This window comes from Arthrobacter sp. BG5, from assembly GCF_056680155.1.
Genome location: NZ_CM155268.1, coordinates 2,599,356 through 2,714,698 on the forward strand (window position 1 = coordinate 2,599,356; position 115,343 = coordinate 2,714,698).

The 115,343-nt window shown below is 67.2% G+C and carries 92 protein-coding genes, 5 tRNA genes, 3 rRNA genes, 2 pseudogenes and 1 riboswitch (2 of these 103 cut by a window edge); of the genes and pseudogenes, 56 read left to right on the forward strand and 46 right to left on the reverse strand.

Annotation, left to right across the window (positions count from 1 at the left end; translation table 11 throughout):
* The 4 genes and pseudogenes from AC1MBE_RS12075 to AC1MBE_RS12090 form a co-directional block, all read left to right on the forward strand.
* On the forward strand, positions 1–152 hold the end of the coding sequence (locus AC1MBE_RS12075) for a hypothetical protein (protein WP_479778548.1). 544 nt of this gene lie to the left of the window's left edge; only the last 152 of its 696 coding nucleotides appear in the window; its start codon lies off the left edge, out of view; it ends in the stop codon at positions 150–152.
* 413 nt (positions 153–565) lie between these two features.
* Entirely contained in the window at positions 566–3,742 is a 3,177-nt protein-coding gene (locus tag AC1MBE_RS12080) for an RHS repeat domain-containing protein (RefSeq protein ID WP_479778549.1), read from the forward strand.
* Positions 3,743–4,103: 361 nt separating this feature from the next.
* A pseudogene (locus AC1MBE_RS12085) lies at positions 4,104–4,550 on the forward strand (RHS repeat-associated core domain-containing protein); the annotation flags it as partial.
* Positions 4,453–4,794, forward strand: coding sequence for a hypothetical protein (locus AC1MBE_RS12090; RefSeq protein WP_479778551.1), 342 nt, complete (start codon positions 4,453–4,455; stop codon positions 4,792–4,794). The pseudogene AC1MBE_RS12085 and the gene AC1MBE_RS12090, both read left to right, overlap by 98 nt.
* A gap of 573 nt (positions 4,795–5,367) precedes the next feature.
* Here the strand turns inward: AC1MBE_RS12090 and istB are convergent.
* From istB to AC1MBE_RS12115, 5 genes are all read right to left on the reverse strand, one after another.
* Positions 5,368–6,183, reverse strand: coding sequence for an IS21-like element helper ATPase IstB (istB, locus tag AC1MBE_RS12095; RefSeq protein WP_479778553.1), 816 nt, complete (start codon positions 6,181–6,183; stop codon positions 5,368–5,370).
* Positions 6,180–7,856, reverse strand: a complete 1,677-nt coding sequence (istA, locus tag AC1MBE_RS12100; protein ID WP_479778555.1) for an IS21 family transposase — start codon at positions 7,854–7,856, stop codon at positions 6,180–6,182. Before istA ends, istB begins: the two co-directional genes overlap by 4 nt.
* 168 nt (positions 7,857–8,024) lie before the next feature.
* Positions 8,025–8,279, reverse strand: coding sequence for a type II toxin-antitoxin system Phd/YefM family antitoxin (locus tag AC1MBE_RS12105; RefSeq protein ID WP_479778557.1), 255 nt, complete (start codon positions 8,277–8,279; stop codon positions 8,025–8,027).
* A 163-nt stretch (positions 8,280–8,442) separates the two neighbouring features.
* Complete coding sequence (locus AC1MBE_RS12110) at positions 8,443–9,111, reverse strand: hypothetical protein (RefSeq protein WP_479778559.1); 669 nt, start codon at positions 9,109–9,111, stop codon at positions 8,443–8,445.
* Between the two features lie 274 nt (positions 9,112–9,385).
* A complete protein-coding gene (locus AC1MBE_RS12115) occupies positions 9,386–11,257 on the reverse strand; it encodes an HsdM family class I SAM-dependent methyltransferase (RefSeq protein WP_479778561.1) in 1,872 nt (623 codons plus the stop codon).
* Positions 11,258–11,591: 334 nt separating this feature from the next.
* Between AC1MBE_RS12115 and AC1MBE_RS12120 the strand changes: the two genes are divergently transcribed.
* The 3 genes from AC1MBE_RS12120 to AC1MBE_RS12130 all read left to right on the forward strand — a co-directional run bounded on the left by AC1MBE_RS12120 (position 11,592) and on the right by AC1MBE_RS12130 (position 13,653).
* Positions 11,592–12,302, forward strand: coding sequence for an adenylate/guanylate cyclase domain-containing protein (locus AC1MBE_RS12120; protein WP_479778563.1), 711 nt, complete (start codon positions 11,592–11,594; stop codon positions 12,300–12,302).
* Positions 12,303–12,379: 77 nt separating this feature from the next.
* Positions 12,380–13,102, forward strand: a complete 723-nt coding sequence (locus AC1MBE_RS12125; RefSeq protein WP_479778565.1) for an adenylate/guanylate cyclase domain-containing protein — start codon at positions 12,380–12,382, stop codon at positions 13,100–13,102.
* 29 nt (positions 13,103–13,131) lie between these two features.
* Positions 13,132–13,653, forward strand: coding sequence for a Pycsar system effector family protein (locus tag AC1MBE_RS12130; RefSeq protein WP_479778567.1), 522 nt, complete (start codon positions 13,132–13,134; stop codon positions 13,651–13,653).
* Between the two features lie 315 nt (positions 13,654–13,968).
* Here AC1MBE_RS12130 and AC1MBE_RS12135 read toward each other — a convergent pair whose 3' ends face one another.
* Both AC1MBE_RS12135 and AC1MBE_RS12140 read right to left on the reverse strand, forming a co-directional pair.
* A complete protein-coding gene (locus tag AC1MBE_RS12135) occupies positions 13,969–14,619 on the reverse strand; it encodes a helicase associated domain-containing protein (RefSeq protein ID WP_479778569.1) in 651 nt (216 codons plus the stop codon).
* Positions 14,620–15,684: 1,065 nt separating this feature from the next.
* A tRNA-Ser gene (locus AC1MBE_RS12140) sits at positions 15,685–15,774 on the reverse strand.
* Positions 15,775–15,911: 137 nt separating this feature from the next.
* Between AC1MBE_RS12140 and AC1MBE_RS12145 the strand changes: the two genes are divergently transcribed.
* The 4 genes from AC1MBE_RS12145 (at position 15,912) to AC1MBE_RS12160 (ending at position 19,795) form a co-directional block, all read left to right on the forward strand.
* Positions 15,912–16,973 carry a zinc-dependent alcohol dehydrogenase gene (locus tag AC1MBE_RS12145; protein WP_479778571.1) on the forward strand — a complete coding sequence of 354 codons (1,062 nt, stop codon included), beginning with the start codon at positions 15,912–15,914 and terminating at the stop codon, positions 16,971–16,973.
* Between the two features lie 3 nt (positions 16,974–16,976).
* Positions 16,977–17,375, forward strand: a complete 399-nt coding sequence (locus AC1MBE_RS12150) for a 6-pyruvoyl trahydropterin synthase family protein (RefSeq protein ID WP_479778573.1) — start codon at positions 16,977–16,979, stop codon at positions 17,373–17,375.
* Positions 17,376–17,382: 7 nt separating this feature from the next.
* Entirely contained in the window at positions 17,383–18,492 is a 1,110-nt protein-coding gene (locus AC1MBE_RS12155) for a glycosyltransferase (RefSeq protein ID WP_479778575.1), read from the forward strand.
* A 61-nt stretch (positions 18,493–18,553) separates the two neighbouring features.
* Positions 18,554–19,795 (forward strand): DNA glycosylase AlkZ-like family protein, encoded by a 1,242-nt coding sequence (locus AC1MBE_RS12160; protein ID WP_479778577.1) that lies wholly within the window; start codon positions 18,554–18,556, stop codon positions 19,793–19,795.
* 33 nt (positions 19,796–19,828) lie between these two features.
* On the opposite strand, the gene AC1MBE_RS12165 is transcribed toward AC1MBE_RS12160, so the two are convergent.
* Positions 19,829–20,332 carry a nucleoside deaminase gene (locus tag AC1MBE_RS12165; RefSeq protein WP_479778579.1) on the reverse strand — a complete coding sequence of 168 codons (504 nt, stop codon included), beginning with the start codon at positions 20,330–20,332 and terminating at the stop codon, positions 19,829–19,831.
* A 71-nt stretch (positions 20,333–20,403) separates the two neighbouring features.
* Between AC1MBE_RS12165 and AC1MBE_RS12170 the strand changes: the two genes are divergently transcribed.
* The 3 genes from AC1MBE_RS12170 (at position 20,404) to AC1MBE_RS12180 (ending at position 22,405) form a co-directional block, all read left to right on the forward strand.
* Entirely contained in the window at positions 20,404–21,246 is an 843-nt protein-coding gene (locus AC1MBE_RS12170) for a phosphatase PAP2 family protein (protein ID WP_479778581.1), read from the forward strand.
* Between the two features lie 12 nt (positions 21,247–21,258).
* Entirely contained in the window at positions 21,259–21,894 is a 636-nt protein-coding gene (gene upp, locus AC1MBE_RS12175) for a uracil phosphoribosyltransferase (protein ID WP_346960434.1), read from the forward strand.
* A 133-nt stretch (positions 21,895–22,027) separates the two neighbouring features.
* Positions 22,028–22,405: a glyoxalase superfamily protein gene (locus AC1MBE_RS12180; RefSeq protein ID WP_479778583.1), complete on the forward strand. Its 378-nt coding sequence runs from the start codon at positions 22,028–22,030 to the stop codon at positions 22,403–22,405.
* Positions 22,406–22,546: 141 nt separating this feature from the next.
* Here the strand turns inward: AC1MBE_RS12180 and AC1MBE_RS12185 are convergent, their stop codons facing one another.
* From AC1MBE_RS12185 to AC1MBE_RS12195, 3 genes are all read right to left on the reverse strand, one after another.
* Positions 22,547–23,299, reverse strand: coding sequence for an aggregation-promoting factor C-terminal-like domain-containing protein (locus AC1MBE_RS12185; RefSeq protein ID WP_479778585.1), 753 nt, complete (start codon positions 23,297–23,299; stop codon positions 22,547–22,549).
* Positions 23,298–23,480: riboswitch (cyclic di-AMP (ydaO/yuaA leader) on the reverse strand. It overlaps the preceding gene by 2 nt.
* A 292-nt stretch (positions 23,481–23,772) precedes the next feature.
* Entirely contained in the window at positions 23,773–25,323 is a 1,551-nt protein-coding gene (locus tag AC1MBE_RS12190; protein WP_479778587.1) for a HAMP domain-containing sensor histidine kinase, read from the reverse strand.
* 21 nt (positions 25,324–25,344) lie between these two features.
* Positions 25,345–26,085: a response regulator transcription factor gene (locus AC1MBE_RS12195; RefSeq protein WP_479778589.1), complete on the reverse strand. Its 741-nt coding sequence runs from the start codon at positions 26,083–26,085 to the stop codon at positions 25,345–25,347.
* 247 nt (positions 26,086–26,332) lie between these two features.
* On the opposite strand from AC1MBE_RS12195, the gene AC1MBE_RS12200 reads away from it, so the two are divergent.
* The 6 genes and pseudogenes from AC1MBE_RS12200 to AC1MBE_RS12225 form a co-directional block, all read left to right on the forward strand.
* Positions 26,333–26,767 (forward strand): hypothetical protein, encoded by a 435-nt coding sequence (locus AC1MBE_RS12200; RefSeq protein ID WP_479778591.1) that lies wholly within the window; start codon positions 26,333–26,335, stop codon positions 26,765–26,767.
* 541 nt (positions 26,768–27,308) lie between these two features.
* Positions 27,309–28,178, forward strand: coding sequence for a winged helix-turn-helix domain-containing protein (locus tag AC1MBE_RS12205; protein ID WP_479778592.1), 870 nt, complete (start codon positions 27,309–27,311; stop codon positions 28,176–28,178).
* Positions 28,179–28,482: 304 nt separating this feature from the next.
* Complete coding sequence (locus AC1MBE_RS12210) at positions 28,483–28,686, forward strand: dodecin family protein (protein ID WP_146335814.1); 204 nt, start codon at positions 28,483–28,485, stop codon at positions 28,684–28,686.
* A 57-nt stretch (positions 28,687–28,743) separates the two neighbouring features.
* Complete coding sequence (locus AC1MBE_RS12215; RefSeq protein WP_479778594.1) at positions 28,744–29,271, forward strand: SixA phosphatase family protein; 528 nt, start codon at positions 28,744–28,746, stop codon at positions 29,269–29,271.
* Positions 29,272–29,386: 115 nt separating this feature from the next.
* Positions 29,387–29,932 (forward strand): hypothetical protein, encoded by a 546-nt coding sequence (locus tag AC1MBE_RS12220; protein ID WP_479778596.1) that lies wholly within the window; start codon positions 29,387–29,389, stop codon positions 29,930–29,932.
* Between the two features lie 27 nt (positions 29,933–29,959).
* Positions 29,960–31,021: pseudogene (locus AC1MBE_RS12225) on the forward strand (EamA family transporter); the annotation flags it as partial.
* 575 nt (positions 31,022–31,596) lie between these two features.
* Here AC1MBE_RS12225 and AC1MBE_RS12230 read toward each other — a convergent pair.
* The 4 genes from AC1MBE_RS12230 to AC1MBE_RS12245 form a co-directional block, all read right to left on the reverse strand.
* Positions 31,597–32,238: a TetR/AcrR family transcriptional regulator gene (locus tag AC1MBE_RS12230; protein WP_479778598.1), complete on the reverse strand. Its 642-nt coding sequence runs from the start codon at positions 32,236–32,238 to the stop codon at positions 31,597–31,599.
* Complete coding sequence (locus AC1MBE_RS12235; protein ID WP_479778600.1) at positions 32,235–34,280, reverse strand: YhgE/Pip family protein; 2,046 nt, start codon at positions 34,278–34,280, stop codon at positions 32,235–32,237. Before AC1MBE_RS12235 ends, AC1MBE_RS12230 begins: the two co-directional genes overlap by 4 nt.
* Entirely contained in the window at positions 34,277–34,954 is a 678-nt protein-coding gene (locus tag AC1MBE_RS12240) for an ABC transporter ATP-binding protein (protein ID WP_479778602.1), read from the reverse strand. The genes AC1MBE_RS12235 and AC1MBE_RS12240 overlap by 4 nt, the downstream gene beginning before the upstream one ends.
* 95 nt (positions 34,955–35,049) lie before the next feature.
* Entirely contained in the window at positions 35,050–36,507 is a 1,458-nt protein-coding gene (locus AC1MBE_RS12245) for a dihydrolipoyl dehydrogenase family protein (protein WP_479778604.1), read from the reverse strand.
* A 113-nt stretch (positions 36,508–36,620) separates the two neighbouring features.
* Here AC1MBE_RS12245 and AC1MBE_RS12250 point away from each other — a divergent pair, with 113 nt between their 5' ends.
* Positions 36,621–37,352: a FadR/GntR family transcriptional regulator gene (locus AC1MBE_RS12250; protein ID WP_479782591.1), complete on the forward strand. Its 732-nt coding sequence runs from the start codon at positions 36,621–36,623 to the stop codon at positions 37,350–37,352.
* 150 nt (positions 37,353–37,502) lie between these two features.
* Here the strand turns inward: AC1MBE_RS12250 and AC1MBE_RS12255 are convergent.
* Positions 37,503–37,576: transfer RNA gene (locus AC1MBE_RS12255), tRNA-Arg, on the reverse strand.
* Positions 37,577–37,855: 279 nt separating this feature from the next.
* Between AC1MBE_RS12255 and AC1MBE_RS12260 the strand changes: the two genes are divergently transcribed.
* Together AC1MBE_RS12260 and AC1MBE_RS12265 are read left to right on the forward strand one after the other, a co-directional pair.
* On the forward strand, positions 37,856–39,688 hold the full coding sequence (locus AC1MBE_RS12260) for a phosphoenolpyruvate carboxykinase (GTP) (protein ID WP_479778606.1): 1,833 nt from the start codon (positions 37,856–37,858) through the stop codon (positions 39,686–39,688).
* 248 nt (positions 39,689–39,936) lie between these two features.
* The gene (locus AC1MBE_RS12265) at positions 39,937–41,316 is read left to right on the forward strand and encodes an FAD-binding oxidoreductase (protein WP_479778608.1); all 1,380 of its coding nucleotides are present in this window, start codon (positions 39,937–39,939) and stop codon (positions 41,314–41,316) included.
* 165 nt (positions 41,317–41,481) lie between these two features.
* On the opposite strand, the gene AC1MBE_RS12270 is transcribed toward AC1MBE_RS12265, so the two are convergent.
* From AC1MBE_RS12270 to AC1MBE_RS12285, 4 genes are all read right to left on the reverse strand, one after another.
* Entirely contained in the window at positions 41,482–42,642 is a 1,161-nt protein-coding gene (locus AC1MBE_RS12270; protein ID WP_479778610.1) for a globin domain-containing protein, read from the reverse strand.
* 272 nt (positions 42,643–42,914) lie between these two features.
* Positions 42,915–43,361, reverse strand: coding sequence for an RrF2 family transcriptional regulator (locus tag AC1MBE_RS12275; RefSeq protein ID WP_479778612.1), 447 nt, complete (start codon positions 43,359–43,361; stop codon positions 42,915–42,917).
* A gap of 14 nt (positions 43,362–43,375) precedes the next feature.
* Complete coding sequence (locus tag AC1MBE_RS12280; protein WP_479778614.1) at positions 43,376–43,885, reverse strand: hypothetical protein; 510 nt, start codon at positions 43,883–43,885, stop codon at positions 43,376–43,378.
* A 5-nt stretch (positions 43,886–43,890) separates the two neighbouring features.
* Positions 43,891–45,309, reverse strand: a complete 1,419-nt coding sequence (locus AC1MBE_RS12285; protein ID WP_479778616.1) for a phosphomannomutase/phosphoglucomutase — start codon at positions 45,307–45,309, stop codon at positions 43,891–43,893.
* A gap of 125 nt (positions 45,310–45,434) precedes the next feature.
* Here AC1MBE_RS12285 and AC1MBE_RS12290 point away from each other — a divergent pair, with 125 nt between their 5' ends.
* Positions 45,435–47,624 carry a RecQ family ATP-dependent DNA helicase gene (locus AC1MBE_RS12290; protein WP_479778618.1) on the forward strand — a complete coding sequence of 730 codons (2,190 nt, stop codon included), beginning with the start codon at positions 45,435–45,437 and terminating at the stop codon, positions 47,622–47,624.
* Between the two features lie 119 nt (positions 47,625–47,743).
* Here AC1MBE_RS12290 and AC1MBE_RS12295 read toward each other — a convergent pair whose 3' ends face one another.
* The 3 genes from AC1MBE_RS12295 to AC1MBE_RS12305 all read right to left on the reverse strand — a co-directional run bounded on the left by AC1MBE_RS12295 (position 47,744) and on the right by AC1MBE_RS12305 (position 51,988).
* Positions 47,744–49,363 (reverse strand): phytoene desaturase family protein, encoded by a 1,620-nt coding sequence (locus AC1MBE_RS12295; RefSeq protein ID WP_479778620.1) that lies wholly within the window; start codon positions 49,361–49,363, stop codon positions 47,744–47,746.
* A gap of 142 nt (positions 49,364–49,505) precedes the next feature.
* Positions 49,506–49,593, reverse strand: a tRNA-Ser gene (locus AC1MBE_RS12300).
* A 139-nt stretch (positions 49,594–49,732) separates the two neighbouring features.
* On the reverse strand, positions 49,733–51,988 hold the full coding sequence (locus AC1MBE_RS12305; RefSeq protein ID WP_479778622.1) for a prolyl oligopeptidase family serine peptidase: 2,256 nt from the start codon (positions 51,986–51,988) through the stop codon (positions 49,733–49,735).
* Positions 51,989–52,062: 74 nt separating this feature from the next.
* Here AC1MBE_RS12305 and AC1MBE_RS12310 point away from each other — a divergent pair, with 74 nt between their 5' ends.
* Entirely contained in the window at positions 52,063–54,042 is a 1,980-nt protein-coding gene (locus AC1MBE_RS12310) for an FAD/NAD(P)-binding protein (RefSeq protein ID WP_479778624.1), read from the forward strand.
* 148 nt (positions 54,043–54,190) lie between these two features.
* Here AC1MBE_RS12310 and AC1MBE_RS12315 read toward each other — a convergent pair whose 3' ends face one another.
* From AC1MBE_RS12315 to AC1MBE_RS12340, 6 genes are all read right to left on the reverse strand, one after another.
* Positions 54,191–58,717 (reverse strand): ExeM/NucH family extracellular endonuclease, encoded by a 4,527-nt coding sequence (locus AC1MBE_RS12315; RefSeq protein ID WP_479778626.1) that lies wholly within the window; start codon positions 58,715–58,717, stop codon positions 54,191–54,193.
* Between the two features lie 399 nt (positions 58,718–59,116).
* Entirely contained in the window at positions 59,117–59,518 is a 402-nt protein-coding gene (locus tag AC1MBE_RS12320) for a VOC family protein (RefSeq protein ID WP_479778628.1), read from the reverse strand.
* A 10-nt stretch (positions 59,519–59,528) separates the two neighbouring features.
* A complete protein-coding gene (locus AC1MBE_RS12325; protein WP_479778630.1) occupies positions 59,529–59,966 on the reverse strand; it encodes a helix-turn-helix transcriptional regulator in 438 nt (145 codons plus the stop codon).
* Between the two features lie 51 nt (positions 59,967–60,017).
* Positions 60,018–60,440, reverse strand: a complete 423-nt coding sequence (locus AC1MBE_RS12330) for a universal stress protein (RefSeq protein ID WP_479778632.1) — start codon at positions 60,438–60,440, stop codon at positions 60,018–60,020.
* Positions 60,441–60,574: 134 nt separating this feature from the next.
* A complete protein-coding gene (locus AC1MBE_RS12335; protein WP_479778634.1) occupies positions 60,575–60,805 on the reverse strand; it encodes a zinc-ribbon domain-containing protein in 231 nt (76 codons plus the stop codon).
* 21 nt (positions 60,806–60,826) lie between these two features.
* Positions 60,827–61,525 carry a TetR/AcrR family transcriptional regulator C-terminal domain-containing protein gene (locus AC1MBE_RS12340; protein ID WP_479778636.1) on the reverse strand — a complete coding sequence of 233 codons (699 nt, stop codon included), beginning with the start codon at positions 61,523–61,525 and terminating at the stop codon, positions 60,827–60,829.
* Positions 61,526–61,754: 229 nt separating this feature from the next.
* Between AC1MBE_RS12340 and AC1MBE_RS12345 the strand changes: the two genes are divergently transcribed.
* A complete protein-coding gene (locus AC1MBE_RS12345; protein ID WP_479778638.1) occupies positions 61,755–62,012 on the forward strand; it encodes a hypothetical protein in 258 nt (85 codons plus the stop codon).
* Positions 62,013–62,320: 308 nt separating this feature from the next.
* Here the strand turns inward: AC1MBE_RS12345 and AC1MBE_RS12350 are convergent.
* A tRNA-Ser gene (locus AC1MBE_RS12350) sits at positions 62,321–62,408 on the reverse strand.
* Between the two features lie 160 nt (positions 62,409–62,568).
* Here AC1MBE_RS12350 and AC1MBE_RS12355 point away from each other — a divergent pair.
* The 7 genes from AC1MBE_RS12355 (at position 62,569) to AC1MBE_RS12385 (ending at position 69,149) form a co-directional block, all read left to right on the forward strand.
* Positions 62,569–63,552, forward strand: coding sequence for an NAD(P)H-quinone oxidoreductase (locus AC1MBE_RS12355; RefSeq protein ID WP_479778640.1), 984 nt, complete (start codon positions 62,569–62,571; stop codon positions 63,550–63,552).
* 141 nt (positions 63,553–63,693) lie between these two features.
* Entirely contained in the window at positions 63,694–64,227 is a 534-nt protein-coding gene (locus AC1MBE_RS12360; protein ID WP_479778642.1) for a PadR family transcriptional regulator, read from the forward strand.
* Positions 64,228–64,427: 200 nt separating this feature from the next.
* The gene (locus AC1MBE_RS12365; RefSeq protein WP_479782593.1) at positions 64,428–66,719 is read left to right on the forward strand and encodes a carbon starvation CstA family protein; all 2,292 of its coding nucleotides are present in this window, start codon (positions 64,428–64,430) and stop codon (positions 66,717–66,719) included.
* 11 nt (positions 66,720–66,730) lie between these two features.
* On the forward strand, positions 66,731–66,922 hold the full coding sequence (locus tag AC1MBE_RS12370; RefSeq protein WP_346960398.1) for a YbdD/YjiX family protein: 192 nt from the start codon (positions 66,731–66,733) through the stop codon (positions 66,920–66,922).
* Between the two features lie 154 nt (positions 66,923–67,076).
* On the forward strand, positions 67,077–67,745 hold the full coding sequence (locus AC1MBE_RS12375) for a bacterial proteasome activator family protein (RefSeq protein ID WP_479778645.1): 669 nt from the start codon (positions 67,077–67,079) through the stop codon (positions 67,743–67,745).
* 7 nt (positions 67,746–67,752) lie between these two features.
* On the forward strand, positions 67,753–68,208 hold the full coding sequence (locus AC1MBE_RS12380; protein WP_479778646.1) for a hypothetical protein: 456 nt from the start codon (positions 67,753–67,755) through the stop codon (positions 68,206–68,208).
* Positions 68,209–68,303: 95 nt separating this feature from the next.
* Positions 68,304–69,149 carry an aldo/keto reductase gene (locus tag AC1MBE_RS12385; RefSeq protein WP_479778648.1) on the forward strand — a complete coding sequence of 282 codons (846 nt, stop codon included), beginning with the start codon at positions 68,304–68,306 and terminating at the stop codon, positions 69,147–69,149.
* 96 nt (positions 69,150–69,245) lie between these two features.
* Here the strand turns inward: AC1MBE_RS12385 and AC1MBE_RS12390 are convergent, their stop codons facing one another.
* The 3 genes from AC1MBE_RS12390 to AC1MBE_RS12400 all read right to left on the reverse strand — a co-directional run bounded on the left by AC1MBE_RS12390 (position 69,246) and on the right by AC1MBE_RS12400 (position 71,729).
* On the reverse strand, positions 69,246–70,328 hold the full coding sequence (locus AC1MBE_RS12390; RefSeq protein ID WP_479778650.1) for a TRAP transporter substrate-binding protein: 1,083 nt from the start codon (positions 70,326–70,328) through the stop codon (positions 69,246–69,248).
* Positions 70,329–70,520: 192 nt separating this feature from the next.
* Entirely contained in the window at positions 70,521–70,733 is a 213-nt protein-coding gene (locus AC1MBE_RS12395; protein ID WP_479778652.1) for a hypothetical protein, read from the reverse strand.
* Positions 70,734–70,769: 36 nt separating this feature from the next.
* The gene (locus tag AC1MBE_RS12400; protein WP_479778654.1) at positions 70,770–71,729 is read right to left on the reverse strand and encodes a hypothetical protein; all 960 of its coding nucleotides are present in this window, start codon (positions 71,727–71,729) and stop codon (positions 70,770–70,772) included.
* 68 nt (positions 71,730–71,797) lie between these two features.
* On the opposite strand from AC1MBE_RS12400, the gene AC1MBE_RS12405 reads away from it, so the two are divergent.
* Complete coding sequence (locus AC1MBE_RS12405; protein ID WP_479778656.1) at positions 71,798–72,271, forward strand: DUF2231 domain-containing protein; 474 nt, start codon at positions 71,798–71,800, stop codon at positions 72,269–72,271.
* A 66-nt stretch (positions 72,272–72,337) separates the two neighbouring features.
* Here the strand turns inward: AC1MBE_RS12405 and AC1MBE_RS12410 are convergent, their stop codons facing one another.
* Both AC1MBE_RS12410 and AC1MBE_RS12415 read right to left on the reverse strand, forming a co-directional pair.
* On the reverse strand, positions 72,338–72,823 hold the full coding sequence (locus AC1MBE_RS12410) for an MFS transporter (protein ID WP_479778658.1): 486 nt from the start codon (positions 72,821–72,823) through the stop codon (positions 72,338–72,340).
* On the reverse strand, positions 72,808–73,611 hold the full coding sequence (locus AC1MBE_RS12415) for an MFS transporter (RefSeq protein WP_479778660.1): 804 nt from the start codon (positions 73,609–73,611) through the stop codon (positions 72,808–72,810). The genes AC1MBE_RS12410 and AC1MBE_RS12415 overlap by 16 nt, the downstream gene beginning before the upstream one ends.
* A 151-nt stretch (positions 73,612–73,762) precedes the next feature.
* Here AC1MBE_RS12415 and AC1MBE_RS12420 point away from each other — a divergent pair, with 151 nt between their 5' ends.
* The gene (locus tag AC1MBE_RS12420) at positions 73,763–75,298 is read left to right on the forward strand and encodes an alkaline phosphatase D family protein (protein ID WP_479778662.1); all 1,536 of its coding nucleotides are present in this window, start codon (positions 73,763–73,765) and stop codon (positions 75,296–75,298) included.
* Between the two features lie 85 nt (positions 75,299–75,383).
* Here AC1MBE_RS12420 and AC1MBE_RS12425 read toward each other — a convergent pair.
* The 4 genes from AC1MBE_RS12425 to tmk form a co-directional block, all read right to left on the reverse strand.
* A tRNA-Thr gene (locus tag AC1MBE_RS12425) sits at positions 75,384–75,456 on the reverse strand.
* A gap of 103 nt (positions 75,457–75,559) precedes the next feature.
* Positions 75,560–77,140, reverse strand: a complete 1,581-nt coding sequence (locus AC1MBE_RS12430) for an alpha/beta hydrolase (RefSeq protein ID WP_479778664.1) — start codon at positions 77,138–77,140, stop codon at positions 75,560–75,562.
* A 57-nt stretch (positions 77,141–77,197) separates the two neighbouring features.
* A complete protein-coding gene (locus tag AC1MBE_RS12435; protein WP_479778666.1) occupies positions 77,198–78,340 on the reverse strand; it encodes a DNA polymerase III subunit delta' in 1,143 nt (380 codons plus the stop codon).
* A complete protein-coding gene (gene tmk, locus AC1MBE_RS12440; RefSeq protein WP_479778668.1) occupies positions 78,337–79,005 on the reverse strand; it encodes a dTMP kinase in 669 nt (222 codons plus the stop codon). The genes AC1MBE_RS12435 and tmk overlap by 4 nt, the downstream gene beginning before the upstream one ends.
* Before the next feature lie 89 nt (positions 79,006–79,094).
* On the opposite strand from tmk, the gene AC1MBE_RS12445 reads away from it, so the two are divergent.
* Positions 79,095–80,291 carry a trans-sulfuration enzyme family protein gene (locus tag AC1MBE_RS12445; protein ID WP_479778670.1) on the forward strand — a complete coding sequence of 399 codons (1,197 nt, stop codon included), beginning with the start codon at positions 79,095–79,097 and terminating at the stop codon, positions 80,289–80,291.
* 9 nt (positions 80,292–80,300) lie between these two features.
* Positions 80,301–80,654, forward strand: coding sequence for a DUF2516 family protein (locus AC1MBE_RS12450; protein ID WP_479778672.1), 354 nt, complete (start codon positions 80,301–80,303; stop codon positions 80,652–80,654).
* Between the two features lie 64 nt (positions 80,655–80,718).
* Here the strand turns inward: AC1MBE_RS12450 and AC1MBE_RS12455 are convergent, their stop codons facing one another.
* The gene (locus tag AC1MBE_RS12455) at positions 80,719–81,591 is read right to left on the reverse strand and encodes a class I SAM-dependent methyltransferase (RefSeq protein ID WP_479778674.1); all 873 of its coding nucleotides are present in this window, start codon (positions 81,589–81,591) and stop codon (positions 80,719–80,721) included.
* Between the two features lie 142 nt (positions 81,592–81,733).
* Here AC1MBE_RS12455 and AC1MBE_RS12460 point away from each other — a divergent pair, with 142 nt between their 5' ends.
* The gene (locus AC1MBE_RS12460; RefSeq protein ID WP_479778676.1) at positions 81,734–82,480 is read left to right on the forward strand and encodes a phosphoglyceromutase; all 747 of its coding nucleotides are present in this window, start codon (positions 81,734–81,736) and stop codon (positions 82,478–82,480) included.
* 93 nt (positions 82,481–82,573) lie between these two features.
* Here the strand turns inward: AC1MBE_RS12460 and phoU are convergent, their stop codons facing one another.
* Positions 82,574–83,236, reverse strand: a complete 663-nt coding sequence (phoU, locus tag AC1MBE_RS12465; protein ID WP_479778678.1) for a phosphate signaling complex protein PhoU — start codon at positions 83,234–83,236, stop codon at positions 82,574–82,576.
* Between the two features lie 206 nt (positions 83,237–83,442).
* Here phoU and AC1MBE_RS12470 point away from each other — a divergent pair, with 206 nt between their 5' ends.
* The gene (locus AC1MBE_RS12470) at positions 83,443–84,657 is read left to right on the forward strand and encodes a sensor histidine kinase (RefSeq protein WP_346960848.1); all 1,215 of its coding nucleotides are present in this window, start codon (positions 83,443–83,445) and stop codon (positions 84,655–84,657) included.
* On the forward strand, positions 84,654–85,334 hold the full coding sequence (locus AC1MBE_RS12475) for a response regulator transcription factor (protein ID WP_346960842.1): 681 nt from the start codon (positions 84,654–84,656) through the stop codon (positions 85,332–85,334). Before AC1MBE_RS12470 ends, AC1MBE_RS12475 begins: the two co-directional genes overlap by 4 nt.
* 95 nt (positions 85,335–85,429) lie before the next feature.
* Here AC1MBE_RS12475 and AC1MBE_RS12480 read toward each other — a convergent pair whose 3' ends face one another.
* Complete coding sequence (locus AC1MBE_RS12480; RefSeq protein ID WP_479778680.1) at positions 85,430–86,032, reverse strand: hypothetical protein; 603 nt, start codon at positions 86,030–86,032, stop codon at positions 85,430–85,432.
* A 347-nt stretch (positions 86,033–86,379) separates the two neighbouring features.
* Here AC1MBE_RS12480 and AC1MBE_RS12485 point away from each other — a divergent pair, with 347 nt between their 5' ends.
* The 6 genes from AC1MBE_RS12485 (at position 86,380) to rlmB (ending at position 91,329) form a co-directional block, all read left to right on the forward strand.
* Entirely contained in the window at positions 86,380–86,862 is a 483-nt protein-coding gene (locus tag AC1MBE_RS12485; protein WP_026266570.1) for a CarD family transcriptional regulator, read from the forward strand.
* A gap of 93 nt (positions 86,863–86,955) precedes the next feature.
* Entirely contained in the window at positions 86,956–87,774 is an 819-nt protein-coding gene (gene ispD / locus AC1MBE_RS12490; RefSeq protein ID WP_479778683.1) for a 2-C-methyl-D-erythritol 4-phosphate cytidylyltransferase, read from the forward strand.
* 29 nt (positions 87,775–87,803) lie between these two features.
* Positions 87,804–88,289 (forward strand): 2-C-methyl-D-erythritol 2,4-cyclodiphosphate synthase, encoded by a 486-nt coding sequence (gene ispF / locus AC1MBE_RS12495; protein ID WP_479782595.1) that lies wholly within the window; start codon positions 87,804–87,806, stop codon positions 88,287–88,289.
* An 83-nt stretch (positions 88,290–88,372) separates the two neighbouring features.
* Positions 88,373–88,726 (forward strand): hypothetical protein, encoded by a 354-nt coding sequence (locus AC1MBE_RS12500; RefSeq protein WP_479778685.1) that lies wholly within the window; start codon positions 88,373–88,375, stop codon positions 88,724–88,726.
* A gap of 40 nt (positions 88,727–88,766) precedes the next feature.
* Complete coding sequence (cysS, locus tag AC1MBE_RS12505) at positions 88,767–90,212, forward strand: cysteine--tRNA ligase (RefSeq protein ID WP_479778687.1); 1,446 nt, start codon at positions 88,767–88,769, stop codon at positions 90,210–90,212.
* A 124-nt stretch (positions 90,213–90,336) separates the two neighbouring features.
* Positions 90,337–91,329, forward strand: a complete 993-nt coding sequence (gene rlmB, locus AC1MBE_RS12510; protein WP_479778689.1) for a 23S rRNA (guanosine(2251)-2'-O)-methyltransferase RlmB — start codon at positions 90,337–90,339, stop codon at positions 91,327–91,329.
* A gap of 195 nt (positions 91,330–91,524) precedes the next feature.
* Here the strand turns inward: rlmB and AC1MBE_RS12515 are convergent, their stop codons facing one another.
* Complete coding sequence (locus AC1MBE_RS12515; RefSeq protein ID WP_479778691.1) at positions 91,525–92,340, reverse strand: carbon-nitrogen hydrolase family protein; 816 nt, start codon at positions 92,338–92,340, stop codon at positions 91,525–91,527.
* Positions 92,341–92,450: 110 nt separating this feature from the next.
* Between AC1MBE_RS12515 and glgX the strand changes: the two genes are divergently transcribed.
* Genes glgX through AC1MBE_RS12530 form a run of 3 tightly spaced genes read left to right on the forward strand, consistent with a single transcriptional unit; the run spans position 92,451 to position 95,440 of the window.
* Complete coding sequence (glgX, locus tag AC1MBE_RS12520) at positions 92,451–94,565, forward strand: glycogen debranching protein GlgX (protein ID WP_479778693.1); 2,115 nt, start codon at positions 92,451–92,453, stop codon at positions 94,563–94,565.
* Positions 94,566–94,597: 32 nt separating this feature from the next.
* Positions 94,598–95,077 carry a guanyl-specific ribonuclease gene (locus AC1MBE_RS12525; protein ID WP_479778695.1) on the forward strand — a complete coding sequence of 160 codons (480 nt, stop codon included), beginning with the start codon at positions 94,598–94,600 and terminating at the stop codon, positions 95,075–95,077.
* Positions 95,078–95,083: 6 nt separating this feature from the next.
* Complete coding sequence (locus AC1MBE_RS12530) at positions 95,084–95,440, forward strand: barstar family protein (protein ID WP_479778697.1); 357 nt, start codon at positions 95,084–95,086, stop codon at positions 95,438–95,440.
* Between the two features lie 23 nt (positions 95,441–95,463).
* Here AC1MBE_RS12530 and glgP read toward each other — a convergent pair whose 3' ends face one another.
* Complete coding sequence (gene glgP, locus AC1MBE_RS12535; protein WP_479778699.1) at positions 95,464–98,082, reverse strand: alpha-glucan family phosphorylase; 2,619 nt, start codon at positions 98,080–98,082, stop codon at positions 95,464–95,466.
* A 140-nt stretch (positions 98,083–98,222) separates the two neighbouring features.
* On the opposite strand from glgP, the gene AC1MBE_RS12540 reads away from it, so the two are divergent.
* From AC1MBE_RS12540 to AC1MBE_RS12570, 7 genes are all read left to right on the forward strand, one after another.
* Complete coding sequence (locus tag AC1MBE_RS12540; protein ID WP_479778701.1) at positions 98,223–100,295, forward strand: alpha-1,4-glucan--maltose-1-phosphate maltosyltransferase; 2,073 nt, start codon at positions 98,223–98,225, stop codon at positions 100,293–100,295.
* A 5-nt stretch (positions 100,296–100,300) separates the two neighbouring features.
* Positions 100,301–102,097, forward strand: a complete 1,797-nt coding sequence (gene treS, locus AC1MBE_RS12545; RefSeq protein ID WP_479778703.1) for a maltose alpha-D-glucosyltransferase — start codon at positions 100,301–100,303, stop codon at positions 102,095–102,097.
* A gap of 1 nt (position 102,098) precedes the next feature.
* Positions 102,099–105,794 carry a 1,4-alpha-glucan branching enzyme gene (locus tag AC1MBE_RS12550; RefSeq protein WP_479778705.1) on the forward strand — a complete coding sequence of 1,232 codons (3,696 nt, stop codon included), beginning with the start codon at positions 102,099–102,101 and terminating at the stop codon, positions 105,792–105,794.
* Positions 105,795–106,324: 530 nt separating this feature from the next.
* Positions 106,325–107,849 (forward strand): 16S ribosomal RNA (locus tag AC1MBE_RS12555).
* A 566-nt stretch (positions 107,850–108,415) separates the two neighbouring features.
* Positions 108,416–111,549 (forward strand): 23S ribosomal RNA (locus tag AC1MBE_RS12560).
* A 223-nt stretch (positions 111,550–111,772) separates the two neighbouring features.
* Positions 111,773–111,889: ribosomal RNA gene (gene rrf, locus AC1MBE_RS12565) — 5S ribosomal RNA — on the forward strand.
* Together the 16S, 23S and 5S rRNA genes form the textbook arrangement of a ribosomal RNA operon.
* A 559-nt stretch (positions 111,890–112,448) precedes the next feature.
* Positions 112,449–112,937, forward strand: a complete 489-nt coding sequence (locus tag AC1MBE_RS12570) for an SRPBCC domain-containing protein (protein ID WP_479778707.1) — start codon at positions 112,449–112,451, stop codon at positions 112,935–112,937.
* 146 nt (positions 112,938–113,083) lie between these two features.
* On the opposite strand, the gene AC1MBE_RS12575 is transcribed toward AC1MBE_RS12570, so the two are convergent.
* Together AC1MBE_RS12575 and AC1MBE_RS12580 are read right to left on the reverse strand one after the other, a co-directional pair.
* Positions 113,084–114,115, reverse strand: a complete 1,032-nt coding sequence (locus AC1MBE_RS12575; RefSeq protein ID WP_479778709.1) for a LacI family DNA-binding transcriptional regulator — start codon at positions 114,113–114,115, stop codon at positions 113,084–113,086.
* A gap of 2 nt (positions 114,116–114,117) precedes the next feature.
* On the reverse strand, positions 114,118–115,343 hold the 3' portion of the coding sequence (locus AC1MBE_RS12580; protein ID WP_479778711.1) for a glycoside hydrolase family 13 protein. Its footprint extends 520 nt past the window's final position; 1,226 of the gene's 1,746 nt are visible here — the last part of the coding sequence; its start codon lies beyond the right edge, outside the window; its stop codon occupies positions 114,118–114,120.

Here is a 115,343-nt window from a genome sequence, read left to right on the forward strand (position 1 = left end):
TTCCCCAACAACACGCCCGTGCCCGGGCACGGGCGGCACGACATGGTCTTTCTTTGAGCGACTACCTCGCCGCCCTGATCGACCACGACAGCGGCTTGCCCACCCCGCTTGATCAGGAACCGGAGGCTCCTAGTCCCAGAGCATCAACGTAAAAGCGAGGCTCGCTGATTGTGTCAAGTATTTCTGGCCCCGGAGGGACGGTTGAAAGTGGCCCCACCCCGGCGCGTTAGTGCCGCTCGGGAGCTTTGGTCGGCGGAGCCTTCCAACCGCGTGTGCCCTGGGCGCTGGGAACGACACGTTGTGCAAGGCGGCAGCTATGTCGGGAGGGATGACGGCCTCGGCCTCTCGCTGAAGGTCCCATGTGACAGCGGGGGTAATTTTTTGTCACGAAATTTACAAGCATATTTCTCTAGTCAGCGGATAAAACTCGGTCGTAAAGTGAGCGCCATCACTCATTTCCAGGTCTGGAGCTAGGATGCTTATTGGGGGAAAGCGGCGGACGCCGCAGCGTTCAGATCGATTTGCCGGTGGCCATAGGCCGCCGGCTTTGTTGTTCCGCGGCGCCATGGCCTCCTGCCTGGGGCTGGGGCTGCTGGCGGGAACAGCAGGACCGGGGCTGGCGGTAGTGCCGGTACCCATGGTCATTCCCGGGGCCACCTCCGGGGAGTTGACGACGATCGGGGCGCTCGGTGCCCGGCCGGGCGCGACGCGGCTGCCGCTGCAGATCTCCGACCAGGTCTCCGGCTCGGTTGACCTCGGCACCGGCAACCTGATGCTGTCCGTGAACGGGCTGTCCCTGCCGGGGGTCAACAGCGACGTTCCGCTCGGCGCGGTGTTCAACTCCCAGTCCACCGCCACAACGCAAGGGGACGCCGCGCAACGGTGGACCCTGAACCTTGGCGGGACCGGTTCCCTGTCATCGACGCCTTCGGGCGTGCTCTACACGGCCGGGGACGGCTATTCGGCCCTGTTCACCCCAGTCTCCGGATCCACGACGGCGTTCACGGCCCCGGCCGGAACGAAGGCCGACCTGGTGAAGAACGCCGACGGCACCTACACCCTGACCTCCCGGACCAACGCCGCCGTGGTGACATTCAACACCGACGGCCGCGCCCTGTCCCTCGCCGACCGTAACGGCAACAAGACCATGTTCAGCCCGTCCACCGGCAAAATCACCGGGATCAGCGGGAACAAGGGCGTGACCGGAACCCTCGCCTACGACTCCTACACGGGCACGCTCGCGACCATCACCCAGACCAGCGGCACCGCGACCCGGTCAGCTTCGCTGTCCAATGACGGCTACGGCAACTGGTCCAACTTCACTGACCAGGCCGGCAAAGTCACGGCCTTCGGCTACGACAGCGGAAGGATCTCTACGATCACCGCGCCTACCCGCGCTAAGACCTATCTGACCTATGACGCCTCCGGCCGGGTCACCCGGATCGAACGCGTCAACACCTCGCCCGGCTCGCCCGGGAACTCGATCACCCGGATCGCCTACCCCTCCAGCACGCAGACACTCGTCGCCGGACCGAACACCGACACCGCCGTTGCCGTGGCCTCAGGGCCCCACACCACGTACAACCTGAGCACGGACGGCCGGGTCATCTCGGCCACCGACCCGATGGGACGGGCACGGGCGGCAACCTACACCGGCGACTTCGACACCCTCACCGCCACCCAGGGCACCGGCAGCACGTCCGGGACGACGACGAACACCTACGGGGCGAACAGCGGGCAGTCGCTCACCAAGACAACGTCCCAGGGCGGCGCCGCCGGCCAGGCCGAGTACGCCAACACCGCGGCGAACACGAAGTACCTGGCCACCTCGAGCACCGATGATGCGGGCAACCAGTCGCTGTACACCTACAACGGGGCCGGGAACGCGCTGACCGCCTCCGATGCGATGGCTGCCACCGCGACCCTGGAAGTCAATGGCGACGGCACCGTCAAGTCCGCCCTCGCCCCGGGCAACGGGACGAACAAGACCCTGTACGGCTACAACACCAACCACGAGCTCACGGACCTGACCCCGGTCACCGGATCCTCGCTCGGCGCACGGAAGTTCACCTACGATGCCTGGGCCCGGCCGATCACCGCGACCGACGGGCGCGGCAACACCACCACCTATTCCTACGACGCCGTCGGCCGTTTGACCGGCACGTCCTTCTCGGACGGCACACCGGCGGTGGCCTACACCTACAACGCGAACGGCCAGGTCCTCACCCGCGTCGACGGGTCCGGGACGACCACCTACGGCTACGACCTGATGGGCCGGCTCACGACCCGGGTCAATACCGCCGGCGGCGGCACGATCAGCTACGCCTACGACAAGGCCTCCAACCTGGCCTCGACCACGGACACCCGCGGCACCACCACCTATACCTATGACGACTCCGGCGTGCCGACTTCGCTGCTTTACCAGTACAACTCGGGCACCCACGTCCTGGCGTTCGCGACCGATGACCGGGGCCGGCGCACGGACACCTGGATGGACGCCAACACCTCCCACACGACCTGGGCCGCGCACTCCCACACCGACTACGACACCACCGGGCGGGTCAGCCGCACCACCGCCCAGGTCGGCACCGGAGATACCGACAACCGCCCCGTCATGGACCTGACCTACTGCCACTCCGCCGGGTCCACGGCCCCGACCTGCCCGACCACCACGACCGCGGACCGGTCCAAGATCCAATGGGTGAAAGACAACCTCACCGGAGCCGTCACCGCCTACACCTACGACAAAGCCGGACGCCTCACCCAGGCGGCCGTGACCGGTGGCACCGCACCGATCACCTACAACTACACCTACGACGCCCGCGGGAACCGGCTGACCGCCACCACCACCGGCGCCACCACCACCAGCCAGACGTTCACCGCGAACGCGGCCAACCAGATCACCACCGCCGGATACACCTACGACGGGACCGGGAACCTCACCGCCGACCCCCAAGGGGCCTACACCTACAACGGCGCGCAGCAGATGAGCACCGTCACCAAGGGCGGCACCGTCTACTACTACTCCTACGCCGGCGCCTCGCAGAACGAGGTCCTCTCCGAAACCACACCCAAGGGCTACTACCAGCTGACCTACGGCCGCACCGACGCCCAGGGCCAGCCGATCATCGAACAACTCAGCAAGGACTCCCACACCGCCTACATCGAACACGACCCCGTCACCGGGGAACCGCTGATGCTGCGCACCAGCGCCGGCATGGAATCCCTCTACATCACCGACGGCACCGGCAACCCCACCGCGCTCATCGCCGCCGGGAACTACGTCTCCGTCGCCTACGCCTACGACCCGTACGGAGTGCAGACCATCACCAAAGACGCCGGCGGCAACGCCACCGACCAAACCCCATACACCTTCAAGGCCGGCCTCCAGGACCGCACCACCGGCTGGGTCCACTACGGCGCCCGCTGGTACAACCCCGCCACCGGCCGCTGGACCCAACAAGACACCCTCGACGCACCGCTGAACCCCGCCAACGCCAACCGCTACGCCTTCGCCGCCAACGACTCCATCAACCAGAGCGATCCGACGGGACGCTTCACGATAATCAGTCCCGAGGTGACTTGCGCACTGGGCGTCGTCGGGCTTGGCATAGCCATTTACGGCGCGGTCACTGCAACCGGCGGTTTGGCATTGCCCTTCATCTCTTATGGGCTCTCCGGCTATGCATTGTTTGAAGGATGTTATGACAATAAGGGAGAACCACTGGGAGGGACATACTGATGGTGCGAAGGTTACTAGACTCTCCAGCTAGAAGGTGTACCCGGTGGTGAACAAGCCGAAAGACCGTGGCCGGCGATCGCTGTATCTCCAGATGGCCTCAACGATTATCGCCCTGCTCGTTTTGCTTTCAGTCTTCACCGAGTCGAAATCTACGGAGCGAACGCTAACATCCGGCGCTGGCATGATTGCGTGCCTCATCTTCCTAGCAGTCATCGGTGTGAAGCTGTTCAAGTCTCGGAAGCGACAGCACTGGAACGATCGGAAGCCTTGATCGGAAAGTGGTAAGCCAGTAGTGCAGGGCCCTAGGCCCCTTCGGCAGTGAGGGCCGCCGTGGTTCGACAGCCACGGCACCTTCAAGGCCGGCCTCCAGGACCGCACCACCGGCTGGGTCCACTACGGCGCCCGCTGGTACAACCCGGCCACCGGCCGCTGGACCCAACAAGACACCCTCGACGCACCGCTGAACCCCGCCAACGCCAACCGCTACGCCTTCGCCGCCAACGACCCCATCAACCACTCGGACCCCCTCGGCCTGGCGTGGCAACCAACGACGGGACAGCTAGTTGGCGCAGTTGCAACTGCTGTAGTGGTGTTCGCAGTCGGAGCAGGCGTTTGCGCTGGGAGTGCGGGGCTAGCCTGTGTGGCGGCGGCAGGAGTAATAGGAGGCGGACTCGGAACCGCGATAGGAGCCGGAACTGGGACAGCAATCGATGGAGGATCAGGACAAGACATCCAAGACGCAATTTCCAACGGGTTGGGCCTCGGTACTATCGGTGGAGCAGTCGGCGGATTCCTTGCAGGTTTATAGGAGACGAAAGATGAGTTACCGAACAACTAAGGACCGCATCACCATCATCGCCTTGCCGCTTCTCGGTGCCGGCATCGGCTACTTGCTGCTGGGATTTCCTGGAGCGCTGCAGGGGCTTGGTTTAGCGCTCGGACTCGTCCTACTGCTGCTCGCAGGAAGGTGGACGAGCAAACGAGACGGTCGGGAAGACACCGGGTCTCGACCGGAGACTGAAGCGGGCGACAACTCGAGCTCGTCTTCCTGACATTGAGCAGGAGTAGCTAATGGGTGGTGTCTGCGGAAATTCCTTCCTAATCCGGACTGCTTCCGCCACCGGGGCCAGCGTCAGCCGCTGAGCCGACCGCAAGCGTAGTCGGCGCCAACCACACCCGGACGTGGGGGAAAGGTATGCAGTCCAGGGTCTTCTACAGGAGGATTTGGGGGGTCGTCGCACCGGTAGGACGGTAACAGCGATTTCCCGGGCGTCTTGGTGGCAAGTCGGCTATCTCGTCGCCTTGGCAGCCATCGTGAGCTTGTTGGATCCAACCCGCCACACGTGGTGCTCGGAATCGTGGTGCTGGGTCTGGCCCCTGGTGATCACCGTGTGCAAGCTCCAGGCAGGGGCGCAAGGGAGAAAAGCTTCCTTATCGAGGTTCATGCCACGAGTCGAGGACCGGGAAGCGCCATACTTCGTTTCCGCACCACTGGCCACTCGTTTCCGCGGGGCGGCAACGAACGGGATTTAGTTGGCTGCCAACGCCCTTGGAAGAATGGCTGGGAGGACTGTCCTGCGTCCCGGGTCGTCGCAGCATCCTACGTTGCCGCCGGATCCGTAACGCTAGGTGGCCGTCCGCTTGAGGCTGTGGGCGAGGCGGTAGGAGTCGGTGCCGGTTTCGATGATGGCGCCGTTGAAGGTCAGCCGGTCAACGATCGCCGCGCACAGGCGGGGGTCGGTGAAGGTTTTCGTCCAGCCGGAGAATGATTCGTTGCTGGCGATGGCGATGGAGTTCTTTTCCTCGCGTTCGGTGAGCACCTGGAAGAGGAGTTCGGCGCCGCGGCGGTCCAGTTCCATGTAGCCGAGCTCGTCGATGCAGAGCAGATCGACCCGGCCGTAGCGGGCGATGGTCTTGGCCAGGATCTTCTCGTCGGCGGCTTCGACGAGTTCGTTCACGAGCCTGGTGGCTAGGGTGTATTTGACCCGGTAGCCCTTCTCGGCCGCTGCGGTGCCGAGCCCGATGAGCAGGTGGGATTTCCCGGTCCCGGAGTCCCCGATGAGGCACAGGGGTGCGCCTTTGCGGATCCAGTCGCCGGTGGCGAGGGTGTGGATGGTGGCGGGGTTGATGTTGGGGTTGGCGTCGAAATCGAAGTCCCCGAGCCATTTGTCCCGGGGAAAGTTCGCTGCTTTGACGCGGCGGATGGAGGAGCGCCGGTCCCGGTCATCACACTCGGCCAGCAGCAGCTCCGCCAGGAAGCCCTGGTAGGAGAGTTGTTCCTTCCCCGCGACGGTGAGCGCTTCGTCGAGCACGGCCCGGATCGTGGGCAGGCGCAGCCGGCGGCAGGCCTGGTCCACAGCTGCCACCGCGGCCTGTTCGGTCAGGCCGCGCCGCCGGCGCAGGGTCGGAGTGATGGTCGTCGAGGGTGCTGCTGGGCTCATGAGATGTTCTCCTTCGACACGGTTCCTGCGGGATGATCGGTGCGTTTGGCCAGCAACTCGTCGTAAACCCCGATCGACGGAAGCGGGCGCGTGTCCGGCGGGAGCCCGGCGATGACCGCGGCGGGGTCCATGAGCCGGCGCTGGGTCAGACTGACAACCCGTTGCACATTCACCTCGTCATGAGCACCGGGATGACGGTCCGTCCCGGATCCACCCGAGGGGATACTGGAGGCGTGTCTGCGGGCTTCGACCGCGACGACGTCGGCACTTACGGCCCCCACCCCGAGTGCCGCGGTGATCCCTGCCTGGACGTCTCCGGCGTCCATGGACCGGTGAAGCAGCAGGACGTCGATGAGTTCCCGGGTTCCGTTGGCGTCGCCGTTCACCCGGCGGGCGGCAGCCCAGAACGCCTCGTGGGCGCTGGTGAACGCCCCGGACTCCCGTGCCCGGGCCAGGGCGGTGGATCCGGGCAGCGCCCCCGGCTTGGTCTTGAGGACCTCGAGGTAGTGATCCAGCTGGACTGACTGCCCGTGTTTGGCAACGATCCGCGGGTGCCTGGCGGCCACGGCGCGGCCGTCGAACACCACGACTTCGGAGGCACGCAAGGACACCCGGACCTTCCTGCCAATAAACTGTGCCGGGACGGAGTACTTCACCATCCGCACGGTGATCATCGAGGACCGGTCCACCCGCGGTGTCAGCACCAGCCCCGGGTCGAAGGCCTCTGCCGGCAGTGGTGCCAGGAACGGCTGCTCGGCGGCGAAGTCCTGGCCGATGGTGCGGATCCTGTCGTTGATCCGCCGGGCCTCGTCCCGGGCTTCCCAGTCCCGGATCCGGTCATTGAGCTCATCCAAAGACCCAGCAGCAGGCATGGGCGAGAGCCGGTTGCGGCGGAACCAGCCCACCTCGCCCTCGACCCCACCCTTTTCATGAGCCCCGTCGATGCCAGGCTGGCAAAAGAAGGGGTCGAAGCCGTAGTGCGAGCGGAACAGCACCCACCGGTCATTCTCCAAACGCTGCCGCCCCTGCCCGGACACCACCGCGGTGACAGCGCTGGTGAGGTTGTCATACCTGATGTGTTTGGTCGGGATGCCGCCCAGGACCTGAAAGGCTTCGATGTGGCCTTCCAGGAAAGCTTCCTGGGCCTGCGTCGGGTAAATCCGGTGGATGGCCTTGCCGGAGTGGGACAGCCGGAAGACGAACATGTGGCACTTCGTTTTCACCCCGTTCAAGACCACCCAGACTTCACCGAAGTCCACCTCCGCCTCCGCACCAGGCGCATGTTCCTGCGGGACGAACACCTCGATCCGGCGGCCGGCGTCAACATCGATCTGAGCCCGGCGGATCCGCACATAGTCACGCACCGTCGAATATGAGAGTTCTTCCGCGCCGTGCTCCTCGATGAGCCGGGCCAGGATCCTGCGGGCGGTATGGCGCTGCTTCCTCGGCGCCGTCGTGTCCTCGGTCAGCATCGCATCGATTGCCGCTTTGAACGGCTCCAGCCGCCACGCCACCCCTTGTCGCGGTTTGCGTCCCGGAGGAGAGGCGGATTCCAGCGCCTGCCGCACCGTCCTCCGGTGAACCTTGTGTTTGCCCGCCAGCGCACGGACCGACAGGCCCTCGACCCGGGCGTCCCTTCGGATCTGCGCGAACAACTCCACTCTCGACTCCATCCAGACCAGCCTTCCGCCGCATCCATCCACTGATGAATCCAACGCTGAAGGCGGGGCCACATATAACCGTCACAAGCTGCCCGGCGAGTCACGAATGGGGCCAGAAATAACCGTCTTACCGGGGCCATCCAAACCTGTCATAGTCAGCTCGCATCTGCGGGCCTCCCTCTAAGGTCGCCTAGGCGTCGTCGATGCTGGCGCGGCATCGATCCCGCGGGTGGATTGCAGAGCCGACATCAGGCGGTGGGCGTTCGCGGGGGAGGTCAGCAGGTAGCTTGTCTCCACCAGTGAGTCGAACTCGTCCTTCGCCATCAAGACCGCGGATCCACGTTTGGACACGATCTCGATCTCGGTGCGGTCGAGGTTCACCCGCTCGATGAGACGGGCGAGGTCGCGGCGGGCTTCACTCGTTGTTATGGCCATGACGTCCTCCTGGCTTGCTAGTACTCGCTAGTGCCCGCTTTTCGCACCAGCGTTCTTCCGAGTGTTAAGCCCGTGTATGGCTCTAGCCCATTATGGCCGCCCAGATCACGACCAAAAGCGGAATGGGGCCTTGCCTGCTAGCAGCCATGCCGACCAGTCCCTGTTAGCTAGCGACTGTCTGTTCACGCGCAATGCCCTGTACAGAGGAATTCTTCACCCACTCCGGAACTTCTGCGGGGAGGGGGACGGAGGCCAATGTACGGTTAGCCTCTCGGCCGAACGCCGTGTATCGATAGGCGTTTGATTGTATGCACATCGAATAAAAAAGGCGCTCGATCAACGGCATCTCACTTAGCGGGCGCAGTACGGCGATGTTCTGCGCTGTGTAGAAAGGAAGCTGCTGAACGTAAGTTGCAAGTGCTGCTCCGCCCAACGCTACAGTTAACAGCCCTGGTTCATAGGGGCGGACACCGGGCAACTCTTCGACGATTGCCGAAACTCCTTGGTCGCGCCCTTTACGTCCGACGAAGGCGACGCCAGAGGAGGCATGGCGCATTTTGTTCAAATCAAATTTGTTGCCATAGCTAACATTGAATATCTTGTCCAGGCGAACGGTCGGTTCGTTCGGCACGGCTACAACGCCGGCCGGAATTGGGGCTATGGACTGGTTTAGCCATTGAAAAGACGAATTTGTAGCCGCCGTAACCCAGATCGGTACCTCGGTCGGGAGCATTATGCTCCCGAGTGTGCGATTCGCCTGTCTCCCGTACGAATACCTATATTTGTTGGCGAGGATGCACCTAGCCCACCACAGCTTCTCAGTTGTCGACATGCTCGGATCCTTGGCAGAAAGTATTGCCACGTCTCGACCGCAGACGAACGGTTCCGGCTGAAGGAAGGTCGATAGAACCCCGTTACCCCCGAGCGCGACGCTCATCTCTCCTGCGAGGCCTAAAGACCATGAAGGATCAACGGCTACTCGGGCTGTAACCCCATTGTGAGTCATAGCTCTGCTCACGAAGTTAATTCCGTTCGGTCGTTCGACCTTTGCCAACCGATTGAGTTCAAGCGACTGGCCGTATCGAACGTTGAATAGCTCGGAGACCTTAGGCACCTTGGTGCTCGCTTTCGGGAACTCCATGTGTCAATTGAAAGATGGCGTAGTCCCGGAGGGTCTTTTCAAAGTCAGCCGGCGTAAGGGACGAGTAGTCCGTTTCCATGTAAGCCTCGGCGCACCATTCGTCGTCCGCTGTCACAGTCTGAGTCACAGAATGACCTGGTGAAACACTGCGGTTCCTATAGTCTGATACCCACCGGTCCCGGATGGTCTCCCATTTCTGTTCGGGGTCGACCCTTCCGAGATGCTTAGTCTTGATGAACCCATCGTCCTTCCAGTACCCGAACCACGTCTTTCGGTTGGACTCCAGATGGGGAATTCCGGCAGTGAACACCATGATGCAAGTGACAACCCCAACGGGGTAAAACAGCTCCGTGGGCATGGACATGACTGCCTCTAGAGTGTGGTGCTTCAACAAGACTTGCTTGTGCACGCTCGGAGCAGTGGCGCAAGACATAGGCACAATCGCAATGCCTCTTCCACCTGGCACCATAACGTCGAGCATCTGCTTTACGAAAGACAACTCGCTCTGCTTCGAGTCTTTCTGCGCGTAGGGCGGATTGATCATGCCGACAGTGGGCCGGTGATTCTCCCGGATGTCCTTGCTGATGGCTGTGTCAAAGCAGGAAGCCTGATAAAGGTTGGCTTTTCCGTCCCCGCGGAGAATCATGTTGGAAGCGGCCAGCGCGTACATGTTCGGTTGGTTCTCCACGCCGATAAGCCGGTTTCGGCGGATGTCGGCGCGTTCTCCTTCAGTGGTTGCTCCAGCGAGCATGTGGTTCATGGCAGAGATGAGGAAGCCAGCCGTACCGGCGCAGGGGTCCAGGACAACATCACGCTTCGTGACGTTGGCGAGTCGTGAGAATAAATCCGTGACGTGTCGGGGAGTCAGCACGATTCCCAGAGACTTTTTGTCCCCCCCTGTGTATTTCAGGAACTCACCGTAGAACTGCCCGACGATGTCGTAATCTCGGTGACTCTCCACAACTGGGAGGACGTGCTGGGCAAGTGAGCTGACCAGCTGGTTCAGCACGCCCTTGGGATGTTCGGGTGTCGCCTTCCCGAGCTCAGGATGCACAGAAATGGATGAATACGGCTGGGCCATATTCTCCTTCTTGGCCTGAGGTAGCTCGGCGTCATGGATTTCGTCTTCAATGGTTTTTAGCCAGAAGCGTTGAAGACGATTGGCGGGGTAGGCGTCAAAGGTTTGGGCAAAGGTGGGATTTCTGAGGGCTATGAGTGTGCCTGAGACGGCAAGAGGCTTCTCACTCTCGGTCAACTTGCCATAGTCTCGCATGAAGTTATGGAGGTCGCGGCTGTACGCCATCAAATCCTTGATGCGGGCATTTTCCACCGCTGGATCGAATTTAGCGGCGTCGACGTAATCAGCGAATGCCACGATCTTGTCGAGTGCGGCTCCTCCTCGAGCCTCGAGGGCTCTGGCTTTCGCTTCGCCCCGTGCGTGCAAGAATGTCGACACCTGCAGCGAATCCTCGTCCATACCCGATACGGCTACTGCAATGACGTGGTAGTTCCGTGCGAGGGCCCTTGCATAGAGAAGGACGCCGTCGACTGCGAAGTCGATAGGACGATCACGATTGACGCTCTCATGGCGGCGGACGTCCGACTTGCACTCGACCACCAAAACGATGTCGGGAACATCTGGGGAGGTCACGATGAACTCGGGCGAGCCGCCCCCCTTGCCGCCGGTTTTGGAAGCGCTTTTCAGGAGCCGGGATACATCGACGATTGAGCTCTTCTGTTCCTCGACTCGAACATTGCTGTCAGCGTCGAAGTAGTCAAGATCCCGGAACGCCTCCCGGACGAGGCCTTCGGTGATTCTCTCGTTGCGCAGCGCCAATTCATTGCCCTCTTCAGTCGTACCTCTTGCCTACACCAGGCCAAGGGCGTCAAGTCGATATGGAGTCTATCGGCTGGCCCACCGTCCCGGTCACTTCAACATGCTCAACTGCCTTCCAGATCGGCCTCCGGAACGTCTGGGCCACTCATGGCAGGCGGTAGCGATGGCCGCGTCCGCCCGAAGGCCGGTGAACGTCTAGCCTGGCTATGTGTCCCTGCAGGCCAGCGTAGGAATACAGCTACACCTCCGAAGAGTGCGACCACAAATCCGCCGGTACGGGCTTGTCCGGGCCAGTCGGTAGGCTTTGCAAAAGAAGCTCATACAAGGAGGAACCTTGGGCAGGAAAGTCAACTATGAAAAGTCAGTGAACGACATAGTTTCCAGCGCACTAGACACCCGCCGTGGCTACGCCATACCAACGACGGATACGATCAAGCTGAGCAACGGTGGTGTCTGGGTGGACGCTGTGTACCTCTACACCGACATGGCAGATTCCACCGGACTAGCTAAGAAGCACAGTAAGACGACGGCTGCCCAGATCGTCCGTTCCTTCCTCGCCACGGTAACTCGGGTAATCAGGGACAACGGTGGAGAGATCCGCAGCTTCGACGGCGACAGGGTGATGGCCATCTACATTGGAGATGACGCCGCAACGAAGGCTGGGAAGACCGCCCTCGAAATCAAGTGGGTTGTGGACAACATCATCGAGCCCGGCGTATCGCTTGCACTTGATGAGTACTACCGGTCTTCTTGGAAGTTGAGCCACCGGACAGGCATAGACATGGGCGAGGCGCTCATTGTCCGCGCGGGTGTACGGGACAACAATGACCTCGTTTCCATTGGAGATGCCCCAAACATTGCGGCAAAGTTGAGTGACCTTCGCGGGGCGCGTACGTTCATCACTGATCGAGTCTGGGACGCGATGAGTGCGGAATACTGCTTCTACGATTCGAAGTGGGTTTGGTCTGACGCCGCGCCAACTGACATCGGCGGTGGAAGGGTCGAGAAGGTTAGGCAGTCCAGCTGGGGCTGGGTGGTCTCCTAACCGTTGCCGGGCCACCGCTTTTTCGATCGCCAAGCAAATTGTTTGGCGTGCACGCTGTAGAGAAGCAAGGGGGAAGTATGGCGCTGAAGTCGGACGTCGAGAGTGATATCGCGAAGACGGTCACCACACAGCTCAGCACGGCGGAACGGCATGACGGAACAATAGTTTCTGTACCTGACCCCGCCAAAATGGGTTACTCGGAGGGGCTCTACCTGCCCTCCACCTATCTCTATGCCGACATGGCCGATTCGTCTGGTCTCGTAGCGATTTCCCCTCCCGACACGGTAGCCCGAGTCATGAAGGCCTACCTTTCCGTATGCACTCGGATCATCCGGGCGCATGACGGACATATTCGCAGCTTTGATGGGGACCGCGTGATGGGGATCTTTGCCGGGACTGATATGGACTCGCGCGCCGTCAAGGCTGCTCTCCACATCAAGTGGTCCATGCAATTCCTGGTTCAGCCGGCCATCGAGAAGCAATTCGGGTCCGTTCAGAAAAACGGCTGGAAGCTCAAGCATGCTTGCGGGATTGCGGGAGGTAAGGCCCTTCTAGTTAGAGCAGGCTTCCGAGGCAACGACGACATGATCTCCATCGGCGTCGCCCCCAACCTTGCAGCCAAGCTAAGCGATAAACGCCAGGCTCGGTTCAACACCTTTATCGCGAAAAGCGTCTATGAGAATCTGACAGAAGAAGTCAAGCTCTCCAAGGGCGCGAACATGTGGGAAGGCCCATACAAGTTCGAGATGGGTGGAAAGAACTACTCCTACTACAAGTCGTCCTATCGGCGGTCCCTCTGATGGTTTGGAACAAAAAGCCAGAATCCGTAGTGGACAGCACTCGCAAGGATTCTCTCGAGACAGCTTGGAAAGTCCACGGCGCCATTGTTGATTGGACAGGCAAGGTGGACGCGAAGGCGTCGTTTGCCTTCGCCATTGAGTCCGCCGGAGTGGCAACGACGGTAGCGCTCTCCGGTGATAAGAGAATGTTCAGCGTCCTTGAAGGGCCGTGGCAGAACGTCCTCTACAACGGCGGGATCCTGTCGTTGCTGATCGCGGCTGCTTTCGCGGTATGGGTGGTTATCCCGAGACTGAGAATGTGGCACGTTCGGAGTGAGTATCCTGACAACTTCATTTACTTCGGGCACCTGAAATATTGGAACCCTGAGGACCTGCCCGATGCCATCGGCGGGAAAGATCTCTTGCCAGTCCTCGCTCGCCAGATGGTGAAGATGAGTCAGATTGCTTGGCGTAAACACGTGTCTGTGAAGATTTCGATGTGGCTCGCGATTACTGGCGGTGTGTCCTTGGTAGTGTGCGGCGTCATGCTTAGATTCGGTATGACTCCATAGCCGCGCCAGAAATGCCCTCGACGTTGGACCTCAACCTAGAACGCATGCGTGCCACATCCCTTCTTGAACGGTCCACACTTGGGGACCGGGTTCCGTGTCGCTTCGGGTGTTGTTTCGCATAACCAAACCGGCCGGTTCGGACCTGTAGTGCGCGCGATGTCGGGCTAATGCCCCAAGCATCGGGCACAACGCCTCTCGCTGAAAACCGTGAGCTTGGAAATTTCTGAAATGGTGCAGCGAGCTTCCCTGCCTACGCCGATGTGTCTTCGTGCAGGTAATGCCTTGGGGTGAGCCTGGCGGAGCGAAGTCCCGCTTTTATCGCTGGACGGACCTGCCGCGGGTCCGCCCGGCCCGCCAACCAGGAACGTTCCTATCCAGAAGCTTCATCTTGGCGGCGTTCAGTTCGCCTCTGCGGTGTTTTTGCCGCTGCGAGTGGATCCACACACCCAGGGTATGTTCCAGCTCTGAGGCGTAGTCGTGGTGACGGGGCCACTCGTTGCCCTCGGCGCGGAAGTCCATGAGCTGGACCAGACGGTCATGCCATCGGGCTTCGTCCGCGGCCGCCCTTGGATTTGCGTCCCATCGAGGGATGCGCGCGAGACCGTCACGGTATGCAGGGTCCAGGTTGCGCTCGGCTGCCTCGCGCCGGCGGTCAGAGAGCCACCGGGCCATCGACCGTTCCTCCTTGTCATCGGAGCTGTCGCGGGGGAACCGGTCTTCGGCCTCAACCCAGTTGATGATCTCTTCCATGCGGGCAAGGCCCGCTGGAGAGGGGCTGGGTTCGGTGCCGGCGGCGGCCAGGTGTTCCACCTCGAGCCTCGGGTCCTGGCGGCGAGCGATGACCAAGTGGTAACCGACAGTGGCGGGGTCGGCGCGCACTAGCTCAGCGATGCGTTTCCGGCTCAGCCCGAGCCGGTACATCAACACCCATTCCGCGTCAGGAGCGCGCCGCAACTTGCTGTCCATGATGGGTGTCATCATGCCACGGCGCCGGCTCGAAAAAGGCCCCCTGTTGGGGGAATGTTCTGACGCTGCGGCGTGAAGTGGGCACTGATTGGATCGTTCAGCATCCACCCGGTCCGACAGGGACTATTGCCAGTTATAGGAAGTTATAGCCCGTTATAGGAAGAACCCAATAACCCCTTATGACTCAGGGCTCGAACCCGGCGGGACCGCAAAGCCCAGGCTCAGGTGCGCTGCCGAAATTCGGCGCGGTGACGAACCCGAGGCCACTCCTTCGAGCTCCTCGGAGCATCGGACTGAGCTGTCCCGGCCGGATGTCTCGTTCAAGGCATCCGCGTGGGTGCGAGCCCACGGTGGGGTCCGGGCACGTCGTGCCGGGTGGATCAATCAGGGTGCTCGGCTCCAGCCGGGACCTGAATGGGAGAAGTAAATCAACAACATAATGACCGTTATGTTGTAGGCGCAGAAGGCCTCCGCTGTGTTGAACATGGCCCCCTTGCGGTTATTGTCCGCTCTGAGATGATGGACGCAACGGGCAAGAGGGGCGGTTCAAATGTCTGCTGGTGAGGAGGAATGCCGGACCTCCAGGGAAAAGACCATTCGACGTATACGGGACGGCATCCGATCGGCCCAACTTCGCGTCGCCTTGGACGAGGCCCGGGGGCGTGAGACCCCGGAGGCGGTAGTACGACTGGCGAAGCTGACGCCCCCGAAGCTGCCGTCACCCTTCGTCACCTTGAGAACGCCGGATGGGACGCTCCGGAGGGACCCGGAGGCTCGGAGAGAATTGGTGCTCCACATACGCCGCAACATCCTGGCTGCGCAGTTGAGGGTCGCCCTGGACAAGGAGCGGGGCCGGCCGACCCCCGAGGCCGTGAAACGACTGGCCCAGAGAAAACTTCCGTCACTCGGGTGAAGATGAAGGACGCCGCCCCCGAACCATCGGCTCGCCGCTGTGGCGCGTCTGGAAGTACCTCATGTGGGGGTGACCCGTCGAAATATGCACCAAAAATGCACCACGAAGACCCTGAGAATGCAGAAAACCCCCGGTTTCCCGGGGGTTTTCCTTGGCGGTGACGGTGGGATTTGAACCCACGTTGGCTTTTACACCAAACAACATTTCGAGTGTTGCACCTTCGGCCGCTCGGACACGTCACCAACCTGAATAGGGTACCGGAGCAAGGCGCCCAACCCCAAAACGGCGCCCAAACGGCCGCGAAAAACGCCCCGCCGCGCCCCGCCCGCGGCGCCGGAACTTCCCCACGTCCGGCCGCGGCACTAGATTCGTAAGCAAGATGAGCAACCCGAACGAGACAACCCCGGCCCCAACCACCGCAACCGCATACTGGACCGTCGGCCCGGAACAGGGTGAACTCCGGCGCGAGGAACTGCCCGCGCCCGGCCCGGGCGAAGCCCTGGTGCGTTCGCTCTACTCCGGCATCAGCAAGGGCACCGAGATGGTGGTGCACAACGCCCGCGTGCCGGAGTGCATTGCCGCGGAGATGGCAGCACCGCACCAGGAGGGCAACTTCCCGTCACCGGTGAAGTTCGGCTACCTCTCCGTCGGCGTCGTCGAGGAGGGGCCCGCGGACTTGCAGGGCAAGACGGTCTTCTGCCTCTACCCGCACCAGGACCGCTACATTGTCCCGGTCGAGTCGCTCACCCAGGTCCCGGACGACGTTCCCGCCCGCCGCGCCGTGCTCACCGGCACCGTGGAAACCGCGGTCAACGCCCTGTGGGAGGCCGGTCCCCGCCTCGGCGACCGCGTTGCCGTGATCGGCGCCGGACTGGTCGGCGGCATGGTCGCCAAGCTCCTCGGAACCTTCCCGCTGGGCCGGCTGCAGTTGATCGACGTCGACCCGGCCAAGCGAGCCTTCGCCGACACGCTCGGCGTCGACTTCTGCCACCCCGACGACGCGCTGCCGGACTGCGACATCGTGATCCACTGCTCCGCCTCGCAGGCCGGGCTGCAACGCGCCCTGCAACTGGTGGGCGACGAGGGCGAGATCATCGAGATGTCCTGGTACGCGGACCGCCTGGTCACGCTGCCGCTGGGGGAGGACTTCCATGCCCGCCGGCTTTCCATCCGCGCCAGCCAGGTGGGCGTTGTTGCCCGCGCCCGGCGTCACCGCCGCAGCAACGCCGACCGGCTGGACCTCGCCGTCTCGCTGCTGGCCGACCCGGTCTTTGATGCCTTCATTACCGGCACGTCCAGCTTCAGCGAGCTGCCCGACGTCGTCCAGCGCCTCTCCGGCGGCAGCCTGGACGCGCTCTGCCACGTCATCGAATACCCCGCCGGCGATCCCGCCGCCGTAGACTCCACCACCGACGCCCCCGCAACAGAAACCACGAGGTAATCCGTGTTCAGCCTGACCGTCCGCCGCAATTTCATGATCGCCCACAGTCTGCCGCGCCCGGCCTTCGGCCCCGCGCAAGGCCTGCACGGCGCCACCTTCGTCACCGAGGTGACCTTCCGCCGTCGGACCCTGAACGAGGATGCGATCGTGCTGGACATCGGCGAAGCCGGCGACGTGCTGGACGACGTCCTGACGGGCCTGAACTACAAGAACCTGGACGAGCACCCGGACTTCACCGGCAAACTCAGCACCACCGAAGCCCTGGCCCAGTACATCGTCGACGCGGTGGCCGGCCGGATCTGCGGCGGGCAGGACGGGAAGGCGCTCACCGGCATCGACGTCACCCTGCGCGAAACCCCCGACGCCTGGGCCAGCTACTCGCTCGAGTTCGACGCCGGCTAGCAGCCCCGTGGAAGCGCCCGGCCTCCGGCTCCTGGTGCCCGGCAACGTGCGCCACAACTCCGGCGGCAACGCCTACAACGCGGCGCTGCTCCGCGCCCTCGCAGCCCTCGGGGTGGCGGCGGAATCTTATGAGGTCGACGGCGACTGGCCGGTCGGCAGCGCGGCGGACCGGCAGCGGTTCGGCCGCCTGCTGACGGAGTCCGACGGCGGCCAGGTCACCCTGGTGGACGGCCTGGTGGCCTGCGGGGCGCCGGACGAACTGGAAGCGGCGGCCGCTGCCGGGGCGCCGGCCTGGATCCTGCTGCACATGCCGCTGGCCGCGCATCCGGAACTGGAACGCCGGGCCCTGCAGGCCGCGGCCGGCGTCATCTGTACCAGCAACTCCGCCGCGGCGGCCCTGCGGGAACGGCACGGGCTGCTTGGGTTGCACGGGCCGGGCGGGATCAGCGTGGCGCTCCCCGGCACCGAGGCCGCCCCGGCCGCCGCGGGATCCGAGCCGCCGCACCTGCTCGCACTGGCCGCGCTGCTGCCCAACAAGGACCAGCTGCTGCTGCTGCGCGCCCTTTCGCAGCTCATGGACCTGGCTTGGACGGCGTCCCTCGCCGGTTCGGACACCGCGGATCCCGGCTACACCGCCCTGCTCCGGCAGGAAACGGAACGCCTCAGCCTGACGGAACGCGTCCGCCTGCCCGGCGAACTGCGCGGAGCCGCGCTGGACGCCGAGTGGGCTGCCGCCGACCTCAGCCTGCTGATTTCCCGGGCCGAAACCTACGGGCTGGTGGTCACCGAATCCCTGGCCCGCGGCGTGCCGGTGATCGTCCGGCAAGGCACGGGTGCCGTCGAGGCTCTCGCCGCCGGCACCCCCGGAGCCGCCGGGACCGCCACTGCCGACTCCGCCGGGACCCCCGCAGCCGAAGCAGTTGCGCTGCCGGGCGCCGCCGTCGAACTCAACGCGGACCCCGCGCCGCTGGCAGCGCTGCTCCGCCGCTGGCTTACCGACCCGGAACTCCGCGCCGAATGGCGGGCCGCCGCCCGGGCCGCACGGGATCGCCTACCCGGCTGGGACGCCACGGCGCGGGCCGTGCTGGCCGTCCTTGGCGCGCGCCCCACGGAATAGCGGCGGAAAACGGACCCCGGGATCGATACCGCCGCCGGGGAAGCTGGTGCAGAATGACCCCATGACCACCGAGCCCATGACCGTGCAACTGCCGCCCGCCGAGAGCCTCACCCTTGAACGGCTGCGCGCCTGGTCGTGGCACCGGCAGGGCTTGGACGGCTCGCTGGCCGGGTGCACAGCCGAACAGGTGTTCGCCCGGGCCGGCTGGGCGCGGTCCGTGGGCGGCGCCAACCCGTACCTGACGCTCTTCGCCCGGGCCGGCATCCGGCGCGGGCAGGTGGACCGGGACGTCCTGGCGCACCGGATCCTGGAACTCCCGACGGCGCGTGGCTGCACCTACGTGCTGGGCGCCGACGACTTCGCTTGGGCGCTGCGGCTGGGACGGGACGGCGCCGAGGCAAGCTTCAAGGTCGCCGGCCGGCTCGGGGTGGACCGGGGCGAAATTGCGCTGCTGGAGGAACAGGTGTTGCATGCCCTCGCCGAAGCGGGAGTGCCCATGGACCCTCGGCAACTCAAGGACGAACTCGGCGATTCGGTTCGCAACCTCGGCGAGGAGGGCAAGAAGAAGGGTGCCACGACCACGCTGCCCACCGCGCTGGGCATCCTGCAGGCGGACGGGCGGATCCGCCGCGTCCCCGCCAATGGCCGGCTGGACCAGCAGCGCTACGCCTACGAGCCGTGGGGGCTGTCGCCGAGCACGCTCGGTGACGAGGAAATCCGCGCGGAACTGATCCGCCGCTACCTCGGCTGGACCGGAGGAGCCACCTTCAAACAGTCGCAGTGGTTCACCGGCTTCACGGTTGCGCAGAGCAAAGCGGCGCTCGCCGCTGTCGACGCCGTCGAGGTCCCTACCGCCGCCGGCGGGGACCCGCTCTGGATGCTGCCCGACGACGTCGACCGCCTCGCCGCCTTCGAGGAACCGGCCGCGGAACAAATCCAGCTGCTCGCCGGAACCGACTCGCTGGTGCTGCTGCGCCGGAACGCGGCGGAGCTGCTGGCCGCGGAGGACCAGGACAAAAAGGCGCTGGGCTCGCTCGCGCTGCAGGCCGACCTGCCGGACCATCCCATCGTGGACCGCGGCCGGATCATCGGGTTGTGGCAGTACGATCCGGGCCGGGAGGAGCTCGCCGCCTGGGTGTTTGGCACACCGACGGCGGCCGTGACTCAGCGGATCGCCGAGGTGGAGGCCTGGATCAGGGAGGACCTGGGCGATTTCCGCGCCTTCAGCCTGGACTCGCCCGCGTCCCGGCAGAAGCGGATCGACGCGCTGCGGGCGTCCACCACGGCCACCGCCGAGCGGTAGCCGTGGAATCGCGCTAAGTGAGGCGCGGGAGCATCAGGCGCCTCGGTGGCCGGCGAAGAAATCCCGCAGCAACGAGCCGCACTCCTGCTCCCGGACCCCGGCGTAGACCTCCACCCAATGGTTGAGCCGGCGCTCGCGGAGAATGTCGAAGACGGAGCCGGCGGCCCCCGCCTTCTCGTCCCAGGCGCCAAAGACCACCCGCGGAATCCGGGCCAGCACCACGGCGCCGGCGCACATCGCGCACGGTTCCAGCGTCACCACCAGGGTGCAGTCCTCCAGCCGCCAGCCGTCGTCGTGCAGGCCCGCCAGGGCGCGGCGCGAACGCAGCCGGGCCGCGGCCTCCCGGATCGCCACCATCTCGGCGTGCGCCGTCGGGTCCCCGAGCGCCTCCCGCTCGTTGCGTCCTGCGCCCAGCACCGAACCGTCCGGGCCGATCACGACGGCGCCGATCGGCACGTCCGCGGTGGCCAGCGCCCGGCGCGCCTCGGCCAGGGCCAGTCCCATCCATTCGGCATGGCGGGGCTCGGGGGTAGTCATGGCTCAATGATAGTTTCGACACTAAGCAAGCTGTGCACCTGGCGGGTGCACCGGGAAGTCGGGAGACGGCATTGAGCACCAAGACTGAGAGCTGGCTGATGCGGCGCTGGGGCAGGTGGGTGGTCCCGTACGCCGCGCTGTGGATCACGATGCTGATCGGCGGCGTCGTCGTCGTCGCCTTGGCGCTGACGAGCGCGGAAGTCTACGACGACGTCGTGGACGACGCCGGCCTGGCCAGCCTGGACAAGCCCACGCTGGGGTTCATGCAACAGCTGCGCAGCCCCGGCCTGGACGCGTTCGTCACCGGCTTCACCAACATTGGCGGCGGCATCGGCATGCCGATCCTGGCCAGCATCCTGACGGCATGGCTGATCTGGGTCTCCCGGACCTGGCGGCCGCTGATCCTGATCGGGGGCGCCGCCGCCGCGTCGATTACCGCCACGACGGTAGGCAAAAAACTGATCGGCCGGACCCGCCCCGACCACGCCGACGCGGTGCCGCCCTACGAGGATTCGCCGTCGTTCCCCAGCGGCCACACGCTCAACACCACGGTGGTGATCGGGCTGGTGGTCTACCTTGCCTGCCTGCAGGTGCAGCGCACCATTGCCCGCGTGGGTTTCATCACGGCCGGCGCGGTGTTCATCTTTTTGATGGGCATGAGCCGCGTCTTTCTGGGCCACCACTGGATGACCGATGTGATCTTCGGCTGGGCGCTGGGACTGGGCTGGGTGGGAATCGTGATCCTGGCCCACCGGCTGTTCCATGTGCTGCGGCACCGCGAGCACACCGGCCCCGCGCCGACGTTCGACAACGAGGCGCACCTGCGCGACCCCGCCCCGGACGACGCCGCCGCTGGTGCCGCCGCCGACGCCGATACCCCCGGCTCCGCGGGACGGTCCTCGGCGTCCGGGTGATAGTTTTGACCCATGCGCACTCTCGTTGTGGACCACCCGCTGGTCGCCCATAAGCTCACCGTTCTGCGGGACAAGAACACCCCGTCCCCGGTCTTCCGCCAGCTCACCGAGGAGCTCGTCACCCTCCTAGCCTACGAGGCAACCCGGGACGTCCGCACCGAACCGGTGACCATCGAGACGCCGGTCAGCACCACCATCGGCACCGCGTTCACCAAACCCACCCCGCTGGTGGTCCCGATCCTGCGCGCCGGGCTCGGCATGCTGGAAGGCATGACCAAGCTGGTCCCCACCGCCGAAGTGGGCTTCCTGGGCATGGCCCGCGACGAAGAGACGCTGGACATCATCACCTACGCCGAGCGCCTGCCCGAGGACCTGACGGACCGCCAGATCTTCGTGCTGGACCCGATGCTGGCCACCGGCGGCACGCTGCGCGAGGCGATCAAGTTCCTCTTCAAGCGCGGCGCCTCCGACGTCACCTGCATCTGCCTGCTGGCCGCCCCGGAGGGCCTGGCCAAGCTGGAGGAAGAGCTCTCGGACGCCAACGTGACCATTGTGCTGGCCTCCATCGACGAGAAGCTGAACGAGAAGTCCTACATCGTGCCCGGCCTGGGCGACGCCGGAGACCGCCTGTACGGGATCGCCGTCTAAGCCGCACCGTGTAGCGCCGAAGGTCAAGGCGCCGCCGGTCCAGGGCCGGGCGCATGCACGCACCGCCGGTCCCGTTCACGGCCTTCGAAGGTCAAGGGTTCCGGCGGCCTGCGTCCGGGACTAGCCTGTGCCCATGGACTGGAAACTTGAACTCGTGTTCGTCCCCGTGTCCGATGTGGACCGGGCCAAGGACTTCTACGTGAACAAGGTTGGCTTCAACGCCGACTACGACGAACGCCCCTCGGACGGCATCCGGTTTGTCCAGCTGACCCCGCCGGGCTCCGGCTGCTCGATCGCGATTGGCGAGGGCCTCAACGATGCCCCGCCCGGAACCGCCCCCAGCCTGCAACTGGTGGTCAACGACATCCAGGCGGCGCACCGGCAACTCAAGGACAACGGTGTGGACGTCAGTGACGTCGACGTCCAGGAGTGGGGGCATTTCGTGTACTTCGCCGATCCCGACGGCAACAAATGGGCGGTGCAATACATCCCCAACCGTTCCGCCGGCTAGGCGTCCGCTACTGCCCGCAGGTGGGTGCCACTGCCCGCAGCCGGCATTGGGGCACCGTGCCGTGGCCGGCACAAGAAGACCCCGGATCCTGTGGATCCGGGGTCTTCTTCTAGCGGGCCCAAGGCCCGCGGTGCGTGTGGTTTAGTACCAGTTGTTCGCGTAGTGGAAGTTCAGGGCGCCGCACGGTGAGCCGTAGCGGTCCTGCACGTACTGCAGGCCCCAGTTGATCTGGGTCCGGTAGTTGGTCCGGTAGTCAGCGCCGGCGCTGGCCATCTTCTCGGCGGGCAGGGACTGCACCACCCCGTAGGCGCCGCTGCTGGGGTTCGTGGCCGTGGTCTTCCAGTCGGATTCCTTGGTCCACAGCTTCAGCAGGCACTGCATCTCGCTGGCTGCCCAGCCGTGGGCGGGCAGTTGGGCGGCGGCATAGGCTTGCGCGCCGGCGGGGTCGTCGACGGCCACCGGCTTCGCCGGAGCGGGCGCCGGGGCCTTCACGGGCTTGGCCTTCGGGGCCGGGGCCTTGGCAGCTGGTTTGGCCGGGGCTTTCGCCTTGGCGGGCGCGACCTTGGCCGCCTGGGCCTCCACGTTCGCGGCGGCCGGGGATGCAGGAGCGTTGCTGCCGACGCGTTCGAAGTCCAGGGTCTGCAGCGACGCGGCAGTGTCCTTGGCCGCGTCGGCGGTGTGCGCGGCCGTGCCGGACGCTTGGCCCGCGGCGCCTGCCCCCAGCAGGACCGCAAAAGCGGATAGCACGACGGCGGCGCGCTTGCCGTTTGTCCTGAGGCCGGCGCGGGACAGGGCCGAAGTGCGCTTCGCCGGCTCGGCCCGGTGGCGGGCGCTCTCGGCGTCGGACGTGCGTTTAGCGCCTTCTGGGCGCGCGGGAGCCTTGAATTCAGTCATGTTCGCCTCTCAACGCCTACGGAGTTAGCTGTCGGGTTCGGATGCGAAATCCGGCCGCACGGAATCTCGACGTGGCGGCTTAACCCCAAGGGTGCATGGATGCAGAATGCCCGGGAACTCTGGGTTCCCCGTCTCTGCCTGGTCCATGGGAATCCGGGAAGCGGCAGAGTTTGGCGTCAGCCCGGATATGCGGCTAGATCGATGACCGCACCCTAAAACGGTACCGGACTTCCAGTCAGATGTCACATTTAGGTAACGGCACACCCCCGCGGCGGAGTGGCGTCTTGCCTTCGGGTCCGTGGCGGGCAGGCCCGTTTCGACGGTTCCCTGCGGCTTCGATGGTGCTAAGCGTCGGACGGGCACGGAACCGTCGAAACGGCGGGGCGGGGGTGTGCGGACCACCCGGGAGTTGCGTGTCAGCCGGGTCCGGTGCGGTCAGGATGTGTTGCGGGGGCTGTGGAAGTCCGGACCGGCTACGCCGTCGGCGGCACCGCGGGCAGCCGGACGGCGAACTCCGTCCGGCCCGGCCGGGACGTGACCTCGACGGTTCCCCCGTGCGCCGCCACGATCGACTGCACAATGGACAAGCCGAGGCCGCTGGTTCCCTCGGACGCCGCCGTCGCCACCGCCGTCGTGCCCGCCGTCGCGCCCCCAGGACGGGGCGACGGGCGGGAGGCCGATCCGGCCGCCGGGTTGGTGCGTGCGGCGTCGGCCCGGGCAAAGCGGGAGAAGACGCGGCCGAGGAATTCGGGGGCGATGCCGGTGCCGTTATCCGTCACGGTGACCACGGCGCTGCCGTCCGCCGACCGCGTGACGCCCGTGACCACCTTCGTCCCCGGCTCCGTGTGCTTGCGGGCGTTGGAGAGGAGGTTGGCGATGACCTGGTGAAGCTGGGCCGCGTCGCCGCGCACCAGCACGGGCTCGCCCGGGAGTTCCAGCTGCCAGATGCGGTCCGGGGCCATGACTTTTTCGTCGCTCACCGTCTCGACGGCCAGTTGGGTGAGGTCGACCTCGGTGAGCTTGAGCGGCTGCCCCTCGTCCAGGCGCGCGAGCAGCAGCAGATCCTCTACCAGGGTGGTCATCCGCTCGGACTGGCTTTGGACCCGGGCCAGGGACTTTTCCCCGTCGGGCGTGAAGTGTTCGGTCATCCGCATCAGCTCCGTATAGCCGCGGATGGCGGTGAGCGGTGTGCGGAGCTCGTGCGAGGCGTCGGCCACGAACTGCCGCACCTTCATCTCGCTCTCCTGCCGCGCTTCAAGGGCGCTGGAAACGTTCTCCAGCATCTGGTTCAGCGCGTAACCCACGCTGCCCACCTCGGTTCCCGGATGGGCGGCCGACGCCGGCACCCGCACCCCCAGCGCCACCTCGCCGGCGTCCAGCGGCAGGCGGGAGACCTTGGTGGCCACCTCGGAGAGCTGTTCCAGCGGCTTCATGGTGCGGCGGATGACGGCGGTGCCGGCGAGGCCGATCAGGACCAGGCCGCCCGCGGACACCACCCCCAGGGTCCACACGAGCGAGGCCAGCGTGTTTTGTTTTTCCGCCAGCGGGAGTCCGGTGACAATTATGTCGCCGTAGGGGGCCCGTACCGCGGTCAGCCGGTAGTCGCCGGCCGAAAGGCTGCGGTTCACGGGCGCACCGTCCGGGGTGAGCGCCAGGAGGACGGCGTTGTCCGCCGAGGAGAGGCTCTCGCGGGTGGCGTCTCCGGCGAGGAAACCGGCGCTTGCCACGGTGCCGTTCAGCACGCGTGCGTTGAGCGTGCCGATGCCCTGCCCCCGGGCCTCGAGGGGGTCCGGGCGGCCGCCCGGGTTGTCGGATTCCGGCCGGCCGAACTCGCTGGAACGGTGCGCGGCTCCCGCGAGCTGCCTATCGAGCTGCTGGGTGAGGAAGACGTCCATCGAGGCGTAGCTGAACACCCCCACCGCCCCGCAGATGGCCACGAGCAGTCCCATGGCGACGAGGACCAGCCGGGTGCGCAGGTGCCACGTGGACGGGTTGCGCCAGTCGTGCCCGGGTACGGGGGTCACGCCGGAAAGTGTGGGCACGGATCAGTCCGCCGGTTTCAGCACGTAGCCGGCGCCGCGCACGGTGTGGATCATCGGTGCGTGCTTGGCGTCGATCTTCTTACGGAGGTACGAGATATAGAGCTCCACGATGTTCGCTTGGCCGCCGAAGTCGTAGTCCCAGACCCGGTCCAGGATCTGGGCCTTGCTGATGACCCGTCTGGGGTTTTCCATGAGGTAGCGCAGCAGTTCGAACTGTGTGGCGGTCAGATGCAGTTCCTCGCCGGCCCGTGTGACGTCCCGGGTGTCGACATTGAGCACCAGGTCACCCACCACGAGTTCGGCGGTGTCCATGGCGGCGACCCCGGAGCGCTGCACCAGGCGGTGTAGGCGAAGCAGGACCTCTTCCATGCTGAAAGGCTTGGTGACGTAGTCATCGCCGCCGGCAGCCAGGCCGGTGATGCGGTCCTGGACGGCGTCCTTCGCGGTGAGGAACAGCGCCGGAACTTCCGGCGCGAACGCGCGGATGCGGCTGAGCAGTTCGACGCCGTCGAACCCGGGGAGCATCACGTCCAGGACCAGCACGTCGGGGCGGAAATCCTTGGCGAGTTTGACCGCGGCCGGGCCGTCGGCCGCCACGGCGACGGACCAGCCGGCCATCCGGAGCCCCATGCTCATAAGCTCGGACAGGCTGGGCTCGTCGTCCACCACCAGGGCGCGGATGGGGGACCCGTCCGGGTGCGTCAGCTGGGGGAGGTTGTTGGTCATGGAGTGCGAAGTGGCCATGGGACGACTCTCCGATCTGCCGTTGAGGCGCGGCTTTGGGAACCCTGTGCGGCACCTGTGAATCCCAGACTACCGAGCTGGATGCTGCCCGGGGAGCGCCGGGACCGATTCGCCGCGGCTCCCGCCCGCAGCCCCCTCCCGCAGGTCTTGCACGGTGGCGCAGGGGCCCGGGGAAGGTCACAGCCAGGGCCACCCCTGGGTAGGCTGCGCCGTCGGGGGCGGCCCCGCGGATCTCCGGGGAGAAGCCGTGCACCCTCAAACGGGGGCTCGCCGTCGCGGGCGCGGACCCGGCGGTCCTGACGACTTCGCCGCCGGCGGCGTGGGCGGAATGGCCAGCGGGCTGTCCTCCGCGGTGCATGCCGAATACGTCGTCCTGAACGGAAGCGAGTACACCACCATGGCCGAGCAGTTGGGGACCGTTAGCGAGGTGAGTTCGTCCTCGGTCACTGTCAAGAGCAGCGACGGATTCACGCGCAGCTACGCCCTGGGCAGCGATGTGGTGGTCAGCAGCGGGCAACAGCGACGTCAGCAGGCCGGCGGGACCGGCGCCGGCACCCAGCTCAGCGTGGCGGACATCGTCGCCGGCGGGACCGTGCGGGTGGTCGCCGCCAAGGCCGGGAGCGGCTACACGGCGTCGTCCGTCCAGGTTGTGGCGGCCACCGCCACCGGCGAGTCCAACTGACGGCCGCCGCGTACGCGGCTGACGGTCCCCGTGGCCCGGCAGCGTGACCACTTCGTGGACCAGCAGCGGCGCCGGAGTCAGCGCGGGGGAGATTCCGTTAGCGGTCCTTACAGTGAACACTTTCCCGCCAAAGCGGGATGAAGACGAATAATATTCGGAGATTGCCGCTTTTGGTTCGTCTGCTCGGCTCAACCGATCAGTTTTCTGCCGCCCGCCAGAATTGTGATTTGCGCTACAATCACGCTTTTCGTCTCACGATGCGGACTTTCACGTCCATTGTTACTTGCTAGTTCTTATTGTTACGTTGCACACTTCAATTGTGAACAAGAACTCAACAGCACCTGCAGCCGCAGCTTCCTGGATCAGCGCACCAGCTGGTACTGAGATGCCCTGTTGTCGAATGCACGCCTAACTTCTACACCCCAGAACGTTTCTAGGCATTCGCCCCCAGCCCAGCGTCGGGCGCCCCTCCCCAGTTCTCATTGCGGGGAATCAGCATTCGAGCCGCGATGACGGCCATTCACATTGAGGTAAGCATTCCATGTCAGTTGCATCCGGATACGTCCACATCTCCGTCCGTAACGCCAATAAGGCCGGCCAGACCGGCCTCCGCCAGGGCTTCGGCGGCCGCCCGAGCTTCGGCCCCGCCGGTTCCGGCAACAGCTTCCCCGCCCCCGGTTACGCGGCGCAGGGCTACAACCCCAACTCCTACGGCCAGCTTCGCGCCGTCCCCGCCGCGGAATCGGCTCCGTCCACCGCGCCGACGCCGGTGATCGCACCCAACAACGGCAGCGCGGTCCGCCCCGTGCCCAACGACAACGTGGCCCGCGGCTTCGTGCTTTACATGGGCATCGATGAGGAAACCGCAGCCGCCGCCGGGACCTCCATTGCCAAGCTGGCCCAGGAAATCCGCGCCTACGCCCAGTCCCTGGTGTCCGGCGCCGAAAGCTACGCCGCCGTCGCCGTCGCCCCGGCCTCCGCGCCGGGTTCCGCTCTCGACGTCGTCCGGTCCACCTTCGGCGACCCGACCGCCGGTGCCCGCCAGCGCGCCGAGAACGCACGCCTGCAGCAGCCGCAGGACCCGCGCCCGTCCGGCGTGCTGATCGACCTCGCCCGCCGCGAAGTGGCGCTCGACGGCGAATCGCTGAACCTCACGTTCAAGGAATTCGAGCTCCTCAACTACCTCGTGGAGAACGGCACCCGCACCGTGGGCCGCGACGAGCTCCTCGAGGGCCTGTGGCGCAACGCCGAAGAGGTGCCCAACGAGCGCACCATCGACGTGCACATCCGCCGGCTGCGCTCCAAGCTGGGCCGGCTCGCCAACACCGTGCGTACCGTCCGCGGCCAGGGTTACCGGTTCTACGAGCACCCCGAAGTCGTAGTTTGGGCCGCTCCGGAATACTCCATCTAGCTCTGGCTTCTCGCAAGGCGTCCGTCCCTCTCGTGGGACGGGCGCTTTCGCTTTCGCGGCACGATCCCTCGGCGCCTGCGCTCGCGCCGCCGTCCCCTAACCTCGCAGCGCTCGGTCAGGGATCCGACGGCGGCGCTCACGCAACAACGGCGCTTTCGGGATGTGCCGCTGCGCTTCAGCGCTCGCAGTCGACGGAAAGCTGCTAGGCGAAGCCGCCGCCGGTGCCTCCACGGCTTTGGACTCTGTTGTGATTCCTGCCGTCGGCGTAGTCTCGGACCCGTCGATCCGACTATTGGGAGGAAACATGTCTGTTGCACGTATTACTACCCTGAGCTCCAACTCCAAGACATCGTTTGATGCCGCGATCAAGGAAGGCGTCGACCGGGCCAACAAGACGTTGCGGAACGTCACCGGCGCCTGGGTCAAGGAGCAGAAGGTCGAAATCAGCGACGGCGCCGTCGTGGCCTGGCATGTGGTGCTGGAAGTGACGTTCGTCCTGGACGACTGAGGGGCGTCAGCCGTGGAGCGCGCTCGTGGCGAAGCTGGCCCGCACTAGGATTGAGCCATGAGCGCGCATCACATCAAACGGCTGGTGCTCATGCGGCACGCCAAGGCGGACTGGCCCGGCGGCGTCGCCGACCACGAACGGCCGCTCGAAGAGCGCGGGCACCGGGAGGCGCCGCTGGCCGGGAAATGGCTCCTCAAGCACGGTGTGGTCCCCGACTTCATCCTTTGCTCCAGTGCCCTGCGGACCCGGCAGACCTGCACCTGGGTGTGCAGTGCGCTGGGGGACAAGGCCCCGACGCCGAAACTCGAGGAAGGCCTCTACGGCGCCTCGGCGCTGCGCATGCTGGCGGTCATCAACCACGTCCCGGACACCGTCACGACGCTGATGGTGATCTCCCACATGCCCGGCGTGCAGGACCTCGCCATGCATCTGGCCTCCCGGGACTCCAACCATGACGCCTACATGGACGCGGCCACCCGCTATCCCACCAGCGGCCTGACGGTCTTCGAGACGGAGAAGTCCTGGGCCGAGCTCGACGGCCAGGACGCGCGGCTGACCCACTTCAAGGTCCCCCGGGCGAAGTAGCAGCCCGCGTGCCGGACCGGTCAATGGTCAGCCCACTGATTGTGTTGTTTACTGATGCTGTTATTGCTTTTACTGATGGTGTTTTCTTAGCGACCGAGGGAAAAGGTGGATCACCGTGGATTCAGGACAGCTTGTATGGATCATCGTCGGCATCGTGGTGGTACTCGCGATCGTCGCTGTCGTAATCAATCTCAGCCGCAAACGTAAGACGGTCGCGGACCGGAACCGCGCCGCAGAAATGCGCGAAAAGGCCGAAGCCGACCAGCTGGCCGCGCGGGAGCACGAGGCGAAGGCTGCCCGGGCGGATGCGGACGCCAAGGCAGCCGAAGTGGAAGCCGAACGCCTCCGCCGTCAGGCCCTTGGCACGCAGCAGGAGGCCGAAACCGTCCGTGCCGGCGCACAGGACCAGCTCCGCAAGGCCGATGAGGTCGATCCCGACGTCGTGACGAGCAAGCACGATGACGACCGTACCCAGGACGCCACGCACGACTCCCACCCCCACGATGCCCAGCCGCAGGAGGAACTCCGCCGGGACCGCGGCGACCGTACCCGCCCGGCAGACACGGCTGGCGCCGGTGACACCGCCGGGATCCGCGAGGACACGCCGGCGGAGCGCCGCGACAGCGACGGCCCGCACGGTGAACGGCCGCGCAATCTCTGAGGCCCTGACGCGGCAGCGGCCGGCGCGGTGACCTCTCGTCATTCCGGGCTGGCCCTGCTCGTCGCCGTCCTGTGGGGCGTCAACTTCGTCGCCATTGACCTTGGCCTGCACCCCGAGGGGGCGCAGATGCCCCCGCTGCTGTTCGTGGCCATGCGCTTTACCCTCGTGGTGTTCCCCTGCATCTTCTTCATCCGCAAACCCGACGTCAGCTGGAAGGCGATCACCGGCGTCGGGCTCCTGATGAGCGCGGGCCAGTTCGGCCTGCTCTACCTGGCCATGGCGCTCGGCATGCCCGCCGGCCTGGCCTCGCTGGTGCTGCAGGCCCAGGTCCTGCTGACCGTGCTGCTTGCGGCCGGGATCCTCGCCGAGCGGCCCACCCGCCGCCAGCTCGCCGGCGTCGTGCTTGGGCTTGCCGGGCTCGCCGTCGTGGCCGTGGGCCGCAGCCTCGTGGCCCCTGTCCTGCCACTGATCATTGTGCTGGCCGCCGCGCTGTCCTGGGCCGGGGGCAACATTGTGGCGCGGAAGGCGAAGGCCGCGTCCGGTCTGGGGCTCGTGGTGTGGTCCGGCGCCGTCGTGCCGCTGCCGCTTGCCGGACTCTCACTGCTGGTGGACGGGCCGGCCGCCGTCTCGGAGGCGCTGCTGGGGCTGCAGCCGGTGACGATGCTCAGCGCGCTCTACACCGCCGTTTTCGGTTCCCTCATCGGCTACGGCATCTGGAACCGCCTGCTGGGTCTGTATCCGTCCTCCGCCGTTGTTCCTTTCACGCTGCTGGTCCCGGTGGTGGGAATGACGACGGCGTGGCTGGTCCTGTCCGAGGTGCCCTCGGCGGCGGAAGTAGCCGGCGGACTGCTGCTCCTGGCCGGGGTTGCGACCGCGGTGCTGCGGGGACCGGGCCCGCGAAACGGCGGGGGCCGGGGCGGTCAGCGCCGGGTTGGGGATTTGGCGGCGGGGCGGGCAGGCGCCTTGGCCGCCGGTTTGACGGCCGGTTTGAGCGGCGCCGCGGCGGCCGGCTTGGACGACGGCGACGCCGGGCGCTTTGCGGCGGGTGCGGGCGTCCGCGCAGCCGGGGTCCGTGCTGCCGACGACCGCGGCGTGGCGGACCGTGCTGCCGGGGAACGCGGTGCCGACGAGTGCGGTGCTGCCCCGCGTGCCGCGGAAGTTGCTGTCCCGCGGGCAACGGGCCTGCGGGGTGCCGTCCCACTGGACGCTGAAGCCGGGCGCCGGGACGCGTAACCGGGCCGCGGTGCGGGGCGGCGGCCGGGTACGACGGTGCCGGCGAGCAGCAGGAGCAGCGTCACCGCTCCCGCGGCAGCCGCGAGGTAGAAGTACAGGTCCGGATGCTCGGTGTCCACGTTGGTGGACAACGCGTTAGGGTCCGGGTTGAAGGCCAGCCCCCACTGCCGCAGGAACGCGATGCCGAAGGCGATGAAGAGGATGCTGCCGATCCCGCTCGCGAGCAGAGTCTTGTACCGCCGCCGGACCAGCACCTCGGCCACGCAGGCGATGTAGGCGACGGCGGCCGCGGCCAGGAACCACAGTCCCACCGTTTCGTGCAGGGTGGCGCCGGTGAGTACCAGCAGGGCCACGGCGGCGACGGACGCTCCTATGGCAGTCTTTCCGCTGTTACCCATGTGGCGCATGTGAACAATCATCCCCGAGTGCGGCTACTTCACAACGTAGCCACGCATGATCGCCATGATTGCGGCGACACTTTGCGCCCGGGTGCGCTCCGGGTGGTAGGTCTGGCGGTCGAGCCCCACCACGAAGCAGGCGCCGAAAATCGCCGTCTCCAGGCTGCCGCGCGATAGGGCGGGGTCCACCGGGTACCTGGCGGCCACGGCCTCGATCGCGGCGCCGATCACCCCCAGCAGCCGGCCGCGGAGTTCGGCGAAGGTGTCCTGCCACTCGCTGGGGGTCCGCCAGTTCTCGCTGACCCACAGCCGGGCGAAGGACGGGTATTCGGCCATGAAGTCCATGGCCTGGCCGATCATCTCGTCCATGGCTTCCAGCGGGTCCTCCGAGCCGTCATTGACACTGAGCAGCCGCGCCATCAGGATGTCCACCCCGTGCCGCAGCAGCTGCGCGATCAGATCCGATTTGCTGCCGAAGTTGTAATACACCGTGCCCTTGGAAACCCCGGCGGCTGCGGCGATCTCGTCCACCGTTACGCCGGCGGCCCCGCGCTCGCCGATCAGCTCCATCGACGCCTCGAACAACTTCTGCTTGGTGGCGTTGGTGCGCCCCGGCCGCAGCTTTTTGCCGCCCTCGGCGTCGGGCGCCGCGGCCTCGCGGGGCTGGGTGCTCATACGGCGATCTCCGGCTTCAGGGTCTTCAGGGTCCAGAACTTGTGCTTCCGGACGGCGACGGCGGACATCGCCAGTCCCAGCAAAGTGTAGCCAACCAGGCCCAGCATGGTGGGCAGGATGCTGGCCAGCTCGGCGCCGTAGATCAGGTGGCGCATGCCGTTGACCACGTAGCCCATCGGCAGCAGCTGGTGCACCACGTGCAGCGGCTGCGGGGTGGTCTGCCAGGGGAACGTGCCGCCGGAGGAGACCAGCTGCAGGACCAGCAGGATCAGCACCACCAGCTTGCCGGGCGAGCCGAGCAGTGCCACCACACCCTGGATGATCGCGCTGAAGGCCATGGCTGCGGCGAGCATCAGGACCCACATGAGCACGGGATGGGCGGGGTCAAGGCCCAGCCCCACGTCCACCACCAGGGTCAGCAGACTGGCCTGGACGGCGGACACCGCCAGGAACGGCAGCCAGCCGCCGACGGCGATCTTCCACGACGGCGCGTTGGACGCCAGGGCGCGCTGGGTGACCGGCCGCATCGCCTGGGCCAGCATAAAGATGCCGATCCACAGGGCCAGGGTGAGGAAGAACGGTGCCAGCCCGGCCCCGTAGGAGCCCGCCTTGGCCTGCGAGACGTTGCTGACGGCGACGGGGTCCGCCATAACCTTGGCGAGGCTGTCCTTCTGCGCGCCGTCCGGGTTCGGAACCTTGCCGGCGCCCTTGGCCAGCTCACCCGCGAGGGTCCCGGCGCCATCGGACGCCTTGGCCGAGCCGCTCTCAAGCCGCGCGGCGCCGTCGTCGAGCTGCTGGGCGCCCTGGGCGAGTTTTTCCGTGCCGGCCAGGGCGTTCTGCTCTCCGGCGGCGAGGTCCGCGGTGCCGCCGGCCAGTTGGTCCGCCCCGGTGGAGGCCTTCCCGACGGCGTCGCTCAGGGCCGGGGCAGCGCCGGCCAGCTGCGCGGCACCTGCGCTGACGGCGGCGGAGCCGTCCGCGAGCTGCTGCACCTGGGCCGCCGCGCCTTGGACGGCGGCTCCCGCTCCGGAAGGCGCGGGCGCCGCGGTGGCATCGTAGTCGGCGAGGATGGCGTCTGCCTGGGCCTCGCTAATAACGCCGGCCGCGACCAGGCGGTCGTTGGAGGCCACGACCCGGCTGCGCTGTGCCTGCGCAGCGGCCTGTTCCGCGGATGCGAGCTGGCCCGCCATGCCCTGCAGCTTGGTGTTGAGCGCGGCGTTTCCGGCGGCCACCTGGGCGGCACCGTCGGCCAGCCGCTGCGAATCCGCCGGCAGTGCGGCGGTCTTTTCCTGGAGCTGGCCCAGGCCGGCGGCGAGCTGCCCGGCCCCGGCGTTCAGGGTGTTTGCGCCGTCGAGGAGTTTCCGCTGCCCGGCCACGAGTTCGCCGGTGCCGTTCCTGAGCGACGACGTACCTTGGTGCAGGCTGGCCGCGCCGTCGTGCAGCGAGGCCACCCCGCCCGCGAGGTGCCGGGCACCGTCGGACGCCTTCAGCATCTGGGAGTGGATGGTGCCGAAGCCGGTGAGGAGCTGGTTGGCGGTCTCCTCGCCCACCTCCTTCGCCACGGTGGTGTGGACGGCGGTGGTGAGCTTGTCCACGATCGTGCCGAGCAGGTAGTTGTTGGCGTCGTTGGTGGTGACGTTCAGCATCGCCTGGTTGGCGGCGTCGAAGCTTCCCGGCGAGGCTAGGTTGGCGGAGAAATCCCGGGGGATCTTCAGTGCGAACGCGTACTGGCCGCTGCTGACGCCCTGGTCCGCGGCCTCCGCGCTGGAGACGGTCTGCCAGTTGAAGACGTGTCCGTCGACGAGGCTGTCGGCGACCTTCCGGCCGGCCTCCAGCCGGGACCCGTCGGCGGACGTGGCGCCGGTGTCCTCCACCACGAGGGCCGCGTCGATCTGGTCCAGCTTGCCGTAGGGATCCCAGTTGGCGTACAGGTACACGGCCCCGTAGAGCAGCGGCACCAGGGTCAGGGCCACGATGGTCAGCTTCGGCAGCAGGCCGCCGGTCATGCGCTTCAGTTCGGAACGGGCCAGCCGCAGCACGGTCATCGGGCGTCCTCGCTTTCGGGGTGGAGAGGGGCGTCGGCCGGTTCCGGCGCAGGGGCGGCGTTGCCGATCTCCGCGACTGGACCGGTCCAGCCGGGCGGGAGGCTGCCGACGGTGGCGACGACGGCGAGCGGCCGGCCGGCGTTGTACGCCAGCTGCTGAAGCCGCGGCAGCCAGTCGGCCGGATCGCCGCTGTGGCGGTCCGGGGAGTCGACCACCAGCAGGTCGGTGTGCGGATTGGCCAGGGCCAGCGCAGTCAGCAGCTCGAGGCGGCGGTCCGCGGGCAGCTCCTCGGCCCAGCGCCCGGCGATGTCCTCGAAGCGGTTGACCTTGAGCCAGGGCGTGCTGAGCAGCGCGCCGCGGTAGCGGCGGGGGATCAGGGCGAGGTCCTCGGTGACCAGGTCGCGGACGCTCAGGTGCTGCTCCGGCTCGTTCACCCCGGGGGCGTCCACGACGGCGCTCGCCTGCCGCAGCTGCTTGATCCGGGTGCCGCCGTCCCATTCGAGGGTGCCGTCGGTCGGCTTCATCCGGCCGCTCAGCGTCAGCGCCAGGGCGGTGCGCTGGTCCTGGCGCTTGCCGGTGACGAGCAGGAGTTCACCCCGGGCCGCCTGCAGCGAGGTGGGCGGGAGCAGGGAGTCCCGCCGGCCCTTCACGTGGAGCTGTTCAACGCAGAGCAAGGTAAGCCTTTCGCAGAGATGATCTGCCTCAAGGCTAACTAAACTGACCGGTCAGTTCAAATAAGTGTGAGCGAACGGACACTTGGGGCGCACGCTTAGAGGCCGTAGTCCTCCAGCAGCCGCAGCCACACCTCGCTGATGGTGGGGTAGGACGGGACGGCGTGCCAGAGCCGGTCCAGCGGGACTTCCCCAACGACGGCGATCGTCGCCGCATGCAGCAGCTCTGCCACATCCGGTCCGGCGAAGGTCGCCCCCAGAAGCACCTTGCGGTCCTCGTCCACCACCAGCTGGGCCCAGCCCTTGTAGTGCTCGGAATGCAGCGAGGAGCCGGCCACCTGGATGGGAAGCTGGACTGACTTGGCCCGGTAGCCGTCCTTCTGGGCCTGCTCCAGGCTGCGGCCCACACTCGCCAGCTCCGGATCGGTGAAGACCACATTGGGGACGGCGTGCTCGTCGGCCGTGTGGGCATACGGGCTCCACGGGCCCGGCTCCCCGGTGAGCGTCCCCTTCGCTCGGGCGGCAATCGCGTCGCCGGTGGCGCGCGCCTCGTATTTGCCCTGGTGGGTCAGCAGCACCTTGCCCGCAGCGTCCCCCACGGCATAGAGCCAGGGGGTGGCGTCATTGTCGTCGGCTCCCACAACCAGCCCGCTGGCGTCCGTCGCGAGCCGCAGGGGCTTCCCGTCGTCGGCGGACAGGCCGGCGTTCTCCAGGCCAAGTCCTTCCAGTGCGGGGTGCCTGCCGGTGGCGACCAGGAGCTTGTCCACCGTGACGCTGCCGCCGCCGTCCAGGGCCAGCGTCAGCGAACCGTCGTCGTTCTCGTGGACGCTTCGGGTGCCGGTGCGGAGCTGGAGTTCAACGCCGTCGGCGCGCAGACCCGCCTGGACCAGCTCGGACGCCGGGGCCGGAAACGCGCCCAGCAGGCCGCCGCGGGCCACCACCGTCACGGCGGACCCGAGCCGGGCAAAGGCCTGGGCGAGTTCGGTGCCGGCCACGCCGCCGCCGAGCACACCGAGCCGCGGCGGGATCTCCCGGGCGGACGTGGCCTCCCGGGTGGTCCAGTAGTCGACGTCGTCAAGGCCCTCGATCGGCGGGATGCTGGGGCGCGATCCGGTGGCCAGTACGACAGCGTGGCGTGCCACCAGCGCGTAGTTGTTGCCGTCCAGCCCCGCCACCTCCGCCCGGCGCGGGCCCGTGATCCAGCCGTGGCCGCGGATCAGGTCAATTCCGGTGTCTTCGACCCATTTGACCTGGCTGTCGTCCTGCCAGTTGGAGGTGAAGTAGTCCCGTCGTTTCAGCACGGCTTCGGCGTCGAGCACCCGGGTGACTGCCTGCTCGGCGCCGGGCACGGTCTGGGCGGCATGGAGCGCGGTGCCGGGCCGGAGCAGGGCTTTTGAGGGCATGCAGGCCCAGTACGAACACTCGCCGCCCACCAGCTCCGCCTCGACCAGGACGGCCGTCAATCCGCCCCGGACCACACGCTCGGCCACGTTCTCGCCCACCGCGCCCGCCCCGATCACGATGACATCGAATTCACGCTCAAAATGTGCCGTCATGGCACCAGCCTAACCCCGCCGGGAACCGCTTTGACGGCATCCTGTGCAGGAGGTGGGACGTCCGCTACCCTGAGGATCATCTTGGGGAGGAGCCGGTTGTGTGTGCAGACAGGTTGAATGCAGGCAGCACCGGGCCGCGCAGCCGGTTCGGCGCGCAGGCCCGGCTGCGCGCCCTGCAGGATGACATCATCGAACTGATCCTCGAGCGCGAGCTGGAGCCCGGCGATCCTCTGCCCACCGAAATCGAGCTGGCCGGCGTGCTGGGCATCGGCCGGAACACGCTGCGGGAGGCGCTGAAAGTACTCCAGGCCGTGGGCGTGATCGAGATCCGGCACGGCTTCGGCATGTTCGTGGCCGTGAGCAACTTCGACGCCCTTACCGACGGGCTGGCCTTCCGGGCGCGGATGTCGCTGCGGCACCGCGGGCAGGAGGCGCTGGAGTTGGTCGACGCGCGGCGGCTGCTTGAATCCGGGCTGATCGGCGCGTCCATGGCGCTGATGACGGCGGACCGGCTGGGGGAACTCGAGGCCACGGTGCTGAGGATGGAGACCCTCGCCGGGGCCGGGGAACACTTTGTCGAGGCCGACGCCGACTTCCACCGCATACTGTTCGAGCAGCTGGGCAATGGGCTGCTGCTGGGCCTGGTGGATGCGGTCCGGACCGTCTACCGCCGGATCCAGCTGGAACTCGGCGGCGGGGGCACCGTCGACCCTGCCGCGGGGGCTGCGCTGCATCGGGGCATCTACGAAGCCGTGGCCGCGGGCGACGCGGTTCTCGCCGCGGAACGGCTGGGCAGCCACTTTGACGCGATGCGCCGCCAGGTCGCGGCCGCCGTGGAGGAGTAGGGTGCCGGGCCGCTGCCCGGGTTTCCGCTACGGTTCAGGACCGGCGCGGCCCGGATCCGGCCTGCCCTGGTCCGAAACCGCCGCGGTTTTCCGGATCGGGCCGGAAAACAAAAAATCCGCACCGGCGGACCGGTGCGGATCTTTTCTCTGTGCGCCCAAAGGGATTCGAACCCCTGACCTTCTGTTCCGTAGACAGACGCTCTATCCAGCTGAGCTATGGGCGCATTCTCGGCTCTTCGGGAACTTCTCGCTCCCCCGAACCTCGAATTACTTTACGCGAGATGGGCCCGTAGTTCCAAATCGAGGACCCTGTAATCTGCCCGACTAGACCGGTCTACGTGACCTTAGTCACAAAAACGGACCGGCACTTCGAGATCAAACCCTGAATTTCCGCGGTTTTTGGATCACGGCTGCATCGTCAACCCGTCTTCGGCCCTGAAACTGACGCCTCTGCGAGACCTAGCATTTAGGACACACCACTGAACCCGAGGAAGGGAACCGTAATGGGCGATCTGGCGCGACTGCCGCTGCTTGAGAAAGCACCCACCACACATGCCGGGCTGCTGGCATGGGTTGAAGAGGTTGCTGAACTGACCCAGCCGGACCGGATCCACTGGGTTGATGGTTCGGAAGAGGAGAACACCCGGCTCACGGACGAGCTCGTGGCCGCCGGCACCCTGACCCGGTTGAACGAGAAGCTGTTCCCCAATTCCTTCGCAGCGTTCTCCGACCCCGCCGACGTCGCCCGCGTCGAAGAACAGACGTTCATCTGCTCCGAGAACGAACGCGATGCCGGCTTCACCAACAACTGGATGGCTCCGGCAGAGATGAAGGAGAAGCTGCGCGGCCTGTTCAGCGGCTCCATGCGCGGCCGCACCATGTACGTCATCCCCTTCGTCATGGGCCACCTCGACGCCGAGGACCCGAAGTTCGGCGTGGAGATCACGGACAGCGCCTACGTTGTCGCCTCGATGCGCATCATGGCCACGATCGGCACCGAGGTCCTGGACAAGATCACCGCCACCAGCGCGTTCTTCGTCCCGGCGCTGCACTCCCTGGGCGCGCCGCTGGCCCCCGGCCAGGCCGACGTCGCCTGGCCCTGCAACCCGGACAAGTGGATCGTGCACTTCCCTGAAGAGCGCTCCATCTGGTCCTTCGGCTCCGGCTACGGCGGCAACGCCTTGCTGGGCAAGAAGTGCTACGCCCTGCGCATCGCCTCGGTCATGGCCCGGGACGAAGGCTGGCTCGCGGAGCACATGCTCATCCTTAAGCTGACCTCCCCGGAGAAGAAGAACTACTACATCTCCGCGGCCTTCCCGTCGGCCTGCGGCAAGACCAACCTCGCCCTGCTCGATCCGACCATCGAAGGCTGGGACGTCGAAACCCTGGGTGACGACATCACCTGGATGCGGATCGGCAAGGAAGGTGAGCTGCGCGCCACGAACCCGGAAGCGGGCCTGTTCGGCGTCGCCCCCGGCACCGGCTGGGGCACCAACCCCAACGCCATGCGCGCCATCGCCAAGGGCCACAGCATCTTCACGAACGTCGCCCTCACGGACGACGGCGGCGTGTGGTGGGAAGGCATGACCGACGAGGTTCCGGCGCACCTGACCGACTGGCAGGGCAACGACTGGACCCCGGCGTCGGACCAGCCCGCCGCGCACCCCAACTCCCGCTTCTGCACCCCGATCTCACAGGTCGACATGCTGGCCCAGGAGTACTACAGCCCCGAGGGCGTGGAAATCTCCGCGATCCTCTTCGGCGGCCGGCGCAAGACCACGGTTCCGCTGGTGACCCAGGCCCGTAACTGGACCAACGGCATTTTCATGGGTTCCACGCTTTCCTCGGAGACCACGGCTGCCGCCGCCGGACAGGTCGGGGTGCTCCGCCGCGACCCGATGGCCATGTTGCCGTTCATCGGCTACGACGCCGGCGACTACCTGAAGCACTGGATCAGCGTCTCCGGCAAGGCCAACCCGGAGCGGCTGCCGCACATCTTCCTGGTCAACTGGTTCCGCCGCACGGCCGATGGCGACTTCGCCTGGCCCGGCTTCGGCGACAACGCCCGTGTCCTCAAGTGGGCCATCGAGCGCATCGAGGGCAAGGCGGACGCCGTCGAAACGCCCATTGGATTCGTTCCGACCGGCCACTCGCTGGACCTGACCGGCCTGGACCTGACCCACGCCCACGTGGAAGACGCCGTGCGTGTTGACCGCGAGGAATGGGACGCCGAGCTGGCCTCCATCGAGGAGTGGTACGCCAAGTTCGGCGACTCGCTCCCGGACGCGCTGCGCTCGGAGCTCGATTCCCTCAAGGAACGGATGGCGGCGCACTAGCAGGCGGTTGATCCACTGACGGCGGCCCCGCACCTTGCCTAAGGTGCGGGGCCGCCGTCGTATCCGCATGGCGGAAGTCAGCGGCTGCCGGGCCTTAGGCCCCTAGCCCGCCGACGGGAGGGGCCCATAGGCTCATCGCATTCATCAGCCGGGCCGGGCCGCTGGCTGTCGGGGATGCGGGGAACATTCCGGGCGCACGGTGACGTGCCCTCCGCCTGCCGCGGCAGGCGAGACCCCAGGAGCACATCATGCTTGTCACTGACGATATCCAGGCCCTGTCCGCAGCTGTCAGCGGCCCGGTCGCTTTGCCGGACAGCCCCGAATACGCGGCCGAGACGTTCGCGTTCAACGCCGCCACCGTCCACCGGCCCGACGTCGTGCTGGGCGCCAGCACCGCCCAGGATGTCGCCGCCGGGGTCAAATGGGCGGCAGAACGCGCGCTCCCGGTGGCGGTCCAGGCCACCGGGCACGGCGCCGACTCGGTGGTTGAGGGCGGCCTGCTGATCAACACCAGACGGCTGCAGGGGCTGCACATCGATCCGGTGGAACGCACCGCGAGGGTGGGCGCCGGGGTGAAGTGGCGCAGCGTCCTGGAAGCGAGTGTTCCGCTCGGGCTGGTCGGACTGCACGGCTCCAGCACCGACGTCGGCGTCGTGGGGTACACGGTGGGCGGCGGTCTTCCGGTGCTGGGCCGCGCCCACGGCTTTGCGGCGGACCATGTCCGCAGCATGGAGGTGGTCACGGCGGACGGTGCGCTGCGCCGGATCGACGCCGAGGCCGAAGCCGAGCTGTTCGCGTTGATGCTCGGCGGCAAGGGCAACTTCGCGATCGTTACCGAACTTGAGTTCAGCCTCTTTCCGCTGGGCGAGTTCTACGGCGGCGGCATCATCTATCCCGGCGCCGATGCGGCCCTCATCCTGGCTGCCTTCCGGGAGTGGCTGCCCACGCTGCCGGATCACGCCTCGCCCTCGATCTCGCTGTTGCGGCTTCCGGATATGGAGTTCGTCCCCGGGCCGTTGCGGGGCCAGTTTGTGGTGCACCTCCGCTTCGCCCTGATGGGGAACCGGGACTCCGGCGACGCGCTGCTCGCCCCGATGCGCGCCGTCTCGACCCCGTTGATGGACACGGCCGGGCCCATGAGCTACCTCGACGTGGACCAGATCCACATGGACCCGGCGGATCCGCTCCCTTTCACGGCCGGCGGGGCGATGCTGAAAGACCTCGGCGACGAGACCCTGGCCGAGCTGCTGAAACACACCGGCGAAGGCTCGGACTGTCCGCTGCTGCTGGTCGAGGTCCGGCCGCTGGGAGGAGCCCTGGCCCGCGCCGGGGCGCTCCCGAATGCCGTGTCCGGACGGGACGCGGCGTTCCTGCTCTTCCTCGTCGGGTTCAAGATGCCGCCGGTCGCCGAGGCCGTCTCCGCAGCCATCCGCACGGTCCTCGCCGCGATGGCCCCGCACTCCACCGGGTTTACCCTGGTCAACTTCCACGGCGAACCCGGCGATGAGGCTGACCGGGCCAGGGCCTGGTCGCCCGCCGTCTACGAACGGATGAGGGCCGCGAAATCCAGCTACGACCCCGGCAACCTCCTGCGGTTCGGCCACGCGATCACCGCCGTGCCGTCGTGACGTGAGGCGACGCCGCCCGGACCGGGGAGCCTGGTCAGGTAACCACGACGGCGGCCCGCACCTTTGTTGCGAAAGGTGCGGGCCGCCGTCCCGATCTCATCGGGTGCTCCGCAACTGCCGTTTTGACCCGCCAAAAGGGCCGTTGCGGAGCAGCCGATGGGTGCTTCAGTTGGCGAGCCAGATGTCCGGGCCGAAGACCTCGTAGTGGATCTTCGTGGCGGGGATGCCGGCGTTGATGGCCTCGTTGCGGATGTTCTTCATGAACGGCAGCGGACCGCACAGGTACAGCGAGGCGTTGGCCGGCAGGTCGACGTCGCGCAGCGACATAAACCCTTCCCTGGCGCCGGCTTCCGGCCGCTCAAGCCAGAGCTGCAGCTCGGCTCCGTCGAGGCGCTCGACGTCGTCCGTCATCTGGGAGCGCAGCGCCCAGCTGTCCAGGGTGCTTTCTGCGTGCAGGACCTGGACCCGCCGGTCCGAGCCGGACTCGGCGAGGGAGCGCAGGATCGAGGCGGACGGCGTGCAGCCGATGCCGGCGGAGGCCAGGACCACGGGGCCGTCATTTTCCTTGAGCGTGATTTCGCCGTACGGGTTGGAGATTTCCAGGACGTCGCCGACCTCGACGTGGTGGTGCAGCACGGGGGAGACCTCGCCGCCGTCGTCGAGTTTGGTGGTGAAGCTGCGGCTGGTGCCGGCGTCGCCGGAGAGCGAGTACTGGCGGACCTGGCGCAGGCCGTCGGGGAGGGTGACCTTGACGCTGACGTACTGGCCGGGAAGCGCCGGGGTGATGGGGGTGTCGTCGGCCGGTTCCAGGGTGAACGTCATGGAGCCGGTGCCCGCGGGGGCCTTCGCAGCCACCCGCCACGGGGTCCACATTTTGCCGTTGGCCTGGGCGGCGTAAAGGCCCTTCTCGAGTTTGATCAGCGCGTCCGCCATCAGCCAGTAGACCTCGGTCCAGGCTTCGGCGATTTCCGGGGTGATGACTTCCGCCAGATCCTCGGCGATGGCGGCGAAGAGGTGCTCGTAGACCACCTGGTACTGCGGTTCGGTGATGCCGAGTGAGGCGTGGCGGTGCGCGATACGGGACAGCACGGTCTCCGGCAGGGTGCCCGGGTTGCTCACCAGGTGGCTTGCGAAAGCGGCGATGCTTCCGGCCAGGGCCTGCTGCTGGTTGCCGGAGCGCTGGTTGGACCGGCTGAACAGTCCGTCCAGCAGTTCGGGGTGCGCGCCGAAGAGCCGGGCGTAAAACTTGGGGGTGATTTCGCCGATCCGGGAACCGACCAGCGGCAGGGTGGCCTCGATGACGGGGAAGGACTTGTCCGAGAGCATTGCTGACTCCTGAGGTAGTGGCCCGGGGTCTTCAACCGGACCGTGCTGAATACCTGCATTTGAAATGCGAGTATTTATGCCTCAGTTCTACACGTCGTAGAAAACAGTTTCAAATCGGAGCGCCGCCCGGGCGTGGCGCCCGTTGGTGGGCCCCTCGGCGGCCGTTGGCGGGCCCGGCGCGCCGGGCCGACGGCGCTAGCGGGGCCGGGGGAGGGCGGGTACCGGGCCGTAACCGTGGGCCGGGGCCGGCCGTAGCCGTGGGCCGGGGCCGGCTACAGGCCGGGACGCAGGCCGATCGCCTGGAAGACGGGATTCATCTGCCGCGAGGTGGGCAGCGAAGCGACGACAATGTCGTCAAGCTCACGATAGAAGGCCTCGCGGGCGCGGCCCAGGGCACCGCGGAGCCGGCACTCGTTGATCAGCGGGCAGGTACCCGCGGCGGCGACGCAGTCGGCCGGGTCGGCCCGGGTGTCCAGTGCGCGCAGCAGCTGCCCGACGGTGGCCAAGCGGCCCGCGCCGCTGAGCCGGGACCCGCCGTTCCGTCCGCGTTCCACGTCGATCAGGCCCAGTTCGCGCAGCTTCGCCATCGCCTTGCTGACGTGGTTGTAGGGCGTGCCGACGGCGTCCGCGATGCTCTGGGTGGTGAGCAGTTCGCCGTCGGCGGCCGCGAGCACCATCATGGCGCGCAGGCTCACGTCCGCGAAGGCGTTGATCTTCATGGCACGGGCCTGGTCTAGTCCACCCAGACGGCGGGTTCGTTGCTGTCGGCGGAGAGTTCGCCAAACTCCAGCTCGTGCGTCTCCGGGTTGGCGCCGTAGGGCAGCACCGCCGCGAATACGGAGCCGTCCCTGTGCTCGGCCGCGACGTGGATCGCGTCCGACTCTTCTTCCAGCAAGGTGATGTCGCAGACAACCGCGGCGGCGCGGAACTCGTCCCGGTGCTGCCGGAGCAGCTCGGTGAGGTCATTGATCATGCCGTCGGCGTCGAAGTCGGCGTCGCTGTCCCCGGCAGCGTCCGCGGGGGTGACCGCAACGAGGCGGACCTCGCCGTCGTTTTCCACGACCAGGGCGAAGGGCAGGAAACCGCCGTTGCGCTCCAGCTGTTCCTGGGCTGCTCCCACGCCGGTGCCGAGCAGGTTCTCCAGGTCGGTGGCGCTGGCATCCGGCACCGAGCCGCGCCAGGAGTCCTCGGCGGGGTCAGCCGGCTGCAGGACTGCGCCCTGGGCTTCGGATGAGTCGGTCATGGCGTTCAGCCCCGGACCAGGGCCAGGACCCGGTCGCGGACCCGTTCCATGGTGGCCAGGTCCGTGGCCTCGACGTTCAGGCGGAGGAAGGGCTCGGTGTTGGATGGACGCAGGTTGAACCAGTAGCTTCCGTCCGCCGCGATGAAGGTGCTGCCGTCGAGGTAGTCCACCTCAACGTCTTCGTTATGGAAGTCCAGCCGGACCCGCTCCACGGCGGCTGCCTTGTCCTCGATTTCCGAGTTGATCTCGCCGGAGGACTGGTAGGGCTCGTATTCGCGGCCGAGGTCGGACAGCGGGCCGTCCTGCTCGCCGAGGGCAGCCAGGACGTGCATGGCGGCCAGCATGCCGGTGTCCGCATTCCAGAAATCGCGGAAGTAGAAGTGGGCGGAGTGCTCGCCGCCGAAGATCGCACCTTCGGCGGCCATGACGGCCTTGATGAAGGAGTGTCCCACGCGGGTGCGGAAGGCGCGGCCACCGTCTTTGACCACCAGTTCGGGCACCGCCCTGGACGTCAAGAGGTTGTGGATGATCGTGGGTGTTTCCTCGCCGTTGGCCTTGGCGCGGGCGATTTCGCGGCGCGCCACCATGCCGGTGACGGCCGACGGCGAGACGGGCTCGCCCTTTTCGTCGATCACGAAGCAGCGGTCCGCGTCGCCGTCGAACGCCAGGCCGAGATCGGCGCCATGCTCGACGACGGCGGCCTGCAGGTCGCGGAGGTTTTCCGGCTCCAGCGGGTTGGCCGGGTGGTTCGGGAAAGACCCGTCCAGCTCGAAGTAGAGCGGGATGATCTCAAGCGGAAGCTTGGGCAGCAGCGTGTCGCCCAGCACCGCCGGCGTGGTCATGCCGGCCATTCCGTTGCCGGCGTCCACGACGACCTTGAGCGGCCGGGATCCACTAAGGTCAACCAGGCTGCGCAGGTACTCGGCGTAGTCCTTGAGCACGTCGCGGACGCTGATCACGCCGCGGGGACCGTTGGCGGGGATGGTGCCGGAGTTGAGGTATTCCTCGGCCAGGGCCTGGATTTCCTTGAGCCCGGTTTCGGAGGAGATCGGCACGGCGCCCGCCTTGGCCATCTTGATGCCGTTGTATTCGGCCGGGTTGTGGCTGGCGGTGAACGTGGCGCCGGCCGCGTTCAGGGCGCCGCAGGCGTAGTACAGCTCGTCGGTGGAGATAAGGTCCAGGAGCTGGACATTGGCGCCGCGGGTGGCTGCGCCGTTGGCGAAGGCCCGGCTGAACTCGGGGGAGGAGGGGCGCATGTCGCCGCCGACCAGCACGGTCTGCCCGGCCAGATCAAGGACGTCCACGAAAGCGGCGCCCACGGCCTCGACGATTTCCGCGGTGATGGATTCGCCCACAATTCCGCGCACGTCGTAGGCCTTGAAGGAAGCCGAGAGGTCAAAAGTTTTCGTCTGGTCGCTAGTCACGGCTCCTATCTTACGTGGAAGCCTCTGCGGGATGTCCGTGGCCGGTGGCGTATGTGGACGCAGTTTATCCACATACGGCGTCGCCCGGCTTCGCGGCTGTCGGAGGGGGCTGGGATACTGAATCAATGGTCAATAACCAGAACGCTGCAGTCCTGTCCGCTCCCCAGCCCGTCCCCGTCGGGGGTACCGGGACCCGTGAACAGGCCCAGGCTGTGCTGCGTGAACTCGTGGGGCACCCCGGCGCGGAGTTCCATGACGGCCAGTTCGAGGCCATCGAGGCCCTGGTCGACGGCGGCCGCCGGGCTTTAGTTGTGCAGCGCACCGGTTGGGGTAAATCGGCCGTCTACTTCGTCGCGTCCCTGCTGCTGCGCCGCCGCGGTGCCGGTCCCACGCTGATCGTGTCCCCGCTCCTCGCGCTGATGCGCGACCAGGTCGCCGCCGCCGCGCGGGCCGGAGTCCGCGCCGTGGCTATCAACTCTGCCAACCAGCTGGACTGGGACACCGTCCGCGAGCAGCTCGCCGCCGACGAGGTGGACGTGCTCCTGGTGTCACCGGAGCGGCTCACTAACCCGTCATTCCGGGAGAACCAGCTGCCTGAGCTGGTCCGCCGGACCGGGCTGCTGGTGATCGATGAGGCGCACTGCATCTCGGACTGGGGCCACGACTTCCGCCCCGACTACCGCCGGATCGCGGACCTGATCACCCAGCTGCCGGACAGCGTCCCGGTCCTGGCCACCACCGCCACCGCCAACTCCAGGGTGGTCCACGACATCGAGGAACAGCTCGGCGAAGGCGTGCTGACCATCCGCGGCGCCCTGGGACGTGAGTCCCTGCGCCTGGGCGTGCTGCGGCTGCCCGACTCCCGGGAACGGCTGGGCTGGCTGCTCACCCACCTGTCGGACCTGCCCGGCAGCGGCATCATCTACACCCTTACCGTGTCCGCCGCGGAGGACACGGCCCGCCTCCTCGCCGAGGCCGGCCACGAAGTGCTCGCCTACACCGGCAGGACAGACCCCGCGGACCGGGAGCGCGCCGAGCAACTGCTCAAGGACAACCAGGTGAAAGCTTTGGTGGCTACCTCCGCGCTGGGGATGGGCTTCGACAAGCCGGACCTCGGCTTCGTGGTGCACCTCGGCGCGCCGTCGTCCCCGGTGGCCTACTACCAGCAGGTCGGGCGCGCCGGCCGCGGCGCCGCCAACGCCGACGTGCTGCTGCTGCCCGGCTCCGAGGACCGCGACATCTGGCAGTATTTCGCCACCGCGTCGATGCCCTCGGAGGAAAAAGCCGCGGCCGTCCTCACCGCCCTGGCCGAAGCCGGCACGGCGGTGTCCACGGTGGCGCTCGAGGCCCGCGTCGACCTGCGCCGGACGCCGCTGGAACTCCTGCTGAAGGTGCTGGCCGTGGACGGTGCGGTTGAGCGCGTGGGCGGCGGGTGGCGCTCCACCGGCCAGCCGTGGACCTACGACGCCGAGCGGTACAGCCGGATCGCCGAGGCCCGTGTTGACGAGCAGGATTCCATGGTGATCTACCAGGACACGGCAGGCTGCCGGATGGAATACATCACCTCGGTCCTCGACGACGAGACGGCGACGGCGTGCGGACGCTGTGACAACTGCGCCGGCCGGTGGTTCCCTGCCGACATTGCCGCCGATGCTACCGAAGCGGCTGGGGCGACCCTGAACCGTGCCGGGATGGTGCTGGAACCGCGGCTGCAGTGGCCCAGCGGTATGGACCGGCTGGGTGTGAACGTCAAAGGCAAGATCAAGCCGGAGGAAAGCCTGGCCAACGGCCGCGTGCTGGCTCGGCTGACGGACCTGGGCTGGGGCGGGGCGCTGCGGGAAACCTTCGCCGCCGGCGCCCCCGACCGCGCCGTGGACCCGGGCATGCTGCAGGCCTGCGTGCAGGTCCTGCGCGAGTGGGGCACGGGCGACACCCGCAATCCGGGCTGGAGCGGTGCCGGCCGCCCGGCCGCGATCATTAGTGTTCCGTCCCGCGGCAAGCCCGAGCTGGTGGAGTCGCTGGCCCGCGGCATCTCCGAGATCGGCCGGATCCCGTACCTGGGCCAGTTGCAGCTGGCGCACGGCGGCCCCACGGGCGGCCGCGGCGGAAACAGCGCCTACCGGCTCGCCGGGGTCTGGGACCGCCTCGTGGTGGGCCCGGAGCTCGCAACGGCACTGGCAGGGATCCAGGGCCAGAGTGTCATGCTGGTGGACGACCTGGTGGACAGCCGTTGGACCGTGACCGTGGCCGGGCGTGCCCTCCGGCTCGCAGGCGCCGGAGCGGTGCTGCCGCTCGTGCTGGGCCAGGCCGGCTGATCCCACCTGGCTGAGTCCACCCGGCCAAGGCCGGCCCAGTCCGGCTGAGCCCCCCCGCCCGGCCAAATCCGGCTCGGCCCCCGCCCGGCAAGGCGGGCACCAGCAAGGCCGGGGCGCGCCTAGCCGCGGTCCGGTTGCTCCGATTCGAGCACGGCCATGGCGGCGTTGTGGCCGCCGATGGCGCTGACGGCTCCGCCGCGGCGGGCCCCGGAGCCGCAGAGCAGGAGCTGCGAATCGTCCGTGGCCACTCCCCAGCGCTGCGCCGGGGTGTCCAGGGGCGCACCGTCGTCCGCGAAAGGCCAGTCGAGGCCCCCGTGGAAGATATTGCCGCGCGGCATGCCGACAGCACGTTCGATGTCCAGTGTGGTCTTGGTTTCGATGCACGGCCGGCCGTCCGGACCGGTCAGCAGCAGCTCCTGGACCGGTTCGGCAAGGACGCTGTTCAGCGACCGCAGCACGGCGTCCTGCAGTTCGGCCCGGCGGTCCTCGTTGTTCTGCGCGGTGACCAGCCGGTCCGGGACGTGCAGGCCGAAGACCGTGAGGGTCTGCGCGCCGGCCGCCTGCAGTTCCGGGGAGAGGATGCTGGGGTCGGTCAAGGAGTGGCAGTAGATCTCGCACGGCAAGGGGTCCGGAACGTTCCCGGCCGCGGCGCCGAGGTAGGCCGCATCCAGCTGCGACCACGTCTCGTTGATGTGGAAGGTGCCGCCGAAGGCTGCTTCCGGGCTGACGGCGTCGTCCAGCAGCCGGGGCAGGCGCTTGAGCAGCAGGTTCACCTTGACCTGGGCACCCTCGCGGAGGTGGTTTGGGTTGTTCGTGGCGTGCCCGGCGCCGCCCGGCGCCGCGTTGCGCAAACGGTCCAGTACCACCGGGGCCACGTTGGACAGCACCCACGGCGCAGCAACGGTGTGCAGGGCGCCGTTGTGCCGGTAGCTGACGACGCCGCCCGGGCGGACTGACGTGACTTCCGCCGACGCCAGGACGGTTGCGCCGGCCTCCCGGGCGGCGCGTTCCAGCTCCCCGGATACCGCGCCCATCCCGCCCACGGGCACGTCCCAGTCGCCGGTGCAGCCGCCGATCAGGTGGTACAGGAAGCAGATGTTCTGCTGGAGGTCGGCGTCGTCGGCGCGGGCAAAGGTGCCGATCAGGGCGTCGGTCAGCACCACGCCGCGGACCAGGTCATGCCGGAGCGCCCGGGCGATGGCGTGCCCCACCGGCCGTTCGATCATGGCTTCCCACGCGTCGCCGGCCCCGGCCCGGACGGCTAGCTCCCGCGCCGCGGACCGGGTGGGCAGCGGCGACGTCATGGTGGGCCAGAGGGCCCGGGTGAGTTTCCCGCAGCTCTCATAGAACTCGTTGAAGGCGCGGAACTCGTCGTCGGACGCCCCGACCGCGGCGAACGAAGCGGCCGTGGACGCGGCGTCCTCGTTGTCGACCAGCAGCGCCCGGCCGGGGCTGGCCGGGTCCGGGGTGTAGGAGGAGTACCGTCGCCGCGCCAGCGTGATCTGCAGGCCGAGGTCGTCGATGATCTGCTGCGGCAGCAGGCTGACGAGGTAGGAATAGCGCGAGAGCCGGGCCTCCACGCCGTCGAACGCCTGCGCGGACACGGCGGCGCCGCCCGGGTGGTCGAGCTTTTCCAGCAGCAGGACCTTCCGGCCGGCCTTGGACAGGTACGCTGCCGCGGCCAGGCCGTTGTGGCCGCCGCCTACGATGATTGCGTCAAACGCGTGGTTGATCGACATGGGCCCATCCTGCCACCCGGACACGCGGGCCCGTCCGAAGCCCGCCGGAGGTGAGGGAGCGTTGGGTTGGTTGGCGGCTTAGGTGAGGGAGCGTTGGAAGCCGGGAACGCAAAAGGCCCCGGTCCAGGACCGGGGCCAAACGCGGAGACGGGGGGATTTGAACCCCCGGTGGAGTTGTGCCCCACACTTCATTAGCAGTGAAGCCCATTCGGCCGCTCTGGCACGTCTCCAATTGCTATTACTAGCCAACCAAGGATACGCAGAAGGGGCCATGCAGTGCAAAACGGTCGACGCGGGGTCACTTGCGGCCCGTCCGGCGGCCCGGGATGGGCCGTGAGTGACCCCGCGTTGCGGTGTTGCGCGGCGGACCTAGGCGGCCCGGCCCGCCAGGGCGCGCCAGAGGAAATGCTGGCTGCGGCTCTGCAGCGCCGCGGCCTGGCGGTTGTCCGAGGCTCCTGCGTGGCCGCCCTCGAGCGCTTCGTGGAACCAGACATTGGGGATGCCCATGGCCTGCATCCGGGCGGCCATCTTGCGGGCCTGCACGGGACCCACCCGGTCATCCGAGGTGGCGGTCCAGATGAAGGTTTCCGGGTACTCCACTCCGTCGCGGAGCAGGTGGTAGGGCGAGAAGGTCCGGATGAACTCCCACTGCTCGGGCACGTCGGGGTCGCCGTACTCGGCAATCCAGGAGTACCCGGCGGACAGCTTGCTGTACCGGCGCATGTCCAGCAGCGGCACCCCGCAGGAGACGGCGCCGAACAGTTCCGGGTACTGGGTGAGCATGTTCCCCACCAGCAGGCCGCCGTTGGAGCCGCCCACGCAGCCGAGCCGCTGCCGGGACGTCACGCCGCGCGAGATCAGGTCCTGCGCGACGGCGGCGAAGTCTTCGTACGCCCGGTGCCGCTTGTCCTGCAGCGCGGCACGGTGCCACGACGGCCCGTACTCGCCGCCGCCGCGGATGTTCGCCACGACGTAGACCCCGCCGCGGCTGTGCGGGGCCTCCCCGTCGGCGCCCGCGGATTCCTCGGTGCGCCGCTCCAGCCAGGCCCGGCCGACGGCGCCGCTGTAGGCCGGGGTGCGGGAAATCTCGAATCCGCCGTAGCCGGAGAGCTGGGTGGGGTTCTGCCCGTCCAGCACCAGGTCCCTCGCGGCGATCTGGAAATAGGGCACCCGGGTGCCGTCCTTGGACACCGCAAAGTGCTGCTGGACCTCGTAGGCTTCCTCGTCGAAGAACGACGGCGCGGTCCGGACCACCTCGTGCGTGCTCACGACGCCGTCGACGCCGGCGCGCGTCAGGGTGCCGCGCGTCAGGGTGCTCGGCGTCGCAAACCCCGTCGCCACCAGCCAGAAGTCGTTCCCGGCGTCGGCACCGGCAGTGCTGTCGCCGCCGCCGCCGTCGTCCCCGCTGCCGTCCTCGTCGTCGACGGCGTACGCGTTGACGTCATGCAGGGGCGGGCAGGCGTCCAGCACACTGGAGGCCCAGGCGACGTCCGTGCCGGGCCGCTGCGGATCCAGCACCCGGATCTCGGAGGACACGTCGCGGAGCAGGTTCAGCAGCAGGAAGTCCCGGGTCCAGCTCCAGGACTGCAGGGAGGTGTGCTCATCCGGGGTGAAGAGGACGGACAGCTCCCGGCTGCCGGCCAGGAAAGCCTCGAAGTCCGCCGCCAGCAGGGACCCCGCCGGGTAGCTCGTGCCGTTCACGGTCCACTCGCCCTGGGGCCGGAAGAGCAGCCATTCCCGGTGTGAGCTCAGGTTTACGTCCGCGGGCACCTCCAGCTCGACCCAGACGCCGTCGCGGAGCACCGAGGTGCGCTTTTCAAAGAAGCTGATCCAGTCCACGGCGAAGGTCCGCTCGAAGCCGGGGGTGGAGTCGTGCGCCAGGAGCGCCATCATGTGGTCCTCCGGGATTTCGAAGAGCCGCTCGGCCGCGGCCAGGGACTCGCCGCGCCGCAGGACCACACCGGTCCGGGCATAGGAGGAGCTGGTTTTTGGCAGTCCGTCGGCGGTGCTTGCGACCAGCAGGGTGTCGGCGTCCAGCCATGAGACGTTGCCCTTCGCCGTCGGCAGGTCGAAGCCGCCCTCCGCGGGGTCAACGAAGCTGCGCGTCTCGACGTCGAACTCGCGGTAGCGGTTCGCGTCGCCGCCGTCGGGGGAGAGCGCCAGCAACGCCAGCCGGTGCGGCTGCCCGGCGGCGGGGCGGAGGAAGCTGGCGCCGTGGAAGACCCACTCCTCCCCCTCCGCAGCGGCCAGGGCGTCGACGTCGAGCAGGATTTCCCACGCCGGCGTACCGTCCCGGTAGCTCGCCCAGTCCGTGCGCCGCCACAGGCCCTTGGGGTTGTTGCGGTCCTTCCAGAAGTTGTAGTACCACTGGCCGTGTTTGCCCACCATGGCGATCCGGTCGGTGGAGTCCAGGACCTCCAGGATCCGGTTTTCGAGCTCGCCGTATTCGGCGTCCTCCAGCAACTCCTCGGTGCGGGCATTTTGTTCCCGGACCCAGGCCAGCTGCTCCTCGCCGTAGATTTCCTCCAGCCAGATGTTCTCGTCGACGGGCTCGGGGGCGGTCCCGGGCAGCGCGCCGGAGGGCTCGCCGGGCGCGGTGGGGTACTCAGCTGAAGAGGTGGTCATGGGCCCATCCAAGCAACACCGGTGCCGGGCAGGCAAGTCAAGGCGGCGGCCCGGATGCGGATACGCTGGATCCCGTGGGTAAATCGCAGAGCATCCGGATGGCACTGATCGGCGCCGGACCCCGGGGCACCAGTGTGCTGGAGCGGCTGCTCGCCAACTGGGCCCCCGCGACGCCGGATGCGACCCTGCACATCGATGTGGTCGACCCCTACCCGGCCGGTCCGGGCCACGTCTGGCAGCCCGGACAGTCCCGGCTCTACCTGATGAACACGCAGTCTTTCTACCCCACCGTGGTCCCGGAGGATCCGGAGCTGGCGGCGCCGCTGGCCGGGGCCACCTTCGACCAGTGGCGGGACCGGCAGCGCAGGGACCCGCACCCGGCGCTGTCCGCCGAGGAACGCACCGAGCTGGCCGGCCTGGGGTCCGCGGACTTCCCCAGCCGCGCGCTGTACGGGCGCTACCTGAGGTCCACACTCGAGGAACTGCTGGAGAAGCTGCCCGCCGGCGTCACCGTTGAATTCCATCAGGCCACCGCGACGTCGGTCCGGCCAGCCGCCGGCCCCGGTAACGCCGGGCCCGGGAGCGCCGGATTTGAGGTCGCGCTCGACGACGGGACCGTGCTCGGCGCCGGATCCGTGGTGCTGGCCCTCGGCCACCTGGAGTCCCGGCCCAACCCCGAGCAGCGCGAACTGCAGGCGGCGGCGGACGAGCTGGGATTGAAGTATCTGCCGCCGGCCGCGCCCGCCGACGTCGACTGGTCCGGGATCCCCGCGGTGCAGCCGGTGCTGGTGCGCGGCATGGGCCTGAACTTCTTCGACGTGATGGGCCAGCTGACCGAGGGCCGCGGCGGCAAGTTCCTGCCCGCCCCGGACAGGGCGGGTCTGACCTACCTGCCGTCCGGCCGGGAACCGTTCATCATCGCCGCCTCGCGCCGCGGAACCCCGTACCGGGCTAAGGCGGCCCTGGCCGGCTACTACCCGGCGGCAGTGTCGCTCAGGTACTGCACCGAGGACGCGCTCTCGAAGTTCGCCGCCACCGGAATCCTGCCTGCCTTCGACCACGACCTCTGGCCGCTGCTGCACCGCGACGTCGTGTGGGCGTACTACTCCACCCTGGCGCGCTCGCAGCCCGACGTGGTCGGTGCGGATCCGGCGGGATTCCTGGACGCGCTGGAGGAAGCGCTGCAGCCGCACGCCCACTCCACGGTGAAGTGGGAGGAAGCCGCCGGCGCCGTGATCGACGCCCACGTCCGCCCGACCTACCGGCTGGACCTGCTGGGCCTCGCCGCGCCGCTCGCCGGCCGTACGTTCGCGTCCCGGGCGGACCTGGATGCCGCCGTCGTCGATTATCTGCTCGATGATGCGCGGCGCTCCGCGCTCGGCGAGGACGACCCGGTCAAGATGGCGATCGGCGCCCTGCACCACGGCCGGGCGGTGCTGAAAACGGCGGTGGCCGACGGCGGCATCACCGACGAGTCATGGGTGGCCGGCCTGCGCGGCTGGTTCGAATCGTTCGTGGAAGGGCTCGCCAGCGGTCCGCCGGCCCTTCGTGCCGAGCAGCTCGCGGCCCTGGCCCGGGCCGGCGTCGTCAGCTTTGTGGGCCCCGACCCCAAGTTCGACGTCGACCGGAAGACGAAAGTGTTTACGGCCGCCTCGCCCTGGGTGGCCGGCAGGGACGGGGACGGCGGCAGCAAGGTGCAGGCCACGGTGCTGGTCGAGGCGCTGGCCCCGGCCAACCGGGTGGCCATCAACGCGTCCCCGCTGCTGGAGCAGTTGCTCGCGGACGGTCTGGTCCGCCCGCGCCTGATGATGAGCGCGGAAGGAGTGCCCGTGCAGAGTTCCGGGCTGGACGTTATCCCGCACCCTTACCGGCCCGTCGGCGCGAATGGGTCAGTCACGGACGGGATCTACGTGCTGGGGCTGCAGCTCTCCGCGGCGCAATGGGGTACTGCCATTGCGGCCGAGGCGTGGCAGCAGCGGGGCCCGGTCTACCGCAGCGGCCAGCGGACCCTGCGCGACGCCGACGAGATCGCCCGGGACATCCTCGGCCGGTAGCGCACGGGCTGCCACGCACGTGAACCCGTCAAACCCGCGCACAAAAAATGAGCATGCTCCCTCCCCGGGCCGGGCGGTGGACACTTGCAGACTATGTCCGCCGCTCCGGCCGGGGGAGGGGCATGCTCACTGAGGCAGGGCTACGGGGCTAGCCCTTCAGGCACTTCCGGTAGGCGGCCATCGCCGTGCCGTAGTTGGCCTGGCCCACGAGGTCCGCGGGTCGCTTCGGCTTGACCGGCGCGGTGCACTGCGGCGGGACGGGCACGCGGGCCGCGACCAGGACGTCCGCCTTGACCACGGTGCCGGACTCGACGGCGGTGAGCACCACGGTGCCCGTGCCGGCGGCGGCGCCGGCAGGCACCTTCACGTCCACGGTGGCCGCGCCGGCGGTGACCGGCACGGTGCCGAGCAGCGTCACGGTGCCCGCGGCGTCGGTGAACTCGGCACGCAGCGAGGTGTTCACCGGGCTGCCCAGCGAGGTGAGGTCCAGCTTGGAGACCGCCAAGGTGATGGGGTCCCCGCCCTTGACCTCGGCAGCGGTGGTGTTCACCACGGATACGGATCGGCGGGCGAAGTCCGGCGAGACGGGGTTGTGCGTCTGCAGGTACTTGATCCACGCGTCCCGGTCCACCAGCCCGGAGTCCTTGGTGCCGGTGCCGGACTTGAAGATCCGGAAGTTGTCGCCGCCGGTGGCCAGGAAGCTGAACGTGCCGATCCGGTAGGACTTCGCCGGGTCGATCAGCGCACCGTTGACCCGGATCGCGGTGACCCGGTCGCCCGCGGCGCGGGCGGCGTCGTAGGTGTAGTTGACGTTCTTGGACAGGCCCAGCTGCTGGTAGGCGCGGCTGGGGACCGTGCCGTCCGGGTTGGTCTGCCACTGCTGCTCCAGCAGCGTCTTGAACTGCGCGCCGGTCAGCGTGGTGGTCCAGAGGTTGTTCACGAACGGCAGCACCGCGTTGGCCTCGGCGTAGGTGATGGTGCCGTCCGGGGCGTAGTACAGCTCGTTGCGCAGGCCGCCGGGGTTGACGACGCCGATCTCGGCGGCACCGAGCTCCGGTGCCTTGAGGGCGTCGACCAGGGAGTCCGCCACGAGGTTGCCCAGGGTGGATTCGCTCGCGCGGTCATCACGCACAGCGGGGGAGCCGGCGAACGCCGTCGTGATGTCCGCAGTGACCTTGCCGACCGGCTGGTTGCCGATCACGGCTGCGTCGGCGACCGCTTTGTCCACGATGGCCTTGACCGCGGCCACCCGCGGGTAAGCGGCGACCAGGCCGGCCGCCGGGTCCGTGGTGCGCTTGACGTTGGCCGCCTTGTAGCCGGTGACGGACATGGTCTTGGTGTCGATGGTGAGCTGGATCTGCCCGATGAACTCGCCGTAGTTGCCGGTCTGCACGATCGGACGGGTCTTGCCCGTAGGCTGTCCGGCTGCATCCAGCACCGGCGCGTCCCACGCGTACTGCTTGTGGGTGTGGCCGTTGAAGATCGCGGCGACATCCGGGGTAACCTCGGTGACCATCTTGGCGAAGGGGCCGCCGGCGGCGACTTCCTGCTCCAGGGTGGCGCCTTCGGGAGTGCCGGAACCGGCGCCGTCGTGGTTTTCCACGATGATCACGTCGGCGAGCTTGTCAGCCTTGAGCTTCGCGGCAACGCGGTTGATGGCCTCGACGGGATCGCCGAATTCGAGGTCCGCGATGCCGGCCGGGGTGACCAGCGACGGTACTTCCTGTGTCACGGTGCCGATCACGGCGACCTTGATCCCGTTCATGTCCAGCACGGTGTACTCCGGCAGGGCCGGCTCGGTGGTGCCCTTCTTGTAGACGTTGGCGCCCAGGTACGGGAACTTCGCGTTGCTGCCGCCGGCGACCACCCGGTCGCGCAGGTCGGCCCAGCCGCCGTCGAACTCGTGGTTGCCCACGGCCGAGGTGCGCAGCTCCAGGGCGTTCAGCACATCAATGGTGGGCTGGTCCTTGGCAACGGCCGAGGCGAACAGCGAAGCGCCGATGTTGTCGCCGGCGGAGAGGAACGCGGTGGCGCCGGGTGCCGCGGCCGCCCGGAGCTTCTCGATGGTTCCCGCGAACAGCACGGTGTTGGAATCGATGCGGCCGTGGAAATCGTTGATGCCCAGGAAGTTCAGGTCAACGCTGGCCGGGGTGGCTGGCAGGTTGAGCCCGACGACGACCGGATCGTGGTCGCTGGCGCGGAACTGGTCCGGCGCGTAGTAGTCGGTGACGTTGTTGTTGTAGCGGCTGTATTCCAGCGCCACGGATTCCACCGAGTTGATGTTCCAGATGTCCGCGCCGGTGACGACGGCGTTCGCCGCCGGGGAGGCGAGGATGTGGTCCAGTGAGCCCACCAGGCCGCCGTATAGGTAGGAGTGCTTGGCGGTGCCGTCGGCGTTCTTGGCCTTGTCATCCTGGTTGACGTATCCGGCCGCCGTGAGGACGTTGATCGGGTCCTCCTTGGCGTAGGAGTTGAAGTCGCCGATCAGGAAGACCTTGTTGGTGCCCTTGGATCTCTGCAGCTCGTCGGCGAAGGCCAGCAGGGACTGCGCCTGGGCGGTGCGGGCGAGGTTTGAATTGCCCTGGCCCTTGTCGGTGTCATCCGGCGTCGCGGCGGAGCCCTTGGACTTGAAGTGGTTGGCGATCGCGATGAATTTCTTGTCATCGGAGGCGCCGACGGGCTTGAACACCTGGGCCAGCGGCTTGCGGGCACTGGCGAAGGCCACCGTGTCGTTGTGGATGATGGAGTCGCCCACCGGTTCGGCCGCGGCCTTCTTGAAAATGAAGGCGGTGCGGATCATGTCCTCGTCGGACAGCGGCGGTGCGTTGGCGGGGGTGCGGACGTAGTCCCAGATGCCGGGCGTGGCGATGTTCAGGGCGTCCACCAGCTTGGCCAGGGCGTCGTCCCGGTTCTTGCCGAACTGGGCCGAGTTCTCGACCTCCATCAGGGTGACGACGTCGGCGCCGGACTTGGAAATGGCGGCCACGATCTTGTCCTGCTGGCGCTTGAAGTTCTCGGCATTGGCGGCGCCGCGGAGGTCGCAGCCACCCTTGACGGTGATGGGGTTGCCCGCGCGGTCCGTGTAGAACGTGCAGCCGGTGACCTGGTCGCCGGTGGTGGGGAAGTAGTTCAGCACGTTGAACGAGGCAAGCTTCAGGTTGCCGCCCACCGCCGTCGGGGCCTCCGCGCGGGTGGCGCCGAAGCCGGCCGGCTGGACCGTGTCCGCGTTGTCGGCGGTCAGCTGGGTCAGCGGCTGGAACTTCCAGGAGTTGTTGGCGTAGCTGAGCACCACGTTGGTCTTGAACGTCACCGGCGCGCCCACCCGGACGTGATCCGAGGTGGTCAGGTACGGCAGGGTCAGTGCCTTGTTGGCGGCGTCCTTGAGGAAGTTGGTGCTGGCGCCGTCGTCGAGCTTGATGCCGCGGGCGGCGTTGGCCGCGACGGTGGCGGTGTACTCGGCGGACCCGTAGGGCGCGACGGCGGTGGGCTGCTCCAGCGGGGTGGTGCCGCCGGCCAGGCCGATTTCGCCGTACTGGTTGAGCGAGTAGTTGTCCGCGACCGTGACCGGACCCTGCGGTGTCAGCAGCATGGCTTCCAGGGATTCGCGGAACGCCTCGTCGGCGGGGAGGGCGAAACGGGTGGCCTTGACCTCGGGGGCGGCCTCGGTCAGCTTGGCGACCGCCGTGGCGTTGAGCTGGGTCATGCCGTAGTACTCGGCAACACTGCCCGTGACCTCGACGTAGTCGCCGATCTGCACCGAGGCCACGGCGGACGGTGCGTACACGAAGATGGCGTCCGAGGCGGTGTGGTTGGCCGGGGTCAGATCGCCGCCGGTGCCGGGGGTCTGCAGGTAGAAGCCCGCAAACCCGCCGGTCGGGAAGGACGCGGTGACCTTGCCGCGGGTGCTGACGGCCGTGCCGGCGAGCGGGCTGGTCGTGCCGGTGCCCTGGATCTCGGCGATGCTCCTGGAGACCGGGGGAGTGGTCGGCGCCGGCTCAACCGGGGCGGCTTCACCGTTGACGGCCTTGGGGGTGATCGCGGCGTTGAGGGCGAAGTCCGCGGCGTTGTTGTTGCTGTCAACGCCGTTGCTGCGGTTCAGGCTCTTGACGTCCCCGGTGCCCGACGGCGCCGTTGCCGCCCGGGTTTCGAACGTGGTGGAGGTTCCGTAGCCCAGCAGGTCGGCGACGTTCCCGGGTTCGACGACGGAGCCGGTCGCCAGCGGGTCCAGGGCGGTTGCCTGCCTGGCCAGAACGATCGTTCCGCCCGCGATGGCCGGGTTGAACCCGGTGGCCGTGGTGTCGGCGGCGGGCAGGTCCAGTCCGGCAGAGCCGTTGCTGCCGCCCTTGAGCAGGTAATACCCCTTGGCGGGGACGGTGCCGGACAGGGGCACCGTGGTGCTCGGCGCGACGGTGCTCGTGGCGGAGCGGTACTGGACGGACCAGCCGTCCAGCGTGACCGGGGCGTCCGAGGTGTTGTACAGCTCGACGAACTTGTTCTTGTAGGCCGCGCCGGCGCTGCCGCCGCTGAGGTAGGCCTCATTGATGATCACTGGCGAAGTTCCGGCGGCCGCAGGTGAGACCTCCAGTGCGGCGGCGGGCAAAGCCGTCAGCGGCGCTGCGATGAGCCCCGCGGACAGGGCTGTGCCCAGCGCTGTTTTCCAAGGTGTGATTTTCATCCGCTCTAACTCTCATGAGGGTGCCCGGGTAAGGGCTGGGTGGAGTGTGTCCGGGTAAATGGCCCGCGGACCGGCCGGTCTGCTCCTGGTCAAGCAGATTCCGGCACAGCAAAACAGGGGTGAATGAACACAAGATGGATTGCATGTGCATTCGGCGAGACGGCCCCCAGCGGAACGCCTCACAGCCGGCACGGAACCCCAACAAGGTGCCCCAGCGACGGTGTTGGTAGAGCATTTTTGTCAGCCCGGCCGTCCCCCGGCCCGGGCACTCAAAAGAATACCGGCCAGTAGCCGCAGGGGAAGCGGTTGGCCGGTATTTCTTACAGCAATTTTTCCAAAGGATTTACTTGGCGCCCGGACTCAGGCGTTTGGGAGGCGGAGGGGCTTCCGCCGGTGCGCTCAGGCCTGGTTGAAGCGGACCATGTTCCCGGACGGGTCGCGGAAGGCGCAGTCCCGCGGCCCCCACGGCTGCACGATGGGTTCCTGGAGCACCTCCGCCCCGGCTGCGCGGACGGCCTCGAACGTGGCATCGAGGTCGTCCGTGCGGAACACGATCACGGGCAGCACCCCCTTGGTGAGCAACTGCTGGAGCGCGTCGCCGTCGTCCTGGGAACGGCCGGCGTGCGGGGGAGAAAGCACGATCTCCAGATCAGGCTGGGCAGCACTGCCGAGGGTGACCCAGCGGTGGCCGTCCGAGCCGACGTCGTTGCGCACCTCCAGGCCGAGCGCGTCGCGGTAGAAAGCGAGCGACTCGTCGAGGTCGTTGACGGTGATTTGTGCGTACTGCAATGAAATGTTCATGACTCACACGCTAGGGGAGCGGCGGAAAGGATGCTTCTTCAATCCTGCTCGGCTTCCGCGGGGGCCGCGTGTGTTGCCGTGCCACGCACGACGGCATCGCCTTGACCGCGTGGTGCTCCCTGGCCCGGTATGCGCTGGGCGGCATGCCGACGAGCTCGGTGAACCGGGAACTGAACGAACCAAGCGACGTGCAGCCGACGTCCATGCAGGCGTCGGTCACGCTGGCACCGGCCCGCAGCAGCGCCATGGCACGCTCGATCCGCCGCGTCATGAGGTAGTTGTACGGCGTTTCGCCGTAGGCCGCCTTGAACTGGCGGGAAAAGTGCGCCGGGGACATCAGGGCGCCCGCGGCCATGGTGGGCACGTCCAGCGGCCGGGCGTAGTCGCGGTCGATCAGGTCCCGCGCCCGGCGCAGGTGGGCCAGGTTTGCCAGCTCCTGCGGTGTCATGCCGCCAGTTTAGCGCCGACGACGAAGGGAGAGTCAGCCTGTCCGTGCGGCCTATGAAGGCTGGCCCGGTTCCGCGGTGCGCTCGCGGAAAACCAGCACCGGGCAGTGGGCGTGGTGGACGGTTTGGGTCGACACGGAGCCAAGCATCATGCCGGCGAATCCACCGTGGCCGCGTGAGCCCACGGCAACCAGCTCGGCTTCCCGGGAGGCGTCCACGAGCGCCGCGGCGGGATTGCCTTGCACCAGGCGTCCGGTGATCTCCACGCCCTGGTTGCCGACGCGTGCGAGCTCCGCCTCGAGGATTGTCCGGGCGTCCGACTCGAAGATCTCGTAGTCCCAGGCCTGTCCCAGGGCGTCGCTGACGTAGGGGAAGCTCCATGCCGCCAGGGCCAGGACCTGGCCGCCGCGTAGCTTGGCTTCGTCAACCGCCCAGTCCAGGGCGGCCTGGGACTGCGGCGAACCGTCGACCCCCACTACGATCCTGAATATCCCGTTGCCGGCCATTAGTCCTCCGCGTCATCGATGGGTCCCGGGAACTGCAGGGATACCCCATCTTGGCACTGCCGGCGGTGGACCGGGAGGGGCCCCCTTAAAGCCGCCAGCCGGAGTCACCAGGTCAGGGATTTTGCCTGGCGCGTCTTGATCGCGGATGTCTGGCCGCAGTTCGAGCAGGTGATCCGGTAGCTCCTGGATGTGGTGAAGACGGGGATGAAGAACAGCGTGAACTTCGTGGCGCGTTGCTGCAGGCGGTGCTGCACGAACTGGCCGCAGCGCTGGCAGGTGGCCGGCCGGCCGGGCAGTTCGTTGAGCACGGTTTTGAGGCCGAAGAGGAGGAACATGGTGGCACCTTTCGTGGGTGGTCAGGCCTTCGGCGAGAGACGGGCGGCGAGGCCCGTGAGCAGGATGGTGATGCCTTCGTCCAACTCCGCTTTGCCGTCGTAGTCGACGAGGACCGGCGCGAGGGCCCGGAGGCGGGGGAAGTCCTTTGGCGGCAGGCGGTGCAGGCCCAGGCGCAAGAGGGCTTCGTTCTCCTCCGGGTCGACGATGAATTCCTGCAGTTCGTTGAGGATGTGGCCGTACAAGTAGCCGTAGTAGGCGCGGTAGACGTGGAGCGCGTCGGCCGGGGCGAAGCCGGCGTCGATCAGCAGGGAAAGAATCTGTTCCAAAGGGCGCAGCGTGCCCAGTGGTCGGAGGCCCAGCGGTGTGGATAGTGGCCGGGTCACCAGCAGGGGAACGACATTGGGGTGCCGGAGCGCGAGGTCGCGCAGATCATGGGCGATGCGCCGCAGCTGCGCTTGCCAGTCCGGGTCATCGGGGAAGATGGCCAGCTCGTTCAGAACGAGCTCGGAGACGCCGTCCAGCAGGGCGGCGCGGTTTTCGGCGTAGCGGTACAGGCTCATCGGGTCCCGGCCGAGTTCCTGGCCGAGCCGGCGCATGGTGAGCGCCTCCAGGCCGTCGGAGTCAACCAGCGCCAGTGCCGTGCACAGCACCAGTTCCCGGCTGAGTCGCGTTTTCGGGCCGGGGGCCGTGGAGGGCGCCAGCTTCTCTGCGGGGGACATGGGTTTCCGATCCTGTTGTGCGGGCCGGTCCGAATAAGGGGGCCGTCCCGGAAGGTTAGTCAGCAAGCTTGCCTACAGTGAAGTCTACGCCTATTGTCTACAGTGTAGAGAAGTTCCGGGTTCCGCACTGCGGTATCCCAAACCGCTTGGCGGCCCGTGCGTGGCGTACAAGCGTCTGCTGCTGTAGCCCTCGGCGGCATTAACACGCACCCAGCGGAAACGAGCCATCATGGCAGATTCGCAATACGACCAGTTTCTTCGGGAAGCCACCACCTCTGACGCCGCATCCGGTTCCGTGCTCGGCCGGGACTGTCTTTACGGCGTCTACACCAGCTGGTGTTTCCTGTCCCGGAGCGTGCCCCGGCCCGAGGATGCCTTCTGGGCAGCCATGAAGGAGAAGAGGATCCGTCCCGATCGGACTCCGCTCCGCATGAAGGGTCCCGCCGCCGCGGACTACATTCTCTCCAGCTTCCCCGGACTGGTGTGAGGCGGGTGGCCGCAAGTTCGGGCACCTACCGCCCGGTCAGCGCCCACCAGCCCCGCGGCCGCCGGCCCTGGTGCGCCGACTGCCACAGTGATCGGCACCTCCGCGCTGGTCCCGCCGCGGTCCTTGACGCTCGGGACGAAACCCTCGCCCTGGCTGTCACCTGCACTCGCTGCGGTCTCTCCCGGGTCCTGGCGACCACCGCGACCTTCGCCGCGGCCATTAGCCGCCGACGGAACAGGTGAGGCCGGCGGCCGCAATCTTTCGATCGCCGCCGCCGGCCTCAAATCCGCGCAATCGCTGCGCACCCGCGGAAGGTAAGAGATTCGAACTCTTGGTACGGGGTTACCGCACACTGGTTTTCAAGACCAGCTCCATCGGCCGCTCGGACAACCTTCCCTAACGAGTAGTGTTTCATAGCCGGTCAGTAGCCACAAAAAAGCGGCGGCGCTCGCTTGCGGCGCCGGTTTGGCCACATACTCTGGAAGCAGGCGTTGCCAGCACCGTGTGCTGCGGCCGCTCTGCCTGCACGCAATTGGTTAGGAATCGGGAGTACTCCATGAAGGCTGTCTACATCTCCGCACCCGGTGGTCCGGAGGTCCTGGAGCTTCGTGAAGTCCCCGCGCCCGTCCCGGGCCCGGGTGAGGTGCTGATCGACGTCGTCGCCGCCGGCCTCAACCGGGCGGACGTCCAGCAGCGCAAGGGGGTCTACCCGCCGCCACCGGGCGCCTCCGACATTCCCGGCCTTGAAGTTTCCGGGCGGATCGCCGGCTTCGGCCCCGGTGTCACCAAGCCTTTCTCCGTCGGGGACAAGGTTGTCGCGCTGCTGGCGGGTGGCGGTTACGCCGAAAAAGTGGCGGTGCCGGCCGGCCAGGTGCTGAGGATTCCCGACGGCGTGGACCTCGTGACTGCCGCCTCGTTGCCGGAGGTCGCGGCCACCGTCTACTCCAACCTGGTGATGACGGCCCAGCTGCAGGCGGGGGAGACCGTGCTCATCCATGGGGCCACCGGCGGCATCGGCACCATGGCAATCCAGCTGGCCAAGGCCCTCGGCGCGCACGTGGCCACCACTGCGGGCACCGCGGAGAAGGTCGGCACCGCAAAAGCCTTCCTCGGCGCGGACATCGCGATCAACTATGCGGAGGAGAGCTTCCCGGAGAGCCTGCGCGCCCAGAACGGCGGCAAGGGAGCGGATGTCATTCTCGACGTCGTCGGTGCCAAGTACCTCGGGCAGAACGTGGACGCCCTGGCCGACTACGGCCGGCTTGTGGTGATCGGCCTGCAGGGCGGCACCAAGGCTGAACTGGACCTCAATATGCTGCTCCGGAAGCGGGCGGCCATCATCGCCACGTCGCTCCGGCCCCGGCCGGTGGAGGAGAAGACGGTCATCATGAACGCGGTCCGTGACGCCGTCTGGCCACTGGTGGCCGACGGGCGGATCCGGCCTCTGGTGGCCAAGACGTTCCCGCTTGACCAGGTTCAGGCGGCGCACCGCTACTTCGATTCCGGCGAGCACGTCGGCAAGGTCCTGCTCGTCACCTAGCCCGACGTGACGCAAGGCATACGCAAATTGGCATATGCCGAGTCGCCGCCGGAGACAAACGACGATAATGTAATTCCATGCGCGGTATACACGCGTCTTGGGGCGCGTGTATACCGTCGTCCTGCTACCCTCGGGAGCACCATGTCTATCCGCCACAGCCTCCTCGCGCTGCTGCAGGAGCGGCCGCGCTACGGGTACCAGCTCAGGACCGAATTCGAGGACAGAACCGGTGCGTCCTGGCCGCTGAACATCGGACAGGTGTACACCACCCTCGACCGCCTCGAACGCGACGGCCTGGTCCAAAAAGACGGCGCCGACGGCGAAGGCCATGTCATCTACAGCATCACCCCGGCGGGGCTGGACCAGGTCCGGGAATGGTTCCGCGCCCCCGTCGGCCGCGCTACTCCGCCGCGCAACGAACTCGCCATCAAGCTCGCGCTCGCCCTCACGCTGCCCGCCGTCGACGTCGGCGCCCTCATCCAGGCGCAGCGCGCCGTGTCCATCCGGGCGCTGCAGGAGTACACCAAGTCGCGGCGCGAAGCCGTTGTGCACCCGCGCCCCGAGGACACCGCCAGGCTGCTGGTCCTGGATTCGCTGATTTTCCAGACCGAGGCAGAAGTCCGGTGGCTGGACCTCTGCGAGGCGCGCCTCATGCAGCTGGCCGGCCCGGCCTGACAACCGCGCCGGCGGGCCCGGCCTGAGAGCGGGCGCAGGTGTGACGCCGTTCACCGCGGACTCCGCACCGCTCGGCGAGCGGCGCGGCGCGGCGGGCCCGCGGCCGTATCCATCGGGAAGCCGCGTTGATAAGGTGCCATGGGGCAGATCCGACTGCTGATCTGCCACACGGGGTTTCTCAAGGAGGAGACATGGGCACAATGCCAGACGGCGGGCCAAACACCGCACAAATCGACGACGGCATCACACCGGTACCGGGCCTTCCGGCCACGGCCGTCGACGAGTCCGTCCGCGAAGCTGAAGAGCGCAAGTGGACACCCGCGAAAATCGCCCTCTGGGCGGCCATCGCACTGCTGGGCGGCGTCGCCTGGTTCATGCTCGCGATCGTCCGCGGCGAGACGGTCAACGCAATCTGGTTTGTGTTCGCCTCTGTCTGCACCTACCTGATCGGGTACCGCTTCTATTCCAAGGTCATCGAGCGGTACATCACCAAGCCGAACGACCGCCGCGCCACCCCCGCCGAATACAAGGCGGACGGCAAGGACTACGTCCGCACCGACCGCAACGTCCTCTTCGGCCACCACTTCGCCGCCATCGCCGGCGCCGGGCCCCTCGTCGGCCCTGTCATCGCGGCCCAGATGGGCTACCTGCCCGGCACCATCTGGATCATCATCGGCGTCGTCCTTGCCGGCGCCGTCCAGGACTACCTGGTCCTCTTCTTCTCGATGCGCCGCGGCGGCCGCTCGCTCGGCCAGATGGCCCGTGAGGAACTCGGCGTGATCGGCGGCACCGCCGCCCTCATCGCCACGCTGCTCATCATGGTGATCATCGTCGCCATCCTGGCGCTCGTCGTTGTCAACGCCCTCGGCGAAAGTCCCTGGGGCGTCTTCTCCGTGGGCATGACCATCCCGATCGCCCTGTTCATGGGCGTCTACCTCCGCTACCTCCGCCCCGGCAAGGTCATGGAAGTCTCCCTCATCGGCTTCGTGCTGCTGATGGCCGCCATCATTGGCGGCGGCGCCGTGGCGGGCACCGAGTGGGGTGCCGCATTCTTCCACCTGGACAAGGTCACCATCGCCTGGGGCCTGATCATCTACGGCTTCATCGCCGCCATCCTGCCCGTGTGGCTGCTGCTCGCACCGCGCGACTACCTCTCCACCTTCATGAAGATCGGCGTGATCGTGATGCTGGCTCTGGCCATCATCGTGGTGCGGCCCGAAATCACCGTGCCCGCATTCAGCGAATTCGCCTCCCGCGACAACGGACCGGTCTTCGCCGGAGCCGTGTTCCCGTTCCTCTTCGTGACCATCGCCTGCGGCGCCCTCTCCGGCTTCCACGCCCTGATCTCCTCCGGCACGACGCCGAAGCTCATCGAAAAGGAACGCCAGACCCGCCTCATCGGCTACGGCGGCATGCTGATGGAATCCTTCGTCGCCATCATGGCGCTCGTGGCAGCGATCTCGATCGACCGCGGCATCTACTTCGCCATGAACGCGCCGCTCGCCCTCACCGGCGGCACGGTCGAATCGGCGGCACAGTGGGTCAACAGCCTGGGCCTGGCCGGGGTCAACATGACCCCCGATGTCCTCGCCCAGACCGCCAAGGACGTCGGCGAGCAGAGCATCATCTCCCGCTCCGGCGGCGCCCCCACCCTCGCCGTCGGCCTGGCCCACATCATGCAGCAGTTCATCGGCGGCACCGCCATGATGGCGTTCTGGTACCACTTCGCCATCATGTTCGAAGCGCTCTTCATCCTGACGGCGGTCGACGCCGGCACCCGCGTCGCGCGCTTTATGCTGCAGGACTCGATCGGCAACTTCGTCCCGAAGTTCAAGGACCACTCCTGGCGGCCGGGGGCGTGGCTCGCCACCGCGGTGATGGTCGCCGCGTGGGGCGCCGTGCTGCTGATGGGCGTCACCGACCCGCTGGGCGGCATCAACACGCTGTTCCCGCTGTTCGGCATCGCCAACCAGCTGCTCGCAGCCATCGCACTGTCGGTGGTCCTGGCCATTGTGGCCAAGCGCGGCACGTTCAAGTACCTCTGGATCGTGGCGCTGCCGCTGGCCTTCGCGGCCGTCGTCACCATCACCGCGAGCTTCTACAAGATCTTCTCGCCGGTCCCGGCCGTCGGGTACTTCGCCAACAACGCAGCGTTCGCTAAGGCACTTGCCGACGGGAAGACCTCCTTCGGCACGGCCAAGACCCAGGCTGCCATGGAAGCCGTGGTCCGCAACACGATGATCCAGGGCTGGCTCTCGATCATCTTTGTGGTGCTGAGCATCATCGTCATCGTCACGGCCCTGATCGCCACCGCCAAGGCCTTCCGCAATGCCTCGGCCGGCATCGCCAACGTCGAGTACGAGGATCCGGCGCAGCCGTCCCGCGTTTTCGCGCCGGCCGGGCTGTTCCCGACCGCGGCGGAGCGCGAACTGGACGCTGAGTGGAAGAAGCTGCCGGCAGACCAGCGGCTCGAACACTCCGCACGGCACTGACGGTTGCGGCCATGAATGCACTCGTAGCGGGATTCCGGGGCTTTGCCGAGTACTTCAGCGGTGTCCTCGGAGCCGATGCCTACAAGAAGTACCTGGAGCACCACCAGGCCTCGGGCCACGACGGTCCGCCGATGTGTGAGCGCGACTTCTGGCGCGACCACACGGACCGCCAGGACAGCAACCCGCAGGGCCGCTGCTGCTGAAAGGCCCTCTCGCTGCCGGAGGCGCCGTTGGGAACACCCGTTCCCGGCGGCGCCTCCGGCCGTTATCGGCGCCGTTTCGGGGCCCGACGCCGGGGCCCGGAGCCGATCGTCATGCACCTCGGCCCTCCGCCTCCGCGCGTGAGAGTATGAAGCCATGAGCGATCCGATCGACACTCAGTCCGGCGACGACAAACCGATGGAGGGCATCACCACGCCCGCGGCAGCGCAGGATGCCTCCGCTGCCGACGCGACGGCCGGGGCACCGGCCCCGCGCCTGTCCGCTTCAGCCGGGCCGGGTCCGCGCGGCCGCGCAAGCCACCTGCAGGACCTGGTGGACGAACCGGCGAAGGTCATGCGGATCGGCACTATGCTCAAGCAGCTGCTGGACGAAGTGAAGTCCGCCCCGCTGGACGATGCGGCCCGGATCCGGCTGGCCGAAATCCACGAACGCTCCATCAAAGAACTCGAGGACGGACTGGCCCCCGAGCTGGTCCAGGAGCTCGAACGGATCCACCTGCCGTTTACCGAGGACGGCACCCCCTCCGACGCTGAACTGCGCATCGCCCAGGCCCAGCTGGTCGGCTGGCTCGAGGGCCTCTTCCACGGGATCCAGACGGCGATCGCCGCCCAGCACGCCGCCCGGGAGCACGCGGCCGCGCAGCTGCAGCTCCGCCAGCTGCCGCCGGGCACCATGATCGCGCCCGGCGTCATCATCGGGGAAAACGGTGAACCCCAGCGGGCCGCCGAGCCGCAGCCCGGCGCGGATCCGGCGCAACCCGCCCGCCCGGCCGATCCGGACCACGGTCCCGGCCAGTACCTCTAGGCCACCGTTGGGATTCTTCAGCGCCGCGCGGCAGGGACGCAAGGACGACGCGGAACTCGGGAAGGGCCTGTGGCGGCGCGCCCACGACCGGTTCGTCCGGGGACTGGACCGGTACCACCAGGTGCTCGAAGGCGTCGAGGACGAGGCGCTCTACGCGGAACTGGTCGAGATCGCCAACGAACTTTCCGAACTTGCCGTCCGGGTCCGGCAGATTTGCATGGAAGCGCAGCGCCGCTCGCCCAGCGACGGCCTCGACATCCCCGGGGCGTTGGCCGGCGTGCACCGCTCGCTGTCGACGGCGGGGAACTCACTGGCCATGACGGCGGAAGCGGCGGCCATGCTCCGCCTCGCCGTCGGGCCGGTGCCGGTGGGCGCCGCGTCGGTGCGCCGCCGCGCGGAGACGGTGGTGGAACACATTGACGACGCCGAACGCCGCCTGGCCGAGGCGGCCACACAACCCTGACGACGGGCACCCGGGCCGGATATTCCGAGTTAAGCGCCTAGCTTAGCGCGGGCAAAACACTGGCATCCGGCGTAGTGAGTTGGCAGGATAAAAAGATGACTTCTTCTCCTGAACTGACATTCAATGACGGCAACACCATCCCGCAGCTCGGCTACGGGGTCTGGCAGGTTGAGGACGACGTGGCCGAAAAGGTCGTCGTCCAGGCGTTCGAGGCCGGCTACCGGCACATCGACACCGCCAAGATCTACGGGAACGAAGCCGGGGTGGGCCGGGCCATCGCCCGCTCCGGGCTCAAGTCGGAGGAAATCTTCATCACCACCAAGCTGTGGAACGCGGACCAGGGCTACGAGTCCACGCTGAAGGCGTTCGAGGAATCCATGGAACGCCTCGGCCTTGAGACCCTGGATCTGTACCTCATCCACTGGATGCAGCCGAAGCAGGACAAGTACGTGGACACCTGGAAGGCGCTCATCGAACTGCAGAAGCAGGGGCGCGTCAAGACCATCGGCGTCTCCAACTTCACCAAGGAAGGGCTGCAGCGCCTGATCGACGAAACCGGCGTGGTCCCGGCGATCCACCAGATCGAGCTGCACCCGTTCTTCAACCAAGCCGAGCTGCGTGAGTTCAACGCTTCGCAGGGCATCCTCACCGAGGCCTGGTCGCCGCTGGGCCAGGGCGGCGAGCTGCTGGAAAGCCCGGTCATCGCCCAGATCGCGGCCAAGCACAATGCCACGCCGGCGCAGGTAGTCATCGCCTGGCACCTCGCGATCGGCAACGTTGTGATCCCCAAGTCGGTGACCGAATCACGGATCCGCGAGAACTACGAGGCACTGGACGTCACCCTCGACCAGACCGATGTCGAGGCGATCAACGGCCTGGACCGCTCCGCTGAGGGCGCCGGCCGCATCGGTGCAGACCCGGCGGTCTCCGACTTCGCCTAGTCGGTCCAGCCGGTAGCGAAAAGAAGCGGTCCAGGGCCTTGTTGGCCTTGGACCGCTCTTTTTTGCGGGTGCCGCCGGTGCGGCCCCTTCACACCGTCAGCCGGCAGGACTGCAGGGGACGATGTGGGAGGCGTCGCCGGAGGCGGCATTAAGGGCACGGATCTTCGCGATGAGGGCCCGCGTGACGGCATCCTTTTCCAGCTGTGCGTAAATCGGGGCTGCCGCGGCTTCGAAGGCTGCGATCTCCGCCGCGGTTGCTTCCACGATCGTGCCGCCTTGTTGGCAGTAGGCGGCTGCGTCGTCGGTGGTGTGGAGCATTGCTCCCGTCGCCGCGTCCCGGGTCTTGGCAGCCGCCTCCAACAGGATCCGCCGGTCGTCGGCGGCCAGGTGGGAGTTGATATTGGTGTTGATCACCAGCGAGTTGACCTTCACATACAGGGGCAGGTTCCCGGTGGTGGTGCTGGGCTGCGGGAAGGTCCCGGCCCGGGTGAAGGATGACTCAGCGGCTTTGACTGTGCCTTTGTCCAGGGCGTCGGTAAAGAGATCGCCCGCCAGGGACTGCGGGCTGGCGCCCAGCGCCTTTAGGGTTGCATAGCCCGTGCTGGAGCGCGGGGCGCGGACCACTTTGCCGGCGAGCTGGGCCGGCGCTGTCACTGGTCCCTCAAAGGAAAAGAGCATCCGGGGACCGTCCGGCAGCAGGGCCAGCCCGGTGAGCCCGACTGCTTTCAGGCCCGCCAGCATGCCGCCCGCGAGCTCCGGCGCGACGAGCTTGGTGACCACCTGATCGGAGGGCCGGAGGAAGGGGGCCGACAGGGCCGCAAAGGACAGGACGCCTTCTGATTCCCAGGTCCGGGTGGGGATCAGTGCCATGTCGAAGTCGCCGCCCTCGGTAGATTGGGCGACTGCCTGGTCCCACGCGCCAGCCTCGTCGGCGGCCGCTTTCAGCACGAGTTCGATCCGCATGCTGCCCCGGGAAATTTCCTGCACCTGCCGGGTGAATTCCCGGATCTGGGCCGCGGAACGGCCGTCCGGCCCTCCGGCAGTGGCCAGGGTCAGGACCGTTGCGTCGTCGGCGTGTTGATCCTTCTGTGTAGGCCCGGCGGGTGTGCCGCATCCGTTGGTCGCCAGGACAATGGCGACCAACGCCAGGATGGCTCCACCCCGCAACCGTGATTTCATGCTGGCCTCCACGTCCGGATCCCGAGGCGGTTTCCTCCACAGCAATAGCCACCGGCTGGGAAGAAGCCTCCACCTCGAAAGTTACTCCCTCCGGCCCTCGTCCAACAGACCGCGGGCACGCCGGCAGGAAGCGGCGGACCGCGCCGGACGCCTGGCCGGCCAGGCACCTTCCGGTCCAGGCACCTTCCGGCCTCAGGCGGCGGCCCGGGCCCGGCTTGGCCGTACGGAGTCGACGATCGCCCAGCCGTCCTCGTCGAGGAGGCGACGGCTGGCAAAACGCTCGGCCGCCGTGGCGTCATCGAAGGCTTCGGTGCGGACGCGCCCGCAGTCGGTGTCCAGGTAAGTGACTTCCCAGTGCAGCTCTTCTGCCTGCTGGGCTGCTGCAAAATCCTGATGCTTTTCCATGAATTAAGTCTGCAACCGACCTCTGACAGTCAGCGATCATCCTCCCGGCGTGTTGCCCAGCCGCAGCACGCGTTCCCGCGCCAGGTCCTCCCGACGGCGGGCCTTGTCCGCGGCGCGGGCGGCCTGCTGCGCGGCAGCAGCAGCCGACTCCGCGCGCCTGCGGGCCTGCCGCAGCCCGGTCTCGGCCTGCTCCAGCTGTTCCTTGAGCCTGCCTGCCTCCTCGGCCAGCGCCGCCACGTCCTCGCTCGCATCCTGCAGCTCCGCACCCGTGCGCTCGGCTTCCGCGGCGCTGGAGCGGGCGTCGTCGGCGGCCTCCTTCAGGGCTGCCTGGGCGCGCTGCCTTGCCGACGGGGTGGGTGCCGCCCGCTCCTGCCGGACCGCCCGGAGCCGAGGCTGGTCAGCAGCAGGCGGCGCGCTGGGCCGCCGGGAGGCCGCCGGCGGGGGAGCAGCCGACGGCATTGCCCCGGGGGCCTCCGGGACGGCGACGGCGCCGTCCAGGTCAACGACGTCGACGCCGTCGGCGGAGAGCGCCCGGAGCAGCCGTCCGCTCCGGACAGCCGCAGCGGCACCCTCGTCGGCTGTCGCCGCGCGCAGGGTCTGTTCCACTTCGGCAGCGACGGTGCCGCTGATCTTCCGCCCCTCCTGCTCCGCCGCGGCGCGGGCAGCGTCGACGGCGCCGGCCAGCATGGTCCGCCGTTCCCGGGAAAGACTGCGGAGCGCCGCCGCGTCGAGGTCCGCCTGAGCCCGGCGCATGGCAAGTCCCAGCTCGGCCAGGTCGCCGAGAACCTCCGGCCGCTGCCAGGCGAGCATGTTGACTGCCCACGCGCCCACCGAGGGCTTGGGCAGGGAGCGCACCTCGGCCGCGCGAGAGCGCAGCTCCGGCGTCGCGTTGGCCGAGAGCATGTCCTTGGCCGCGGCGTTACGGCCCGCGACAAAGGCGTCAAACGGCATCGCGTAGAGCTGCGCCGCAATGTCCGCGAGCTCAGGTTTTGCCATGCAAGAATCATAGAAGCTCAGGCCGCATGCCGGGGCGCGCGGCCCACGTCCCCCGTAGGAGATCCCACGTGATTGAAATTGCCGGACTCCCGGCCCACATCCTTCTGGTCCACGCCGTCGTGGTGCTTGGTCCCATCGCCGGCCTCGCGGCCATCGCCTACGCAGCGGCGCCGCGCTGGCGCAGGTACCTGGCCTGGCCGCTGGGGGTCCTCTCGCTGGGGCTGGTCCCCGTTGCACTCGTCACCGCGCAGGCGGGGGAGCAGCTGCAGAAGGCCCGTCCGTCGACGGAGCTGGTCCGGGAGCACGCCGAGCAGGGAGATGTGCTGAAGGTTGTTTCGGTGATCTTCTTCGTGATTGTCGCGGCGATGATTGTGGTGAGCTTTGAACCGGTCGGCCGGCGCCTCGCCTTCCTCGGCAGCCTGCGAGAAAACCGGGTCCTGCGGACCGTCCTGCTGGTTGCCGGGGCCCTGGCCGGTGCCTTCTTCGTCTACCAGAGCGTCATCACCGGGCACTCCGGCGCCGCTTCGGTCTGGGCGCGCTGAGCGGACTGCCCGCGTCCGGCGGCACCCCGCCTTAGGCGGCGCCCCGCGTGTAAGGCGGCGACGGCGTCAGGCCCGCCGCACCCGTCGCACCGTCATGAGCAGCAGCACCAGGGCCACAGCCTGCAGCGCGGCGACCGCCGCGATCAGCGCGGGGGCGGCCCCGTAGAGGGCGCCGTAAAGCGCGCCGCCGGCCAGCGCGCCCGCTCCCTCGAAGGCCGCGAAGACCCCGTATGCCGATCCCTGCCGCGGCTCCGGGACAAGGTCGGCCACCAGCGCCTTGACCGTGGAGTCCTGGATGCCGGTGGCGGCGCCCCAGACTGCCACGCCGGCCAGCACCAGGGCGACGCCGGTGGAGAAGGCCAGCACCGGAATGGCCGTGATCAGCACGGGCAGGGCCAGCAGCACGGCCGGGCCCAGCCTGTCGTAGAGGAAGCCGCTGCCCAGCGCGCCAAGGGCCGCTGCGCCCATGGCCGCGGCGTAAAGCAGCGGAACCACCGGGGCCGGAACCGCCACCGCGGTGCTCAGGTGGTAGGAGATCACCCCGAAAGCCACCAATCCCGCGCTCCAGAAAAAGGCGCACACCGCAAAGAGCAGGAAAACTCCGGAGAACAACGACGGCGGCGTGCCGGCCGTGCCGGGAACCGTCTCCCGCGCGGGGCCCGCGCCCGGGCCGGCAGCCCGGCGGCGCAGCCCGAGTAGCAGCGCCAGCGCCATCGCGGCCGGAACGGCGAGACCGCAAACGCCGTCGAGATTACTCCGGTGGCCGCCAGCACAGCCGCCACCATGAGGGGTCCCAGAAGCGCCCCGGCGAGATCCAGCGACTTGTGCACGGCAAAGCCCCGGCCGCGGCCCACTTGCTTGGCCGCGGAGGCGAGCAGCACAGTCTTTGCCGGACTCCGCACCGCCTTGCCCACGCGGTCGCCGATGATCAGGGCCGAAGCCAGGACCAGCCCCGCCGCGCCCGCGGCCGGGGCGAAAGCCAGCAGCGGCACGCACAACGCCGTCAGCGCATACCCCGCCACCGTGAAAGTCCAGTACTTGCGGGTCCGGTCCGCCCACGGCCCGAAGACAAGGCGCAGGCCCTGCGCCGCGGCCTCCGCCCCGCCGGTAACGAGCCCCACCAGCAACGCGGAAGCGCCAAGCTGGGCCAGCAGCGGCCCGGCGAGCGGCCGGGCGCCGTCGGAGACGACGTCGGTGGCCAGGCTGACCAAACCGAAGCCGACCACCGTGCCCCACGGCCCGCGTGCCCGTGCCGGCAGCCCGGCCGGCGCCGCGGAGGGGTCCGTCCCGGTAGCGGCGGACGCCGGAGAGTTGGGCACCTTGCGCTCGGGCCGGTCCATGTCCCAAGAGTCGCGGACGCGGCCGGCATTGACAAGCGCCGCCCGGCGGGTGTCCGGGCAGGGTTCGTAGCGTGTTCACCACGGGTTCACAGTCCCCTCAGTTCCCGCTGGCTGAATGGCTTGGACATCAGCCAACCCCTGAGGAGACAACATGTCAGGTTCCTTTGCCACGTCCCGCCGCCGCTTCCTTGCCCTGTCCGGCGGCGCGGCGGCCACTGCCGCCGTCTACGGATTCTCTGCGGCCCCCGCCTGGGCCGAACCCCACTTTCCGCGGAACCCTTTCACCCTGGGGGTAGCGTCGGGTGACCCCACCCCTGACGGCGTCGTGTTGTGGACCCGCCTGGCGCCCGAGCCCCAGGCAGCAGACGGGCTCGGCGGCATGCCGCCGTACAAGGTCCAGGTGAACTGGCAGGTGGCCGCGGATCCGGAATTCCGTACCGTCGTTAAGGCGGGCAGCGAGAACGCGGCCCCCGAGCTGGCGCACTCCGTGCACGCCGAAGTGGACGGGCTGCGCCCCTCCGCGGACTACTGGTTCCGTTTCAGGGTCGGCAACGAGGAAAGCCCGGTCGGGCACACCCGGACGGCGCCGGCGGCCGGGTCGGACCCCGGGCGGATCACCTTCGGACTGGCCTCGTGCCAGGCGTGGGCCGGCGGCCGCTACGCCGCCTACCGCTCCATGGCGCAGGAGGACCTCGACCTTGTTGTGCACGTGGGGGACTACACCTACGAGGGCAAAAATCATGAGACCCTGGCTGACTTCCGCAACAACCACGCCAAGTACAAGAGCTCGCCCGACCTGCAGGCCGCACACGCGAGGTTCCCGTTCGTCGTGACCTTCGACGACCACGAAGTGGAGAACAACTGGGCCGGCGGTGTCTCCCAGCCGGACAACGAGGCGTCCAACGACCCGCAGCGATTCCTCCAGTTGCGCGCCAACGCTTTCCAGGCCTACTACGAGCACCTTCCGCTTCGCCGCCCGCAGCGGCCCACGGGCCCGGACATGGTCCTGTACCGAGGACTGGACTACGGCAACCTGGCCAAATTCCACGTACTCGACACGCGCCAGTACCGTTCGGACCAGCTGACGGAGAATTTCCCGGGCGGCCCGCAGCACCCCGGCGTGTACGACCCCTCCCGTACCCTCATGGGGGATGCGCAAGAGCAGTGGCTCTTCCAGGGGCTCGTGTCCTCGCCCGCGCGCTGGAACCTCATCGCCCAACAGACAATGATGGCGCAGTACGACTACGACCCCTCCGAGGTCCTCTCGGTCAACCACGACCAGTGGGACGGCTACGTCGTCTCGCGCAACCGGCTCACCAACTTCATCGACCAGCAGAACCCGGCCAACCCCGTGATCCTGAGCGGTGACTGGCACGCGGCCTTCGTCAACGACGTCCTGCTCGACCACGCGGACCCGGCATCGAAGGTGGTCACAACCGAGTTCGTCGGAACCTCCATCAGCTCCGGTTGCAGCTGGGCGCAGGCAATCAAGAACGGCCTGCCGGCCAACCCGCACACCCACTACATCAACCCGGACAAGCGGGGCTGGACCCGCTGCACCGTGACTCCGGATGAATTCCGCAGCGATTACCTCGTAGTGGCCTCGGCAGCAGACACTGCGTCCCCTGCCGTCGTCGATGCGTCTTTCGTGGTGCGGAACGGCCAGCCGGGGGCCCAACGGGCCTGACGCCGTCGGCGGCTGGGGCCTTACTAGCGACACCCAAGAAAAAACCCCGTACTCCCGCTCAGCGGGAATGCGGGGTTTTTCTTTGAGCTTCCTATCAGAATCGAACTGATGACCTTCTCATTACGAGTGAGACGCTCTACCGACTGAGCTAAGGAAGCAACCGCGTGAAACCCCGGCGAACCGGGCGGATCATGCAAGAGACAACTGTAATGGAGCTTCCGCGCCCGGGTCAAAATGAGCGGCGCGGGGGCCGTCAGCGGATCAGCAGACCGTGTTGTCCGCCGGTGTCTTGCCGTCCACGAGGTAGCCGTCCACGGCGTTTTCGATGCAGCTGTTGGAGCGGCCGTAGGCGGTGTGGCCCTCGCCCTTCCAGGTCAGCAGCGAGGCGGTTCCCAGCTGCTTGCGCAGGGCACTGGCCCACTCGACCGGCGTCGCGGGGTCGCCCGTGGTCCCGACCACCAGGATGTCAGTCGATCCCTTGTACTCGGCCGGCGCGGGGGTGCGGACGCTCTTGTACGGCCAGTCCTTGCAGCTGGTGCCGCCGTAGGCGAAGTAGTACCCGAGGGTGGGGGACAGCTGGCGGAGCTGCTTCTCCTCGGCGCGCATCGCGGCGGTGTCGGAAGACATCGGGTAGTCGAGGCAGTTGATGGCGTTGAACGCGAACGCCGAGTTGGCCGAGTACGTGCCGTTGGGCTCGCGGTCCGCACCGAAGTCGGAGAGCCGCAGCATCGGGGACAGGTCGCCCTGCATCGCACTGTCCAGCGCCTGGGTCAGGACCGGCCAGTTGTCATCGTTGTAGAACGGCAGGATGAAGCCGCTGACGAACATGGACGCGTTGACCACCCGGCCGTCCTTGGCGGCCTTGGGGCTCGTCTCCACGGCCGCGATGAGGTCCTGGATCTGCCGGACGGCGTTGTCCGGGCCGCCGACCAGTGGGCAGCCGCTGTCCTGGAGGCAGTTCGTCACGTAGGCGCGGATGGCTTTTTCGAAGGCCTTCGCCTGGCCGCTGGTCAGCTCCTCATAGCTCAGGGAGGGGTCCATCGCGCCGTCCAGGACCATCCGGCCCACGTTGTCCGGGAAGAGCGAGGCGTAGGTGGAGCCCAGGAAGGTGCCGTAGGAGTAGCCCAGGTAGTTCAGCTTGGTGTCGTTCAGCACGCCGCGGAGGATGTCGAGGTCCTTGGCGGCGCTGACGGTGTCCACGTGGCCCAGGACGGGGCCGGTCTTCTCGGCACATTTGGCGGCGATGGCCTTGTTGTCGGCGAAGGCTTCGGCCAGTCCGGACTCGGTGTCCAGCCGGTAGATCTTGGCCCGGTTGGCGTCGCGTTCCCGGTCGGTGAGGCAGGTGACCGGCGCGGAGCGCTTCACACCGCGCGGATCGAAGCCCACGACGTCGTAGTTGGAGCGCACCTTTTCGGAAATGTTCGTGGAGCCGGCGTCCCGGACGAAGTCGTAGCCGGAGCCTCCGGGGCCGCCGGGGTTCACCAGCAGGCTGCCCTTCTTGTTGCCGGCCTTCGTGGCCAGCTTGATCGCGGCCAGTTCGACCGAGTCACCGTCGGGCTTGTTGTAGTCCAGCGGGACCTTGACCTTGGCGCACTGGAAATCCCCCTCGCAGCGCGTCCAGTTCAGCTGCTGGGAGTAGAAGCTGCGCAGCTCGGCCGGGGCAGCTGCGGCGATGGAGGGGTCGGCCTTGCCCGGAGCGCTCTTCGAGCCGCCGTCACCGGACCCAAAGAGCGTGCAGGATGACAGCACGAGGGCCAGTACCAGGCCCAGCGACAACGCACCGGCCGCCCGCACCCCGGGCATCCTTCGGTTGCCTGCCGGGGATGGTGGTGCTGACGTCATGCGGTTCTCCTTGGGATGTGGAACTGGCGGATCGAGGGGGTCGAGCGTTGCTGCCGGTCAGATCAGGCTGCTGGTCATGGACTCGATGGCCAGCAGCGGGGCCACGTTGGTGGTGGTGATCCGCTTGCGGGCCTTGTTGATGGCATCCATCCGGGCAAGTGTCAGTTCTGCCGTTGAGCGTCCGGCAAACTCCTGAAGTTCGTGCCTCAGCTCAACGTTGACCAGTTCAACGGCGTTCCCCATCTGGATGATCAGCACATCCCGGTAAAAGGACAGCAGGTCGGTCAGGGTGCGGTCAAGGGAGTCGGTGACGGAGCGTTTGGCACGGCGCTTCTGGTCGTCTTCCAGCTGTTTGACCTGCCCGCGCATGGCCGGCGGCAGGGGGCCGCTTTCGGGTGCCCCGAGCGTTGCGAGCAGCGCGGCCTTTTCGGCGGCGTCGCGCTCGTCGTTGGAGCTGTTGGCCTCCTCGGTGGCGATCTTGACGAGCTTGTCCGCCATCATCACCGCCGCGGTGATGCCGCGCAGGTGCAGCGGGAAGCTGACCGTTTCCAGCCGGCGCTGCCGCGCCTCCGGGTCCCGGGCCAGCCGGCGGGCGATCCCCACGTGGCTTTGCGCGGCGCGGGCCGCGCGCTCGGCAACGTCGGGTTCGACGCCGTCGCGTTTGACCAGCAGCGCCGCGACGTCGGCCGCCGGCGGAAGCCGCAGGGCCACCGGGCGGCAGCGGGAGCGGATGGTCACGAGCACGTCGGCGGGGGACGGCGCGCAGAGCATCCAGATGGTGCGCGGGGTGGGCTCCTCGATGGCCTTGAGCAGCACATTGGTGGTCCGCTCCGCCATCCGGTCCGCGTCTTCGACGACGATGATGCGCCAGCGGGCGGAGGAGGGACGGTTGCCGGCGGTCGAGACCAGTTCGCGGGCCTCATCGATGGTGATGGTGACCTTCTCGGTCCGTACGAACGTCACGTCGGAGTGCGTCTCGCCGACGATCGTCTGGCACGCCGCGCATTCGCCGCAGCCCCGCCGGGCCACGTCCTCCTGGTCGCAGTTCAGCGCCGCGGCGAAGGCCTTCGCGGCGTTGGAGCGCCCCGACCCCGGCGGCCCGGTGAACAGCCAGGCGTGCGTCAGCCCCTCACCCTCCGCGGCCTGGCGCAGTTGGGCGACGACGGCGGGCTGGCCCTGAAGGTCGTCCCAGACGCTCATGCCGAGCTGCCCTGGCGGAGCGAGGGCAACGCCTGGACCCGTTCCAGGATCCGGGCGACCAGTTCCCGCACCGGCAGGTGGGCCGCGAGGACAAGGTACTTTTCCGGCCGGGCCGCTGCCAGGGCCAGGAAGGCGGCGCGGATCCGGGCATGGAATTCGTCGGCCTCGGATTCGAGCCGGTCCTCAGCGGCGTCGCCGGCGGTCCGGCGTCGGCGGCCGTCGGCAGGGTCGACGTCGAGCAGCACCGTAAGGTCCGGCTGCAGGCCGGAGGTGGCCCAGTCATTAAGCTGGCGGACCGCCTCGGTGCCGAGGTCCCGGCCGGCGCCCTGATAGGCGACCGAGGAGTCGATGTACCGGTCGGTGAGGACCACCTCGCCCCGCTCCAGCGCGGGACGGATGACCTGGTCGGCGTGCGCGGCGCGGGAGGCCGCGAAGATCAGCGCCTCGGTGCGGGCGTCAATGTGGCCGTGGCCGTGGTCCAGCACCAGAGAGCGCAGTTTCTCGCCGATCGGCGTGCCGCCCGGCTCCCGGGTCCGCAGCACCGTCAGTCCCCGGGACTCCAGCGCTGCTGCGAGTTCCGCAGCCTGGGTGGACTTGCCGGCGCCGTCGCCGCCCTCGAAGGCAATGAACAGGCCGGGGAACGGTCCGGGGGTCTGGGTAGTCACTGCTCTAGCCTACCGACAATCACCGACACCATGGTGGCCTGCGCGTAACGCCTTACGGGCTTGGCGCGGCCCCCAAGTACCCTGTGACCATGAGTCTCTCCGAAGAACAGGCAGCCTCGCTTTCCGCCGAAACGGTGGTGGTGGCCGCCGGCCGTCCGCCGCGCGAACGCGACGCCCCGGTCAACCCGCCGATCGTGCTGTCCTCGACCTATTTCGGCACCGGTCCGCTGGGCCCCGGCGACCGCGGCTACGGCCGCTACTCCAACCCCACCTGGGACCCGTTCGAGCAGGCCCTGGCGCAACTGGAAGGTGCCGAGCTGCCCGGCCTGTTGTACGCGTCGGGCCTGGCCGCGGTGAGTTCGGCGCTGTCCCTGGTTCCGGCGCAGGGGGTGCTGGTGATGCCGTCCCACAGTTATGCCGGGTCGCTCGTAATGGCAACCGAACTGGCGCAGAACGGTGCGCTGGAACTGCGCACCGTGGACATCGCGGACACCGACGCCGTGCTGGCGCAGCTGGCCCCCGCCGGCGGCAGGCCCGCGAGCATGCTGTGGCTGGAGAGCCCCACCAACCCGATGCTCGGCGTCGCGGACATCCGGGCGCTCACCGCGGCGGCGCACGCGGCCGGCGCGCTGGTGGTCACCGACAACACCTTTTCCACCCCGCTCGTGCAGCAGCCCCTCAGCCTGGGCTCCGACGTCGTCCTGCACTCGGTCACCAAGTACCTCGCCGGCCACTCCGATGTCGTGCTGGGCGCCCTCGTGACGTCCGACGCCGAGCTCCACGCCAGGTTGCTGCACCACCGCACCATCCACGGCGGCATCGCCGGCCCGTTCGAGGCGTGGCTGGCGCTGCGCGGACTGCGCACCCTGGCGCTCCGGGTTGAGCGCTCGCAGGCTTCCGCGGCAGTGCTCGCGGAACGGCTGAGCGGCCACCCGAGGGTCGGCAGCATCCGCTACCCGGGACTGCCTACGGACCCCGGACACGAGCGGGCCAAGGCGCAGATGAAGGGCTTCGGCTCCGTGCTGTGCATCGAAATGGCGCCGGTGGACGGCCCCGGCGGCGGTTTGAGCGGCGCGGACGCCGCCGACCGGATGATCAGGGCGCTGCAGTTGTGGCTGCCAGCCACGTCGCTGGGCGGCGTCGAGTCCCTGATCGAGCGCCGGCGCCGGCACACGGCGGAGCCGGAGAGCGTGCCGGACAACCTGGTCCGGCTGAGCGTCGGAATTGAAAACGTCGAGGACCTGTGGGCCGATTTGCAGCAGGCTTTGGCGACACTGGACAGCTAGGCTGGGGGCATGGACGGAAGAACGCTGATTGAATTTGCCGACCGAGGGATCTACTTTCTCCTTGCGGTCGTGGCCCTGGGGCTTGAGGTGTGGGCGTTCTTCGACTGCCTGCGGCACAAGGCCAACGCCTTCGAAGCGGTGTCCAAGCGGACCAAAACCTTCTGGCTCGCCCTGACCGGCGGTGCCCTGGCCATCGGGCTGCTGTCCATCGTTGGCGGCGGCGGAGGCTTCTTCGGCCCGCTGGGGCTCTTCGGCCTCGCGGCCGTGACCGCGGCATCCGTCTATCTCGCCGACGTCCGCCCCGCGGTCAAGGACGCCGGCCGCGGCGGCAGCCGCAACATGGGCCCTTACGGCCCCTGGTGATCCCCACCGGCTCCCTCAGCTCGCAAGCTCGCTCAGGGAACCCTGCCGGCGTGGGCCCACCCACCTAAGGCCCCGGGGCCACGGCTTCCCAGCCCACGGTGAGTTCGCCCAAGCGCCACCGGGACGGGCCGTCCTGCACCGGCCAGCCGCCGTCGCGCAGTGCCCGGCACATGGCGGTCCAGCGCTGCCGGTTGCCGAACGAGGCCAGCGGCGCGGCCTCCAGCCAGGCCTTGTCCAGCGCCTGCAGGTAGGTATGGATCCGTTCGCCCGGGACATTCCGGTGGATGAGCGCCTTGGGCAGCCGCTCGGCGATCTCCGAGGGCAGCTCGAAGCCGCCGAAGCGCATGGACAGCCCCAGGCTCAGCGGGCGCACGTCGTCGAGCGCCACCCAGGTGACCCGGCGTCCGATCTCGTCGCAGGTGCCGTCGATGAACAAGCCGCCGGGCGCCAGCCGGTCCTGCACCAGCCGCCAGATGGCCGGCACGTCCGCCTCTTCGTACTGCCGCAGCACGTTGAAAGCCCGCACCAGCACCGGCCGGCCCGGCACCGGGAGTTCGAAGCCGCCCAGCTGGAAGCTGAGCCCGGGACGCTCCAGCGCCTTGGCCAACCGGACCCGCTCCGGCTCGATCTCAATGCCGACCACTCGCACGTCGGCCCGGACGGCGGAGAGGCGCCCAAAAAGTTCGACGGCGGTGGCCGGAGACGCGCCGTAGCCGAGGTCGACGACGAGCGGGTCCGCGGCGTTGCGCAGGCGCCAGGCCTGCGGCCCGGCGAGCCAGCGGTCGACTCGCCGCATCCGGTTGGGGTTGGTGGTGCCGCGGGTCACGTTGCCGACCGGCCGGCCGGCACGGGATCCGCTGCCCGCTGCGCCCTGCGTTCCGCCCCGGGTCCCGCCCCGGGTACGGGGGGACACCACCCGCTCAGCCTTCTGCACCACACGCCAACCCTATCCTCCAACGCGGGGTCGGATACGGTCCATGCCCGGCCCGGGGATGGGCTGGATCTGACCCCGCGTTGCTGTGCGCGCGGTACGTGTAACGCTCGGCGCTGGCCGGGAGCGCTCGGCTAGGATGAAAAGCATGACTTACAAGCTGATTCTGCTGCGCCACGGCCACAGCGAATGGAACGCCAAGAACCTGTTCACCGGCTGGGTGGACGTTGACCTGAACGACCAGGGCCGTGCCGAGGCGGTACGCGGCGGCGAGCTGCTGGTGGAGAACAACGTCCTCCCGGACATCCTCTACACCTCGCGCCTGAAGCGGGCGATCAACACCGCGAACCTCGCCCTGGAGAAGGCCGACCGGGGCTGGATCGACGTCAAGCGCGACTGGCGCCTCAACGAACGCCACTACGGCGCGCTGCAGGGCAAGGACAAGGCCCAGACGCTGGCCGAGTACGGCGAGGACCAGTTCATGACCTGGCGCCGCTCCTACGACACCCCGCCGCCGCCCCTCGCGGACGACTCCGAGTTCTCCCAGATGGGGGATCCGCGCTACAAGGATCTCGGCGACGCCATGCCGCGCACCGAGTGCCTCAAGGACGTCCTGGTCCGGCTGCTGCCCTACTGGGAATCGGACATCAAGGAAGACCTCAAGGCCGGCAAGACCGTCCTGGTCACCGCCCACGGCAACTCCCTGCGCGCGCTGGTCAAGCACCTTGACGGCATCAGCGACGAGGACATCGCCGGCCTCAACATCCCCACCGGCATCCCGCTCGTCTACGACCTGGACGAGAACTTCAAGCCGCTGAACCCGGGCGGGACGTACCTGGACCCCGAGGCGGCCGCCGAGTCCATCAAGGCCGTGGCGAACCAGGGCAAGAAGTAACGCCTTTCGCACTGCGGATACAACGACGGCGGCCGGTCACCCCCAAGGTGACCGGCCGCCGTCGTACCCGCTGCTGTTGGGACGGCAGGGCCGTCAGCTGTGCTCGATGCTGTTGGGGTGCCACGCGCCGGTGACCAGGTACGTCACCTTCTGCGCGACCGAAACGCCGTGGTCCGCGAAACGCTCGAAGTAGCGGCTGGCCAGGGCGACGTCCACGGTGGTGGCCGCGGATTCGGCCCAGTCGCTGCGCGCAATCGCCTTGAAGACACTCAGGTGCAGGTCGTTGACCGCGCTGTTGGCCTTGAGGATGTCGCGGGCCACCTCGAGGTCGCGGGTCTCCAGCAGCACGGTGAGCTTCTCCGCGATCTCCAGGTCGTACTTGGCGAAGCTCTTGAAGGTCTCCTGCAGCTGCTGCGGGATCACGTTGGCCGGGTAGCGGAGGCGGGCGAGCTGGGCGATGTGCCGGGCGAGGTCGCCCATCCGCTCCAGCGAGGCGCTCATCCGGAGTGAGCCCACGATCATCCGCAGGTCGCTGGCAACCGGGCCCTGCAGGGCGAGGATGTCGATGGCACGCTCGTCGAGGCTGTTCTGCAGGAAATCGATCCGGGCGTCGGCCGCGATGACGTCCTCCGCGAGGTCCACGTCGGCGCCCTCGAAGGCTGTGGTGGCCTTTTCGAACGCCTCGCTGACGAGCTTCGAAATTTCGACGAGCTGCTCACCGACCTGGGCGAGCTCTTCCTGAAAAACCTTGCGCACGGGTGCGTCCTTTCCTCGGAAACCTTGCCGGGCATCACAATGCCCGGCCGTTTCGTTTCACCGTAGCGGCGTTCAACCTGCCACCCTTCCAGCGTCCGGTGAACTGTTACGCCTCAATAGGTGAACGTTAGCTGAACCAGCGGTGCAATCGCACAAGTTTTCGATTTCCGGCGGGCCGCACCGCATAAGCTGGAGCCGTGGATCCAATGCTCATCGGTGTGATCGCGGGACTGGTCGGCCTGTCGCTTGGCATTTTCGGCGTGCTCGCCTTCCGGATCAGTGAGCAGCAGCGAAAAATCAGCGACGTCGAAACCGGCGACCCCTCGCTTCCCGACGGCGCCGCCGAGGTGCTCGCCGTCGTCGGGCGCGCGTTCGTCGTCGTGGACGCGGTAGACGGCGTGGTGCGGGCCAGCCCGGCCGCCTACGCCTACGGCCTGGTCCGGGGGCACACGGTGGTGCACCAGCAGTTGCTGGAAATGACCGCCAAAGTCCGGCGCGACGGGGTGATCCTTGAAAAGCAGCTCGAGCTGCCCCGCGGCCCGCTGGGCCAGGGGACCATCGTGGTGCAGGTCCGGGCCGCCATGCTCGGCGAGGAATATATCCTGCTGCTCGCCGACGACCGCACCGAGATCACCCGCACCGAAGAGATCCGCAACGACTTCGTCGCCAACGTCTCGCACGAGCTCAAGACCCCGGTCGGCGCGATCTCGCTGCTGGCCGAAGCCCTCGAAGCCTCTCCGGACGACGAGGAAGCCGTCCGCCGGTTCGCCAAGCGCATGCACAAGGAATCCACCCGGCTGGCCGCGCTGGTGCAGGACATCATCGAACTCTCCCGGCTGCAGGGGGCCAACGTTGCCCAGCAGGCCCACCCCGTGGACATCAACACGGTGGTCGCCGAAGCCGTGGACCGGTCCCAGCTCCCGGCCGAAAGCAAGAATATCGAGATTGTTGTGGGCGGCCGGACCGACGCGATGGTCTACGGGGACCAGGACCTGCTGGTCACGGCGCTGCGCAACCTGATCGACAACGCCATCCGCTACTCGCCGGAGAACACCCGGGTGGGCGTCGGCGTGCGCGCCCGCGACGGACTGGTCGCGGTCTCGGTGACGGACCAAGGCGAGGGCCTCAGCCCCGAAGACCAGGAGCGTGTCTTTGAACGCTTTTACCGGGTGGACTCCGCCCGCTCCCGCCACACCGGCGGCACCGGCCTGGGTCTGAGCATCGTCAAGCACGTGATGGCCAACCACGGCGGCGAAGTGACGCTCTGGTCCCAGCCGGGGCAGGGCTCCACCTTCACCATCCGCCTCCCCGAGATGGAGGGCCAGGACGAGACCGCCGCGGAGCCCCGCCGGTCCCCGCAGAACGCACGACACGAACGACGTGACGCCGCCGGCGTCCATGAGCAAGGAGCTAGCGCTTGAGCCGGATTCTTATTGTCGAGGACGAGGAGTCGTTCAGCGACCCGCTGTCCTACCTGCTGGGCAAGGAAGGATTCGAGGTGGAGGTCGTGGACAACGGCCTGGACGCCATCACCGAATTCGACCGCAACGGCGCCGACCTGGTCCTCCTGGACCTGCAGCTGCCCGGGCAGTCGGGGACCGAGGTGTGCCGCCAGCTGCGCCAGCGCTCCTCCGTCCCCGTCATCATGCTGACCGCCAAGGACGCCGAAATCGACAAGGTGGTGGGCCTTGAGCTCGGCGCCGATGACTACGTCACGAAGCCCTACTCCTCGCGCGAGCTGGTGGCCCGGGTCCGGGCCGTGCTGCGCCGCCACGGTGAACCGGAGGAACTGGTCTCCAGCACCGTCCAGGCCGGCCCGGTCCGGATGGACATTGAGCGGCACGTGGTCAGCGTCAAGGGCGAGCAGGTCTCGCTGCCGCTGAAGGAATTCGAGTTGCTCGAGATGCTGCTGCGCAATTCCGGCCGGGTCCTCACCCGCGGCCAGCTGATCGACCGGGTCTGGGGCTCTGACTACGTGGGCGATACGAAGACCCTGGACGTGCACGTGAAGCGGCTGCGCAGCAAGATCGAGCCCGACCCTTCGGCGCCGCGGTACCTGATCACCGTCCGCGGGCTGGGCTACAAGTTCGAGCCGTAAGCGGCGGACGGCGCGGCCCTGGCTTCGGAGCTGGGGCTGGTTAAAGCAAAAAGGAGCGGCACCCGTGCGGGTGCCGCTCCTTTCGTATGGGAGTGCTACGGCGTCGGGGTGGCCGACGGAGTCTCCGACGGAGTTTCCGAGGGGGTCTCCGACGGCGGCGACGACGGTGTGGCGGTACCGGTGGGGGTTCCTGAGCTGGTGGGCTCGGCGCTGGGCAGGTACTGCTTGTAGTCCGTGATCGTGGCGTCCAGGACCGGCATCTTGAACTTGGCGTCCAGGTTGGTGGCGTCTTCGCGGATCGTGACCTCCACCAGGGAGCCGGGCTTGCCGCCTGAGGTGCTGAGGATGGCCGGGTCGGCCGATTCGTTCAGCAGGGCATAGGAGTTCTTCTTCACCGGAACCTGGGTCTGGGATCCGCCGGCGCCGTTGATGGTGAGCTTCACATCGTTGGCGGAGGTGTTGTACACGGCGCCGATCACGCGGCCCGGCTTGTCCTCGCCGTCGGAGACGATCATCATGTTACGGAGCTGGAGCGGTCCGAGGTCGGTCCGGGTCCCGTCCGACGCCGAGTACTGCTCAGTGGTCTGCTGGGCATTGATATAGCCGCAGCCGGTCACCGACAGCAGGCCAATGCCAAGTGCAGCCGTTGCCATTGCCAGCTTGCCGCGCCGGCCCCGGGTCATCGCAGTGAAACGCACGTCACGCACTCCTTGAGAGTCTTGAAACATTATTCAGGCATAGCCTATCCGCATTAGCCCTCAAACGCGGATTCGGGGGAGTACACATAGTCGCCCGTGCGGTGCACCCGGCCGGCGCGGGGCCGCCCTCCGGTGCACCCTCCCGGTACGCCCCGCGGCGCGTCCGCCGTCGAACCTCCAAGCCCTTGGCAGGGGGTGGCCAATGCACTATTATCCGCATTCGTCAAGGGTTTTAAGGGGCCGATTCAGGCCATTTTCCGCGGATTTCCGCGGTTTCAGGGCACGATCCATGGCAGTTGTATGCCTTAATCGTGATAAACTGGTCTGCGGGAAAGGGGAATGTCCACATGGTTTTTGAGGTCGGCGAGACAGTAGTTTACCCTCACCACGGTGCAGCCAAAATTGAAGAAATCAAGATGCGCACTGTCAAGGGCGAAGAGAAGATGTATCTCAAGCTCAAGGTGGCTCAGGGTGATCTGACCATTGAAGTTCCAGCAGAAAACGTTGACCTTGTTGGGGTCCGGGACGTAGTGGGCAAGGAAGGCTTGGAGCACGTATTCGACGTGCTGCGGGCCGAGTTCACTGAAGAGCCCACCAACTGGTCGCGTCGTTACAAGGCAAACCTGGAAAAGCTTGCTTCCGGTGACGTCATCAAGGTGGCAGAGGTCGTCCGCGACCTGTGGCGCCGCGATCACGACCGGGGTCTCTCCGCTGGGGAGAAGCGCATGCTGGCCAAGGCCCGCCAGATTCTGATTTCAGAACTGGCACTGGCTGAAAAGACTGATGAAGAGAAGGCCGCAAGCGTTCTCGACGAGGTCCTGGCTTCCTAACCAAGAATCGAACCCCGGTGGCGTAACGGCCGCCGGGGCTTCTTTTTGCCCAAAACCGGCGGGGGCGCGGCACCGGGACGTAGTCTTGTCCGCATGAACACTGCATCGACAGCTCCCGGCACCGCGGTCATCCTCGTCGCCGCCGGATCCGGCCAGCGCCTGGGCTACGGCATGCCGAAGGCCAAGGTGCCGCTGGGCGGCGACAGCATCCTCACGCACGCCCTGCGGGGCGTTGCCGCGGCCGGGGTTGCGCACCAGATCTGTGTCGCCCTCCCGCCCGGGGACACGGAACTCCGAGCCCAGTGCGAGGCCTTCGCCGCCGAGCTGCACGCCGACCACCGCCGCACAGCCGTGTCCGGGTCTGCCGTGCAGCTGCCGGATGTCACCGTCGTCGACGGCGGTGCCAGCCGGGCCGAATCCGTGCGTGCCGCGCTTTCCGCGCTCGCGCCGGGCACCCAGTCCGTCCTGGTCCACGACGCCGCCCGGGCGCTCACCCCCGAATCCGTCTTCCACCGCGTGGCCGCCGCCCTCGAAGCCGGCGCCCTCGCCGTGATCCCGGTGATGCCCGTGGTGGACACCGTCAAGACGGTGGACGCCACCCACGGCGCCGACGCCAGCATCGCTCCGGAAGTGGTCACCGGCACCGCGGCCCGGGAGGTGCTGCGGGCGGTCCAGACCCCGCAGGGCTTCGAGCTCACCACCTTGCGGCGGGCCCATGAGGAAGCCGCGGGATTCGACGGCGCACGCGCAGCTGCCGTCACGGACGACGCCATGCTGGTGGAACTGCTCGGCGTTCCGGTCTACGCCGTGCGCGGCGCCAGCCAGTCGCTGAAGATCACCACGCCGCTGGACCTGATCCTCGCGGAGGGTCTCCTCGAGGGTCCGCTGGGCGCACGCTGGGTGGAGGGCTGAACATGGCCGCGGACCAGCCGCAGCCCGGCATGCTGATCCCGCGGACAGGGATCGGCATCGATGTCCACGCCTACGCCCCGGAGGACGCGCCGCAGCCGCTGTGGCTCGGCGGCCTGCACTGGGAAGGCGAGCGGGGCCTTGCCGGCCACTCCGACGGCGACCCGGTGGCCCACGCCGCCGCGGATGCGCTGTTCTCCGCGTGCGGGATCGGGGACCTGGGCACACACTTCGGTACCGACCGCCCCGAATACGCCGGAGCCTCGGGCGTCACCCTGCTGGCCGAGGCCGCCCGGATTGTCCGCGCCGGCGGCTTCGAGATCGGCAATATCGCCGTGCAGTTTGTGGCGAACCGGCCCAAGTTCGGCCCGCGCCGGGAGGAATCCCAGCGGGTTCTCAGCGCGGCCGCCGGCGCACCGGTAAGTGTCTCAGCCACCACGAGTGACGGCCTCGGCTTCACCGGCCGCGGCGAAGGCATCGCCGCCACGGCCACGGCGCTGGTTTATCCGGCCGACTGAGATTGGCTGAGCCCGGCTGACCCCGGCGGGGCAAACGGGCCTACGCTTAAGGGACAACCCTCCGCAACTGTCAGGAGACCCCCGTGAAAAAGCTGCTTCCCGTTGTGGTCCTTGTCGCAGGAACGCTGCTGTCCGGGTGCGCCGGCTCCGCGACGCCGCCGGCCACCACCACACCCCGGATGAGCGTCGAGGAAAGCTGCAAGTTCCTCACCACGGACACCTTTGTGCCCAAGGGGAGCGACAAGGAAAAGGCCAGCCAGATCGGCCAGCACTACCAGGAGGTGGCGGACAAGGTGGCCCCGGAGATCGCCGAGCCGATCCAGCAGATGGCTGACGTCATGAAACAGGTGGGGGACAGCCCCACCGGCAGGCAGACCTCCGAGCAGCTGACACAGCTCAGGCAGCAGATGGACAAGATTGGCCAGCACTGCAAGTAGCTCGCCGGGCCGGTCCCCGGGCATCGGCTAATCTGGAGCGGTGACCCTGCGCTTTTACGACACTGCATCCGCCGAAGTCCGCGACTTCGTCCCCCTGGTTCCGGGCAAAGTGAGCCTCTACTACTGCGGCGCCACGGTGCAGGGCATGCCGCACGTCGGGCACATCCGCTCCGCGATCGCCTTCGACCAGCTCACCCGCTGGCTGCAGTACCGCGGCTTCCGCGTCACCGCGGTCCGCAACGTCACCGACATCGACGACAAGATCCTCGCCAAGTCCGCCGAATCGTTCGACCCCGGCTTCGAGGGCGAGCCGGGCACCGTCCGCGAGGAGGAATGGTGGGCGCTGGCGTACCGCTACGAGCAGGAATTCCTCAAGGCCTACGACACCCTGGGCGTCACCCGCCCCACCTACGAGCCGCGCGCCACGGGCCACATCCCGGAGATGCACGCGCTCATCCAGCAGCTGATCGACCGCGGCCACGCCTACCCGGCCCTGGATGATTCCGGCGACGTCTACTTCGATGTGCGCTCCTGGGCCAAGTACGGCTCACTGACCCGGCAAAAGCTCGATGACATGCAGGGAGCCCCCGACGCCGACCCCCGGGGAAAGAAGGATCCGCGCGACTTCGCGCTCTGGAAGGGCCACAAGGAGGGGGAGCCGGCGACGGCGAGCTGGGCCTCGCCGTGGGGCGCCGGCCGGCCGGGCTGGCACCTGGAGTGCTCCGCGATGGTCACCAAGTACCTCGGCACCGAGTTCGACATCCACGGCGGCGGGCTGGACCTGAGGTTCCCGCACCACGAAAACGAGATGGCGCAGTCCCAGGCCGCGGGCCACGGCTTCGCCAACTTTTGGATGCACAACGGCATGGTCACCTACGCCGGCGAAAAGATGTCCAAGTCCATCGGCAACACCGTCAGTCCCGCCGAAATGCTGGAACTCGCCCCGCCGCGGGTGGTCCGGTACTACCTCGGGCAGGCGCAGTACCGCTCGGTGCTTGACTACCAGCCCACCTCGCTGAGCGAAGCCGCGGCCGCGGTGGAGCGGATCGACGGCTTCATCAGCCGCGCCGTCCGGACCCTTGGCGGCGCTCCCGGACACGAAGCCGGCACCGTCCCGGACGCCTTCGCCGCCGCGATGGACGACGACCTCAACGTCCCGCAGGCCCTCGCCGTCCTGCATGACACCGTCCGCGCCGGCAACACGGCGCTCACCGCCGGCGAGCTAGACGACGCCCAGCAGGCACTGGCCGGCGTCACGGCTATGCTGCGTGTCCTTGGTCTCAGCGACGCCGCGGCGCCGGCAGCCGACGAACAGGCCAACGCCGCCCTCGGCGTCCTGGTCGAGGCCCAGCTCGCCGCCCGCGCGCAGGCCCGCGCTGGCAAGGACTGGGCCGCCTCGGACGCCATCCGCGACACCCTCGCGGCGGCCGGCGTCGTCGTCGAGGACGGTGCGGACGGCGCCAGCTGGAGCCTGAAGCGCGCCTGAGCCCGTCCCGCCCCCGCCAGCTACGGCGGGCCGCCGGGGGACCGTGCGGTCGAGGATTTAACGCGAGTCAGTAGACTGGAGTTCAGACTTATCAACGAATCGCGTAGTTAAAAGGGTGAAACTCATGGCCAACAACGGTCGCCGCTCGGTCAAAATGAAGAAGGGCCCCACCGTCGGGACCGGCGGTCACGGCCGTAAAGCCCTCGAGGGTAAGGGCCCCACGCCCAAAGCGGAGGACCGCCCGTACCACAAGGCCCACAAGAACAAGCAGCTTGCGGAGCGCTCCGCCGCCAAGCGCGGGACGGGTGCCCGCAGCGCCGGTGCCGGCGCCCGCTCCGGCCCCAAGGGCCGTGCCACCGAGGAAGTCGTCACCGGGCGCAACTCCGTGGTCGAGGCCCTCCGCGCCGGCATCCCCGCCAAGGCCCTGCACGTCGCCATCCGGATCGAGATGGACGACCGGGTCAAGGAATCGCTCAAGCTCGCGGCCGAACGCGGCATCCCGCTGCTCGAAACCGGCAAGCCCGAACTGGACCGGATGACGGACGACGCCATCCACCAGGGCCTCCTGCTGCAGATTCCGCCGTACGAATACCAGGACGCCTACGAACTGGCCGAGGAAACCATCGAGAGCTGGAAGAAGGGCCACGTCGCCAACGCGCCGCTCTTCGTCGCCCTCGACGGGATCACCGACCCGCGCAACCTCGGCGCGATCATCCGCTCGGTCTCCGCGTTCAGTGGTCACGGTGTGATCGTTCCGGAACGCCGGTCCGTCGGCGTCACCGCTTCGGCCTGGAAGACCAGCGCCGGCGCCGCCGTCCGCGTACCCGTCGCCCGCGCCGCCAACCTGAACAGCACACTCAAAGCCTTCAAGAACATGGGCATCTACGTCCTCGGCCTGGATGGCGACGGCGACGTCTCGCTGCCGGACCTTGCCCTGGCCACCGAGCCGGTCTGCATCGTCGTCGGGTCCGAAGGCAAGGGCCTGAGCCGCCTGGTCCGCGAAAACTGCGACCAGATCGTCTCCATTCCGATCGATTCCGCGATGGAATCGCTCAATGCCTCCATGGCCGTCGGCATCTCGCTCTACGAGATCTCCCGCCAGCGAGCCGCCAAGTAACCGACGCTCCCTCACTTCTGGCGGCTTCCGGCAGGACGCTCCCGCAGTTGTGGCGGCTTCCAGCAGGACGCTCCGGCACTTGTGGTGGCTTCTAGTCAAACGCTCCCTCACCTCAAGTGAGGGAGCGTTGCGGTTTAAACCGCCGGATCTGCGGGAGGGTTTGGGTTTAAACCGCAGGATGTGCGGGAGGGTCGTCTAGAACCTGTGGCGGTTGGCGAGGACGGGGAGTTTGGTGCGGGCATCGTCGACGACGGCCAGGTCCAGGTCGGCGAAGAGCAGGCCGGGGGCGCCGTCAAGCTCCTGGAGGACGTCGCCGAAGGGGGAGACGACGGCGGAGTGCCCGACGCCGGTGGGCGCGGAACCCTTCGACTCGAGGCCAACGCTGGCGGGATCGCCCTGGCCGCATGCCAGCACGAAGGTGGTGGAGTCCGCGGCGCGGGCCCGGGACAGCAATTTCCACTGCTCGACCTTGCCCGGCCCGGCACCCCAGGAAGCACAAACGATGTTGACCGCGGCGCCGCGCTCCGCGTTTTCCGTGAAGAGGTCCGGGAACCGGACGTCGTAACAGGTGGCCAGGCCGAAAGTGACGCCGCCGACGTCGAACGTGACGGGTTCGGTGCCGGCGTCCACGGTGTCCGACTCGGCGAAGCCGAAGGCGTCGTAGAGGTGGATCTTGTCGTAGCTGGTGTCCACTCCGGGCCCGGCAACCAGGAGCGTGTTGCGGACCTTGCGGTCGTTGCGGTCGCCGGCGGCGGTCGTACCGGGGGTGAACATGCCGGCGACGATCACGATGCCGAGTTCGGCCGCGATGGCGCGGACCTGCGCGGCCCAGGGGCCGTCGAGCGGCTCTGCGATGTCCAGCAGCGAGTTGCCGAAGGCGCGCATGGTCGCTTCGGGGAAGACCACGAGGTCCGCTCCGCCGGCCTTGGCCCGGCCGGCGTATTCCCGCACGAGGTCCAGATTCAGGTCCGGCTCGCGGCCGGTGATGATTTGAGCCAGTGCAACCCGCACAATTACCTCCAGTTCAGCGTGTACTCCCAGTATGCGGCGCGGGCCGACGGCGGCCCACGCCGCGGAGCGGAAACCGGGCCCATTTGTCATCCCCGGCTAAGCTTTAAACGATGGTCAAGTCTTTTGTAGATTCAGCTACCACCGTAGACGCCTCGCGGCCGTTTCCGCTCGGTGTCAGCGTCCCGCGCACGGGTTCCCCGGCAACGGACGATCCTCGTGGTGCCTTCGCAAATGTGGCCGTCTACGCCCCGGGCGTGACCACCTTGGACATCGCCTTCCAGGCGCCCGGCGGCAGCTGGCAGCTCGATACGCTGCCCAACGTCACAGACGGCGTCCACCACGGCATCGTCGAGGGACTGCCGGTCGGTTCGCGCTACGGCCTGCGCGCCTCGCCGGAGGCCGAAACGCTCCCGCTCTCCGTGCCGGCGCCGGACTTCGACGCCGACGGCGGCCAGCCGCTGCTGCTCGACCCCTACGGCCGCGGCGTGGACGAACGCGCGGACTTCATCACCAGCGTGCGGATGTCCAGCGACTTCGACTGGGGCTTGGACCACTTACCGCGCACCGCGTGGCGCAACACCATCATCTACGAGGCCCACGTACGCGGCCAGACCATGCTGCATCCGGACATCCCGGAGCACCTTCAGGGCACCTACGCGGGAATGGCGCACCCGGCCATGGTCGAGCACCTGGTCTCGCTCGGCGTCACCGCCGTGCAGCTGCTGCCCGTCCACTTCCACATCGACGAGCCGCACCTGCAGAACCTCGGACTGCCCAACTACTGGGGCTACAACACGGCCGCATTCTTCGCGCCGCACCCCGGCTACGCCACCCAGGCCGCCCAGGACGCGGGTCCGAAAGCCGTCCAGGACGAGTTCAAGGGCATGGTCAAACTGCTGCACGACGCCGGGCTCGAGGTGATCCTCGACGTCGTCTACAACCACACCGCGGAAGGCGGCGCGGACGGCCCCACCCTGAGTTTCCGCGGCCTGGGCGAGCTGGAGTACTACCGCCACGACGGCAACGGCAAGTACGTGGACACCACCGGCTGCGGCAACTCCCTGGACTTTGGTGAGCCCCGGGTGGTGCAACTGGTGCTGGATTCCCTGCGCTACTGGGTCAACGAGTTCCACGTCGACGGGTTCCGCTTCGACCTCGCCGTCACCCTGTGCCGCAATGCCAACAACGAGTTCGATCCCCGGCACCCCCTCCTGGTTGCCATCGCAGCGGATCCGGTGCTGTCCGAAACGAAGCTCATCGCCGAACCCTGGGACGTCGGCTACGGCGGCTGGCAAACGGGCAGGTTCCCGCCGGGCTGGGTGGACTGGAACGACCATTTCCGCGACGCCGTCCGCACGTTCTGGCTGGCCGACCGCGCCGCGATCGACGCCGGAGGGCAGGGCGGGTCGGTGGCGCGGCTCGCGGACGCACTGTCCGGGTCGGCGGGCCTGTTTGCCGCCTCGGGGCGGAGCCGGCTGGCCTCGGTCAACCTCATCACCGCGCACGATGGCTTCACCCTGGCCGACCTGGTCTCCTACGACCGCAAGCACAACGAGGCCAATGGGGAGCAAAACCGCGACGGCCACGGCGACAACCGCAGCTACAACCACGGCTTTGAGGGCCGCACCGAAGACGAGGAAGTCCTCGCACGGCGCGCCCAGACCAGCCGCAACCTGATGGCCTCGCTGATGATCTCCCAGGGCGTGCCCATGATCACCGCCGGGGACGAGATCGGCCGCAGCCAGCAGGGCAACAACAACGCCTACTGCCAGGACAACCCGCTGACCTGGATCGACTGGACCAGCACCCCGGAGTCGCACGCGATGCTGCGCAGCACCAAACGCGTGATCCGGCTGCGCAAGGAGTTCCTCGCCGGCCAGCCGCACGACTACCCCGCGCGCGACCAGCAGTCCTACTTCCACTGGTTCGACGCCCACGGCGAACCGATGTCCGGGGACCGCTGGCAGGACCCCGGCCACCGGGTGGTCCAGCTCCTGCTGGGCTCCGACGACGGCCGCGTGGACGGCCTCGTGGTGGTCAACGGCTCCGCGCAGGACGTCAAGGTCACGCTCCCCGCCATTCCCGCTGACGACGGCGGCGGCCACCGGCTTTACGAGCTCCGGCTGACGACGTCGGAGCTGCATGACCGCCGCCAGGGCGTCCGCATCTCCTCCGGCGAGCGGGACGTGGTCCAGGCCAACAGCATCAACATCTACCGCGTTTAAGTGCCCGTACACCCGGCATGGGGGAACAACGAATGAAGACCCGACGACTGACCGCCCTCATCGCCGTGCTGCTGGGACTCGTGGTGCTGGGGTTCGTTCTGGCCGGCATCCCGCAAACCGGGACCGCCCCGCCGGCGGACGGCCGGGCCGCTTCGTCCGGCAGCGTCACCGCCTCCCGGGCCCCGGCGCCGGGCCAGGTTCCGTCATCGGGCGTCGCCAATCCCTCCCGGCTGCCGGAAATCAAGGCTTCCAGCCTGCCCCCTGAAGCGCGGCGGGTTCTGGTCCTGATCGCCCGCGGCGGCCCGTACCCCTATGGTCAGGACAACGCCGTTTTTGGCAATTTCGAGCGGATTCTTCCGCGGAAAGCATCAGGTTATTACCGCGAATTCACGGTGCCGACGCCAAGGGTGACGAGCCGGGGCGCGCGCCGGATCGTCACCGGCGCAACCGGTGAGAAGTACTACACCGCCGACCATTACGAATCGTTCAAATTCATCGTCGAGGGCAAGTAAGGAACCATGAAGATTTTCTCCGCCGACACCTGGACCCTTGAGGAATTGCAGGCCCAGGTCCACGACGCCGGCCGACGGGCCCTCGTGATCCCCGCCGCGGACTCCAAAAAAGCCGTGCTGCAGACCTTCGGCGAGGCCCTGGACTTCCCCGAGCACTACGGCGTGAACCTGGATGCCCTCAACGATTCGCTGCACGACTTCGCCGACGCCGTCAGTGCGGACGGGCAGCCGCCGGTCACCGTCATCTGGCAGGTCCCGGCCGTCTTTCGCGCCGACCGCGCCTTCGGCATCATCTGCGAAATCCTGCAGGACGCCGAACGCTACGCAGGCAAGGACCTCAACGTCATCACCATCTGCCTCTAGCGGTTGCGGGACCGGGGGACAGGCTAGGCGTTGACGATCAGGCCCAGCTCGGCCTTCGACGCCAGCCCCTCGTGCTTGGGCAGCACCCGGACGGTGTAGCCGAAGGAGCCGGACCGGTCGATCACGAGGGTCCCGCTGAACAGGTACCGGCCCTTGCCCAGGTCCTCCACGGACTGCAGCTCGGCCACGGTGACGTCGGTCAGCTCATCGCTGTCCTCGGCGCGGCCGAAGGCTACCTCCACGGACACGTCCTCCGGCGGCAGCGAGTGGAGCGCCACGTAGGCGTTCACCTGCAGGTCGTCGCCGATCTGCGGATCCTCGGACACGCCCACGGAATCGACGTGTTCCACCTGGACCTGCGGCCAGGCGGCGCGGGTCCGGGAACACCAGGCGGCGAGCTCCTTCGCTGCGGCGAAGTTGTCCGCCGACGCTTGCCGCCCGGCCACCGCGGCCGGCCGGTAGAGGACATTGACGTAGTCCTGCAGCATCCGGTTCGCGGACACGGCCGGTCCCAGGTGCGCCATGGTGTGTTTGATCATCGAGACCCAGTGCGTGGGAACCTTCTGCGGCCGGGGCTGCGAGGGGCCGGCGGCGCCCGCCTCATCGGAGACCGTGAGGCCGTAGAACTTCGGCGCCACCTGGGTTTCGAGGAGTTCGTACAGGGCCGCGGCCTCGATGTCGTCCCGCTCCTCGGAAGACGCGTCGTTGTTGGCCGTCGGAATGGCCCAGCCGTTCTCGCCGTCGTACATTTCGTCCCACCAGCCATCCAGCACCGAGAGGTTCAGCGAGCCGTTAAGCGCGGCCTTCATCCCCGACGTGCCGCACGCCTCAAGCGGGCGGAGCGGGTTGTTCAGCCACACATCGCAGCCAGGGAACAAGGTCCGGGCCATGGCGATGTCGTAGTTGGGCAGGAACGCGATCCGGTGCCGGACCGCGGGGTCGTCGGTGAAACGGACCAGGTCCTGGATCATCTTCTTGCCGGCGTCATCCGCGGGGTGCGACTTGCCCGCAATCACCAGCTGGATCGGGTGCGTCTTGTGCAGCAGCAGGGCCTTGAGCCGGTCCGGATCGCGCAGCATCAGCGTGAGGCGCTTGTAGGTCGGCACCCGGCGGGCGAAGCCGATGGTCAGGATGTCCGGGTCCAGCACCGAGTCGGTCCAGGACAGTTCGGCGTCCGCGGCGCCGCGCTTCTTCCAGGCGGCCCGGAGCCGGCGGCGGACGTCTTCCACGAGGGAGACCCGCATCTCGCGGCGCAGCGCCCAGAGGGCTTCGTCGCTGACGTTGTAGGCCAGATCCCAGCGGCCCTCCGTCTCGGCGTCGGAGCCGAACTGCTCGCGCGCCAGCTGGGACACCCGCGGATCCACCCAGGTGGGGACGTGGACGCCGTTGGTGACCGAGGTGATGGGCACCTCGGCATGGTCGAATCCCGGCCAGAGCGCCGAGAACATGCCGCGGGAGACGACGCCGTGCAGCTTCGCGACGCCGTTCGCGCGCTGGGCCAGGCGCAGCCCCATCACCGCCATGTTGAAGACGAACGGGTTGCCGTCGGCAAAGTCCTCCCGCCCCAGGTCCAGGATCTTGGACGTCGGGACATCGGGGGCCAGGCCCGCGGTGAAGAAGTGCTCGATCTGCGAGGTCTCGAAACGGTCGATGCCGGCCGGAACCGGGGTATGCGTGGTGAACACGGTCGAGGCGCGGCCCGCGGTCAGCGCTTCGTCCCAGCTCAGCGCGTTGTCCCCGGACATCAGCTCCTGGATCCGTTCAACCCCGAGGAAGCCGGCGTGGCCTTCATTGGTGTGGAAGACCTCCGGTGCGGGGGCACCGGTGAGCCGCTGGAAGGCGCGCAGGGCCTTGACGCCGCCCATCCCGAGCAGCAGCTCCTGCTGCAGCCGGTGGTCGCCGCCGCCGCCGTAGAGACGGTCGGTGATGCCGCGCGCCGCGTCGTCGTTGCCGGCCACGTTGGAGTCCAGCAGCAGCAGCGGGACACGCCCGACGTCGGCCCGCCACACGTGCGCCAGCAGGCGGCGGTTGTGGGGGAGCGGCAGCGAAACCTGGATTGGCCGGCCGTTGCCGTCCGGGGACGCCTCGCGGAGCAGGGTCAGCGGCAGGCCGTCGGGATCCAGGACGGGATAGGTCTCCTGCTGCCAGGCGTCGCGGGAGAGGGACTGCTTGAAGTAACCGGCCTGGTAGAGCAGCCCGACGCCGATCAGCGGAACGCCGAGGTCCGAGGCGGCCTTCAAATGGTCGCCGGCCAGGATGCCGAGTCCGCCGGAGTACTGCGGAAGGACCTCGGTGATGCCGAACTCGGGCGAGAAGTACGCGATGCAGCGCGGGGCGTCCTCGCCGAGGCTCTGGTACCAGCGGGGCTGTTCCAGGTACCGGTCCAGGTCAGCGGCGGCCTCATGGACGCGGCGGACCACGTCCTGGTCCGCAGCGAGGCGCTGCAGCTCTTCCCTGCTGACAAGGCCCAGGAAGGTCACCGGATCGTGCGCGCTCTCGGCCCAGACGGCCGGGTTGAGCTGCTCGAAGAGTTCCCGGGTCGGCAGGTGCCACGACCAGCGCAGGTTGGTGGCGAGCCGCGCCAGGGGCCGGATCGATTCGGGAAGAACAGTTCGGACGGTAAATCTGCGGATAGCCTTCACCTGCGAAACACTAACGGACAACGCGGGACCCCGGAACAGCTTTGAGTTTCTTTCCGGTAAATGTCGGATTGCCTTCAGGATTCGGCCAAAAAAGTGAGCAGCCTTAGCATTCTGTGCGATTTGTAGATAACGTCGAGGCTGTGACGACTAACTCGCGAACCAGTGCCGTGTCCAAGCAAAAGCCGAAGGCCCTGATCACGGAGGGCCTCAAATTCGGCAGGTTTCCCATCACCGCGGTGCAGCCTGCGGTGGAAGACGGAAAATTCCCCGCCAAGGCCGTAGTGGGCGAGAGCATTGTGGTCGGCGCCACCGCCTTCCGCGAGGGCCACGACATGCTCGGCGTCAGCGCCGTCCTGCTGGACCCGCGGGGCAAAGAACGGCAGCGCGTCCGGCTGGCCCCGCCGCGCGGAGACCGGGGCAAAGGCACCGACCGCTGGGAAGGCCTGCTCACCCCGTCCGGCACCGGCAAGTGGTCCTTTGTGATCGAGGCCTGGCACGACCGTTACGGCACCTGGCACCACAACGCCGAGGTCAAGATTGAGGCGGGCATCGACGTCGACCTGATGCTGGCCGAGGGTGCCGCCCTGCTGACCGAGGCCTCCGAGGACGCCACCCGGCCCTCCGCGGACCGGCGGACCCTGCGGATCGCCGTCGTCGGCCTGTCCGACGGCTCGAAAACCCCGGAAGAGCGCCTCGCCGCGGGCTTCAGCGCCGACGTCGCCGCCGTCGTCGCGCGCCAGCCGATCCGGGAACTGGTGACCGTCTCCGAACCGTATCCGCTGCTGGTGGAGCGCGAGCTCGCCGGCCGCGGCGCCTGGTACGAGTTCTTCCCGCGCTCCGAGGGCGCCGTCCGCAACCACGAGACCGGCGAGTGGACCTCTGGAACCTTCCGCACCGCCGCCAAGCGCCTCGACGCGGTGGCCGCGATGGGCTTCGACATCATCTACATGCCGCCGATCCACCCGATCGGCACCCAGCACCGCAAGGGCCCGAACAACACCCTGCTGGCCGGCCCGCACGACCCCGGCTCCCCGTGGGCCATCGGCGCGAAGGAAGGCGGCCACGACGCCATCCACCCGGACCTGGGCACCTTCGAGGACTTCGATGCCTTCGTGGCGCGCGCCGGCGAGCTGGGGCTGGAAGTGGCCCTCGACCTCGCGCTGCAGGCCGCCCCGGACCACCCCTGGGTGCAGAGCCATCCGGAATGGTTCACCACCCGCGTCGACGGCAGCATCGCCTACGCCGAAAACCCGCCGAAGAAGTACCAGGACATCTTCCCGCTCAACTTCGACAACGATCCGGCCGGTCTGTCCAACGAGATCCTGCGGATCGTCCAGCTCTGGGTCAGCCATGGCGTCAAGATTTTCCGCGTCGACAACCCGCACACCAAGCCGGTCTGGTTCTGGGAGTGGTTGATCGCCAAGGTCAACAAGAAGAACCCCGACGTCGTTTTCCTCGCCGAGGCGTTCACCCGGCCGGCGATGATGCACGCGCTGGGCCGGGCCGGGTTCCAGCAGTCCTACACCTACTTCACCTGGCGCAACACCAAGGAGGAGCTGGAGAAGTACTTCCACGAGGTCAGCCACGAATCCCCGGCCTACTTCCGGCCGAACTTCTTCGTCAACACCCCGGACATCCTCACCGAGTACCTGCAGTTCGGCGGCCCGGCGGCGTTCAAGATCCGTGCCGCGCTGGCCGCCACCGCCAGCCCCATCTGGGGCGTCTACGCCGGCTACGAACTGTACGAGCACGTGGCGCGGCCCGGAGCGGAGGAGTACATCGACAACGAGAAGTTCGAGTACAAGGCCCGCGACTGGGACGCGGCGGCGGAATCCGGCCGCACGCTGGCCCCGTACCTGACCCGGCTCAACGAGATCCGCCACACGCACCCGGCCCTCGGCGACCTGCAGAACCTGACCCTGCACGGCAGCACGGACAGCGCCACAATCGTGTACTCGAAGCACAAGACCCTTCCGGACGGCACCAAGGACACCCTGATCATTGTGGTCAATGTGGATCCGCACAGCACCCGGGAGAGCACGGTCTCCCTGGACCTGGCAGCCCTGGAGCTGGACCCGGAGAACCTGACGCACAACGGGGGCTTCATCGTCGATGACCTGCTGACCGGCGAGAGCTGGGAATGGGGCGAGTACAACTACGTACGCCTCGACGCGCACGTCGAACCCGCCCACATCCTGAGCATCCGGAGGTAGCGCCAGTGAGTTTCAGCCCGAGCAACCCCAACCAGCACTTCACCCCGAAGGGGACTTTCGAACTGAACGCGCCCGGCCTCCAGCACGATCCGCATTGGTACCGCAAGGCGGTCTTCTACGAGGTCCTGGTGCGCGGTTTCGCCGACGGGAACGGCGACGGGTCCGGCGACTTCCACGGCCTGATCGAGAAACTGGACTACCTGCAGTGGCTCGGCGTCGACTGCCTCTGGCTGCCGCCCTTCTTCCAGTCCCCGCTCCGCGACGGCGGCTACGACATCTCGGACTACAACTCCGTGCTGGACGAATTCGGCACCATCAGCGACTTCAAGCGGCTCGTCGCGGAAGCCCACGCCCGCGGCGTCCGGGTCATCATCGACCTGCCGCTGAACCACACCTCGGACCAGCACCCCTGGTTCCAGGAATCGCGCAAGGACCCGGACGGACCCTTCGGGGACTTCTACGTGTGGAGCGACACGGACGAGAAGTACCAGGACGCGCGCATCATCTTCGTGGACACCGAGGAATCCAACTGGACGTTCGACCCGATCCGCCGCCAGTTCTTCTGGCACCGTTTCTTCAGCCACCAGCCGGACCTGAATTTCGAGAACCCGAAGGTGATCGACGCCCTCTTCGACGTCGTCCGCTTCTGGCTGGACCAGGGCATCGACGGCTTCCGCGCCGACGCGATTCCCTACCTCTTCGAGGAGGAAGGCACCAACTGCGAGAACCTGCCGGCGACCCACGAGTTCCTGCGCCAGCTGCGCCGGATGGTCGACGAGAGCTACCCGGGCCGCGTCATCATCGCCGAAGCCAACCAGCCGCCGGCCGAAGTGGTGGAGTACTTTGGCACCGAAGAGGAACCGGAATGCCACATGGCCTTCCACTTCCCGATCATGCCGCGGCTGTACTACGCGCTGCGGGACCAGAAGGCCGCGCCCATCATCGAGACGATGAAGGACACCCCGGACATTCCCGAGGGCGCCCAGTGGGGCACCTTCCTGCGCAACCACGACGAGCTGACCCTGGAAATGGTCACTGCCGACGAGCGCGCCGCGATGCTGGGCTGGTATGCGCCGGACCCCCGCATGCGCGCCAATATCGGCATCCGCCGCCGGCTGGCCCCGCTGCTGGATAACTCCCGGTCCGAGATCGAACTGATCAACGCGCTGCTGCTCTCACTGCCGGGAAGCCCGTTCCTGTACTACGGCGACGAGATCGGCATGGGCGACAACATCTGGCTCGAGGACCGCGACGCGGTCCGCACCCCGATGCAATGGAACCCGGACCGCAACGCCGGGTTCTCCCACGCCGACCCGGGAAAGCTGTATCTCCCGGTGATCCAGTCGCTGGTTTACAACTACAGCATGGCCAACGTGGAGGCCGAGGCGGCCCACTCCGGCTCGCTGCTGCGCTGGACCCGGCAGATCCTCAGCGTCCGCAAGAACCACCCCGCCTTCGGGCTCGGGTCGTTCCAGCACGTCGAAGCGGACCACGACGTCGTCCTGTCCTACCTGCGCGACCTGCCCGCGGGCAACGCCGCCGGGGAGGAACCGGAGACCATCCTGTGCGCCTTCAACCTCTCCCAGCACCCGGTGGCCACCACGCTGCGGATCCCGCAGTACGCCGGCCGCGGGCTCCGCGACGTGTTCGGCGGCCAGCCCTTCCCGGGAATCTCCGACGACGGCACGCTGACCCTCACGCTCGGCAGCCACGACTTCTTCTGGCTGCGGATCCGATCGGCCGCCTCCAACCCGGCCTCGCCGCACACCCAGGCGATGCCTATCCTGTCCATCGAAGGCTGAAATGACCCGACCCACCCTTTCCCCCGCACTGGACGCCCTGCTCCGCAGCTGGCTGCCGCGCCAGCGCTGGTTCCCCGTCAAGAGCGCCCACTTCAGCTTCGAACCGGTCGGCCGGGTGCGCCTCGGCGGCGGCCCGGAAGGCGGGCCGACGGCTGGCGGGACGCCGGAGATCGGTGCAACGCTTGAAGTCCTGCTCCTCGCGGTGACGTACCCGACGGCGGACGGCAACCGCACCGACGTCGTGCAGGTGCCGCTGAGCTCCCGCAGCCTGCCGCTGGCGGGTGCCGGGGCGGCCCTGCTCGGGGAGATCGCCACGGACGGCACGGACTCCGCCCACGGCTGGATTTACGACGGCGTCCACGACCCTGCCTTCATCGCGGCCTGGCTGGAACTCATGCGGGCACGCGCAGCCACCGCCGACGCCGCGGCCGCCGGCCACCTGGTGGAATCGAACTACCGGTTGCCCTTCGCCACGGGCAAGGTCCGGGTACTCTCCGGCGAGCAGTCCAACAGTTCCGTGATCGTCGACGACGGCGCCTCCGCGGCGATCCTCAAGTTCTTCCGGGTGCTGTCCGAGGGGCAGAATCCCGAGGTGGAGATCGGCGCCGCCCTGACCGCCGGCCGCACCACCGAGGTCCCGGCCACCCTTGGCTGGGTCACCGGCGAATGGGCCGGCCCCGACGGCGGTGCGACCGCGCGCGGCGAGCTCGCCGTCGCGCACGAATTCCTGGCCGGCGGCCTGGACGCCTGGCGCCTGGCCGTGGATGCGGCCAGCACCGGCACCGACTTCACCGCTGAGGCCCGGGCGCTGGGCGTCGCGACGGCCACCGTGCACCGCCGGCTGGCCGAGGCGCTGGGCACCGCAGCGGAGTCCGTGCCGGGCGGGGACATCGCCCCGGGCGTCGCCCAGCGGGTCCGCCAGTCGTGGGCGGAGGCAGGCGCCGCCGTCGGGCCCTTCGACGACGAACTGGAGGCGCTCCTCTCGCGGCTGGAAGGCAGCAGCGCCGGCCGGCTGCAGCGCATCCACGGCGACCTGCACCTCGGCCAGATCCTGCAGGTCCCCGGCGGCACCGGGCAGCCGGCGCGCTGGGCCATCCTGGACTTCGAGGGCGAGCCGCTGCGGCCGATCTCGGAACGCAACTTCCCGGACGTGCCGCTCCGCGACGTCGTCGGCATGCTGCGGTCCTTTGATTACGCCGCCGGCGCCGCCGTCCGCGAATACAACGACGCCGTTGTGCCCGCGGCCTGGGTGGACGACTGTGCCGAGGCCTTCCTGGCCGGCTATGCGGAAGTCACGCCCGGCACCATCGACCGTGACTCGCCGCTGTTTGTGGCGTTGTGGCTCGACAAGGCTCTTTATGAAGTTGTTTACGAACTACGGAACAGGCCGGATTGGCTCGCCATCCCGGTGAATGCGTCCCGTCGTCTCCTTGGCAGTACAGGCTCCGGCGTTCCCGCCGAAGCCGCAGCGGAAGGTAACAAAATGACAGGTTCAGCACGTACCGATCGACCCGGCGTCCCGCTTCCCGTGGATGCGGAGACCCTTGCGCGGGTCGCCGCCGGAGAGCACCACGCGCCGCACTCGGTCCTGGGTGCCCACCTCGACGACTACGGCCACGTCACCATCCGTACCGTGAAGCACCTCGCGGAAGCCGTGTCCGTGGTCACCGCGGCAGGCAGCTTCCCGATGTCGCACGAATCGGGCGGCGTCTGGGTTGCCGTCCTGGAGCCGGTGGACGAAGGGCACGTGCCGGACTACCGGCTCGAGGTCACCTACGAGGGCCAGGCGGCGCAGCAGGCCGACGAGCCCTACCGCTACCTGCCGACGGTGGGGGAGATCGACCTGCACCTGATCGGCGAAGGCCGGCACGAGCGCCTCTGGGATGTGTTGGGCGCGCACGTCCAGCACTACAAGTCCGCCCTGGGCGACGTTGACGGCGTGTCTTTCGCGGTGTGGGCACCAAACGCGCAGGCCGTGCGGGTCAAGGGTGACTTCAACGGCTGGGACGGGCGGGAATTCTCCATGCGTTCCCTCGGGTCCTCGGGCGTGTGGGAGCTGTTCATCCCGGGCGTTGTAGCAGGAGCGTGCTACAAGTTCGAGATCAAAACCAAGTACGGCCACTGGGTCGAGAAGGCCGATCCGCTCGCCTTCGGCACCGAAGTCCCGCCGCTGACGGCCTCCCGCGTGGTGGAACCCTCCTACGCGTTCAAGGACGAGGAGTGGATGAAGGCCCGCGCGGCCCGGGACCCGCACAACGCGCCGATGAGCGTCTATGAGGTCCACCTGGGTTCCTGGCGGGTCGGGCTGGACTACCGCGAGCTGGCGAAGGAACTCGTGGAGTACGTGAAGTGGCTCGGCTTCACCCACGTGGAGTTCATGCCCGTCGCCGAACACCCCTTCGGCGGGTCCTGGGGCTACCAGGTCACGTCCTACTTCGCACCGACCTCGCGCTTCGGGCACCCGGACGAGTTCCGGCACCTCGTGGACGAACTGCACCAGGCCGGCATCGGCGTGCTGCTGGACTGGGTCCCGGCGCACTTCCCCAAGGACGCGTGGGCGCTGGCGAAGTTCGACGGCGACCCGCTCTACGAGCACTCCGACCCGAACCTGGGCGAACACCCGGACTGGGGCACCCTGATCTTCGACTTCGGCCGGAGCGAGGTCCGCAACTTCCTGGTTGCCAATGCGCTCTACTGGCTGGAGGAGTTCCACATCGACGGCCTCCGCGTCGACGCCGTGGCCTCCATGCTCTACCTGGACTACTCCCGCGAGGAAGGCCAGTGGCAGCCGAACCGCTTCGGCGGCCGCGAAAACCTCGAAGCGATCTCCTTCCTGCAGGAAGTCAACGCCACGGTCTACAAGACCCACCCCGGCGCGGTCATGATCGCCGAGGAATCCACGGCGTTCCCCGGGGTCACGGCTCCTACCAGCCAGGGCGGCCTGGGCTTTGGGATCAAGTGGAACATGGGCTGGATGCACGACTCGCTCAAGTACATGGCGGAGGACCCGTTCAACCGGAAATGGCACCACGGCACCATCACCTTCTCGATGGTCTACGCCTACACGGAGAACTTCCTGCTGCCGATCAGCCACGACGAGGTGGTGCACGGCAAGGGCTCGATGCTGCGCAAGATGCCCGGCGACCGCTGGCAGCAGCTCGCCAACCTGCGGGCGTTCCTGGGCTACCAGTGGGCGCACCCGGGCAAGCAGCTGATCTTCATGGGCACCGAGTTTGGCCAGGAAGCGGAATGGTCCGAGCAGCACGGCCTGGACTGGTGGCTCGCCGACATCCCCGCGCACCGGGGTGTGCAGCTCCTGACCAAGGACCTGAACAAGCTGTACAGCTCCACACCGGCGATGTACGAACGGGACAACGACCCCGACGGCTTCCAGTGGGTCAACGGAGGCGACGCGGACCGCAACGTGTTGACCTTCATCCGCCGGGACGCCGCCGGCGACGCGCTGGTGTGTGCCTTGAACTTCTCCGGCGCACCGCACCATGACTTCGCCCTGGGGGTCCCGGCCGCAGGGGAGTGGCAGGAAGTCCTGAACACCGACGCCGCCGCCTACGGGGGCTCGGGTGTCCTGAACGAGGGAACCCTGACGGCTGCCGACGCGGGGATCGACGGCCAGCCCGCCACGCTCACCGTGACGTTGCCTCCGCTCGGGGCCGCGTACTTCAAGGCCGTCGGGTAGGTCTGTGGAAGTTGCCGGTTGACGCCGGCCATGGCCAGGGAAGACCAGTCGTGGGGAGAGGCCCGGAATCCTTGTGGTTCCGGGCTCTTCCTTGTCGCGGGCCGGGCCTCGGCGCAGGCCCGTGGCCCGGTGCCGCAGGGGGCGGTCCGGGGGCGGCTTTGTCACCCGGCCCGAGTGGTGGTACAGTTTATTTCCGCGCTGCTCCCCGGAGTTGATCCGCTAAGAAGACCAAGAAGCCTTTGGCAAGACTGAGTCGGAACGCTGATTTGACTAGGGTGAAGCAAGCGGGTAAGTTTGAAAAGTTGCTCCGGAGCGATCCTGGACCGTTGGGTTTGGGTGGTGCCGGGTGTGTCTGTTGTTTGAGAACTCAATAGTGTGCCAAGTTTGTTGATACCAATTTATTGTATTGAATTGGTTGATTGTGCCGGATCTGCCACCCCGTGGTGGGTCTGGTGTTTTTAGCTGGTTTCAAATTTTGTGCAGCCTGGTTCCGCGTTTTCCCGTGGTTCTTTGGTTGTGTCTGTTTTTCTTCAACGGAGAGTTTGATCCTGGCTCAGGATGAACGCTGGCGGCGTGCTTAACACATGCAAGTCGAACGATGATCCCAGCTTGCTGGGGGATTAGTGGCGAACGGGTGAGTAACACGTGAGTAACCTGCCCTTAACTCTGGGATAAGCCTGGGAAACTGGGTCTAATACCGGATATGACTCCTCATCGCATGGTGGGGGGTGGAAAGCTTTATTGTGGTTTTGGATGGACTCGCGGCCTATCAGCTTGTTGGTGAGGTAATGGCTCACCAAGGCGACGACGGGTAGCCGGCCTGAGAGGGTGACCGGCCACACTGGGACTGAGACACGGCCCAGACTCCTACGGGAGGCAGCAGTGGGGAATATTGCACAATGGGCGCAAGCCTGATGCAGCGACGCCGCGTGAGGGATGACGGCCTTCGGGTTGTAAACCTCTTTCAGTAGGGAAGAAGCGAAAGTGACGGTACCTGCAGAAGAAGCGCCGGCTAACTACGTGCCAGCAGCCGCGGTAATACGTAGGGCGCAAGCGTTATCCGGAATTATTGGGCGTAAAGAGCTCGTAGGCGGTTTGTCGCGTCTGCCGTGAAAGTCCGGGGCTCAACTCCGGATCTGCGGTGGGTACGGGCAGACTAGAGTGATGTAGGGGAGACTGGAATTCCTGGTGTAGCGGTGAAATGCGCAGATATCAGGAGGAACACCGATGGCGAAGGCAGGTCTCTGGGCATTAACTGACGCTGAGGAGCGAAAGCATGGGGAGCGAACAGGATTAGATACCCTGGTAGTCCATGCCGTAAACGTTGGGCACTAGGTGTGGGGGACATTCCACGTTTTCCGCGCCGTAGCTAACGCATTAAGTGCCCCGCCTGGGGAGTACGGCCGCAAGGCTAAAACTCAAAGGAATTGACGGGGGCCCGCACAAGCGGCGGAGCATGCGGATTAATTCGATGCAACGCGAAGAACCTTACCAAGGCTTGACATGGACCGGACCGGGCTGGAAACAGTCCTTCCCCTTTGGGGCCGGTTCACAGGTGGTGCATGGTTGTCGTCAGCTCGTGTCGTGAGATGTTGGGTTAAGTCCCGCAACGAGCGCAACCCTCGTTCCATGTTGCCAGCGCGTAATGGCGGGGACTCATGGGAGACTGCCGGGGTCAACTCGGAGGAAGGTGGGGACGACGTCAAATCATCATGCCCCTTATGTCTTGGGCTTCACGCATGCTACAATGGCCGGTACAAAGGGTTGCGATACTGTGAGGTGGAGCTAATCCCAAAAAGCCGGTCTCAGTTCGGATTGGGGTCTGCAACTCGACCCCATGAAGTCGGAGTCGCTAGTAATCGCAGATCAGCAACGCTGCGGTGAATACGTTCCCGGGCCTTGTACACACCGCCCGTCAAGTCACGAAAGTTGGTAACACCCGAAGCCGGTGGCCTAACCCCTTGTGGGAGGGAGCTGTCGAAGGTGGGACTGGCGATTGGGACTAAGTCGTAACAAGGTAGCCGTACCGGAAGGTGCGGCTGGATCACCTCCTTTCTAAGGAGCACCTACAACAACCCCGCCGGGCGTTATGCCTGTGTGGTGGTGTTGTCAGGAGTACGCCCGTTGCGCAGACGATTGTTCTGCGGCGGGTGCTCACGGGTGGAATATCAACAAATAGCGGCCGCATGGTTTTGTCCTTGCCCAGTACGGATGTGCTGCTCTCTTGTGGAGCAGGGTGTCCTGGAACGGCGGGGGCGGGACGCAGGCGGTTTAGTGTTTGGCACACTGTTGGGTCCTGAGACAACAGGACCATGGCTTGCGCGTTCTTCTCCTTTCGGGGGGTTGGGGGTGCGGGGTGTGGGACTTGTGTTTCTGGTTTCCCGGCTGCGACGTTTCATGCACTGTTCGGTCCCTTTTGTGGGGGTCTGGTGTGTGGGGTGTGTGGTACGGGGTTGTTGTTTGAGAACTACATAGTGGACGCGAGCATCTTTTATAAGAAGCAATTTCCAAGAATATGAACCTGGATCTGGCTGCGCGTGATGGTGTCACCCTTTTGGGGTGGTGTTGTTGGGTGTGGTTGGTTTCTGTGGTTCTCTCGAAATTACTCCTTGATCTTTTGTGGTCAAGTTTTTAAGAGCACACGGTGGATGCCTTGGCATTAGGAGCCGAAGAAGGACGTAGGAATCTGCGATAAGCCTGGGGGAGTCGATAACCGGACTGTGATCCCAGGGTGTCCGAATGGGGAAACCCCGCCAGGGACGCGAGTTGCCTGGTGACCCGCATCTGAACACATAGGGTGCGTGGAGGGAACGCGGGGAAGTGAAACATCTCAGTACCCGCAGGAAGAGAAAACAATAGTGATTCCGTTAGTAGTGGCGAGCGAACGCGGATCAGGCTAAACCGTTCCATGTGTGATAGCCGGCGGGCGTTGCATGGTCGGGGTTGTGGGACTTTCCGTTCTGTCTCTGCCGGGACAGTGGGGTGAGAGCATGTGCATAGGTGAACGGTCTTGAAAGGCCGGCCAGAGAGGGTGTGAGCCCCGTAACCGAAATGTAGTGTGCCGCCTGGGAAGTATCCCAAGTAGCACGGGGCCCGAGAAATCCCGTGCGAATCTGTCAGGACCACCTGATAAGCCTAAATACTCCCTAATGACCGATAGCGGACCAGTACCGTGAGGGAAAGGTGAAAAGTACCCCGGGAGGGGAGTGAAACAGTACCTGAAACCGTGTGCTTACAATCCGTCGGAGCCTCCGCAGCTTGCTGTGTTGGGGTGACGGCGTGCCTTTTGAAGAATGAGCCTGCGAGTTAGTGTTACGTCGCGAGGTTAACCCGTGTGGGGAAGCCGTAGCGAAAGCGAGTCTGAACAGGGCGTTGCAGTGGCGTGATCTAGACCCGAAGCGAAGTGATCTACCCATGGCCAGGTTGAAGCGACGGTAAGACGTCGTGGAGGACCGAACCCACTTCAGTTGAAAATGGAGGGGATGAGCTGTGGGTAGGGGTGAAAGGCCAATCAAACTTCGTGATAGCTGGTTCTCCCCGAAATGCATTTAGGTGCAGCGTTGCGTGTTTCTTACCGGAGGTAGAGCTACTGGATGGCTAATGGGCCCTACAAGGTTACTGACGTCAGCCAAACTCCGAATGCCGGTAAGTGAGAGCGCAGCAGTGAGACTGTGGGGGATAAGCTTCATAGTCGAGAGGGAAACAGCCCAGACCACCAACTAAGGCCCCTAAGCGTGTGCTAAGTGGGAAAGGATGTGGAGTTGCGAAGACAACCAGGAGGTTGGCTTAGAAGCAGCCATCCTTAAAAGAGTGCGTAATAGCTCACTGGTCAAGTGATTCCGCGCCGACAATGTAGCGGGGCTCAAGTACACCGCCGAAGTTGTGGCATTCAGATATTAGCTAAGCCCTTGTGGTTCAGGCGTCTGGATGGGTAGGGGAGCGTCGTGTGGGCAGTGAAGTCGCGGTGTAAACCAGCGGTGGAGCCTACACGAGTGAGAATGCAGGCATGAGTAGCGAAAGACGGGTGAGAAACCCGTCCGCCGAATGATCAAGGGTTCCAGGGTCAAGCTAATCTGCCCTGGGTAAGTCGGGACCTAAGGCGAGGCCGACAGGCGTAGTCGATGGACAACGGGTTGATATTCCCGTACCGGCGAAAAACCGCCCATGCTGAACAGGGGATACTAACCGCCCGAGACCTGCCCGATCACCCTTGTGGTGTGAGGGTTTTGGTGGAGCGCGGGACCGAAACCTGGGAGGCAAGCGTATTAACAGGTGTGACGCAGGAAGGTAGCCGAGCCGGGCGATGGTTGTCCCGGTCTAAGGATGTAGGGCGAACGGTAGGCAAATCCGCCGTTCATGATGCCTGAGACCCGACGGGACCCCCGTATGGGGGGATTCGGTGATCCTATGCTGCCTAGAAAAGCATCGACGCGAGGTTTTAGCCGCCCGTACCCCAAACCGACACAGGTGATCAGGTAGAGAATACTAAGGCGATCGAGAGAATTATGGTTAAGGAACTCGGCAAAATGCCCCCGTAACTTCGGGAGAAGGGGGGCCCCCATCGTGATGGACACAAGCTGTCCGGAGCGTGCAGGGGCCGCAGAGACCAGGGGGAAGCGACTGTTTACTAAAAACACAGGTCCGTGCGAAGTCGCAAGACGATGTATACGGACTGACTCCTGCCCGGTGCTGGAAGGTTAAGAGGACCGGTTAGCCGCAAGGCGAAGCTGAGAATTTAAGCCCCAGTAAACGGCGGTGGTAACTATAACCATCCTAAGGTAGCGAAATTCCTTGTCGGGTAAGTTCCGACCTGCACGAATGGAGTAACGACTTCCCCGCTGTCTCAACCATAAACTCGGCGAAATTGCAGTACGAGTAAAGATGCTCGTTACGCGCAGCAGGACGGAAAGACCCCGAGACCTTTACTATAGTTTGGTATTGGTGTTCGGAGTGGCTTGTGTAGGATAGGTGGGAGACGTTGAAGCCCGGACGCCAGTTCGGGTGGAGTCATCGTTGAAATACCACTCTGGTCACTTTGGACATCTAACTTCGGCCCGTAATCCGGGTCAGGGACAGTGCCTGATGGGTAGTTTAACTGGGGCGGTTGCCTCCTAAAAAGTAACGGAGGCGCCCAAAGGTTCCCTCAGCCTGGTTGGCAATCAGGTGTCGAGTGTAAGTGCACAAGGGAGCTTGACTGTGAGAGAGACATCTCGAGCAGGGACGAAAGTCGGGACTAGTGATCCGGCGGTACATTGTGGAATGGCCGTCGCTCAACGGATAAAAGGTACCTCGGGGATAACAGGCTGATCTTGCCCAAGAGTCCATATCGACGGCATGGTTTGGCACCTCGATGTCGGCTCGTCGCATCCTGGGGCTGGAGTAGGTCCCAAGGGTTGGGCTGTTCGCCCATTAAAGCGGTACGCGAGCTGGGTTTAGAACGTCGTGAGACAGTTCGGTCCCTATCCGCTGCGCGCGCAGGAAATTTGAGAAGGGCTGTCCTTAGTACGAGAGGACCGGGACGGACGAACCTCTGGTGTGTCAGTTGTACTGCCAAGTGCACCGCTGATTAGCTACGTTCGGATGGGATAACCGCTGAAAGCATCTAAGCGGGAAGCTCGCTTCGAGATGAGATTTCCATACACCTTGTGTGTGAGAGGCCCCCAGCCAGACCACTGGGTTGATAGGCCGGATGTGGAAGCGAGGACTAACGACTCGTGAAGCTGACCGGTACTAATAGGCCGATAACTTACACCACACACCCACCCCGCGAACCAACATCAAAAGGGGTTCGCACCCATGGGGAGGGTACAAAGAAACAAGACTGCTTGCGTCCACTATGTGGTTCCCAAACAACAAACCCGCCACGGGCACGTTGATCCAGGGAACCAAAACTGAATAACAACACCACATGTTGTAACCACACAGATTTCCCGCCCAGGGAACCCCGCACAAGGGTCCCACGGGTGCGGAGCAAGGGTTACGGCGGTCATAGCGTGGGGGAAACGCCCGGTCCCATTCCGAACCCGGAAGCTAAGACCCACAGCGCCGATGGTACTGCACCCGGGAGGGTGTGGGAGAGTAGGTCACCGCCGGACATACATTAGGTCGAGAGCCTCCAACCACCAGGTTGGAGGCTCTCCCCCTTTAACCCCAAACGACGCACCCGTAGGGCCAAACCCTCCCTGCCACCCGGCGCCTAAAACGTGGACGCTCCCTCAGATCCTGCCAGTATGTCAACGACGCTCCCGCAGCACTGGCATGTATCCGACGGTCCCTCCCGCAGAAACGGCATCCAAAAAAGAGAACCCACCCGCAGATCCTGCCGGCAAGCAAACAGCCCTCCCGCAGCACTGACGCGGATCGGATCGACCATCCCGCAGATCCTGCCGGCAAGCAAACAACCCTCCCGCACCAGAGACGCCTAAAACGAGAACGCTCCCGCAACCCAGGTGGCGGCCGCCACGGTTGACCGCCTTAGGCCTCATGCCGGTGGCGCCTCCGTCAGGCCGACATAGCGGGAGCGTTGTGGTTAGGGCGGTCAAAAGTGCGGGAGCATTGGGCAGAAGCGGGTCAAAACTGAGGGAGCGTTGGGCAGAAGCGGGTCAAAACTGAGGGAGCGTCGGGGGTGAGGGGTACCAAGTAGAGTTGATGCCCATGGATAACCTCTTCAGCCACGCCGCGGCAGCCCCGGATCCCGAGCCGGCCGACGTCCTGGAGCCGGTGGTGTGTACCGCCGTCGTCCCTGGCGCCGTCGCAAGGGCCTTCGTAGGGTTTACCGAACATACGCACCTCTGGTGGCCGCTCGAGGGCCACAGCGTCTACGGGCCGGGCTCCTACGTCGAGTTTGAGGAAAACCTCGTCCTGGAAACCGCTGACGACGGCAGGACCGCCGTCTGGGGCTCTATCGACGACTGGCAGCCACCGCTGTCCTTCCACGCCAGCTGGCACCCAGGCACGCAGGCCCTGTGGTCCACCGAGCTGCGGGTCGCGTTCCGGGCCGTGGAGGGCGGCACCGAGCTGCGGCTGGTGCACAGCGGCTGGGAGGGCGCCCAGGACCCGGCCGCGGCGCGGGCTGGGTGGCAGGCAGACTGGCCCGAAGTCCTGCAGCGGTTCGGCCGGTTCATGGGCGGCTCCGGGGACTGAGTGTCCGGCAATTCGACGTTCCTGCCCAGTTCTTGGGATCCGCAACGCCCCGTGCCCGCGGCCTTCCCCTAGTTTCCGGGCAGTTTGCGCCGCCAGGTCCGGAAGGCGAGGGAACAACTGGGCAGGAACGTAACGGCCTGGCGAAACTAGCGCAGCGGCGCGGCCTCGGCCGGCGGAACGGCCGTGCTGGAGCGGATCACAAACCGGGTCGGATATTCGGTGTCCGCCGCCGCCGTGTCCGCGCCGCCGTCGAGCCCGGCGAGCAGGCGCCGGACCGCCAGCGCGCCCTGGCCCCGCGGGTCCTGGTCGATCGTGGTGAGGCCGAACAGCTCGCCGAGTTCGTGGCCGTCAATACCGATGACGGACAGATCATGGGGAACACGGAGCCCGAAGTCGCGGGCGGCGAGGATCGTGCCGATCGCCATCTCGTCGGACGCGGCAAAGACCGCGGTCGGGCGCTCCGGGGAGATGCCCAGCAGCTGACGAGCGCTGGCGTAGGCGCCCTGGATGGTGAAGTCGGCGGAGACCAGCCATTCCGGCCGGATGGGCAGGCCGGCGTCCCTCATGGCCTTGGTGAAGCCGCCCTGGCGCGTGCCCGGGAGCCGGAAGTCCTTCTCATAGGCGGCGTCGCCGGTCATGTGCGCAATCCTGCTGTGGCCAAGCTGGATCAGGTGCCGGGCCGCTGCTTCGGCAATTCCCGAATCGTTGATCCGGATGGTCGAGGCGCCCGGCAGGGGCCCGCCGATCCCCACAATGGGCCGGTGGATGGCGAGCAGCTGCTGGATCTCGGCCTCGCTGAGTTCCAGCGAGACGGCAATGACCGCGTCCACCCGCTTGCGCAGCAGGAAGTCGTTGAGCACGCTGTGCCGGCGTTCCTCCCCTTCGCTGACGTTGTACAGCGTGAGGTCGTAGCCGGCGTCGAGCAGGGTCGCGGATACGCCCTCCACCACCGAGGAGAAGAACCAGCGGTGCACGGACGGAACCACGACGCCGACGTTGTGGTTCCGCCCGGACGCCAGGCTGGAGGCGTGGTAGGACAGCACGAAGCCAAGTTCCGTAGCGGCGGCCTGGGCCCGTTCGCGGCTCTGGGCCGAAACGTTGCCCTTGCCGCTCAAGGCGCGCGAAACGGTGGCGATGGAGAGGCCGGCCCGTTCCGCGACGTCCTTGATGCCGGGCATTCTCAGCTCTCCGTGTCCTCGATGTAGATTTCCAGCCAAACAGTTTCACCTGAGCTTAACCGATGGGCGTCGTCATCCTGTTCCGCAGACACGGAGCTGCGCAGCAGCACCTGTCCGGCGGGCAGCTCGAGCGGCTCCGGCCCGACGTTAAGCAGCACCGCGGTGGTGCCGTTGAGGTAGGCCAGCGTGGTGTCCGTGCACCAGTTCTCCAGCCAGCTGAGCGAACCCTGGCCGAGGCTGAGCTCGCGCCGGAGCACCAGCATCCGCCGGTACAGGGATAGGTGCGACGACGGCGACGCGGCCTGCGCGTCGCGGGCCAGGCCGGCGAAGCTCGCCGGCTGCGGCAGCCACGGATCCGCGCCCGTGCCGAAGCCCGCGTGCGGCTCGCCGGAACGCCACGGCAGCGGCACCCGGCAGCCGTCCCGGCCCAGCCGCTCGCCGCCGGTCCGCCCGAAGGTGGGGTCCTGGCGCTGGGAGTCGGGAATGTCGATTCCGTCGGGCAGGCCGAGCTCCTCGCCCTGGTAGAGGTACGCTCCGCCGGGCAGGCCCAGCATAAACATGGACGCCGCCGCGGCCCGGGAACGGCCGAGCTCATCGTCCGGCTGCATGTCGGCCGGGCCGATGCCGTCGCCGTCGCGGGGCGCCGGACCGTTGTAGCCGAAGCGGGTGGCGTGCCGGACGACGTCGTGGTTGGACAGCACCCAGGTGCTCGGCGCACCGACGGCGTCCAGGGCGGTCAGTGACTCGGTAATGACATGGCGCATGCGGTGCACGTCCAGTCCCGCGTGCAGGTAGGGGAAGTTGAAGGCCTGGTGCATCTCGTCCGGGCGGACCCAGTCGGCCAGCCGGGGGAGCGGGTCCACGTTGGCTTCCGCGCAGAGAATGCGGTCGGGGCCGTACTCGGCCAGGATCCGGCGCCAGGTCCGGTAGATGTCGTGCAGCGCGGGCTGGCCGAACATCGGGGCTTCGTGGCCGGGGAAGCCGTGCGAGCTGTTGCCGTCGGCGCGGCCGCCCCATTCGGGCAGGCCCGGCGCCTTGACGAGGGCGTGCGCCACGTCGACGCGGAAGCCGGAGACGCCGCGGTCCAGCCAGAAGCGCAGGACGCGCTCAAATTCGGCGTGGACGGCGTCGTTGTCCCAGTTGAAGTCGGGCTGGGAGGTATCGAAGAGGTGCAGGTACCACTGACCAGGGGTGCCGTCAGGTTCGGTGATGCGGGTCCAGGCCGGTC

Bases quoted from the DNA above. Each gene is read 5' to 3' on its own strand.
- AC1MBE_RS12315 (WP_479778626.1), bottom strand. From the start codon at position 58,717: ATGAAAATCACACCTTGGAAAACAGCGCTGGGCACAGCCCTGTCCGCG.
- AC1MBE_RS12530 (WP_479778697.1), top strand. From the start codon at position 95,084: ATGAAGATTTTCTCCGCCGACACCTGGACCCTTGAGGAATTGCAGGCC.
- AC1MBE_RS12375 (WP_479778645.1), top strand. From the start codon at position 67,077: ATGAGCGATCCGATCGACACTCAGTCCGGCGACGACAAACCGATGGAG.
- rlmB (WP_479778689.1), top strand. From the start codon at position 90,337: ATGGCCAACAACGGTCGCCGCTCGGTCAAAATGAAGAAGGGCCCCACC.
- AC1MBE_RS12180 (WP_479778583.1), top strand. From the start codon at position 22,028: ATGGACTGGAAACTTGAACTCGTGTTCGTCCCCGTGTCCGATGTGGAC.
- AC1MBE_RS12470 (WP_346960848.1), top strand. From the start codon at position 83,443: ATGCTCATCGGTGTGATCGCGGGACTGGTCGGCCTGTCGCTTGGCATT.
- AC1MBE_RS12370 (WP_346960398.1), top strand. From the start codon at position 66,731: ATGAATGCACTCGTAGCGGGATTCCGGGGCTTTGCCGAGTACTTCAGC.
- AC1MBE_RS12460 (WP_479778676.1), top strand. From the start codon at position 81,734: ATGACTTACAAGCTGATTCTGCTGCGCCACGGCCACAGCGAATGGAAC.
- AC1MBE_RS12345 (WP_479778638.1), top strand. From the start codon at position 61,755: ATGGCAGATTCGCAATACGACCAGTTTCTTCGGGAAGCCACCACCTCT.
- AC1MBE_RS12430 (WP_479778664.1), bottom strand. From the start codon at position 77,140: ATGACGTCAGCACCACCATCCCCGGCAGGCAACCGAAGGATGCCCGGG.
- ispF (WP_479782595.1), top strand. From the start codon at position 87,804: ATGCTGATCCCGCGGACAGGGATCGGCATCGATGTCCACGCCTACGCC.
- AC1MBE_RS12125 (WP_479778565.1), top strand. From the start codon at position 12,380: ATGGCGCTGAAGTCGGACGTCGAGAGTGATATCGCGAAGACGGTCACC.
- AC1MBE_RS12335 (WP_479778634.1), bottom strand. From the start codon at position 60,805: ATGTTCCTCCTCTTCGGCCTCAAAACCGTGCTCAACGAACTGCCCGGC.
- AC1MBE_RS12320 (WP_479778628.1), bottom strand. From the start codon at position 59,518: ATGAACATTTCATTGCAGTACGCACAAATCACCGTCAACGACCTCGAC.
- AC1MBE_RS12135 (WP_479778569.1), bottom strand. From the start codon at position 14,619: ATGGACAGCAAGTTGCGGCGCGCTCCTGACGCGGAATGGGTGTTGATG.
- AC1MBE_RS12160 (WP_479778577.1), top strand. From the start codon at position 18,554: ATGACCACCGAGCCCATGACCGTGCAACTGCCGCCCGCCGAGAGCCTC.
- AC1MBE_RS12290 (WP_479778618.1), top strand. From the start codon at position 45,435: ATGGTCAATAACCAGAACGCTGCAGTCCTGTCCGCTCCCCAGCCCGTC.
- ispD (WP_479778683.1), top strand. From the start codon at position 86,956: ATGAACACTGCATCGACAGCTCCCGGCACCGCGGTCATCCTCGTCGCC.
- AC1MBE_RS12195 (WP_479778589.1), bottom strand. From the start codon at position 26,085: ATGGCCACTTCGCACTCCATGACCAACAACCTCCCCCAGCTGACGCAC.
- AC1MBE_RS12295 (WP_479778620.1), bottom strand. From the start codon at position 49,363: ATGTCGATCAACCACGCGTTTGACGCAATCATCGTAGGCGGCGGCCAC.
- istB (WP_479778553.1), bottom strand. From the start codon at position 6,183: ATGAGCCCAGCAGCACCCTCGACGACCATCACTCCGACCCTGCGCCGG.
- AC1MBE_RS12205 (WP_479778592.1), top strand. From the start codon at position 27,309: ATGTCAGTTGCATCCGGATACGTCCACATCTCCGTCCGTAACGCCAAT.
- AC1MBE_RS12365 (WP_479782593.1), top strand. From the start codon at position 64,428: ATGCCAGACGGCGGGCCAAACACCGCACAAATCGACGACGGCATCACA.
- AC1MBE_RS12165 (WP_479778579.1), bottom strand. From the start codon at position 20,332: ATGACTACCCCCGAGCCCCGCCATGCCGAATGGATGGGACTGGCCCTG.
- upp (WP_346960434.1), top strand. From the start codon at position 21,259: ATGCGCACTCTCGTTGTGGACCACCCGCTGGTCGCCCATAAGCTCACC.
- AC1MBE_RS12340 (WP_479778636.1), bottom strand. From the start codon at position 61,525: ATGTCCCCCGCAGAGAAGCTGGCGCCCTCCACGGCCCCCGGCCCGAAA.
- AC1MBE_RS12360 (WP_479778642.1), top strand. From the start codon at position 63,694: ATGTCTATCCGCCACAGCCTCCTCGCGCTGCTGCAGGAGCGGCCGCGC.
- AC1MBE_RS12385 (WP_479778648.1), top strand. From the start codon at position 68,304: ATGACTTCTTCTCCTGAACTGACATTCAATGACGGCAACACCATCCCG.
- AC1MBE_RS12280 (WP_479778614.1), bottom strand. From the start codon at position 43,885: ATGACCGACTCATCCGAAGCCCAGGGCGCAGTCCTGCAGCCGGCTGAC.
- AC1MBE_RS12485 (WP_026266570.1), top strand. From the start codon at position 86,380: ATGGTTTTTGAGGTCGGCGAGACAGTAGTTTACCCTCACCACGGTGCA.
- AC1MBE_RS12235 (WP_479778600.1), bottom strand. From the start codon at position 34,280: ATGACCGTGCTGCGGCTGGCCCGTTCCGAACTGAAGCGCATGACCGGC.
- glgX (WP_479778693.1), top strand. From the start codon at position 92,451: ATGGTCAAGTCTTTTGTAGATTCAGCTACCACCGTAGACGCCTCGCGG.
- AC1MBE_RS12080 (WP_479778549.1), top strand. From the start codon at position 566: ATGGCCTCCTGCCTGGGGCTGGGGCTGCTGGCGGGAACAGCAGGACCG.
- AC1MBE_RS12145 (WP_479778571.1), top strand. From the start codon at position 15,912: ATGAGCAACCCGAACGAGACAACCCCGGCCCCAACCACCGCAACCGCA.
- AC1MBE_RS12355 (WP_479778640.1), top strand. From the start codon at position 62,569: ATGAAGGCTGTCTACATCTCCGCACCCGGTGGTCCGGAGGTCCTGGAG.
- AC1MBE_RS12275 (WP_479778612.1), bottom strand. From the start codon at position 43,361: ATGAAGATCAACGCCTTCGCGGACGTGAGCCTGCGCGCCATGATGGTG.
- AC1MBE_RS12420 (WP_479778662.1), top strand. From the start codon at position 73,763: ATGTCAGGTTCCTTTGCCACGTCCCGCCGCCGCTTCCTTGCCCTGTCC.
- AC1MBE_RS12090 (WP_479778551.1), top strand. From the start codon at position 4,453: ATGGAGGATCAGGACAAGACATCCAAGACGCAATTTCCAACGGGTTGG.
- AC1MBE_RS12185 (WP_479778585.1), bottom strand. From the start codon at position 23,299: ATGACTGAATTCAAGGCTCCCGCGCGCCCAGAAGGCGCTAAACGCACG.
- AC1MBE_RS12415 (WP_479778660.1), bottom strand. From the start codon at position 73,611: ATGGACCGGCCCGAGCGCAAGGTGCCCAACTCTCCGGCGTCCGCCGCT.
- istA (WP_479778555.1), bottom strand. From the start codon at position 7,856: ATGGAGTCGAGAGTGGAGTTGTTCGCGCAGATCCGAAGGGACGCCCGG.
- AC1MBE_RS12450 (WP_479778672.1), top strand. From the start codon at position 80,301: ATGGACGGAAGAACGCTGATTGAATTTGCCGACCGAGGGATCTACTTT.
- AC1MBE_RS12570 (WP_479778707.1), top strand. From the start codon at position 112,449: ATGGATAACCTCTTCAGCCACGCCGCGGCAGCCCCGGATCCCGAGCCG.
- AC1MBE_RS12105 (WP_479778557.1), bottom strand. From the start codon at position 8,279: ATGGCCATAACAACGAGTGAAGCCCGCCGCGACCTCGCCCGTCTCATC.
- AC1MBE_RS12270 (WP_479778610.1), bottom strand. From the start codon at position 42,642: ATGCTCTCGGACAAGTCCTTCCCCGTCATCGAGGCCACCCTGCCGCTG.
- AC1MBE_RS12525 (WP_479778695.1), top strand. From the start codon at position 94,598: ATGAAGACCCGACGACTGACCGCCCTCATCGCCGTGCTGCTGGGACTC.
- AC1MBE_RS12210 (WP_146335814.1), top strand. From the start codon at position 28,483: ATGTCTGTTGCACGTATTACTACCCTGAGCTCCAACTCCAAGACATCG.
- AC1MBE_RS12230 (WP_479778598.1), bottom strand. From the start codon at position 32,238: ATGAGCACCCAGCCCCGCGAGGCCGCGGCGCCCGACGCCGAGGGCGGC.
- AC1MBE_RS12325 (WP_479778630.1), bottom strand. From the start codon at position 59,966: ATGACACCGCAGGAGCTGGCAAACCTGGCCCACCTGCGCCGGGCGCGG.
- AC1MBE_RS12445 (WP_479778670.1), top strand. From the start codon at position 79,095: ATGAGTCTCTCCGAAGAACAGGCAGCCTCGCTTTCCGCCGAAACGGTG.
- AC1MBE_RS12305 (WP_479778622.1), bottom strand. From the start codon at position 51,988: ATGACCACCTCTTCAGCTGAGTACCCCACCGCGCCCGGCGAGCCCTCC.
- AC1MBE_RS12400 (WP_479778654.1), bottom strand. From the start codon at position 71,729: ATGGCAAAACCTGAGCTCGCGGACATTGCGGCGCAGCTCTACGCGATG.
- AC1MBE_RS12260 (WP_479778606.1), top strand. From the start codon at position 37,856: ATGGGCGATCTGGCGCGACTGCCGCTGCTTGAGAAAGCACCCACCACA.
- AC1MBE_RS12550 (WP_479778705.1), top strand. From the start codon at position 102,099: ATGACCCGACCCACCCTTTCCCCCGCACTGGACGCCCTGCTCCGCAGC.
- AC1MBE_RS12435 (WP_479778666.1), bottom strand. From the start codon at position 78,340: ATGAGCGTCTGGGACGACCTTCAGGGCCAGCCCGCCGTCGTCGCCCAA.
- AC1MBE_RS12390 (WP_479778650.1), bottom strand. From the start codon at position 70,328: ATGAAATCACGGTTGCGGGGTGGAGCCATCCTGGCGTTGGTCGCCATT.
- AC1MBE_RS12575 (WP_479778709.1), bottom strand. From the start codon at position 114,115: ATGCCCGGCATCAAGGACGTCGCGGAACGGGCCGGCCTCTCCATCGCC.
- AC1MBE_RS12215 (WP_479778594.1), top strand. From the start codon at position 28,744: ATGAGCGCGCATCACATCAAACGGCTGGTGCTCATGCGGCACGCCAAG.
- AC1MBE_RS12245 (WP_479778604.1), bottom strand. From the start codon at position 36,507: ATGACGGCACATTTTGAGCGTGAATTCGATGTCATCGTGATCGGGGCG.
- AC1MBE_RS12395 (WP_479778652.1), bottom strand. From the start codon at position 70,733: ATGGAAAAGCATCAGGATTTTGCAGCAGCCCAGCAGGCAGAAGAGCTG.
- AC1MBE_RS12110 (WP_479778559.1), bottom strand. From the start codon at position 9,111: ATGTCGACAACTGAGAAGCTGTGGTGGGCTAGGTGCATCCTCGCCAAC.
- AC1MBE_RS12265 (WP_479778608.1), top strand. From the start codon at position 39,937: ATGCTTGTCACTGACGATATCCAGGCCCTGTCCGCAGCTGTCAGCGGC.